General features: G+C 40.3%; 111 protein-coding genes, 2 tRNA genes, 1 rRNA gene and 1 riboswitch. Of the genes, 108 read left to right on the top strand and 6 right to left on the bottom strand.

Features of this window, described 5'->3' with window-relative positions; genetic code table 11:
- The first annotated feature begins 18 nt into the window (after nt 1–18).
- The 15 genes from BUA88_RS07235 to BUA88_RS07165 all read left to right on the top strand — a co-directional run bounded on the left by BUA88_RS07235 (nt 19) and on the right by BUA88_RS07165 (nt 24,073).
- Nucleotides 19–1,506 (top strand): GGDEF domain-containing protein, encoded by a 1,488-nt coding sequence (locus tag BUA88_RS07235; protein ID WP_072915076.1) that lies wholly within the window; start codon nt 19–21, stop codon nt 1,504–1,506.
- Between the two features lie 75 nt (nt 1,507–1,581).
- Nucleotides 1,582–1,759: riboswitch (Lysine riboswitch) on the top strand.
- A gap of 97 nt (nt 1,760–1,856) precedes the next feature.
- Nucleotides 1,857–2,741, top strand: coding sequence for a 4-hydroxy-tetrahydrodipicolinate synthase (gene dapA, locus BUA88_RS07230; RefSeq protein WP_072915071.1), 885 nt, complete (start codon nt 1,857–1,859; stop codon nt 2,739–2,741).
- Nucleotides 2,728–4,260 (top strand): Na+/H+ antiporter NhaC family protein, encoded by a 1,533-nt coding sequence (locus BUA88_RS07225; RefSeq protein ID WP_072915067.1) that lies wholly within the window; start codon nt 2,728–2,730, stop codon nt 4,258–4,260. Before dapA ends, BUA88_RS07225 begins: the two co-directional genes overlap by 14 nt.
- 74 nt (nt 4,261–4,334) lie before the next feature.
- A complete protein-coding gene (locus BUA88_RS07220) occupies nt 4,335–5,087 on the top strand; it encodes a TraX family protein (protein ID WP_072915063.1) in 753 nt (250 codons plus the stop codon).
- Between the two features lie 93 nt (nt 5,088–5,180).
- Nucleotides 5,181–6,536, top strand: a complete 1,356-nt coding sequence (locus BUA88_RS07215) for a uracil-xanthine permease family protein (RefSeq protein WP_072915058.1) — start codon at nt 5,181–5,183, stop codon at nt 6,534–6,536.
- 70 nt (nt 6,537–6,606) lie between these two features.
- Nucleotides 6,607–7,245: a uracil phosphoribosyltransferase gene (gene upp / locus BUA88_RS07210; RefSeq protein WP_028248348.1), complete on the top strand. Its 639-nt coding sequence runs from the start codon at nt 6,607–6,609 to the stop codon at nt 7,243–7,245.
- A gap of 71 nt (nt 7,246–7,316) precedes the next feature.
- Nucleotides 7,317–8,714 carry an MFS transporter gene (locus BUA88_RS07205; protein WP_072915054.1) on the top strand — a complete coding sequence of 466 codons (1,398 nt, stop codon included), beginning with the start codon at nt 7,317–7,319 and terminating at the stop codon, nt 8,712–8,714.
- A 26-nt stretch (nt 8,715–8,740) separates the two neighbouring features.
- Nucleotides 8,741–9,646: an alpha/beta hydrolase gene (locus BUA88_RS07200; RefSeq protein WP_072915050.1), complete on the top strand. Its 906-nt coding sequence runs from the start codon at nt 8,741–8,743 to the stop codon at nt 9,644–9,646.
- A gap of 213 nt (nt 9,647–9,859) precedes the next feature.
- A complete protein-coding gene (locus BUA88_RS07195; RefSeq protein WP_242939590.1) occupies nt 9,860–12,670 on the top strand; it encodes a glycosyl hydrolase 53 family protein in 2,811 nt (936 codons plus the stop codon).
- Between the two features lie 164 nt (nt 12,671–12,834).
- Complete coding sequence (locus tag BUA88_RS07190; protein WP_072915047.1) at nt 12,835–15,111, top strand: cyclic nucleotide-binding domain-containing protein; 2,277 nt, start codon at nt 12,835–12,837, stop codon at nt 15,109–15,111.
- Nucleotides 15,112–15,210: 99 nt separating this feature from the next.
- A complete protein-coding gene (locus tag BUA88_RS07185) occupies nt 15,211–18,921 on the top strand; it encodes a C1 family peptidase (RefSeq protein ID WP_072915043.1) in 3,711 nt (1,236 codons plus the stop codon).
- Nucleotides 18,922–19,017: 96 nt separating this feature from the next.
- Nucleotides 19,018–20,526 carry a flotillin family protein gene (locus tag BUA88_RS07180; protein ID WP_072915040.1) on the top strand — a complete coding sequence of 503 codons (1,509 nt, stop codon included), beginning with the start codon at nt 19,018–19,020 and terminating at the stop codon, nt 20,524–20,526.
- Nucleotides 20,527–20,688: 162 nt separating this feature from the next.
- Complete coding sequence (locus tag BUA88_RS07175) at nt 20,689–22,281, top strand: RsiV family protein (protein WP_072915035.1); 1,593 nt, start codon at nt 20,689–20,691, stop codon at nt 22,279–22,281.
- A 22-nt stretch (nt 22,282–22,303) separates the two neighbouring features.
- The gene (locus BUA88_RS07170; RefSeq protein WP_072915030.1) at nt 22,304–23,245 is read left to right on the top strand and encodes a P1 family peptidase; all 942 of its coding nucleotides are present in this window, start codon (nt 22,304–22,306) and stop codon (nt 23,243–23,245) included.
- Between the two features lie 48 nt (nt 23,246–23,293).
- Nucleotides 23,294–24,073, top strand: coding sequence for an SDR family oxidoreductase (locus BUA88_RS07165; protein WP_072915027.1), 780 nt, complete (start codon nt 23,294–23,296; stop codon nt 24,071–24,073).
- 35 nt (nt 24,074–24,108) lie between these two features.
- Here BUA88_RS07165 and epsC read toward each other — a convergent pair whose 3' ends face one another.
- The gene (gene epsC / locus BUA88_RS07160) at nt 24,109–24,990 is read right to left on the bottom strand and encodes a serine O-acetyltransferase EpsC (RefSeq protein WP_072915023.1); all 882 of its coding nucleotides are present in this window, start codon (nt 24,988–24,990) and stop codon (nt 24,109–24,111) included.
- 72 nt (nt 24,991–25,062) lie between these two features.
- Complete coding sequence (gene metF, locus BUA88_RS07155; protein ID WP_072915019.1) at nt 25,063–25,914, bottom strand: methylenetetrahydrofolate reductase [NAD(P)H]; 852 nt, start codon at nt 25,912–25,914, stop codon at nt 25,063–25,065.
- Nucleotides 25,915–26,064: 150 nt separating this feature from the next.
- Between metF and BUA88_RS07150 the strand changes: the two genes are divergently transcribed.
- From BUA88_RS07150 to BUA88_RS07125, 6 genes are all read left to right on the top strand, one after another.
- Nucleotides 26,065–28,812, top strand: coding sequence for a glycoside hydrolase family 3 protein (locus BUA88_RS07150; protein ID WP_083572430.1), 2,748 nt, complete (start codon nt 26,065–26,067; stop codon nt 28,810–28,812).
- Nucleotides 28,813–28,889: 77 nt separating this feature from the next.
- Complete coding sequence (locus BUA88_RS07145; RefSeq protein ID WP_072915012.1) at nt 28,890–30,239, top strand: ArsB/NhaD family transporter; 1,350 nt, start codon at nt 28,890–28,892, stop codon at nt 30,237–30,239.
- A 199-nt stretch (nt 30,240–30,438) separates the two neighbouring features.
- The gene (locus BUA88_RS07140; protein ID WP_072915007.1) at nt 30,439–31,038 is read left to right on the top strand and encodes a cytidylate kinase-like family protein; all 600 of its coding nucleotides are present in this window, start codon (nt 30,439–30,441) and stop codon (nt 31,036–31,038) included.
- A 41-nt stretch (nt 31,039–31,079) separates the two neighbouring features.
- Nucleotides 31,080–32,687: a response regulator transcription factor gene (locus BUA88_RS07135; RefSeq protein ID WP_072915004.1), complete on the top strand. Its 1,608-nt coding sequence runs from the start codon at nt 31,080–31,082 to the stop codon at nt 32,685–32,687.
- On the top strand, nt 32,684–34,135 hold the full coding sequence (locus tag BUA88_RS07130) for a sensor histidine kinase (protein WP_072915000.1): 1,452 nt from the start codon (nt 32,684–32,686) through the stop codon (nt 34,133–34,135). The genes BUA88_RS07135 and BUA88_RS07130 overlap by 4 nt, the downstream gene beginning before the upstream one ends.
- Nucleotides 34,123–35,133 carry an ABC transporter substrate-binding protein gene (locus BUA88_RS07125; RefSeq protein ID WP_072914996.1) on the top strand — a complete coding sequence of 337 codons (1,011 nt, stop codon included), beginning with the start codon at nt 34,123–34,125 and terminating at the stop codon, nt 35,131–35,133. Before BUA88_RS07130 ends, BUA88_RS07125 begins: the two co-directional genes overlap by 13 nt.
- Before the next feature lie 4 nt (nt 35,134–35,137).
- Here the strand turns inward: BUA88_RS07125 and BUA88_RS07120 are convergent, their stop codons facing one another.
- Nucleotides 35,138–36,100, bottom strand: coding sequence for a GntR family transcriptional regulator (locus tag BUA88_RS07120; protein WP_072914993.1), 963 nt, complete (start codon nt 36,098–36,100; stop codon nt 35,138–35,140).
- 347 nt (nt 36,101–36,447) lie between these two features.
- Here BUA88_RS07120 and BUA88_RS07115 point away from each other — a divergent pair, with 347 nt between their 5' ends.
- The 5 genes from BUA88_RS07115 to BUA88_RS07095 all read left to right on the top strand — a co-directional run bounded on the left by BUA88_RS07115 (nt 36,448) and on the right by BUA88_RS07095 (nt 42,675).
- Nucleotides 36,448–37,548 carry an ABC transporter substrate-binding protein gene (locus tag BUA88_RS07115; protein ID WP_072914989.1) on the top strand — a complete coding sequence of 367 codons (1,101 nt, stop codon included), beginning with the start codon at nt 36,448–36,450 and terminating at the stop codon, nt 37,546–37,548.
- Between the two features lie 70 nt (nt 37,549–37,618).
- Entirely contained in the window at nt 37,619–39,133 is a 1,515-nt protein-coding gene (locus BUA88_RS07110) for a sugar ABC transporter ATP-binding protein (RefSeq protein WP_072914983.1), read from the top strand.
- Complete coding sequence (locus BUA88_RS07105; RefSeq protein WP_330390220.1) at nt 39,130–40,197, top strand: ABC transporter permease; 1,068 nt, start codon at nt 39,130–39,132, stop codon at nt 40,195–40,197. Before BUA88_RS07110 ends, BUA88_RS07105 begins: the two co-directional genes overlap by 4 nt.
- Nucleotides 40,197–41,228, top strand: coding sequence for an ABC transporter permease subunit (locus BUA88_RS07100; protein ID WP_072914978.1), 1,032 nt, complete (start codon nt 40,197–40,199; stop codon nt 41,226–41,228). Before BUA88_RS07105 ends, BUA88_RS07100 begins: the two co-directional genes overlap by 1 nt.
- Before the next feature lie 157 nt (nt 41,229–41,385).
- On the top strand, nt 41,386–42,675 hold the full coding sequence (locus tag BUA88_RS07095; RefSeq protein ID WP_072914975.1) for a diguanylate cyclase domain-containing protein: 1,290 nt from the start codon (nt 41,386–41,388) through the stop codon (nt 42,673–42,675).
- Between the two features lie 222 nt (nt 42,676–42,897).
- Here BUA88_RS07095 and BUA88_RS07090 read toward each other — a convergent pair whose 3' ends face one another.
- Nucleotides 42,898–44,268, bottom strand: coding sequence for an MATE family efflux transporter (locus BUA88_RS07090; protein ID WP_072914972.1), 1,371 nt, complete (start codon nt 44,266–44,268; stop codon nt 42,898–42,900).
- A gap of 86 nt (nt 44,269–44,354) precedes the next feature.
- On the bottom strand, nt 44,355–45,242 hold the full coding sequence (locus BUA88_RS07085; RefSeq protein WP_072914969.1) for a class I SAM-dependent methyltransferase: 888 nt from the start codon (nt 45,240–45,242) through the stop codon (nt 44,355–44,357).
- Between the two features lie 472 nt (nt 45,243–45,714).
- Between BUA88_RS07085 and rpsJ the strand changes: the two genes are divergently transcribed.
- The 47 genes from rpsJ (at nt 45,715) to BUA88_RS06850 (ending at nt 80,316) form a co-directional block, all read left to right on the top strand.
- The gene (gene rpsJ / locus BUA88_RS07080; protein WP_015548360.1) at nt 45,715–46,026 is read left to right on the top strand and encodes a 30S ribosomal protein S10; all 312 of its coding nucleotides are present in this window, start codon (nt 45,715–45,717) and stop codon (nt 46,024–46,026) included.
- Nucleotides 46,027–46,190: 164 nt separating this feature from the next.
- The gene (gene rplC, locus BUA88_RS07075; RefSeq protein ID WP_015548359.1) at nt 46,191–46,874 is read left to right on the top strand and encodes a 50S ribosomal protein L3; all 684 of its coding nucleotides are present in this window, start codon (nt 46,191–46,193) and stop codon (nt 46,872–46,874) included.
- A gap of 29 nt (nt 46,875–46,903) precedes the next feature.
- A complete protein-coding gene (rplD, locus tag BUA88_RS07070; RefSeq protein ID WP_015548358.1) occupies nt 46,904–47,524 on the top strand; it encodes a 50S ribosomal protein L4 in 621 nt (206 codons plus the stop codon).
- Nucleotides 47,524–47,823, top strand: coding sequence for a 50S ribosomal protein L23 (gene rplW / locus BUA88_RS07065; RefSeq protein ID WP_028248325.1), 300 nt, complete (start codon nt 47,524–47,526; stop codon nt 47,821–47,823). The genes rplD and rplW overlap by 1 nt, the downstream gene beginning before the upstream one ends.
- Before the next feature lie 86 nt (nt 47,824–47,909).
- Nucleotides 47,910–48,752, top strand: a complete 843-nt coding sequence (gene rplB, locus BUA88_RS07060) for a 50S ribosomal protein L2 (protein WP_015548356.1) — start codon at nt 47,910–47,912, stop codon at nt 48,750–48,752.
- A gap of 11 nt (nt 48,753–48,763) precedes the next feature.
- Nucleotides 48,764–49,045 (top strand): 30S ribosomal protein S19, encoded by a 282-nt coding sequence (gene rpsS, locus BUA88_RS07055; protein ID WP_028242197.1) that lies wholly within the window; start codon nt 48,764–48,766, stop codon nt 49,043–49,045.
- A 22-nt stretch (nt 49,046–49,067) separates the two neighbouring features.
- Nucleotides 49,068–49,457, top strand: a complete 390-nt coding sequence (rplV, locus tag BUA88_RS07050) for a 50S ribosomal protein L22 (RefSeq protein ID WP_015548354.1) — start codon at nt 49,068–49,070, stop codon at nt 49,455–49,457.
- An 11-nt stretch (nt 49,458–49,468) separates the two neighbouring features.
- Nucleotides 49,469–50,128: a 30S ribosomal protein S3 gene (gene rpsC / locus BUA88_RS07045; RefSeq protein WP_072914965.1), complete on the top strand. Its 660-nt coding sequence runs from the start codon at nt 49,469–49,471 to the stop codon at nt 50,126–50,128.
- Nucleotide 50,129: 1 nt separating this feature from the next.
- Nucleotides 50,130–50,558: a 50S ribosomal protein L16 gene (gene rplP / locus BUA88_RS07040; RefSeq protein WP_072914961.1), complete on the top strand. Its 429-nt coding sequence runs from the start codon at nt 50,130–50,132 to the stop codon at nt 50,556–50,558.
- A complete protein-coding gene (rpmC, locus tag BUA88_RS07035) occupies nt 50,558–50,764 on the top strand; it encodes a 50S ribosomal protein L29 (RefSeq protein ID WP_015548351.1) in 207 nt (68 codons plus the stop codon). Before rplP ends, rpmC begins: the two co-directional genes overlap by 1 nt.
- A gap of 40 nt (nt 50,765–50,804) precedes the next feature.
- Entirely contained in the window at nt 50,805–51,059 is a 255-nt protein-coding gene (rpsQ, locus tag BUA88_RS07030; RefSeq protein ID WP_028234423.1) for a 30S ribosomal protein S17, read from the top strand.
- Between the two features lie 18 nt (nt 51,060–51,077).
- Nucleotides 51,078–51,446, top strand: coding sequence for a 50S ribosomal protein L14 (rplN, locus tag BUA88_RS07025; RefSeq protein WP_015548350.1), 369 nt, complete (start codon nt 51,078–51,080; stop codon nt 51,444–51,446).
- Nucleotides 51,447–51,458: 12 nt separating this feature from the next.
- Nucleotides 51,459–51,770, top strand: a complete 312-nt coding sequence (gene rplX, locus BUA88_RS07020) for a 50S ribosomal protein L24 (protein ID WP_015548349.1) — start codon at nt 51,459–51,461, stop codon at nt 51,768–51,770.
- A 22-nt stretch (nt 51,771–51,792) separates the two neighbouring features.
- Nucleotides 51,793–52,338, top strand: a complete 546-nt coding sequence (rplE, locus tag BUA88_RS07015) for a 50S ribosomal protein L5 (RefSeq protein WP_028234422.1) — start codon at nt 51,793–51,795, stop codon at nt 52,336–52,338.
- Between the two features lie 10 nt (nt 52,339–52,348).
- Nucleotides 52,349–52,534 carry a type Z 30S ribosomal protein S14 gene (locus BUA88_RS07010; RefSeq protein WP_015548348.1) on the top strand — a complete coding sequence of 62 codons (186 nt, stop codon included), beginning with the start codon at nt 52,349–52,351 and terminating at the stop codon, nt 52,532–52,534.
- Between the two features lie 40 nt (nt 52,535–52,574).
- Nucleotides 52,575–52,976, top strand: coding sequence for a 30S ribosomal protein S8 (rpsH, locus tag BUA88_RS07005; protein ID WP_015548347.1), 402 nt, complete (start codon nt 52,575–52,577; stop codon nt 52,974–52,976).
- Nucleotides 52,977–53,065: 89 nt separating this feature from the next.
- Nucleotides 53,066–53,605, top strand: coding sequence for a 50S ribosomal protein L6 (gene rplF, locus BUA88_RS07000; RefSeq protein WP_015548346.1), 540 nt, complete (start codon nt 53,066–53,068; stop codon nt 53,603–53,605).
- Between the two features lie 18 nt (nt 53,606–53,623).
- The gene (gene rplR, locus BUA88_RS06995; RefSeq protein WP_015548345.1) at nt 53,624–53,992 is read left to right on the top strand and encodes a 50S ribosomal protein L18; all 369 of its coding nucleotides are present in this window, start codon (nt 53,624–53,626) and stop codon (nt 53,990–53,992) included.
- 11 nt (nt 53,993–54,003) lie between these two features.
- Nucleotides 54,004–54,513: a 30S ribosomal protein S5 gene (gene rpsE, locus BUA88_RS06990; RefSeq protein WP_015548344.1), complete on the top strand. Its 510-nt coding sequence runs from the start codon at nt 54,004–54,006 to the stop codon at nt 54,511–54,513.
- 13 nt (nt 54,514–54,526) lie between these two features.
- A complete protein-coding gene (rpmD, locus tag BUA88_RS06985) occupies nt 54,527–54,712 on the top strand; it encodes a 50S ribosomal protein L30 (protein WP_015548343.1) in 186 nt (61 codons plus the stop codon).
- Between the two features lie 17 nt (nt 54,713–54,729).
- Entirely contained in the window at nt 54,730–55,173 is a 444-nt protein-coding gene (gene rplO / locus BUA88_RS06980) for a 50S ribosomal protein L15 (protein ID WP_072914949.1), read from the top strand.
- Nucleotide 55,174: 1 nt separating this feature from the next.
- Nucleotides 55,175–56,488, top strand: coding sequence for a preprotein translocase subunit SecY (gene secY, locus BUA88_RS06975; protein ID WP_072914944.1), 1,314 nt, complete (start codon nt 55,175–55,177; stop codon nt 56,486–56,488).
- 109 nt (nt 56,489–56,597) lie between these two features.
- Entirely contained in the window at nt 56,598–57,242 is a 645-nt protein-coding gene (locus tag BUA88_RS06970) for an adenylate kinase (RefSeq protein WP_072914941.1), read from the top strand.
- A gap of 1 nt (nt 57,243) precedes the next feature.
- Nucleotides 57,244–58,044, top strand: coding sequence for a type I methionyl aminopeptidase (map, locus tag BUA88_RS06965; RefSeq protein ID WP_072914936.1), 801 nt, complete (start codon nt 57,244–57,246; stop codon nt 58,042–58,044).
- A complete protein-coding gene (locus BUA88_RS06960; RefSeq protein WP_072914932.1) occupies nt 58,035–58,301 on the top strand; it encodes a KOW domain-containing RNA-binding protein in 267 nt (88 codons plus the stop codon). Before map ends, BUA88_RS06960 begins: the two co-directional genes overlap by 10 nt.
- Nucleotides 58,294–58,512 carry a translation initiation factor IF-1 gene (gene infA / locus BUA88_RS06955; protein WP_015548337.1) on the top strand — a complete coding sequence of 73 codons (219 nt, stop codon included), beginning with the start codon at nt 58,294–58,296 and terminating at the stop codon, nt 58,510–58,512. The genes BUA88_RS06960 and infA overlap by 8 nt, the downstream gene beginning before the upstream one ends.
- 131 nt (nt 58,513–58,643) lie before the next feature.
- Nucleotides 58,644–58,757 (top strand): 50S ribosomal protein L36, encoded by a 114-nt coding sequence (rpmJ, locus tag BUA88_RS06950; RefSeq protein WP_004604068.1) that lies wholly within the window; start codon nt 58,644–58,646, stop codon nt 58,755–58,757.
- A gap of 210 nt (nt 58,758–58,967) precedes the next feature.
- Nucleotides 58,968–59,336, top strand: a complete 369-nt coding sequence (gene rpsM, locus BUA88_RS06945) for a 30S ribosomal protein S13 (RefSeq protein WP_028234412.1) — start codon at nt 58,968–58,970, stop codon at nt 59,334–59,336.
- A 35-nt stretch (nt 59,337–59,371) separates the two neighbouring features.
- On the top strand, nt 59,372–59,764 hold the full coding sequence (gene rpsK / locus BUA88_RS06940; protein WP_015548335.1) for a 30S ribosomal protein S11: 393 nt from the start codon (nt 59,372–59,374) through the stop codon (nt 59,762–59,764).
- A 16-nt stretch (nt 59,765–59,780) separates the two neighbouring features.
- Nucleotides 59,781–60,374, top strand: a complete 594-nt coding sequence (gene rpsD, locus BUA88_RS06935; RefSeq protein ID WP_028248319.1) for a 30S ribosomal protein S4 — start codon at nt 59,781–59,783, stop codon at nt 60,372–60,374.
- Nucleotides 60,375–60,530: 156 nt separating this feature from the next.
- Nucleotides 60,531–61,490 carry a DNA-directed RNA polymerase subunit alpha gene (locus BUA88_RS06930; RefSeq protein ID WP_072914929.1) on the top strand — a complete coding sequence of 320 codons (960 nt, stop codon included), beginning with the start codon at nt 60,531–60,533 and terminating at the stop codon, nt 61,488–61,490.
- 142 nt (nt 61,491–61,632) lie between these two features.
- Nucleotides 61,633–62,157 carry a bL17 family ribosomal protein gene (locus BUA88_RS06925; protein WP_072914926.1) on the top strand — a complete coding sequence of 175 codons (525 nt, stop codon included), beginning with the start codon at nt 61,633–61,635 and terminating at the stop codon, nt 62,155–62,157.
- 158 nt (nt 62,158–62,315) lie between these two features.
- Nucleotides 62,316–63,680 (top strand): MATE family efflux transporter, encoded by a 1,365-nt coding sequence (locus tag BUA88_RS06920; RefSeq protein ID WP_072914922.1) that lies wholly within the window; start codon nt 62,316–62,318, stop codon nt 63,678–63,680.
- Between the two features lie 155 nt (nt 63,681–63,835).
- Complete coding sequence (locus BUA88_RS06915; RefSeq protein ID WP_072914919.1) at nt 63,836–64,864, top strand: ABC transporter substrate-binding protein; 1,029 nt, start codon at nt 63,836–63,838, stop codon at nt 64,862–64,864.
- 77 nt (nt 64,865–64,941) lie between these two features.
- The gene (locus BUA88_RS06910; protein WP_072914915.1) at nt 64,942–65,871 is read left to right on the top strand and encodes an ABC transporter permease; all 930 of its coding nucleotides are present in this window, start codon (nt 64,942–64,944) and stop codon (nt 65,869–65,871) included.
- Nucleotides 65,864–66,661, top strand: a complete 798-nt coding sequence (locus tag BUA88_RS06905) for an ABC transporter ATP-binding protein (protein ID WP_072914911.1) — start codon at nt 65,864–65,866, stop codon at nt 66,659–66,661. The genes BUA88_RS06910 and BUA88_RS06905 overlap by 8 nt, the downstream gene beginning before the upstream one ends.
- Nucleotides 66,662–66,870: 209 nt before the next feature.
- Entirely contained in the window at nt 66,871–68,886 is a 2,016-nt protein-coding gene (gene ftsH, locus BUA88_RS06900; RefSeq protein WP_083572429.1) for an ATP-dependent zinc metalloprotease FtsH, read from the top strand.
- A 3-nt stretch (nt 68,887–68,889) separates the two neighbouring features.
- Nucleotides 68,890–70,740: an excinuclease ABC subunit UvrC gene (gene uvrC, locus BUA88_RS06895; RefSeq protein ID WP_072914908.1), complete on the top strand. Its 1,851-nt coding sequence runs from the start codon at nt 68,890–68,892 to the stop codon at nt 70,738–70,740.
- A gap of 55 nt (nt 70,741–70,795) precedes the next feature.
- Nucleotides 70,796–71,731, top strand: coding sequence for an HPr(Ser) kinase/phosphatase (hprK, locus tag BUA88_RS06890; RefSeq protein WP_072914903.1), 936 nt, complete (start codon nt 70,796–70,798; stop codon nt 71,729–71,731).
- A gap of 78 nt (nt 71,732–71,809) precedes the next feature.
- A complete protein-coding gene (locus BUA88_RS06885) occupies nt 71,810–73,207 on the top strand; it encodes an aminopeptidase (RefSeq protein WP_072914900.1) in 1,398 nt (465 codons plus the stop codon).
- On the top strand, nt 73,200–74,135 hold the full coding sequence (murB, locus tag BUA88_RS06880; protein ID WP_083572428.1) for a UDP-N-acetylmuramate dehydrogenase: 936 nt from the start codon (nt 73,200–73,202) through the stop codon (nt 74,133–74,135). The genes BUA88_RS06885 and murB overlap by 8 nt, the downstream gene beginning before the upstream one ends.
- On the top strand, nt 74,132–75,004 hold the full coding sequence (gene rapZ / locus BUA88_RS06875; protein WP_072914896.1) for an RNase adapter RapZ: 873 nt from the start codon (nt 74,132–74,134) through the stop codon (nt 75,002–75,004). Before murB ends, rapZ begins: the two co-directional genes overlap by 4 nt.
- On the top strand, nt 75,005–75,847 hold the full coding sequence (gene whiA, locus BUA88_RS06870; protein ID WP_072914891.1) for a DNA-binding protein WhiA: 843 nt from the start codon (nt 75,005–75,007) through the stop codon (nt 75,845–75,847). It begins immediately after the preceding gene.
- A gap of 41 nt (nt 75,848–75,888) precedes the next feature.
- Entirely contained in the window at nt 75,889–76,137 is a 249-nt protein-coding gene (locus BUA88_RS06865) for an HPr family phosphocarrier protein (protein ID WP_072914887.1), read from the top strand.
- Nucleotides 76,138–76,155: 18 nt separating this feature from the next.
- Nucleotides 76,156–77,049 carry a diacylglycerol/lipid kinase family protein gene (locus BUA88_RS06860; RefSeq protein WP_072914883.1) on the top strand — a complete coding sequence of 298 codons (894 nt, stop codon included), beginning with the start codon at nt 76,156–76,158 and terminating at the stop codon, nt 77,047–77,049.
- A 74-nt stretch (nt 77,050–77,123) separates the two neighbouring features.
- Nucleotides 77,124–77,987: a class II fructose-1,6-bisphosphate aldolase gene (fba, locus tag BUA88_RS06855; protein ID WP_072914879.1), complete on the top strand. Its 864-nt coding sequence runs from the start codon at nt 77,124–77,126 to the stop codon at nt 77,985–77,987.
- A gap of 208 nt (nt 77,988–78,195) precedes the next feature.
- A complete protein-coding gene (locus BUA88_RS06850) occupies nt 78,196–80,316 on the top strand; it encodes a glutamine synthetase III family protein (protein WP_143151408.1) in 2,121 nt (706 codons plus the stop codon).
- Nucleotides 80,317–80,413: 97 nt separating this feature from the next.
- On the opposite strand, the gene BUA88_RS06845 is transcribed toward BUA88_RS06850, so the two are convergent.
- Nucleotides 80,414–83,002, bottom strand: coding sequence for a transglycosylase domain-containing protein (locus BUA88_RS06845; protein WP_072914871.1), 2,589 nt, complete (start codon nt 83,000–83,002; stop codon nt 80,414–80,416).
- A 79-nt stretch (nt 83,003–83,081) separates the two neighbouring features.
- On the opposite strand from BUA88_RS06845, the gene BUA88_RS06840 reads away from it, so the two are divergent.
- The 35 genes from BUA88_RS06840 to BUA88_RS06670 form a co-directional block, all read left to right on the top strand.
- A complete protein-coding gene (locus tag BUA88_RS06840) occupies nt 83,082–83,735 on the top strand; it encodes a YigZ family protein (protein ID WP_072914867.1) in 654 nt (217 codons plus the stop codon).
- Between the two features lie 100 nt (nt 83,736–83,835).
- Nucleotides 83,836–83,907: transfer RNA gene (locus tag BUA88_RS06835), tRNA-Gln, on the top strand.
- A 56-nt stretch (nt 83,908–83,963) separates the two neighbouring features.
- Nucleotides 83,964–84,662, top strand: coding sequence for an acyl-[acyl-carrier-protein] thioesterase (locus BUA88_RS06830; protein ID WP_072914864.1), 699 nt, complete (start codon nt 83,964–83,966; stop codon nt 84,660–84,662).
- Nucleotides 84,662–85,492, top strand: coding sequence for a CvfB family protein (locus BUA88_RS06825; RefSeq protein ID WP_072914860.1), 831 nt, complete (start codon nt 84,662–84,664; stop codon nt 85,490–85,492). Before BUA88_RS06830 ends, BUA88_RS06825 begins: the two co-directional genes overlap by 1 nt.
- Nucleotides 85,493–85,562: 70 nt before the next feature.
- A complete protein-coding gene (locus tag BUA88_RS06820; protein WP_072914857.1) occupies nt 85,563–85,940 on the top strand; it encodes a RidA family protein in 378 nt (125 codons plus the stop codon).
- 18 nt (nt 85,941–85,958) lie between these two features.
- Nucleotides 85,959–86,867: a thioredoxin-disulfide reductase gene (gene trxB / locus BUA88_RS06815; RefSeq protein WP_072914853.1), complete on the top strand. Its 909-nt coding sequence runs from the start codon at nt 85,959–85,961 to the stop codon at nt 86,865–86,867.
- Between the two features lie 138 nt (nt 86,868–87,005).
- Entirely contained in the window at nt 87,006–88,232 is a 1,227-nt protein-coding gene (locus BUA88_RS06810) for a C40 family peptidase (RefSeq protein ID WP_072914849.1), read from the top strand.
- A gap of 607 nt (nt 88,233–88,839) precedes the next feature.
- Complete coding sequence (locus tag BUA88_RS06805) at nt 88,840–89,928, top strand: PucR family transcriptional regulator (protein ID WP_072914845.1); 1,089 nt, start codon at nt 88,840–88,842, stop codon at nt 89,926–89,928.
- 31 nt (nt 89,929–89,959) lie between these two features.
- A complete protein-coding gene (gene ftsE, locus BUA88_RS06800; RefSeq protein ID WP_072914842.1) occupies nt 89,960–90,640 on the top strand; it encodes a cell division ATP-binding protein FtsE in 681 nt (226 codons plus the stop codon).
- Nucleotides 90,630–91,538, top strand: coding sequence for a permease-like cell division protein FtsX (gene ftsX, locus BUA88_RS06795; protein WP_072914838.1), 909 nt, complete (start codon nt 90,630–90,632; stop codon nt 91,536–91,538). Before ftsE ends, ftsX begins: the two co-directional genes overlap by 11 nt.
- A 69-nt stretch (nt 91,539–91,607) precedes the next feature.
- Nucleotides 91,608–92,906, top strand: a complete 1,299-nt coding sequence (locus BUA88_RS06790; RefSeq protein ID WP_072914835.1) for a S41 family peptidase — start codon at nt 91,608–91,610, stop codon at nt 92,904–92,906.
- Between the two features lie 170 nt (nt 92,907–93,076).
- Nucleotides 93,077–94,214, top strand: a protein-coding gene (gene prfB, locus BUA88_RS06785; protein WP_143151407.1) for a peptide chain release factor 2 whose coding sequence is annotated in 2 segments (ribosomal slippage) — nt 93,077–93,151 and nt 93,153–94,214 — 1,137 coding nt in all. Because the reading frame shifts where the segments join, the coding sequence is not laid out codon by codon here.
- Between the two features lie 216 nt (nt 94,215–94,430).
- Nucleotides 94,431–94,874, top strand: a complete 444-nt coding sequence (locus BUA88_RS06780) for an ACT domain-containing protein (protein WP_072914828.1) — start codon at nt 94,431–94,433, stop codon at nt 94,872–94,874.
- Nucleotides 94,875–94,881: 7 nt separating this feature from the next.
- Nucleotides 94,882–96,078, top strand: coding sequence for a homoserine dehydrogenase (locus BUA88_RS06775; protein WP_072914825.1), 1,197 nt, complete (start codon nt 94,882–94,884; stop codon nt 96,076–96,078).
- Nucleotides 96,079–96,089: 11 nt separating this feature from the next.
- Entirely contained in the window at nt 96,090–96,692 is a 603-nt protein-coding gene (gene thrH, locus BUA88_RS06770) for a bifunctional phosphoserine phosphatase/homoserine phosphotransferase ThrH (protein ID WP_072914821.1), read from the top strand.
- 370 nt (nt 96,693–97,062) lie between these two features.
- Entirely contained in the window at nt 97,063–97,641 is a 579-nt protein-coding gene (locus tag BUA88_RS06765; RefSeq protein ID WP_072914816.1) for a glycerol-3-phosphate responsive antiterminator, read from the top strand.
- Between the two features lie 66 nt (nt 97,642–97,707).
- On the top strand, nt 97,708–99,207 hold the full coding sequence (gene glpK, locus BUA88_RS06760) for a glycerol kinase GlpK (RefSeq protein WP_072914813.1): 1,500 nt from the start codon (nt 97,708–97,710) through the stop codon (nt 99,205–99,207).
- Nucleotides 99,208–99,398: 191 nt separating this feature from the next.
- A complete protein-coding gene (locus tag BUA88_RS06755; protein ID WP_072914810.1) occupies nt 99,399–100,121 on the top strand; it encodes an MIP/aquaporin family protein in 723 nt (240 codons plus the stop codon).
- Between the two features lie 117 nt (nt 100,122–100,238).
- Complete coding sequence (locus BUA88_RS06750; RefSeq protein WP_028248285.1) at nt 100,239–101,696, top strand: NAD(P)/FAD-dependent oxidoreductase; 1,458 nt, start codon at nt 100,239–100,241, stop codon at nt 101,694–101,696.
- Complete coding sequence (locus BUA88_RS06745) at nt 101,696–102,958, top strand: NAD(P)/FAD-dependent oxidoreductase (RefSeq protein ID WP_028248284.1); 1,263 nt, start codon at nt 101,696–101,698, stop codon at nt 102,956–102,958. Before BUA88_RS06750 ends, BUA88_RS06745 begins: the two co-directional genes overlap by 1 nt.
- Nucleotides 102,959–102,978: 20 nt before the next feature.
- The gene (locus BUA88_RS06740; protein WP_072914806.1) at nt 102,979–103,344 is read left to right on the top strand and encodes a DUF1667 domain-containing protein; all 366 of its coding nucleotides are present in this window, start codon (nt 102,979–102,981) and stop codon (nt 103,342–103,344) included.
- Nucleotides 103,345–103,548: 204 nt separating this feature from the next.
- Nucleotides 103,549–104,136: a 50S ribosomal protein L25 gene (locus BUA88_RS06735; protein WP_072914802.1), complete on the top strand. Its 588-nt coding sequence runs from the start codon at nt 103,549–103,551 to the stop codon at nt 104,134–104,136.
- A gap of 137 nt (nt 104,137–104,273) precedes the next feature.
- Nucleotides 104,274–105,320 carry an acyltransferase family protein gene (locus BUA88_RS06730; protein WP_072914798.1) on the top strand — a complete coding sequence of 349 codons (1,047 nt, stop codon included), beginning with the start codon at nt 104,274–104,276 and terminating at the stop codon, nt 105,318–105,320.
- A 9-nt stretch (nt 105,321–105,329) separates the two neighbouring features.
- Nucleotides 105,330–107,489 carry a Tex family protein gene (locus BUA88_RS06725; RefSeq protein ID WP_072914789.1) on the top strand — a complete coding sequence of 720 codons (2,160 nt, stop codon included), beginning with the start codon at nt 105,330–105,332 and terminating at the stop codon, nt 107,487–107,489.
- A 495-nt stretch (nt 107,490–107,984) separates the two neighbouring features.
- On the top strand, nt 107,985–108,482 hold the full coding sequence (locus BUA88_RS06720) for a YcxB family protein (protein WP_072914785.1): 498 nt from the start codon (nt 107,985–107,987) through the stop codon (nt 108,480–108,482).
- A complete protein-coding gene (gene tsaE / locus BUA88_RS06715) occupies nt 108,479–108,910 on the top strand; it encodes a tRNA (adenosine(37)-N6)-threonylcarbamoyltransferase complex ATPase subunit type 1 TsaE (RefSeq protein WP_072914782.1) in 432 nt (143 codons plus the stop codon). The genes BUA88_RS06720 and tsaE overlap by 4 nt, the downstream gene beginning before the upstream one ends.
- A gap of 3 nt (nt 108,911–108,913) precedes the next feature.
- Nucleotides 108,914–109,624: a tRNA (adenosine(37)-N6)-threonylcarbamoyltransferase complex dimerization subunit type 1 TsaB gene (tsaB, locus tag BUA88_RS06710; RefSeq protein ID WP_072914777.1), complete on the top strand. Its 711-nt coding sequence runs from the start codon at nt 108,914–108,916 to the stop codon at nt 109,622–109,624.
- Nucleotides 109,624–110,070 (top strand): ribosomal protein S18-alanine N-acetyltransferase, encoded by a 447-nt coding sequence (gene rimI / locus BUA88_RS06705; RefSeq protein ID WP_072914773.1) that lies wholly within the window; start codon nt 109,624–109,626, stop codon nt 110,068–110,070. The genes tsaB and rimI overlap by 1 nt, the downstream gene beginning before the upstream one ends.
- Nucleotides 110,070–110,981 (top strand): ribonuclease Z, encoded by a 912-nt coding sequence (locus BUA88_RS06700; RefSeq protein WP_072914768.1) that lies wholly within the window; start codon nt 110,070–110,072, stop codon nt 110,979–110,981. The genes rimI and BUA88_RS06700 overlap by 1 nt, the downstream gene beginning before the upstream one ends.
- Nucleotide 110,982: 1 nt before the next feature.
- The gene (locus BUA88_RS06695) at nt 110,983–111,567 is read left to right on the top strand and encodes a DUF6715 family protein (RefSeq protein WP_072914764.1); all 585 of its coding nucleotides are present in this window, start codon (nt 110,983–110,985) and stop codon (nt 111,565–111,567) included.
- The gene (gene tsaD, locus BUA88_RS06690) at nt 111,557–112,582 is read left to right on the top strand and encodes a tRNA (adenosine(37)-N6)-threonylcarbamoyltransferase complex transferase subunit TsaD (RefSeq protein ID WP_072914759.1); all 1,026 of its coding nucleotides are present in this window, start codon (nt 111,557–111,559) and stop codon (nt 112,580–112,582) included. Before BUA88_RS06695 ends, tsaD begins: the two co-directional genes overlap by 11 nt.
- Nucleotides 112,582–113,271 carry a 2-C-methyl-D-erythritol 4-phosphate cytidylyltransferase gene (gene ispD, locus BUA88_RS06685; protein WP_072914755.1) on the top strand — a complete coding sequence of 230 codons (690 nt, stop codon included), beginning with the start codon at nt 112,582–112,584 and terminating at the stop codon, nt 113,269–113,271. The genes tsaD and ispD overlap by 1 nt, the downstream gene beginning before the upstream one ends.
- 164 nt (nt 113,272–113,435) lie before the next feature.
- Nucleotides 113,436–113,521 (top strand) — tRNA-Ser (locus tag BUA88_RS06680).
- 175 nt (nt 113,522–113,696) lie between these two features.
- Nucleotides 113,697–114,719 (top strand): threonine aldolase family protein, encoded by a 1,023-nt coding sequence (locus BUA88_RS06675; RefSeq protein ID WP_072914750.1) that lies wholly within the window; start codon nt 113,697–113,699, stop codon nt 114,717–114,719.
- 452 nt (nt 114,720–115,171) lie between these two features.
- Nucleotides 115,172–115,343 (top strand): 16S ribosomal RNA (locus BUA88_RS06670); the annotation flags it as partial.

The following is a 115,343-nucleotide window of genomic DNA, read 5'->3' as shown; positions in this document are numbered from 1 at the left end:
ATTAGGAGTGTGTATGTCATGGGACTTTTTGGAAAATATTCAAAAATAAATAGAGAAGAGTTAGATTCCATAAAGCGTTATTTTGCTGAATGCTTACCTTCAATTGATGATAATAATCTACACATGCTAAGGAAAGCCTGTATGTATATTTCTATGGTTTATGTAGTTATGATTATTGTTGGAAAACTTTTGCTTGAGGATTTTACGCTTTCCATTGAGCATTTCGGCATGATTCCTTTGATGGCAATATATTTTAATATAAATCTTTATACTCTCAGGCATAAAGGTGAAATCAGTACAGCCAAGACAGCAGCAATATGCTGTACATTCTATTTCTTCTTGGGAGTAGTTTTGGGACTAATCGACGTATTCGATTCGCCAACAGGCCAGTCACTTTGGCTTCCGATAGCCTGTATGGGACTACCTATGATTTTTATTGATAGGATTTATAAATATGCATTTGAGGAAGCGGTGGTATTGTCTATTATGCTTACCATGTCTTTCTTCCAAAGAGATAAAGATGGCTTTCTAAAGGATATTTATATAGCAATCTCTGCGTATTTCGTATCCTTGCTTTTTGCCAGAATTATTCTGGAGGTTCGTGCAAAAGAAGCTCTTGCAATGCAGGAAGTAACAAAGCTTAGTTCACTTGACAAACTGACCCATATATTAAATAAAAATGCCTTGATTGAAAGAATTGATAACTATTTTGATAAAAAATCTCCAGAGGAATGCTGTGCAATGGCAATTATAGATTTGGATGATTTCAAACTGGTTAACGATAACCTGGGACATCATACAGGTGATTTGCTGTTGGAAAAAGTAGGACAGCTGTTGGTTGAAAACTTCAGAGCATACGATTTAGTGGGAAGATATGGTGGTGATGAGTTTGTAGTTCTCATGCCTCGAATGGCTGATGTAAATATTCTTGCCAACAGATGTAAGGCTCTTCAAATGTATATTAACGATTTAGATATTGGAAGTGACCATAGAGTAACTGCCAGTATCGGAGCTGTTATTTGCAAGGGTGCATATGGAAGAGAAGAAATTTTTTCTATGGCAGATGATGCGCTATACAAATCAAAGATTCAAGGCAAAAATTGCTGCACTACATGGGTATATACGAATGAGCCTGTAGAAAGAGATATTCTGATTGTGATGACATCAAAGGTGGATGAGGGCGTTAAGAGTCTGTTAGAAGGTGAGGGAGACAGATTTGGAGTTATTCATGCAGCTAACGATGATGATGTAATTCGAGACATATCCAGATACCATGATGACATAAAGATAATTATGCTGGAGGTGGATGTTGAAACTGGCACAGGCGTTTTCGTGCTTAAGTATTTGAAGAAGCGAGAAGGTTTCGCTAAGATTCCAGTGATTGCTGTTGTCAACACCCAAAAAGCTGCAGCCATGGCAGAAGAGTTAAGTGCAGATGCAGTTATATCAAGCGATGAGCCGGATTCAGTTTTTAAGGAAACAATAGATAAGTGTATAAAAATATAATAATCGTGGATTCGAATTATTTGTCAATTTGTTGTTGACAGAGAATAGACGCTGATGTAGTATAATTTCAACTTAATAAAAGATAGAGGTTGCGAGAAACATTAGTAATCTCATTGATGGGACAGGCCCAAGTGATATGAGATAAAAGGGGATTTCGCCGAAAGAGAACACGCTCCTGTGTGTGTTTGTCTTGGGCATACGAAGAATATTCGTATGACTGTCACTTAGTAATAAGTGGGGAGCTATCATACGATTACGCGATTGTAGGCTGACCATTTATTATGGTCAGCTTTTTTTATTATTTAGATGAGCCTGTTACCGTAACAGGTGGACTACAGGAGGATAAAGAAATGAGTATTTTTACTGGCGCAGCTGTAGCAATTGCTACACCTTTTAACAATGACGGTTCGGTTAATTATGAGAAGCTTGATAACTTAATTGAGTTTCAGATAAAAAACAACACAGATGCAATTGTAATCTGTGGAACAACAGGCGAAGCATCAACACTTTCTCATGAGGAGCACATAGATGTAATTAAGCGTTGTGTGCAGACTGTAAATAAGCGTGTCCCTGTAATTGCAGGAACTGGTTCGAACTCAACTGAGACTGCAGTTTATCTTTCTCAGGAAGCAGAAAAGGCAGGCGCCGATGCAGTTCTTCTTGTTACACCTTACTACAATAAGGCCACACAGGGTGGATTGTATGAGCATTTCAAGGATACAGCAGATGCCATTAAGATTCCTTGCATCCTTTACAATGTACCTTCTCGTACTGGTTGCAATATTATCCCAGAGACAGCTGTAAAACTTGCAAAGGATGTGGATAACATTGTAGCGATCAAGGAAGCAAGTGGAAACATCAGTCAGATTGCAAAGCTTGCTCAGTTAGCTGATGGATGCATTGATATTTATTCTGGCAACGATGACCAGATAGTACCAATCATGTCACTTGGTGGACTTGGAGTTATTTCAGTTCTTTCAAATGTGGCACCGCAGCAGACACATGATATATGTCAAGCATGCCTTGACGGAGATTTTAAGAAGGCAGCTGCAATGCAGCTTAAGGCACTTCCACTTATAGATGCCTTATTCTCAGAGGTAAATCCAATTCCAGTTAAGAAGGCTCTTAATATTATGGGATTTGAAGTAGGTCCTCTTAGAAAGCCACTTACAGAGATGGAAGAGGCTCATGCAATAGTTTTAGAAAGAGAGATGAAAGAATATGGAATTCACTAACACAATTTGGTCGCTTCTGCCACCACTTATCGCTATCGTATTAGCGCTAATTACCAAGGAGGTATACTCTTCATTATTTGTAGGTATATTTGCCGGTGGTCTTTTATATGCAGGCTTTAATCTTACAGCAGCAATGGAGCATATCTTTGTTGATGGAATGATAGGACAGCTTTCTGACAGTTGGAATGTTGGTATCCTTATCTTCCTTGTAGTTTTAGGAAGCATGGTTATGCTTATGAACAGAGCCGGTGGTTCTGCTGCTTTTGGTAAGTGGGCGGTTACCCATGTTAAGACTAAGGCTGGTGCACAGGTTGCTACAATCGTACTTGGAATGCTCATCTTCATCGATGATTATTTCAACTGCCTTACGGTTGGTTCTGTTATGAGACCAGTTACTGATAAGCATGGTATTTCGAGAGAAAAATTGGCGTATTTAATCGACGCAACTGCAGCTCCAATTTGTATCATTGCCCCTATTTCTTCATGGGCAGCAGCTGTAACAGGCTTCGTAGATGGTGCAAATGGACTGACACTTTTTATCAGAGCAATTCCATATAACTTCTATGCACTGCTTACACTTGTAATGATGTTCACCATTACTTATATGGATTTTGATTACGGCTCAATGAATCTGGCTGAGCTTAATCACAGAGCTCAGTTGAAGGAGCGCAAAAAGAAGGATGCTGCATCACTTACAGGTGCTGAGGACCAGCCACATCCACCTGTTTCGGAAAAAGGAAAAGTCGCACATCTTGTATTCCCAATCCTTTCCCTTATCGTATGTTGTGTAATCGGAATGATTTATACTGGTGGTTTTTTCGATGGCGCAAACTTCATCGATGCGTTCTCAAACTCAGATGCATCTGTTGGACTTGTTTATGGTTCGGTAGTGGCGCTTATTCTTACAATTATTAATTATCTTGCAACAAAGGTATTAAGCTTCAACGAATGCATGAATGCTATTCCAGAAGGATTCAAGAGTATGGTTCCTGCTATTTTGGTTCTTACTTTTGCATGGACACTTAAGTCAATGACTGATTCACTTGGGGCAGCAGAATATGTAGGCGGACTTGTTGCTAACATTGCAGATAACAGAGGTCTTATGAGCCTTATTCCAGCAATTGTATTCCTTGTTGGAATCTTCCTTGCATTTGCAACAGGAACATCATGGGGAACATTTGGTATTCTTATTCCTATCGTTGTAAATGTATTCAATGGTGATGTTAATAATGAGCTTATGATTATTTCCATCTCGGCTTGTATGGCAGGAGCTGTTTGCGGCGATCATTGCTCGCCTATTTCAGATACAACAATCATGGCTTCCGCTGGTGCGGATTGCGACCATATTAGTCATGTAAGTACTCAGCTTCCATATGCGTTTACAGTAGCAGGCGTTTCCCTTGTTTCTTATGTCGCATCGGGATTTATTAGAAATTGGGTTGCATGTTTGTTCCTGGGCATTATAATAATGATTGGAACGCTGTTCGGAATAAAAATGATAAATAATAGACATAAATAGGAATGTGTGGTAGAATCTCCTTCAGCGCAGGGTCGCTGGGGAGATTTTTTTATAAAGTTGAGGGTAATGTATTTATGGAAAGAAAAAATAATTTTAGTTTATCAGGAAACGCGCTAAAGCTTATTGCTATCATCTCAATGCTTATTGACCACGTCGCTTATGGTCTATATTACAACTATGGCAATGCCCATGATTGTCTTAATTGGGACCTATATCAATTTTTAAGAATAGTTGGTAGATTGGCATTTCCCCTTTATTGTTTTTTATTAGTTGAGGGATTTTTTCATACAAGAGATTTGAAAAAGTACTGTATTCGTTTGATTATTCTAGGTCTTATTTCTGAGGTGCTTTTTGATTGGGCTTTATTTAGTGGTCCACTTGTCTGGAATAAGACGAATGTTATTTTTACTTTATTAATAGGTCTTATTTTGATATGGATTATAGATACAGCAATAAAAGGACCATTATTTGGAATAGAAAATGAAGTTAAGAAGAAAGTGGTCGTATTATTGTGTTATGCAGCAGGATGCGCTATAGCATATTTCGGGCATACGGATTATAATATGGTAGGAGTTGCTGTTATCGTTGTTATGTATTACTTTCATGGGAATACAGTAAGGCGTCACATGCTTGCCTTCGGACTTGGAGTTTTAGTATTGGCATTTGGCTGCGGTGAGACAGAAAACGCAGCATTCCTTATGTTACTTCCAATAGCATTCTATAACGGAGAGCGTGGAAGTTCGTCAAAAGTAATACGTTATACATTTAATTATTTCTACCCAGCACATCTTTTGATAATTGGGATTGTCAGAGCAATCCTATTATGATAGAATACTGAAAGTTTAAGCAAGATTGAATTAGTTCTCATGGACTAGTTCAATCTTGGAACGTATCAATCATTATTTCATGGGAGGAAATGTATGAACACACATGCACCAATCAAGGATGCCTCTACGCTAGGTATTCCGAAAATGCTCATCTTAGGTCTTCAGCATTTATTTGCAATGTTTGGAGCCACTATTTTAGTTCCAATTCTCGTCAATAATTATTTCAATGGCGAAGGTCTTTCAATTCAGGTTACTTTATTTTTCGCCGGTGTCGGCACCTTATTTTTCCATTTATGTTCTAAGTTAAAAGTTCCAGCTTTCCTTGGTTCCTCATTCGCTTTTCTTGGAGGATTTCACACAGTTGCTAATTTAAATACAGGTATTTTCAAAAACATGACTATGGGCGAAAAGCTTCCATATGCATGCGGCGGTATCGTTGTTGCCGGTTCACTTTATTTAATCCTTGCTCTTATTATTAAGCTTGTTGGTATCAACAAGGTTATGAAATATCTTCCACCAGTTGTTACTGGTCCTATCATCATTTGCATAGGTCTTTCACTTGCACCATCAGCAATCACTAACGCTTCAACAAATTGGCTTCTTGCTTTTATAGCTCTTGCAGTAGTAATCATCTTTAACATCTGGGGAAAGGGAATGTTCAAAATCCTTCCAATTCTCATGGGTGTAGTTATTTCATATGTATGTGCCCTTATCTTTAATGCACTTGGAATGACAAATGCAGACGGTAGTGCAATTCTTGATTTCACAGCTGTTAACGAGGCAGCATGGGTTGGTCTTCCAGATTTCTTCATCTGCAAGTTCAATATCTCGGCAATCCTTGTTATGGCACCAATTGCTATCGCTACAATGATGGAGCACATTGGAGATATGTCAGCAATCTCAGCAACAGTTGGCGAGGATCTTGTTACTGATCCAGGTCTTCACCGCACACTTGTAGGTGATGGATTTGCCACAGCTCTTTCAGCATTCTTTGGTGGCCCAGCTAACACCACTTATGGTGAGAACACTGGTGTCCTTGAGCTTTCAAAGGTTCATGATCCAAAGGTTATCAGAATTGCAGCAGTTTACGCTATTGTACTTTCATTCATTCCAAAGATGGCAGACATCATTGGTACAATGCCTAGCGCAATCGTAGGTGGAATAAGCTTCATGCTTTATGGTATGATTAGTGCAATAGGAATTAGAAATGTGGTTGAGAATCATGTTGATTTCACACATTCAAGAAACCTTATTATCGCAGCAGTTATCTTAGTTTGCGGACTTGGATTCTCTGATGGACTTACATTTACAGTGGGTTCTACAGATATTACACTTACAAGCCTTGCAATCGCTGCAATCGCAGGTGTAGTTCTCAATGCGATTATCCCAGGCAGAGATTACGAGTATGGTAATCCTGAGAGATATCGTTTTGATAAAGATGGAATTTAAAACCAGTCATATGGTCAAACTTCCATTTTATAAAATTATATTAAAGAAATTTTAGGAGGAAATTATTCTAATGGAGAAATTAGATAACGTAGTAGAGTTAACACATCCTCTACTTCAGCACAAAATTACAATGCTTAGAGACAAGAACACAGGAACAGCAGAGTTCCGTGCACTTGTAGAAGAAATAGCTATGCTTGAGGCTTTCGAGGCTCTCAACGATTTACAGACAGTAGACATCGAGTGTGAAACACCAATCGAGAAGTGCATGGCACCAGTTATCGCTGGTCGTAAGATGGCAATCGTACCTATCCTTCGTGCAGGTCTTGGTATGGTTAATGGTATTCAGCGTCTCGTACCAACAGCAAAGATTGGTCACATAGGTATGTACCGTGATGAGGAGACACATGAGCCACACGAGTATTATTGCAAGCTTCCTAGCCCAATCGAGGAGCGTCTAATCGTAGTTACAGATCCTATGCTTGCTACAGGTGGTTCTGCTATCGATGCAATCAACCTCATCAAGCAGCACGGTGGAAAGCGCATCAAGTTCATGGCAATCATCGGTGCACCAGAAGGAGTTCGTGCTCTTCACGAGGCTCATCCAGATGTACAGATTTACATTGGACACATTGATCGCGAGCTTAACGCAGATGCTTACATTTGCCCAGGTCTTGGCGATGCCGGAGACCGAATCTTCGGAACAAAATAATCAAGTCTTGCATTTCCCTCTTATCGTGATACTCTTATGTCTAGGGTATAAATGATAAGGGGGAATTTTATATGGGAAATAATACTCTTGAGAAGGAGGCCAAGGAGTTAGTGCGCCTTAGAAAGGCTGCCAGTGCACCTAAGCCTGCTTACTATCTTGGTATGATAATGGTGGTTCTTACTATTATCTACATCGTTGATGAGGTTACATCTAACATCAATTCGGCTATGCAGCCATACATTATTTTTGATTTATTCAAAATATCATCCAGGGACGTTAATTCAACAGAATATAAGGAGTCGCTAAACTATGTGGCAAGTTGGAATTTGTTGTCAAACCTATTCCTGATAATAGCGCCTTTTTATAAGGCTCTGTCCGATCGCTATGGAAGAAGATTATTTCTTATGATTAACACCATAGGTATGGGCCTTGGCATGCTTGTTGTTATGACTTCAACAAGTGTTGTTCAATACATAATAGGTATGCTTTTCATGTTGTTTTTCACACCTAATGATATGCAGGTTCTTTATATTATGGAGACAGCACCAAAGGAGAAACGTGCAACCTACAGCTTTGTAGCTAAGGGCATAGCCCTTATTTCAGTGTCATCTATTGGTGTTCTTTCGAAAGTTTTTTTGAATGATGGAGTCTCATCAAGTTGGAAATATGTATATGCCATACCTGTTGTAGTGGCATTAGTGGTAGGAATTTTATCAGTGGTTTTTGTTAAAGAAACACCTGTGTTCTTAGAACAAAGAATATTTTATCTTTCTTTAACTGAAGAAGAGAAGGAAAGACGCCGCCAGACAGAAAAGGAAAACAATACCTCCAGCCAAGGTGGAGTTTTTAATGCAGTTAAGTTTATATTTACAAACAAGCAATTGAGATGGATTTTAATCGCAGGATTTTTATTCTTTGCAACAACCTTTTACACATCCTACTATGCAACAGTTTTAGAGGGAGCCATGACAACACAGATGGTGTCATTGGCACTTTTGATATATCCATTCTGCAATGGAATTGTTACTATACTGAGCGGTCTTTTCTCGGACAAATTAGGAAGAAAAAGAGTATGCCTCTTACTTGGAACAATAGCTTTAGGGGGACTTTTAATTTTTGTATTAGCATGTAGACTAGGCTGGGGGCCAATTACAGCAGGAGTAGCTTATGGTTGTTCTATAGGTGGCCTTTGGTCCATGTCAGATACACTGATTCTTACAATGCCTGCAGAATCATCTCCATCAAGCATGCGTTCATCTGTTATGGGTACCATATCAGTCCTTATTGGAGCCGGCATGTTTATAGGACAGATTGCATTTATTATAGGTCAAAAGTTTATTCCTATTGATGTGCTATTCTTAGTAATCTGTGTTCCGTTTATGGCATTATCACTTATAATATTAATGACCAAGGTTAAAGAGACCAAGTTCGTTAATCTGGATCAGGTTACAGTGGATACATTTAAATAGATTTAAATAAATAGAGGTGGGGTTTTGTGAAGATTTTATTGATTATTTTTATTGTGTTATTTGTGATTTTACTAGTTTTAGTGGTGTTTTCTGTTGGCCTACTAAGGTTCGTTACTTTGCCTAAAAATCGTGTGCCAGTTGATAAGGCACCTGAGATAGAAAAAAGCAAGGATTTGTGGGGACCATATGATTCATATGAAAAGGTCGAAATGAACTTCACAATGGATGATGGATATCTTATTCATGGCACATACATCCCATCAGGAGATGATAACAAGTTTGTAATTATCACCCATGGCTATACCTACAATCGATTGGGTGGAGTTAAGTATTTAAACATTTTCCATGAGCTTGGCTACAATGCTTATATATACGACATTAGACATCATGGTGACAATGCAGATTGCTATTGCTCAATGGGATATAAAGAGAGCAGGGATATTGTTAATATAGCCAGACTTCTCAGGGAAAAGTTTGGTCGTGAGATAAGCATAGGTTTACATGGGGAAAGTTTAGGTGCAGCCAGTTCACTGCTTGCCCTTGGTCTGGATAAAGGGTTTGAGTTTTGTGTTGCTGATTGCCCTTTTACAGACCTTTCCATGTTACTGGAAGATTTGGGGTGGAGCTGGTTTCATATTCCAAAGCCTTTATCGCATTTGGCATCTATAGCAAGTCAGATATTACATGGTTATCGTTTGGATCGAATCAGACCAATTGATTCATTTAAGAAAAACATTACCACACCGGTTTGTTTTATTCATGGAGCAGAGGATAAGTTTATTTTACCTAAACATAGTAAAGCAGGATACGAAGCTTGCCAGCAATACAAGGAATTTCACTTAATTCCAGGGGCGGGTCACGCTGAAAGCTACCTGTATGCAAGGCAGGAGTATCACAACATAGTAAGCAAGTTTTTGGAGGCTATATATTAGCAAAGGATTAATCGGCGTTTGTGAAAAAATAATGAAATAAATTATACAATATAACTTTTGGGCTTGCGCAACAACTGCGCAAAAATGTGGGGTTTTAACAAAGATATTTCCAGTAAATCGTTTGTAATGTCAATGGAATTTACGGGATTTAAAGTGCTATATTATCACTTGCAATCGGTTGCGACCAGAAGAAAACTTAAGGGAGGGTATAGAATGAAGAGAAGAAGTGTGTTTGTGCGTGCACTTAGCGTATTTTCTATGGTGTCTGTTGTTCTTGCTCAGATGCCAATAGTAGCAAATGCAGAAGAAGAAGAAGAAAAAGAAGAAAAGACTTGGAAGAAAACAGATTATATTGAAAATGGTGATTTTGAGAAGGGTGATTTATCTGGCTGGTCAGTGTCTATGCCAGATGATGATGGCGAAAATGTCGGCTCAAAAATAAAGGTAGATGAATGGGCCAACAATAATAAAACTAACATTTTTAATTACTGGAATAACAATGCTGATGGGGCAGAGCTTTCTTTGTCTCAGACAATTAAGAATCTACCTGCCGGTTCCTACAGGCTGTCCTTTGAGGCTGATGGTGCAACCAGCCAGTCTGGAATGACAGTCAGCATCGCAGGAGAAGACATCGATGTAGAAACTACAGGCTGGGATTCATGGAGTGTATTTACAACAGAGGAATTCACAGTTGAGGATAAAGAGGATATTACCGTTAGCTTCAGTGGAAAAGTTGAAAGTGGCTACTGGGGCGATGTGGACAATTTTGTATTGTACACACTAGAGGACTCTTCAGCAGAGGGACCTGGTCAGGAAGAAACAGAGGAAACTGACCCAGTTGACTCAGAGATAAATGTAGAAAAGGTAGCAGGCTGTGATGACAATTTCATTACAGGTGTGGATGTAAGCTCATATCTATCTGAGAAAAATAGTGGAGTAAAATACTATGATTTCGACGGCAATGAGCTTAGCAATCAGGGCTTCTTTGACTTTTTGCATGATTGTGGAGTCAACTATGTGAGAATCAGAGTTTGGAACGACCCAACTGATGGCAACGGCAATGGCTACGGTGGCGGAAACTGCGACATCGAAACTGCTGTTAAAATCGGTAAATGGGTTACAAACGCAGGCATGAAGGTACTTATCGATTTCCATTATTCTGATTTCTGGGCAGACCCTGGCAAGCAGACTGCACCAAAGGCTTGGAAATCTATGTCTATCGATGAAAAATCTGAGGCAGTAGAAAAGTACACAAAGGACAGCTTAGACAAGCTTATTGATGCTGGCGTAAATGTTGGCATGGTTCAAATCGGAAACGAAACAAACAACGGAGTGGCCGGAGAGAAGTCATGGGAGAACATGTCAAAAATCTTTTCAGCAGGCAGCAAGGCAGTAAGGGCTGTTTCTAAGAATCTTGATAATGACATCTTAGTAGCAGTTCATTTCACAAATCCTGAGACCAGCGGAAGATATGCAGGCTACGCCAAGAAGTTAGATGAATATGGCGTTGACTATGATGTGTTCGCATCATCATATTATCCATATTGGCATGGAACTTTAAGCAATCTTAAGAGCGTCCTTTCTGATATAGCGGACACCTATGACAAGAAGGTCATGGTAGCAGAAACATCTTACGTTCACACACTTAAGGATGGAGATGGTCATACAAATACTGAATACGAAGGCAAGTCTGGAGATGCCCTAAACTTCGACATCTCTGTTCAGGGCCAGGCAGATTCAGTTCGTTCAGTAATCGACACAGTTGCATCAATCGATGATGGTATCGGCGTGTTCTACTGGGAGCCAGCTTGGATTCCAGTAAAGGCTTATGATGCAGATGCAGAGGATGCAGCAGATGTGCTTGCTGGCAATAAGGAAGCCTGGGAAAAATACGGCAGTGGCTGGGCATCATCTTATGCCGGTGCTTATGATAAGGATGCTAAGGATTGGTACGGCGGTTCTGCAGTAGACAATGAAGCATGGTTTGATTTCGAAGGCCACGCCCTTGCATCTGCAAAGATTTATAGCTACGTTCGTTCAGGCGCCAAGGCTCCTCTTTCTGTTATCCGAATCGATGTGGAAGCAGTGACAGTGGAGCTTGGTGAGGATGTGGTACTTCCTGAAAGTGCATCAGTAGTATATAACGACGGCTCAAAGGTTGATGCCAAGGTTACCTGGGATGAGGCAAAGCTTGCAGAAGCTATGGAAGCTGGCGCTGGCGAATACGAAATCCCTGGAACTTTAGTAGTTAATGATGAAACAAAGAATGTAACTTGTAAGCTTACCATCAACCCTAAGAATCTTCTTGTGAATGGAAGCTTCGAGGATGGCAACAAGGCTTGGACTATCAGCGACATCAAAAATGCCGATGGCAACAACGGTGTCTCAATCCAGGCAGATTCTTCAAATGTAAGAACAGGCCAGATGAGCCTTAAGTTCTGGGACAACGAGGAAATCTACTACACAGTAGAGCAAAAGGTTACTGTAGATAAGGGCGTTTACAAGCTTGGTGCCTTCGTTGAAGGTGGCGATTGCGGCGATGCAGCAGAGTTCAAGCTTTACGCAGTTGTAGGTGAGAATAATCTTTCGACAGATACAGGCGTAACAGGCTGGCAGAACTGGGCTAACCCAGAGGTCACAGACATTATCGTAAATACGGATTCAACAGAAATCACTGTTGGCGTAAGTGTCAAAGCTGCAGCAGGCGGCTGGGGCGCATGGGATGACTTCTATCTCTACAAAACAGGCGAGGCTCCATCCGAGGAAATCGGAGGAGGCGACGACCCTACCCCTGTACCTGGCGACGACCCAGTAATCGATAATCCTGGCGAAGGCAACCAAGATGACCCAGCCCCTAGCGACACCCCATCCGACGACAACAAGGACAAAGAAAAAGAAGCTGTAGAGAAGACAGTCCAGGAAATAATAAAAGCTGTAGACACCTTCGTAAAGCAGGTTGTAGTTCCAGTAGTAAAAGAAATCATCAAGGTTGTGAAGAAAATCTTCGGATGGTTTAGATGGTAATCCCCCTCAGCCGTTAATTTTTTGTGAATTTATTTCAATGGAATTGCAATAATATTCAGACAATTCTATAATTATAGTAAGTTATAGTATCCTGCTGGAAAGTGTGCCGGTAGGCCGCTGCTAATGAATGACGTTGTGGTATATACAACTATTGAGGGGAATCTTTGGAACCTATTAATGTTGAAAAGGGGAAAAAGTTAATAAACGAGGGTGATCCTGTAGATAGCATGTATGTTGTTGTTACAGGTGCTATTGAACAGGTGTGGCGAGGCCAGCATTTGACACTGGGGCCTGGTACTATCGCGGGTCTTTCCGATGCATTAAACGTGGACTATGAGGCTGACTATACCGTGGCAGAGGATGCCATGGTTATAAAATGTCCTTATAAGAACATGAACGATTTCGATGCTATTTTTGAGGCTCAGCCTGTATACATTTTTGGTTTCTCTAAGGGTGCCTTTAGGCAGTGTCGAGATGTTTTTAAAATCTACGATGACAAGAAAAAGAAGGTAGATGATTTTTACAGCTACTGCCGAGGAATTAATAATGAATATAAAAAGCAATGCAGAACAATTGGTGCCGAAATCCAGGAAATACCAATGCTGGAAGAAATCGAGCCCCTTGACTTAAAGGATGAAATTCTAAAGTGGGAGCATGACTACATCGATAGCTTGAATTCCGTTGATAATAAAGAAATTGAAAATATATATGGAAGCCGCAATGAGATTGCTACAGGTGTTATTGGAATCAGCTGCGGCTATATGAAGCGTGCCATTGAGTGTATCGAGACAATGGGCTTCTATTTGGAAGAGTTCGCTTCAATTCTTCTTTCTCCTGACAAAGGAGATATGTTTGAGCTTATCTTTAATCTTCAGATATATGCAGCTCAGCATGGTGCAAAGCAGGATGATATAAAGAAGCTGATGAAAATGCTGTACAAGTTTATGTCGCAGTCGGGGCTTTATGACAAGGCTTTGCTCAAGGAACGCTGGACTGAGTATGACAGCCATGACTTTGCTGCTACAGCTGCTAACTTTGATGAGGCCAAGATGATGAAGCAGGCTGAGTTTACACAGACCTTCGAGCATATATGTGAGTTTGCAGAGGTTGATGAAGAGAAGACGGCTGAATATAAGAGTCAGCTTGATGAATACTTAGCTTTGGCTGATAGAGAAGGTAAGGAGGATAATGAACGTAAGGTTCGTAAGAAAGCGGTTGATTTGTTCTACGAGCTATACCAAAAGACCTTCTTTAGAGCGCTAGAGTTTGAAGCATACGGCGGTGAGCTTGATACTATCATAAAGATGTTCCTGAATATGGGTTACATTTATTATGATGCTATTGGAGATGAACTTACAAATGAGCTGGCAGACATAATGGATAGAATGGATACGTTATGTCAGGGCGAGCACGTATTTACTATCTACACCTGGCTTAGAGCGGTATACGCTGGCGAGCGAGAGCCTAGTCGTAACGAGCTGGATTTAGATTATCGTGGCTTTGTTTTAGAGGAAAGAAAAGCTGGAAATATTTCAGAGGCTGATATGCCAACATGGATGAACGATCAGGAGCAGAAGGTTAAGTTCGAAATGAACAATTTCTTCGTTTCTGCAAACAGAACAACCTCTGGAAAAATGACTTCATTCTGCCCAGTACTTACAAAAGAAGATTTCGGAGCGGAAGTAATGAAGATGCTGCTTACAAAAGCCAAGCTTGAAGAGGCAATGGGAAAGATTGAAGAGGTTGATTATGGTATCTTCCTTCGAGAAGGATTTTTTACCGATATGGAAGCTGGCGTAAAGAGTGAATCCTACTTGAAACGAGTTCAGCCTGATATAATCCTTCTTCCAAACTGCGGCATGCGTGCAATGATGTGGCAGGAGTGCGGCGGTATAAAGGTTGATTCACCAGGTCGATTCGTATTTCCGATGTTCACCTTTGATGATTTGGATAAGCTGATGATTTACTGCTGTGGTGCCTTCCGTTGGGAAATTTGCCGAAAGGAGCAGGGCTCACGCTGGAACGATATCGGTTCAGAATGTCTCACCTCAGATTTTTACGATTATTTCACTTTCTATAGAAAGAACAAGGATTTGTCAGCTGAGAATAAAGAGAAGGTAAAGACACTGCTTAAATCTTCCCGCAACAACATGCGTGAAGCATTCACGAAGCAGTATACGATATGGATTAATTTCGAGGCACAGGGAAGTATTCGTCTTAATAAGGCTGAGCGAAATATTCTAAATAAGCACTGTACCTTCGCAAAGGCGTATCGCTCTAAGGTGGCAAATCATCCAATGTACGAGCAGGTTATTTCACGACATGAGATTAAGTGCAGTCAGGCATACAATCATCTTAAAACCATGATAGATAAGGTGGAGAAGAACGAAGGCGTTGTACCTGATGAGGTAAAACAGGGATTGGAATATTTGAAAATGTAAAGCAATTATGGCAGGTCCGATGGACCTGCCTTTTGTTTGACCGCAGAATTATAGAATGATAAACTAATTTGGCAATATTTAAGTTATGGAGTTTAATGTATGAAAACAAAGATTAAAATGCGAGCAGTATCCTGCTTGCTTCTTGTTTCATTGCTTTGTAGCGATAGTATTATTTCCATTGCTACAGAAACTGCAGATATATCGCAGGAAGAAACAACAGAAGTTACGCAAGAAGCTCAACAAGACAATTCTAATGACAATTCAGAAGAAATTTCTAAAGAAAAATCAGACGATAATTCAAAGGATATTTCCCAGGAAGAATCTACAGAGGAAGTAGAAGATAATTCATCTGAAAATGAAAAGAACGAATTAGATGAATCCACAGAAAAAATCGATATTCCAGAATTTGAGGAGAAAGCTGAATCAAAGGAGAGTTTGGTAAAGGATGATTCCGAAGAAGAAAAACAAGACGAATCCAAGGAAGATTCAGAGGAAGAAGATCAAGAGAAATTAGATGAAGAGGAGCTAAAGGAAAAAGAGCTAGAAGAAGAAGCCTCAGAGCTTATTATAGGCTTTGACGAACTTGAGCCTATTGAAACAGAGTATAAGCTGGCTTTCTTCAGCCTTAAAAAGAAGTTTCCAAAGAGTCTTGTGGCCTACACAGAAGGCGATGAGATAGATATAGAAATCTCAAAGTGGGAGCCGGTAACTGATTATAATGAAATGCTTGGTTCCTATACATTTTCTCCTGTTATTGAGGGCGATTATGAAATAGATGAAGAGGTTTCTATTCCAGAAATAACAGTAAAAGTAATTAACGAAGATATTCCAACTGAAGGAATAGAAAATCCTGAAGTGGAAAAGGATACAGTAGAAGAAGAGGCGCCAGTAAAAAAGGCAAAGACTGGATTTTTTGCGTCTTTGTTTCATAAGGTAAGAAGTTTCGCAGGGGAAAAACTTGCTAGATTTTTTGACTGGGATGACGAGGAAGACGATTCAGAGGAATCAGAATATGAGGAGTTGGGGTGTCCAGACTGGCCAGAGTATGATGAGGATTTAGATTGCCCGGACTGCCCGGAGGAAGAAGACCCAGATTGCCCGGACTGCCCAGAGGAAGAGGACCCAGATTGCCCGGACTGCCCAGAGGAAGAAGACCCAGACTGTCCGGATTGTCCAGAGTACGAGGATCCAGACTGCCCGGACTGTCCAGAGGAAGAGGACCCAGATTGTCCGGATTGCCCATATGTTGAGCATAATGAAAAAGAAATTTACGAGGGCCCTGAGCACGAACCACCTGCAGCTTATAATGGTTACGAGCAGGGTAACTTGCCAGCGGTACGAGATCAGGGAGACTATGGTACATGTTGGGCACATGCAACTGTAGGTGCTATTGAGACCGACGTTATTAACCGAAACACATGTGTTGATAGTAGCTTTGATTTATCAGAATTGCAGCTGGCATACTTTTGTGCTCATTATTATGATGACCCTAAGAACTGTCATGATAACGACAGATATACTGTTGGCGAAGGAAGCGACTATCTTCAGGATGGCGGACATGATTCATATATTTATGACGCAATGTTTAATGGTGTAGGTGCTGTTCCAGAGTCAGTGGTTCCTTATAGCAGAGCTGAAGAGAGCCTCGATTCTGTATTCGCGATGAACTACAATTGCGTCAGACTCGAAAGTGTTAATCGTATAAAGATAAACGAAAGAGATAACGTTAAAGATGCTATTTTAAAGCATGGTTCGGTATATACACTTGTCTGCACCAATGGAGAATATTTTAGTTGGATGGAAGATTCCATGTATAACTATAGTGATGGGGAGGATTGTATGCCGGATCATGCGGTTACTATAGTTGGATGGGATGACAAATTCCCAGCTGAAAACTTTAAAACTACTGCGCCTGGTGACGGAGCCTGGTTAATTCGAAATAGTTGGGGCCTAAATGATTATGGAATGAATGGTTATTTCTGGGTATCCTATTACGATAAGGGTATTAACTGGACAGGTACTGTTACAGCGTTTACAACTAGTCTTCATCCTTATGACAATACATATTCATATTCATCATCTTTGATTTGGGATAACTATTATGTTGATTCAGAGTCGGCAACTGTGACAACAGATTATGATGTAAGTGCAGGTGAAACAATAGAAGCTGTTGCAGCATATATAGATAATGCCTATTCGGAAATGGATGTTGAAGTTAAGGCTGCAGGAAAGACTGCAAAGGGGCATTTAGCCAATAAATTTAAGGGTGTTTATACACTTCATTTGGATAATCCAATTGAGATAAAAAAAGACACTAATGTAGTGGTTTCCCTTACATACACTGACAAGAATAATGGTTGGGTTAGTGTTCCTGTTGAGTACAATTACACTCTCACAAGTGACTCCTATAAAATAGATTGCCCAGTTGATCATGGATGCACAATAAATGGCGATGAGTATGAATATGATCCAAGAATTTTCCTTTACACAAATAATAATGAGGAATCCTCTGGTGAGAAAAAAGCACTTACAGTCAAAGAAGAAAGCATTCGAGGACATAAGGATGATATCTACCAGATTGTAATGGGTGCAGATTCAGTTGTAGATGATGCTTCAAAGGTTACATGGGAGTCTAGAAATCCAGATGTGGCGGATGTTGATGAAAACGGACTTGTTACCTTTTATGGGAAAAAGGGAAATACAGCAATAATAGGAACCTACGACAGCTATAGAACCGTATTCTATGCAGCGACTGAGCCATACAAGCTAAAGTATGTGTTTGGTGATGATGTAGAAGTAACTAAGTTGCCAAAATATTATTATCCTGGTGATTCTGAAAATAGCCCTTATTACATAGGTGGAGGCTTTTACAAAAAGGGATATACGGTTTACGACTGGTATTTAGATGAGGAATTAACTGAGCCTGTGCCAAATTGTGATTTGGCAGAATTAAGTGGTGATTTGGTTTTATATCCAAAGTGGGGATATCAGTATGGAGATTTAGCATACTATGCCCCAAATGAGGATTTAAAGAGCTATTCAGATGAATTAATGTATATTGATTATGAGATTAGTATTGATGATATGCCTTATGAAATCCCTGATCTTGATAATGCTACGCAAAGTGTAATAAAACCGGAAAGCTATATTCCTGAGGGCTCAAATATGGAATTTGCATATTGGTCACTAGACCCTGAGGGAGAGCAGCCTGTTACTGAAATAACAGAAGATCAGATGTTTAAATGTCATTACAGTAGCTATCAAAAGTCATTTATAGTTGATACAGAGGTGATACTTTATCCTCAGTACAGGGAAAAAAAGAAACCTGAGGAAGAGAAACCTGAGGAGAAACAAGAAGATATTAATACTGATGAGAAGACTGATACTCAGGAGGAAAATATAGCTAAACCAGAGCAGACTCACTATAGCTCAGATGGTGGCTCATACCAGAGTAATAGCTCAGAGGCTGAGCAGGTAATTAGTCAGAGTTCAAGTCTTTTGGTCGAGGAAAACTCAACACAGATAGAAAATGACTCTTCAAAGAATGTTGAAACTGAAAAGATAGATAATAAAAAGAATTCAACTAAGAAACAGGTTAATAAAAACAAACAGACCAAGAATAACTCAAAGAAGAATTCAAAAAAGAAAAAAGACAAAAAGAAGTCTAAAGCGCAGAAAAAGAATAATAAAAAGAAACAGACAAAAAACACTAAGGCTATAGAGAAAAAGACAAAGAAGAAAAGTAAGAATAGTAAAAGAACTTCTATATGGTCAATTATTTCGCAAAAATTGAGAGATATACTATCTTAATTTTCTTAACCAGATATGTTTAAATGGTAAGTAAAGCTATAACATATAACTATCAAGAGATAGTTACAGCGACTTAGTCGCAGAAGGAGGAAATGTATGGAACTTATCCCTATTATTGCACTAATTATTGTGCTTGTATTAATTATTGTAGCAGGTTATGTAAAGGCACCACCTGATAGAGCATTTATCATTTCAGGTCTTAGAAAGAATCCTAGAATTTTAGTTGGTCGTGCTGGTATCAAGATTCCATTCTTTGAGCGAGTTGATAAGCTCTATCTTGGACAGATGACAGTAGATATTAAAACAGAACAGTCAGTACCTACAAACGATTTCATTAATGTAAATGTTGATGCGGTTGCAAAGGTAAGAATTGGTACTGACCCAGCAGCTATTCAGCTTGCAGCAAAGAACTTCCTTAATAAAAACCCAGAGCAGATTACACAGGATCTTCAGGATTCATTACAGGGTAACATGCGTGAGATTATCGGTACCCTTTCGCTTAAGGTAATCAACACTGATAGAGACAGCTTCTCAGATCAGGTTATGGAGAAGGCTTCACGCGACATGAGCAAGCTTGGTATCGAGATTCTTTCTTGCAATATTCAGAATGTAACTGATGAGAATGGTCTTATCAATGATCTTGGTATGGACAACACAGCTAAGATTAAGAAGGACGCAGCTATTGCAAAGGCACAGGCTGACAGAGATGTAGCTATTGCACAGGCTGAGGCTGATAAGGCAGCAAACGATGCAAGAGTTACAGCTCAGACAGAAATAGCTGAGAAGAACAATGCACTTGCTATTAAGCAGGCAGAGTTAAAGCAGCAGGCTGATACAGCAAACGCCGTTGCCGACGCAGCATACTCAATCCAGCAGCAGGAACAGCAGAAGACAATAGAAGCTGCTACTGTAAATGCACAGATTGCTAAGGCAGAGCGCGAGGCAGAGCTGAAGCAGAAGGAAGTAGTAGTAAAGCAGCAGGAACTTGCAGCTCAGATTGAAAAGCAGGCAGATGCTGAGAAGTATCAGGCAGAGAAGAAAGCTGAGGCAGAATTAATTCAGAGACAGAAGAAAGCTGAGGCTGCTAAATACGAGCAGGAGCGTGAGGCTGATGCAAAGAAGGCACAGGCAGAGGCTCAGAAGTATGCAGCAGAGCAGGAAGCAGCTGGTATTAAGGCTAAGTACGATGCTGAGGCAGCTGGTATCGCAGCAAAAGGTAAGGCAGAGGCTGAAGCTATAAAGGCAAAAGGTCTTGCAGAAGCAGAGGCAATGGAAAAGAAGGCCGAAGCATATCGTAAGTACAACGGCGCTGCTATGGCAGAGATGATGATTAAGGTAATGCCAGAAATCGCGGCTGAAATTGCTAAGCCACTTTCACAGATTGATAAGATTAACATCTACGAGACAGGTGATGGTGGCCAGGGTGGAGCTTCAAAGATTTCTGGTAACATGCCAATCGTTATGAAGCAGGTATTTGATACCATGAGCGAAGCAACAGGTGTAGACTTCTCAGAAATCATGAGAGCTAACACATACGATGCTAAGGTAAATAAGAATGTAAACATCACAGGTGCGGATGTAAGTGTGAAGACTGAAGAAAAGTAAATTTTAATTCATAGTCTACACCACGAGTTTTGGAGCTGACTTTTAGGAGTCAGCTCCTTTTTGACAGCCCCAAAAGGTATTCTAGCCATAATTTTTATTATTTGGTAATATCATAAAGGTGGGTTTATTAATTGAGAATTAGATTTGAAAGGAAATGATGTAATGAAAAAGAGATTGCTAGCTTGCTTTGTGGCAGTGGCGTGTTCCCTGTCGTTAGTTGGCTGTGATAATGTAAAAAATATTATAGGGGATGATACCAAGATTGGTGTCACAATCGTAAACCATCCACTTGAGGCAAAGGATGGAGAAACTGTATATGCCACAGGCTGCTATCCAGAAATAATTCTTTCAGAGGAATATGCTGATAGCTTCCCAAATCTTGCAAGCACCATAGCTGATTCAAATTCAAGCTGGGCAGAAAGTGCAAGATCATCTGTAGCAGATTTCGGACATATGAGTAAGGATTATGCTGAGGAAGAGGCTGCTACTTCAGGAGAGTATATAGATGAGAATACTCTTGAGGTAGTTCGTGCAGATAGCAAGCTTTTTTCTGTGCTTCTCTCAAGCTATTCAGACGCAGATAGCGCACACCCAAGCCATTATAATTATTCATTAAATATAGATACCACTACAGGGCACAGAATTGGATTAGATGAGGTGGTAACAGATAAAGAGGCACTTTGGAAGAAAATACGTGAAAAGACATTTGAAAAGTATCCTGAAAATAAAGAGGAAATAGAAAATTACCTGGTATGTGAGTGCGCAATGGAGGGTGATCCATTCGAAATCAAGATGAGCGAAGACAGCTATACTTGGACCATGTCATATGAGGGTATTCATATATATTTTTCGCCATATGAAATTGCAAGCTATGCAGCAGGAGATATGGATGTAGTTATTAGCGATGATGATATTCCAGGTATCATTCAGAAAAACTATAAGCTTTCAAAAAAGCAGGATTTGGAGTCAATTGTTACAAAGGAGACAGCTGAGACAGAGACAGTTGCTCCTCAAAAAATGGGTGATGGCGAAGACTATGAGTACGATGGTGGAGCCGCAGGCATAACTGTAGCTAACCCAACCTGGCATAAATATGTAAGTGATTCTGCAAAGCCAGCAGCAGCTAAGCACATAACACTTACAGAGACAAGCAAGGATAAGAGTGATTGGCTGGATACTTCAGTATGGCGAGAGAAGAATGGCTTTGAAGAACCGTTCTTAAGCTATGGTGATGGAAACTATTATTACGCACCAGGTGATGGTGGTGATTGGGGATATGAGTTCACAACATTATTCCTGTATGATTATGAAACTAATGAGCTTCTTCATACTTATGATATGTCTGTTCTTTGCAATGGACCTGATGAAGAAGAGGGAAAAGAATCCAGTCAGTATATTCATTGGGCAAAGGCTATGGATGGTGTGCTTTATGTATCACTGGCACATAATGGATATACTTCCGAAGCACCATGGTCGGGCTATATGGTGGCCATAGATATGAGTACTGACAAGGTAATATGGAGAAGTGAGCCACAGGTAAGCAATGCCTGCAATTTCCAGATTGTGGATGATACAATAATTTGTGGATACGGCTTCACAGCAGAGCCAGATTACTTATATCTTCTTGATAAAAATACTGGAGAAAAGGTAGAACAGATTAAGCTGGAATCAGCTGCAGATCAGTTTGAAATAAAAGATGATACACTTTATGTGGCTACTTACAATACCGCATATACGTATCAGATTAATAGATAAATTTTAATAAGGGGAGGGGAAAATGAAGCTTAAAGAAATCGATATCAACTCTATTGGTAATGTACGCATTGGTCAGACAGAAGATAAGAAAGCAGGCACTGGAGTTACAGTTATTGTGGCACCAGAGGGAGCACCTTGTGGACTAGATATAAGAGGCGGTGGCCCGGCAGGTCGCGAAACAGGACTTTTAGATCCCCTTGCAGCAGCAGAGGTAATTCACAGTGTTGTTTTAGGTGGAGGTTCTGCTTTTGGATTGGAAGCTGCCAGTGGCGTAATGCAGTATCTTTCCGAGAATAAAATCGGATTCCCAGTAGGGGATGTGGTAGTTCCTTTAGTTTGTCAGTCAGATATTTTTGATTTGCAGTATGGACGCAGTGATGTATACCCAGATAAGGCTATGGGATATAAGGCTACTAAGCTGGCGTTCAAAGGTAAAAAGGGAAACTACAAGGATGGAAGTGTGGGCGCAGGCTGTGGCGCTACAGTAGGAAAAATGCTTGGTCCAGATAGATGTTGGAAGTCAGGCCTGGGAAGCTATGCAGTGGAACTCGGTGATTTAAAGATTGGCGCTATCATCTGCACAAATGCAATTGGTGATGTTTACGATGCAAATAATGGCAAGAGAATTGCAGGTGTTAAAAATGAAAAAGGCACAGGCTTAAATAAAGTTTCCAGCGAAGAACTCTTGTATGAAATGTATGTAAATCCTCCTGTAGGAATGACTACAAATACAACTATTGGAATAATTCTTACAAATGCTAAGTTTAACAAGTCTCAGCTTTGCAAGCTTGCGGGAATGGGACATGACGGATATGCTCGTTCTATTAGACCAGTTCATACATCCATGGACGGAGACAGCATATACGCCATGTCTATTGGTGAGGTGCAGGCGACCCTTGATGTGGTTGGAACACTTGCTAACCATGTGATTTGCGAGGCGATTAAGAGAAGCGTATCCCAATAAAATGGGGATTGTTATTAAATTAAAGAGGGAAATTGGAGGAAGAAAAGAATGGGAAAGAATTATTTTGATTTAACGGGACATGTTGCACTAGTGACAGGATGTTCGTCAGGTCTTGGAGTGCAGATGGCAAAGGCGTTGGCTATACAGGGGTGCAACATCGTTGCTGTGGCCAGACGTCAGAATCTTATTGAAGAGGTTGCCGCTGAGATTTCAAAGGAATTTGGAGTAAAGGCTATAGGAGTTCCTTGTGACATCACAGATACAGACAGAGTAAATTCGGCAGTGGATGAGGTCCTTAAAGAGTTTGGACGAATCGATATCCTTATCAATAACGCAGGCACTGGTTCTGGAGCTACATCAGCTGAAGATATGGAAGATTCTCAGTTTGAAGGTGAGGTCGCTATCGATCTTACTGGAAGTTTTAAGATGGCCAGAGCAGTTGCTAAGAAGGCGATGATTCCTGCTGGCTATGGACGTGTGATAAATATTGCTTCAATGTATGGTCTTGTTGGAAATAACATTGCACCAGCTGCTGCTTATCATGCTGCAAAAGGTGGTGTTGTAAATCTTACAAGAGCCCTTGCATCTGAGTGGGGAACAAAGGGGATTACCGTAAATGCGATATGTCCAGGATATTTTGAAACTCCTCTTACAAAGGAGACTCTTGATAGCGAGTTTTTCCAGCAGTACGCTAAGACTATGATTCCACTTAGCAGATATGGTAAAGAGGGAGAGCTGGACACAGCTGCAATTTTCCTTGCGTCACCTGCAAGTACATATGTAAATGGAGTGATTCTTCCGGTAGATGGTGGATATACTTGTATGTAATAAAAAAGGTCTGCTCAGTAGAGCAGGCCTTAATTTTATTTAACATCATAATAAATTCTTGATTCTGGTGGAACTGATTCGGTGATGAAGGTAGAACCTCCAATGATTGAATCGTGTCCGATTACTGTGTCTCCGCCAAGAACGGAAGCGTTAGAGTAAATAGTAACGTTGTCTTCAATAGTAGGGTGACGGCGTACACCACGAAGATTCTGACCTCCTCTTGTTGAAAGAGCACCAAGGGTAACACCCTGATATATTTTTACATTTTTTCCAATGACGGTAGTCTCACCAACTACTATACCTGTGCCGTGGTCGATAAAGAAGTATTCTCCAATGGTAGCACCTGGATGAATATCTATTCCAGTAAGAGAATGAGCATGCTCAGTCATAATACGAGGAATAATAGGTACTCCTAGATCATAAAGTTCGTGGGCCAAACGATAAATCGTAATAGCCAAAATGCCAGGATAAGCAAAGATAATTTCATCGATGCTTGTAGCGGCAGGGTCACCATCATATGCGGCTTGAAGATCTGTATCAAGCAATGCTCGAACCTTTGGGATACGCTTTAAAAATGCAAGTGAAAGTTCCTCGGCCTTTGTAGCGCACTCATCGTCACAGCATCCGCAGTAATCTGCACTGTAGCAGAGGATAAGAGCAATCTGCTTATTGAGATTGTAAACAACATCCTCCATCAAGGTATTAAGGTTAGTTTCGACATTGTATACCTTGTAAACATGATCTCTATAGTAGCCAGGATAAACGATTCTAAGAAGCTTCTTAGTAATATCGATAATACTGTCCTTGTTTGGCTGATGGAAAGTATCCATCTTATCGATTGCACGGTCTGATTTATAATCCTTTATGAGCTCTTCGGTGATTTCTAGAATCTCCTGCTCAATCTTTTTACCATCCATTATATTTCTCCTCGAATATAGATATATAAAGAATTCTAACACATTAAGAAGCATGTAGCTATCAATCTATGTTTATATGGCATCACAAATTTCTTTTGTCATCTTAGGCTTGTTCATACAATAGATGTGAATATGTCCCATTCCACAACGCTTTAAGTCATTGATTTGGTCTATCGCATATGCGATACCAGCCTTGCGCATATCATCAGGAGAATCTCCGTAGCGAGCGCAAATATCAGCAAGCTTCTTTGGAACGGATGAACCTGCAAGAGTAACAGTTGAGCCAATTTGTTTTGCAGATGTGATAGGCATAATACCAGCCACAATAGGTACTGTAATTTCGGCACGACGGGTACGCTCGATGAACCTGTAAAAATCTGCATTATCAAAGAAGAGCTGTGAAATAAACATCTCGGCACCCATATCCTGCTTCATTTTCATAAAAGCTATATCAGAATCCATAGAAATTGCTTCTGGATGCTTTTCAGGGTAACAAGATGCTGATACAATTAAATTAGTATTTTGATTAATAAAATGTATTAGGTCGGTTGCATGAGGAAAGATTCGCTGCTCAAATTGTTCATCTGACATATCTCGTGGCTTATCTCCGCGAAGGGCAAGAACGTGATTAACACCAACGGCTTCAAGGTCCCTTGTGACAGCTAAGATATCTTCCTCAGAAGAACCCACACAGGTCATGTGTGCCATGGCATCTATCTTTAATTGATTCTGTATATACGAAGCGATATCTACAGTTTTCTTTGAACGGCTGCCGCCAGCACCATAGGTTACACTGATGAAATCAGGATTGATTTCAGCGAGTGAATCTAAAACATTGTAGCAGTTTTCGAATTCGTCATCTTTTTTAGGTGGGAATACTTCAAATGAAAGAGAGGAATCTCTTTCGAACATATCTTTAAACATGCAGGCCTCCTTAATCGTTTGAAAATGCGTAAAATTCACTTTTTTATCACATTTTTTAAATAAAAAAATATTATCATATTATTTGTCGAAATGAAAGATTTCTGGGGAGGGATTTTTCGGGGTTATGTAATTGCTAAGGAGTACTAGAAGATGAACCTGAGACAATTGAGGGGAATAATTACTAAAGGGGGAACAATGCTATTCCTTGAGCACAGGGACTTAGTCCGTCAGCTTGGTGCCGACAGTATGGTATTGCTGAAGAATAATGGAATTCTGCCTATTTCAAAAGGTAAGATTGCGTTATTTGGAGCAGGTGCTGTTGACACTCTTTTTTGCGGCATTTTTTATAATAGGGTTTATACAGATAAAAATGTAAATGTTAGAGAAGGTCTTGAAAATAACGGTTTTTCATTCAGCACAGAAAGCTGGCTTAACAAAATGGAAAAGGCCGTAAAACAGGCTGAGAAGGAGTATTCAGATTCTAAAAACAGAGTGAATGTTGTGTTTGGTGGAATGAAGATGCTCTCTCCTGAAGTGCCTATTTCAGAAGCTGATATGGCAGAAGCTATTCTTGGTACAGACACATGTATTTATGTGGCAAGAAGACCATTTATCGATGATTCTCAGTTTTTTGAGACAAACAAGACATATCAGCTTTCAAAAGAAGAGCTTGATAATATAAATCTTATAAATGATTCTTTTAAAAACGTAATCCTTGTATTGAATTCCAATGCGCTGGAAATTGCAGCAGTAGCTCGAATGAAAAATGTTAAAGGAATAATTTTGATGGGCGTACCGGGAATGGAGGCAGGAAATTCTCTTGCGGATGTTCTGACAGGAGCAGTCAATCCAAGTGGTCGCCTTACAGGAACATGGGCTAAAAAATTCAAAGATTACTCTACTTGTTATACCCACGCAGCAACTGAAAAAGCAGTTAAGAACAAGAATATAGATTATAAAGAAGGTATCTACGTCGGATACCGTTATTTTGATACGTTTGATATCACTCCATTGTACCCATTCGGATATGGACTCAGCTACACCAGCTTCGATATGAGTTTGGAATATTTCGAAGCCAGCTGGATTTCAATTATGATGCGAGTGAAGGTTACAAATACTGGTAGCTGCTCAGGACGCCAGGTAGTACAGGTATACTGCTCGTTGCCAGAAGGAAAAATAGATAAGCCTTATCAGGTGCTTTGTGGTTTTGGTAAGACTGGCAAGATAAAGCCAGGAGAGTCAGAAGAAATTACAGTTAAGATTCCAATGATGGCAATAACATCTTTCGACGAAGAAAAATCTGAATTCCTTATGGAACAGGGGGATTATATTTTCAGACTGGGAAGCAATTCAAGGGATACAAAGATTTGCGCAAAGATGGTATTGGATAAGACTACTATAATAAAAAAGGTAACCCAGTTTGTAGAGGAAAGAGATTTTGGAAAATTCCTGACACCACCACCTAGGAAGGAAGAAGAAACGGGGTATATTCTTGTGGCATCTCTATCAGGGGATGACTATAATTCACTTAATAAAGTTGTAAATCCTCAGGAGGAATTTACTACTTACATTACAGAGGGAAGCAAGTATCTATCTTATGTAAATAAAAATGCTTATGATATACCTTTCCGAGCTTACGAGAAGATTGAGAAGGTAAAACCTTGCGGAAGCGCCACGTTTATAGATGTGGTAAAGGGCAAGGTAACAATGGAGGAATTTATTGCATCGTTATCTCCAGAAATATTGGCACGTATCGTTATTGGTTCCGTTGAAGAATCTAGACTTGATAATGACAGTAGATTTCGCTTCAAGTTTAATAATGAGGATAAGAAGATAGATACAGCCGCAATGACAACAAATCAGTTTGAGACTACTCTTGGAATTCCACGAGTGAGATTTGCAGATGGTCCTTCTGGTTTAAGAATCGTAGGAATACCTTGTACCTGCTTCCCATCTCCGCTTAATATGGCTCAGACTTGGGATATGAGCGCTATGATCAGAATGGGCCGTGCATATGGTCGTGAGATGGAAGCCTATGACATTGACTATTGTTTGGCGCCATCATTAAACGTAAATCGAAATCCAATGTGGTGTAGAGGATTTGAGTTTTATTCTGAGGACCCAGCTTTGTCAGGTGTTCTCGGTGCAGGTTTCATCATGGGCGTAAAGAGATATGAGGGTAGAAATGTAATTATCAAGAATCTCGTTACATTTAACCAGGAGACCTTTGCATGGGATGCTGATATTAATCTTACAAGAAGGGCATTTGCTGAGATTTATCTGAGACCATTCTCTGCGTGCGTGAGCATTATTAAGCCAGCAGGATTTTTGACTTCAGGAAACAGAATAAATGGAAAGTATACATCTTCACAGAAGGGGCTTATTACAGATATTGCCAGAGTTGATTGGGGATTTAATGGTTTCATAATGTCTGACTGGGGATCAATATCTGACAAGGGTGAGGATATTCATGCAGGCTGTGATTTGATAATGCCAGGTTATGATCCTGATAAACTTCTGGAGTCTATGATGAATGTTTCGCCTACATTTGAGCCAGATGGATATGTATCAATTGTTGAACGAGCATATCTTTATGGGATGCCAATGATAAGGTATGAAAAATGGGGTTCCTTCAAATTGGATAAGAAGGGAGATTCCATTGTTTCTACAATCGTTGAACCAGGCAAAAAAATTAGTGATAAAGCTATAGAATTGCAAAAAGCTGGCGTGTGCAAAATCAAGGAAGAAGTTGATGGAACAACCAAAATCACTTACAAAGGATTCAATCGTGGTCCATATCTTGCTCTCGGCGATTTGCAGCAGGCAGTCATTCACTTATTAAATGAATATAAGAATACTGCATCTATGAAAAAATTAATAGAAAATGCAAACATTTAGTGCAAAATGTTTATTCAAAAAGCAACTCTCTTCGTATACAATATGTTGGAAATAAAAAGTATACGAAGGGAGTTTTTATGTTAGCAGAAATATTAGCTATAGTCATTTTCGTGGCTATGTTCGTGCTGATTGTATGGGATAGATTTCCAAAGCATTATGTCACACTGTGCTGTGCTGCTCTTACCAGTATTTTTGTATTTGGTATTGGTTTGAGAGATGCTCAGGCATTCGTAAATACGTTAGCATTTAAGAACATTTTTAAAACTAGTTTTTGGTATTCAGCAGGAGAGGCAGCAGAGCAGACCTCAGGTATTAACTGGGCTACTATCATTTTCCTTTGGGGTATGATGGTGATGGTAGAAGGAATGGCAGCGGCAGGATTCTTTGACTGGCTTTGTCTAAAGATAGCAAAGCTCGCACACTATGAGCCTAGAAAGATTTTTGTGGCTTTCATGGTACTTTCATCAGTACTTGCCATGTTCATTGATTCAATCACAGTAATACTGTTCCTTGCAGCAGTTACAATCCGTTTGGCACGTACACTAAAGTTTAATCCAGTGCCTGTTATCATGGCGGAGATTTTCTGTGCAAACCTTGGCGGTAGTGCCACAATGTGCGGTGATCCACCAAATATTATCATTGGTACATCGCTTGGTTATTCATTTGCAGATTTCGTAATGAATACTGGAGCGCTTGCTGGTGTTTCACTGATAATTATCATTATCTATTTTTACTTTACAATGCGTAATCGTTTACAGGCTCCAGGAGACAAGGTAGACCCTAGTACAATCGATGTAGATGTTAAAATTGATGATAAGAAGATGTTCTTCTGGAGCGTGGTAATTTTCGCCATCGCAGTTGGACTTCTTATTACACATGCTATGACAGGTCTTACTGTAGCATTCATTGGTGTGTTTGTGGCAATTATCACATTATGCGCAGGAAGAAAGAGATTCAAAGAGCTTATCACAAAAGTAGATTATGAGACACTTCTTTTCTTCATCGGGCTTTTCGTTGTAGTTGGTGGTCTGGAGGAGACAGGAGTACTTGTTACTATCGCAAATGTTATTGCAAAGATTTCAGGTGGTAATGCTCATGTTATGATTGCGATTATTCTTTGGGTAAGTGCAGTAGCATCAGCATTCATTGATAACATTCCATTCTCAGCTACAATGATTCCTGTTATCAATGCGTTGGCACAGGCTACAGGCGTCGATCTTTCTACAATGGCTTGGACACTTGCAGTTGGTACAGATATCGGCGGCAGCATGACTCCAATCGGAGCATCAGCTAACGTAGTTGGTATCTCTACAGCAGGTAAGGAAGGTTATCCTATCAGCTGGGCAACCTACTGTAAAGAATTGGTACCAGGCACAATCATTGTACTTGTCGTATCGATGCTTAATATTTATTTGCGTTATCTATAAGTCGATTAGCCTTCAGTAGCTATCAATCTCTGAGTGTTGAACCGGAAGCCAATCTCGCGACCGGTCAACACTCAGGATTGAGAGTGTAACTGAAGGCTTTTTTTAGGCTTGAGAGCGTAACTAAAGGCTTTTTTGGGCTTTTAATTATTTGAATAATCATATAAAATAAAATTAACAAAATACTGAAGGGGGTTAGTTTATGGGGCAGTTTATCATTTCAGTTGGTAGAGAGTACGGAAGCGGAGGTCATTACATCGCTTCAATTTTGGCAGAACGTTTCAATGTACCTATGTATGATCGCAACATGCTAGATCAGCTGGCAGAACGTAATGGAATCGATGCTGAAAATCTTTACAAGCACGAGGAAATGAAACGCCAGGGTCTTCATCGTACCGTCAGAGGGCATTCTTCTTCTGTTCAGGATTCCATTGCACAACTTCAATTTAATTTCATCAGAGAGAAAGCTGAATCGGGCGAAAGCTTTGTTGTAGTTGGTAGATGCGCAGAAAATGTTTTGCGTGATAATCCAGCTCTTATCTCTATCTTCGTCAGAGGTGAGGAAGATGCTAAGGTGGAAAGAATTAGTCGTCTTTACAAGCTTAATAGGATTGAAGCGAAGGCGAAGATGTTCCGCCATGATAAGAAGAGAAAGGCTTATCACAACTACTACTCAAAGATGAAATGGGGCGATAGCAGGGGCTATGATTTCTGTGTCAATAGTTCCTTGATGGGGGTAGAGGCTACAGCGGAGGCCTTATATAGTATGCTTTCTACTTATTTGAAATCAAAAGAGCAGTAATGTTTTAGTTATAGTTAGTTTTAGAAGGATTTTGGGGAATAATGTATAGTGTATTTTTGGTCGAGGATGAAATTGTTATCCGCGACGGGTTAAAGGCCAGTTTTCCATGGGAGCAGTATGGGTTCGCTTATGTGGGGGATGCAGCTGATGGGGAGATGGCATTGCCACTTATCAGACAGACTAAGCCAGACGTTTTAATTACAGATATTAGAATGCCTTTTATGGATGGCATAGCCTTATCTAAAATGATTAAGAAGGAGCTACCTAATACAAGAATAATAATTATTAGTGGCTTCGATGATTTTTCCTATGCCCAGGAGGCAATAAGCATTGGCGTAGATAATTACTTGTTAAAGCCTATCACTAAGGATAAGCTGAAAGAGGTTATGGCCGATGCTAAGGCCAAGCTGGATAAGGAAAATGAGAAAGATAATTATCTAGAGCAATTCAAAGCAGAAAGTCAGGAGTACGAACAGTTCGCTAGAGTAAGATTCTTTAATCAGCTTGTAAGCGGCGCCATGTCTGTCTCAGAGGTCTATGAGAAATCTGAGGAGCTGGGGCTTTCTCTTGATGCCACAAATTATAATCTGGTACTTCTTGATTTTTCACCTATGACAGAGGTGGCAACGGCACCTGTTTATTCTAAATATATGGCTCGTCTTTCAGAGCAGTTGATGCAGTTTTTAAAATGCTGTCCGGAATATATAGTGTTTCATTGGAATATGGATACTTATGCCATTATTGTTAAGGGAGACACTGAGACCATTGCCAGCCATACCACTACACTTGTTGAAAATATTCAGCGTCGCTGTATGGTTTATGAGGATGAGATAAATTGGTATCTTGCAGAAAGTGGCCCTATCTCACGATTCTCTGAATTTGCAAAGGCATGTCAGATTGCAAATAAGAGACTTAGCTGTCGGTATATGAATCCTACAGGTCACGTATTTACAGACGCGGACATTGAGACAATCAGAAATAATAATGAGGAAAGTGATACAGCAACCATTGACCAGCGACTGGTGATGCTGTTTCTTGAAAATGCAGAGGAATCCGAAATTCAGGGATTCTTGGGTAATCTTATAAATAAGCAGACAAAGAATGCCATGAAGTCTGTATTGTTTAGCAAGTATTTTGCTATGACTATGTACATGTGTGTTTGCGATTATCTGCGAAAGCTTTCATTGGACCCGGTTACAGCACTTGAGGCAAATACAAGGGCTTCTATCGAAAATGTCGAGCCAGAAACAGTTATGGAAATGGTTGAGAAAATGTTTGCTATTGCCATTTCAAAACGTAAAAACGTAGTGGGCACTCAGTCCAGATCACAGCTTTCTGCAGCTATAAAATACGTGGATGAGCATTACTCAGACAGCAATCTCAGTTTAAATGAGGTAGCAAAAGAGGTTAATATTTCGCCTAGTTATCTAAGCGCAATGTTTTCGCGAGAAAATAAAACTACCTTTGTCGAGTACATGACTGCCAAAAGAATGGAGCATGCTAAGAAGATGCTCCTTACCACGGGGGAAAAATCACAGGTTATTGCAGAGCAGGTGGGTTACAAGGATCCACATTACTTCAGTTATATATTCAAAAAGACCTATGGTCTTAGCCCTAAGGAATTCCGAGCAAAGGGGCAGGGAGCATGAGGATTAACGATGTAATTAGAAAAAAGTCCACCACCAGCAACATGCTTCGAAAACTTATAGCCGTCACTTTGGTACCTATGAGCATCGTTGTAGCTGTTCTTATAGGAATCCTTTGCTGGTATTCAATTCAATATAGAACCATCCTGCAGAATGTTACAGCAGCATCAGCCTTCAGTCAGAACTTCAAAAATGATGTTGATTTGAAGATGTTTTATTACGTGAGTGAAAGTGCTTACTCTGAAGGAAAACCTATGGACGAGGTTGAGCAGGCAAGGGAATTGGCTAACACGCTTTTGTCTCACACCACACAGAAAAAGAGTATAGAAGCAATAGAATCTGTAAGAGACTTGTGTGTGACTTTGGAACAACGTATGGATGAAATTGATGATGCCGGCTCATATGATGAGGGAATGACTCAGCTGGAGAATAATATTTATATTCTTACAGAACTGATTCAGAGCTACATGTATGACTACCTGTATTACGAGTCCGCACATCTCAGTCAGCTACAGACTGAAATTACAGAGCAGCTTCAATATGTGATTTTGGCAATTGTAGGTGGATTTTTGATTCTGGTATTTGGAATAGCTATCTATGCAGCGCATCTCACTGATAGGATTACATCACCGCTTACAAAGCTTACTGAAAGAGTGAAGGATATCCAAAGGGGAGATTTCGAACAGCATATCCCTGTAGAAGCTAAAGCAGTGGAGATTCAGACATTGTCAGATGGCTTTGAGGAAATGGTCGGACAGCTTAATTCTCTTATTCAGGAGAATAAAAAGGCTGAGCGAAGAAAGCGCCATGCGGAGTTGGAGCTTTTACAGGCCCAGATTAATCCGCATTTCCTATACAATACTTTGGATACAATTATTTGGCTCATAGAGGCTGATAAGAAAGAAGAAAGCATCGAGATGGTCAGTGCTCTTTCGGATTTCTTTAGATTCTGTTTGAGCAGAGGTAAGGATATTATCACTTTGGAAGAAGAGCAGAAGCATGTATTAAGCTATCTATCTATTCAAAAGATAAGATATCAGGACCGAATGGATTATGATGTAGACATTCCGAAAAGTCTATATGGTTATTCAATTCCAAAGCTGACACTTCAGCCTCTTGTTGAAAATAGTATTTATCATGGTATCAAACTTCAACGTGAGAAGGGTGTTATTAGAGTAAATGCTGTAGACATCGGAGATAAAATTGAGCTTACAGTTAGGGACAACGGCGCGGGAATGAGTGAGGAGCGTCTGGAAGAAATGAGAAATGCCATAGAAAATGGTGAAAAAGTAGGCTTTGGCCTTAGGACTGTACATCAAAGAATGCAGCTTTTGTTCGGCGATGAATATGGACTTAAGATATCAAGTTCCGAAGGAGTAGGAACCACCATTACAGCGGTGATTCCAAAGGTGGAAAGCAGTGAAAAAGGGGATAATAAATGTTTGGGGTAAAGAGTAAAATTTGTGCCTTGATGGCAGTGATGCTTGCAATCAGTATAACATCATGTGGAGAAAAGGCGTCACTTGGAGTATTTGAAGAGGACAACGGTAATTTGGTTGTTGTTGGCTTTTCACAACCTGGTGCGGAATCGGCATGGCGAGTTGCACTTACAGATTCTGTAAAAGAGAATTTTACTGAGGAGAGAGGCTATAAGCTTATATATAAGGATGGCCGTTCAAAGCAGGATAGTCAGATAAAGGATATTAGAACTTTTATCCAGCAGGGTGTTGATTATATTATTATAAGTCCTATCGTGGAGACAGGATGGGATACAGTATTGTCGGAAGCGAAGGATGCGGGTATACCTGTTATAATTTGCGATAGAAATGTGGTTGTGGAAAATGAATCACTTTATACAGCTTTTGTTGGTTCGGATTTTACAGCTGAGGGAGAATATGCAGTTTCTAATTTAGAAAAATATCTGCAGAACGATGAGGATGGAGAAATAAATATTGTTCACATTCAGGGAACTATTGGTTCTTCTGCCCAGTTAGGCAGAACCAAGGCATTAGAAGATGCAGTGAAAAAGCATACCAATTGGAATATTGTTGTTCAGGATTGTGGAGAGTTTACAAAGGCAAAAGGTAGAGAAATCATGGCTCAGGCTATTGAGGAGCTGGGAACAGAAACTATAGATGTTGTTTATTGTGAAAATGATGAGGAAGCCTATGGTGCAATTCAGGCTATGAATGAAGCCGGTGTTGAGTATGGAAATAAAGGTGGAATAAAGATAGTCTCTTTTGATGCAATGAATTCTGCATTGGTTTTATGTATGAATGGACATATCAGTGTGGAGGTGGAATGCAATCCCCTTCAAGGCCCATATATTTACAATTTAATTAGTCGCCTTGAAAAGGGAAATGCAGTACCTAAAATCACATATGTACATGAAGAATGTTTTACAGCAGATAATCTTGAGCCTGAAATAATAGAAAAGAGAAGATTCTAATAATCTAGTGATATGGAATGGTAATGCTTGATGCGTTGCCATTCTTTTTTGTTTCTATGAGTTTCTTTGCAACTTCTTTGCCAATTGGTTTGCTTAGCTCAAGCTGATTTGTTTTGACAGGGAAGAGCCATTCTGTTCCAATGGTGTCATCATCAAGATAAATAATCTCAGCCTCCTCACATGCATGTTTAAGAAATTTATTTATGAAAGTGACATTTCTGGTATTGATTCCATGTGGGTCCACTGAGTTGCACCAAAGGAAGCAGGAATCACATATGGTAAGGCCTGCATCTCTTATAGCATCTACATACCCTGAAAAGGTTGCGATTGATGTAGCACTGTCGTGGATAAAAATTCCACCAAGCCTTTTTCTTCCAGAGTTAATGAAACGTCTTGCCATCTGGTATCCGCGACCATAGTTGTCGGAAGCAACTACAGTTGTATTGTAAAGACCGGCAGGAGCAGACTCTAAAAAGATGACAGGAATCTGACGTTTTAAAAGTAGACGAAGCAGATCTGAGTTGGTGGATGGTCTGGCAGAGCAAACAGGTGCAATAATAAGACCACTGTATATATCTGACAGCATTGTTGATAAATGCTCTCGCTCAAGTGAGTACTGTTGAAGAGTCTCGTGGCTTTCTATTGTATAACCTTCTTTTACCAAGGTAGAGGTAAGATCTTCAAGGATAGTTTGCGAGTGAGGAGATTTCATTTCGGGCATGAGAATCATGACAGTTTTCTTTTTAGAGGAGTCACTTTTGGAGATGACGGTGTTTCCACTACCCCAGCGCTTGCTGATAATACCATCATTTACCAAAAGCTCCAAAGCCTGTCTTACTGTAGAGCGACTAACATTGTATTTCTCTGCAAGCTCTACTTCGGTAGGTAATTTTGAATCCAGTGGATAAATATCTGATAAAATATCTTCATTTATTTTTTCTTTAAGAACTATATATTTTGGAATCATAAAAAATTATTCCCCTTTATTCAAAGAGTTTCCACGCATCTATATTAGATTCTAACATATGAAGGATAAAATTGGTATGAAATTTGTTGGAAATGAAAACGTACCAATCATAAAATAATGATATTTTGGTTTAAAAATATTCAACACTTTAACGAAAGAATCCCATTAAATAAAAAATTGGTATGCAAATTATTTATAAAAACAAAATTGGTATTATCTTAAAAATAGAATCCATTCTTTTTAAATCCATTTCATTGTTGATAAAAAATCATAATGATAAATTAATATTAGAAAAACAAAGGGCCAGTAAAAGGTTAACTGGCAAGGAGAAGGAAGGAGATAACCTTATGAAAAAAAGAATAGTAGCAGGAATGCTCACAGCACTTATGGCTGCATCAATGGTAGCTTGTGGAAGCTCAGATACAGCGACAACAGATTCATCAGCAGATACAGCTGCTGAGACAACAGAAGAAGCTGGCGATACAGCAGCAGACAGCGGGGAGAAGATTACTGTTGGTTTCGCACAGGTAGGACATGAGTCTGATTGGAGAACAGCTTCTACAAATTCAGTTCAGGATGCTTTCTCAGAGGCAAATGGATATGATTTACAGTTCGTTGACTGCGATAATGATTCTGCTAAGCAGATTGAGGCAGTTAGACAGTTCATCCAGAATGACGTTGATTACATCGTAATCGATCCTATCGTTTCAACAGGTTGGGATACAGTTCTTACAGAGTGTGAGGATGCTGGTATTCCTGTAATCGTAATCGATAGAACAATCGAAGATTCAGATAAGTATGTTTCATGGGTAGGTTCAGAGTTCATGAACGAAGGTCTTGCATCAGGTGCTTGGTTAAAGGCTTATGCAGAGGCTAAGGGTATTACAGATCTTAACATCCTTGTTATCGAGGGTTCTAATGGTTCTTCAGCTCAGATCGGACGTACAGATGGTTTCAAGAAGTACGCAGATGCTGAGGGATGGACAATCCTTGATTCTCAGGATGGTGACTTCACACAGGATGGTGGACAGCAGGTTATGGAGTCTTACTGCAAGTCTTATGCAGGTAAGTTCAACGTAGTTGTTTGCCAGAACGATAACGAAGCTTTTGGTGCTATGGATGCTATGAAGGCAGCTGGTGTTTCTTATGGTGTTGATAAGGACGTTATCCTTATTTCTTTCGATGCTTGCAAGGCTGGTCTTGAGTATGTACAGTCTGGCGATATCAACGCAGACTTCATGTGCTACCCACTTCAGGGTTCTTACTGTGCTGACATCGTAAAGGCCCTTAAGAACGGTGAGACAGTTGCTAAGCAGACATTCATGACAGAGCCATGGTATGTTGCAGAAGATATTCTTAAGTCAATCACATACACAAATAATGCAGGAGATGAAGTTACAGAGGATCTTATCCAGGTAACAGATGCAGCATCACAGGCTTCATACTAAATCGTAAATACGAATTTGACTTTTGGGGGGAGGGCCCAGTGCCTTCCCCATTTATTTAGGAGGAGAGAATATGGATGAAAATATTTTGATTACTATGCGAGACATATCCAAATCCTTTCCGGGTGTAAAAGCATTAGACCATGCGCAATTCACTCTAAGAAAGGGAGAAATACATGCTCTAATGGGAGAGAATGGTGCTGGCAAATCTACTCTTATTAAAGTATTAACAGGTGTGTATTCATTAGATGCCGGAGAGATACATGTTGCAGGCATTGAAGGTCCTGTTGTTAACCATTCAACCCTGGAGGCACAGGAAAAGGGTATCGCTACAGTTTACCAGGAGGTAAACCTTTGCCCTAACTTAACAGTAGCAGAAAACTTATTTATTGGCCGTGAGCCAAAGACAAAAATTGGTACCATCGACTGGCGCACAATGAACAAGCGTGCAAAGGAAATAATGGATGGACTTGATTTACATATTGATGTAACTATTGCACTTGAAAATTATTCTCTTGCAATTCAGCAGATGATAGCAATTGCAAGAGCTGTAGATATGGATTGTAAGGTTCTTATTCTTGATGAGCCAACATCATCACTTGATGATAATGAAGTTGAAAAGCTCTTCAAGGTTATGAAGAATCTTAAAGCAAAGGGAGTTGGAATAATATTTGTTACTCATTTCTTAGAGCAGGTATATGCAGTATGCGATACCATTACAGTTCTTAGAAATGGTGAGTTTGCAGGCGAGTATTCAGTGGAAGAGATGCCACGTGTCAAACTTGTTGCGGCTATGCTTGGAAAAGACTTCGATGACCTGGCATCAATCAAGAAAGAGGGGGCAGGAAATGTTTCTGAAGATATTGTTGTTGATGCAAAAAATCTCAGTCATAAAGGAACTATTAAGCCTTTTGATTTTAAGATTAAAAAGGGCGAAGTTGTTGGTGTTACTGGCCTTCTTGGCTCTGGTCGTTCAGAGATGGTTCGCTGCATTTATGGTGCGGATAAAGCTCAGTCAGGCACTTTAAAAATAAATGGCAAAGAGATTAATATTAAGGAACCACTTGATGCAATAAAGGCTGGAATGGGTTACCTTCCAGATGATAGAAAAGCGGATGGTTGTATCGGTGATCTTTCAGTTAGGGAGAATATTATCCTTGCCCTTCAGGCTAGAAATGGAATGTTCAAAAAGATTCCTATGTCAAAGCAAATTGAAATAGCTGATAAATTTATCGACATGCTCCAGATAAAGACAGCTTCGAGAGAAACTCCTATCAGCCAGCTTTCTGGTGGTAATCAACAGAAGGTTATTTTGGCGAGATGGTTATGCACACATCCAGATTTCTTAATCTTAGATGAGCCAACAAGAGGTATCGATATCGGTACAAAGACAGAATTCCAAAAGCTTGCATTAAAGTTTGCTGAGGAAGAGGGAATGAGTATTGTATTTATCTCTTCAGAAATCGAGGAGATGCTTCGTACCTGTTCTAGAATGTATGTAATGCGTGATGGCGCTCAGGTCGGAGAAATTTCTGGCGAAATGACTCAGGAATCAGTCATGGCAGCTATCGCAGGAGGTGGAGAATGATGGAGAATTTTAAGAAGCTTACAAAAAAGCCACTGTTCTTGCCAATTTTCTGTATGATATTGGTACTGTTGATAAACTTGATTAAATCACCTGATTTCTTTGCAATCAGTATCAACAACGGTGTTTTATTTGGTAGATTAATTGATATTTTAAATCGTGGTTCTGAGATTGCTATTCTCGCAGTTGGTCAGACACTTGTAGTAGCTGTTTCAGCTGGTACAGATATTTCTGTTGGTTCTGTAATGTCACTTTCAGCATGTAGCTGTTGTATGTTACTTGCAGGCTATGGTAATAACTCAGTTTCAACACTTGCAGTTCCAATGATCGTAGGTATGCTTTTTGGTGTACTTATGGGTGGTGTCAGCGGTGCAATGAACGGCGCACTTGTTGCAAAGCTCAAGATTCAGCCAATGGTTGCTACTTTGATCTTATTCACAGCAGCACGCGCTATCGGTCTTCTTCTTTGCAATAACCAGATTACGTATATACGATATGAGCCATACAAATATCTTGGTAACTTTATACCGGGATGCCCAATTCCTACACCAGTATTTGTGGCTGCAATTGTTATTGCAATCGTAGCAGTTCTTCTTAAGAAGACAGCACTTGGACTTTATATCCAGTCAGTTGGTATCAACGGAAGAGCAGCTAGAATTTCTGGAATTAACTCAGATGTTATTTGCTTCATCTGCTATGTAGTATGTGGTGTTTGCGCTGGTATCGCAGGTATCGTTGCTTCATCAAGAATTTACTCAGCAGATTCAAACAACATTGGTCTTAACTACGAGCTTGATGCCATCCTTGCAGTTGCCCTTGGTGGTAACTCACTTGGTGGTGGTAAGTTTAATCTTGCAGGCTCAATCATCGGTGCTTATACAATTCAGGCTATCACAACAACACTTCTTGCTATGGGTGTTTCAACTGATAAGGCACCAGTATTTAAGGCAATCATTGTTATTATCATCGTAGTTGTGCAGGCTCCAGCCTTTAAGGCTTATATGGCTGCAAGAAAAGCTCAGAAAGAACAGAGAGCTCAGCAGGCAATGGTAAAGGAGGCAGCATAATGAAGACAAAAAAGAAATTAGATTCAAATACAGTACTTATTTTTATCACAATTGCATTATTCGTTTTCATGTATGCGGTTGGTTGTGTAATTTATGCTGATAAGGGTTTTGGAAATCTTCAGACCTTCCTTAATGTACTTATCAACAATGCTGGTCTTATCTGTGTAACCTGCGGTATGACCTGTGTAATGCTTACAGGTGGTATCGATATTTCGGTAGGTTCTGTAATTGCTATGGATTGTATGCTTCTTGTTTTTGGTATGACAGAGTGGCATATGGGTGCAGTTCCTATGGTAATTCTTGTTCTTGTAATTGGATTGGTATTCGGTGCAGTTCAGGGATTTTTAGTAGGATATCTTGAGATTCAGCCATTCATCGTAACAATGGCAGGTATGTTCTTTGCAAGAGGTATGACAGCAGTTATCTGCTCAGGTCAGATTTCAATCACAGAGGCAGACAACCCATTATTCTATGCTTGGGCTAACTCAAAGATTAATCTTCCTGAGTTCCTTGGAAAGGCTAATAAGCATGGTAAGATTGTTGCTCCATATATTAGACCAACAGTACTTATCGCTTTAATCGTACTTGTACTTATCTTCTTAATGCTTAAGTACACAAAGTTCGGTCGTAACCTTTACGCAGTAGGTGGCAACCAGACATCGGCTACAATGATGGGGCTTAATGTAAAGAAGACAAGAATGCTTTCACATATCCTTTCTTCTTTCCTTTGCTCAATCGGTGGAATTCTCTACTGTTTGAACACGATGTCAGGTTCAGTTAACCAGGCAAAGGGACTTGAGATGGATGCCATTGCATCAGCCGTTATCGGTGGTACACTTCTTACAGGTGGTGTAGGTAACGTAATCGGATCACTCTTTGGTGTTCTTATCAATGGTACAATTACTGTACTTGTTAACACAAACGGAAAGCTTCTTTCAAGCTGGGCAAATATTGCAACTGCCGCACTGCTTTGCGTATTCATTATTTTGCAGTCAATTTTTGCACTTGTTAAGGCTCAAAGAAATAAATAATCTAATCTTTTTCATATTCAAATTTTCATAATTCTAATCCACGGAAGGGCGGACCAATATCAAGTATTGGCCCGCTTTTCTGATGTTCACCGTAAAAACATAAAAATGTGGGAAAATAGCATAGAAATAGCCTTTCAGATACTTTTGGAGGGAATCTATGGCGAAGAAAAAATTTAGTAATAGCTTAAATAGTCAAATGCTGCGTGTGACCCTGATTCCGCTTACGTTGATGGCAATCATCATTGTTTCTGTAAGCGTCAGTGGCCTTTATCAGCTTGTGGCAAATAAAACCAAAGAGGAGCTTATTCGTGATGCTCAATTGGCTCAGTATGTTTTAAATTCGGTTTATGTAGGAGAATATTGGGCTGAGGATGCAGATGGCGATGGAGAACCTGAAATGTATAAGGGTGAACAGCGAATCAACGGAGACGATATGATGGTCGACGATTTAGCTAATATGCTTGAGATAGAAATATCCGTTTTTTACAATGATGTTCGCCTGATTACAACACTTAAGGATTCTAATGGAAACAGAGCTACTGGAACAAGTGCATCTGTTATTGTCAAAAAAGAAGTTTTGGAAGATGGTGCCAGCAAATTCTATAGCAATGTAATGGTTTATGATAAGAAAAGCTATGCATATTACATGCCGTTGGTAAGTGAAGCTGGTAAGACTGAAGGCATGATTGCCGTAAGCCGCTCACAGGAATCTGTTAAACAGGAGCTTTTACAATACATCTTTCCTATATGTGTAACCTGTGGGCTGACAGCCTTTTTGATGGGTTATATTATGGTTTATTTCAATAGGAAGCTTGCAGGTCGAATCAGAAAGATGGACAAGTATATGAATACATTGGCAGACGGAAACTTTGATGTTGATATGCCAAGAGAACTTATGCTTGAGGATGATGAGATTAAGCATCTTGCAAATGATGGTAAGCGAATGGCTAAGGCAATCCAGATGTTAGTTGATTTTGATGCCTTAACTGAACTGAATAATCGACGTTACGCAGATAAGAAGCTAGAGGAGATAAGAATCAAGTCTGTTGAGCGGGGTATGAAGTATTGCCTGTGCATTTCAGATATAGATTTCTTCAAGAAGGTTAATGATACCTTTGGTCATGAGATGGGTGATTACGTACTTAAGAAGGTGGCGGAGAAGCTCAAGGCTGGAATGATAGGTAAAGGTATGGCAGCCCGTTGGGGTGGTGAGGAATTTATGCTTATCTTCGAAAACAGAGAGCTTGATATAGCACGTCGCGAGCTAGAGATTATTATGGATGAGGTTCGCACTATCTGGGTTCCAGATTCGGATCGTCAGATTACAATGAGTTTTGGATTGACAGCATTGGAGCCTGGCGAAGATATCGATGACGCACTGAAACGAGCAGATGATAATTTGTATCAGGCCAAGGAGTCAGGCAGAAATCAAATAATATGTAAATAAATAAAAGCCAACAATCTCATTTTTCAAGCTCCAGCAAGCCATCTCCCATATCTTCGCATGGGAACCCTCCTTCGGATATGTAAGCTTCGCTTACTAGAGCAACAGTTTCCATCGCTATGCTCGGAAACTATTACTCATTTCCCGCCGGTGTAGGTCCTTCCCATGCTCAGTATGGGGCCCTCTTGCTCGCGCTTGCCTAGATACTGAGTGTTGGCTTTATTTCTATAAGTTCTTAAATTCTGGATGATTGAATTCCTTCTTTACGAGGATGTAGCAGATTGTGAACGACAATACATCTGCGATTGGTCCAGCGTAAAGAACTCCATTGAATCCAAATATCATAGGTAAGAAGATGATAAGTGGAGCAAGGAAAAGTACCTGTCTTGTAAGTGACATGAAGATTCCTTTGTATGGCTTTCCAATTGATGTAAAGAAGTTTGATGAAATAGGTTGTAAAAACGCACTGCAAATTCCAAAGAGGAAAATTCTAAAGTACTTTTCACAGAACTGGAAGTATAATTCGTCACCTGAGCCAAAGATTGAAACAATCTGACGTGGGAATAACTGGAAGCATGCCCAGCTTGTGAATGTGATGCAGGCAGCTATCTTTAAAGCAAGTAAAAGAGCATCTTTAACTCGCTTATATTGTTTAGCACCATAGTTAAAGCTGATAATTGGCTGTAATCCCTGTGAAATACCAATTACAAATGAGAAGCAGATTCCGTTAACCTTTGAAATGATTCCTGCACAAGTGATTGGAATATCTGAACCATAGATTGACTGTGCGCCATAGTGACCCATTACATGGTTCATTGTAATCTGAACAAGCATCATAGCAATCTGATTGATGAATGGAGCTGTACCAAGTGATGTAACAGCTGCAATCATTGCTGGGTTAGGAATGAAGTGTTCCTTGTGAAGCTTGACTGTCTTAAATTTTGTAAGGTAAACAAGAACCATGATTCCGGCAACGTACTGTCCGATGATAGTGGCCACAGCAGCACCAGCCATTCCCCATTTAAATACAGCTACAAAAAGAAAATCAAGAACAGTGTTGATGATGGCCCCTGCCATATTGATAGCCATTGTCATGTTTGGGCTACCGTCTGCTCTTACTATATGGGCACCACCGGCAGATAAAATGAATAGTGGATATCCAAGTGCACAGATTCTGGAATATTCCATGGCGTATGGAAGAATATTCTCTGTAGCACCGCAGCCTAAAAGAATTGGCTCAAGGAAAAGCTCTGTGATAATGGAAAGAGCAAGTCCACCAATAAGCATAAGTGAAACTGCGTTTCCTATATAATAGCCAGCCTTCTCTGTCTCGCCACGTCCCATTGCAAGATTGAAGGTTGAGGCTGCGCCGATACCACAGAGGAGCGCAATTGATACGTTAAGTATTGAAAGTGGGAACTGGATGTTTGTAGCACCGTTGCCAAGAGGCCCTACGAAGTTTCCAATGAAAAGCTGATCTACCATGTTGTAGAGCGAACCTACAAGCATAGCGATGATGCTAGGTATAGCAAATTTTCTAAGTAGTTTTCCAACTGGTTCTGTACCAAGTGGATTCATTGTTGTCGATTGATTCATAAAATTATATCCTTCTAAAAAATGATAGACATAATTATAGTATTTCTTCTATATAATATGTATTCATTTTTTGTCTCTATTTATTATTATTTTCTTACCCATCTTCCGCTGGCTCCGCATGGGAGTATAAGACCAGACTCTGTAACAGGAAGTCCAATCTCATCAGCAGTTACTTCACCAGGATGGTTCTTAAGAAGAGCAGTGCTAATCATATAATTAAGAACTGCAGGCTGAAGACCAGTGGTGTATGAGTTAACAAGGAAGAAGAGCGCATCATCAGCTAAGATCTCTTCGCAAAGCTGGATGAATGGGAAAATATCATCCTCAATTTTCCAAACCTCATTTTTAGAACCTCTTCCATATGAAGGAGGATCCATGATAATTCCATCATATTTATTCCCACGACGGATTTCTCTCTCTACGAACTTACGGCAGTCATCTACAAGCCATCTGATAGGTGCATCGGCAAGGCCAGATGAAGCAGCGTTTTCCTTTGCCCACTGAACCATACCCTTGGATGCATCTACGTGAGTAACCTGGGCACCAGCTGCAGCAGCTGCAAGTGTGGCACCGCCTGTGTATGCGAAAAGGTTAAGAACCTTAACCGGACGATTCTTCTCTTTTATTTCCTTATTTATAATAGAAGAAAACCAATCCCAGTTAACAGCCTGTTCTGGGAAAAGACCTGTGTGCTTAAAAGCGAAAGGCTTCAAATTAAATGTGAGCTTCTTATCACAGATAGGGTAGCTGATAGTCCACTGCTCTGGAAGGTCAAAGAACTCCCACTCGCCGCCACCCTTATTTGAACGATGGTAATGAGCGTTTAGCTTCTTATAATAAGGAGAGCTTTTCTTTGTGTTCCAAATGACCTGTGGATCTGGACGAAGAAGAACATAGTCTCCCCAACGCTCAAGCTTCTCACCAGAGCTACAATCTATTATTTCGTAATCTTTCCAATTTTTGGCTTCCTGCATTTTTATACCTGTTCTTTCTATATATAATATGTAGTCTTGACATAACTAGTTGCCTTGACTATTATACTTAAAGATTGTCAATGTTCAATGACTTCTAGTTCAAAAAATTCAATTAAACCACTAGATTTAGTAGTTCTGAAAATTGTACTTGAAAAAATACAATTATTTTCATCTTTTTCTTGCATATACCCCTGTCCGCGTGTATATTATAACTTGCTGTGACATGATAGCTATGAAGCGTGAGGTTGCAACCTAGTTACTCAGGTTGGTTTTCCGTGGAGCGAATGTCAAGTTAGGAAACTGACGACAAGTCACTGTACAACAGAAAACCGTCCGCATTCGCGGAGACGACGTGTGAGAACTTGGTTCGAACTTTGAGTTTTAAACCATGATACACACGGGTAAGTGTACAGTCGCCACTTGTTCGATTTTTCAGAAGTCAGAAAAAACGAAAAAGGAGGAGACTTTTTTTATGGCAAATCAAGTTATGAGAATCACACTCAAGGCTTATGATCATGAGTTAGTAGATTCATCTGCCAAGAAAATCATCGAGACTGTTAAGAAGAACGGAGCACAGGTTAGTGGTCCAGTACCTCTTCCAACAAAGAAGGAAGTTGTTACAATTCTTAGAGCTGTACATAAGTACAAGGACTCTCGTGAGCAGTTCGAGCAGAGAACTCATAAGAGATTGATTGATGTCATCGACCCAACACAGAAGACTGTTGAGGCACTTTCTAAGTTAGAGATGCCAGCAGGTGTTGAGATCAGCATCAAGAACAAGTAATTGAGTTCAACTAATTTTAGTTAACATCCAAGATGGTTTTATATAGAAGCAACTTAGATTTCTTATCTAGTTCCACTTATATGACACTGTTCTAGGATGAACGGTTCCGCTACCCCATAGTATGGGCAAGAAGCGTTCCGCTGTAGAAAATGGAGGTAAGAAAAATGAAGAAAGCTATTTTAGCTACAAAGGTCGGAATGACTCAGGTCTTCAATGAAGGCGGCGAGCTTATTCCTGTAACTGTACTTTCTGCTGGCCCATGTGTTGTTACACAGATTAAGACAGTAGAGAACGACGGTTACGATGCAGTTCAGGTTGGCTTTGTTGACAAGAAGGTTAAGCTTGTTAATAAGGATGCTAACGGACGCAAAGAAATCATTCATCGCAATGGCGTAAACAAGCCAGAGAAGGGTCACTTCGATAAGGCTGGTGTTGAGCCAAAGAGATTTGTTAGAGAGTTCAGATTTGATAATTGTGCAGATTACGCACTCGCTCAGGAAATCAAGGCTGATATCTTTGAGGCTGGCGACAAGGTTGACGCTACAGCAACATCAAAGGGCAAGGGATTCCAGGGTGCTATCAAGAGATTAGGTCAGCACAGAGGACCTATGGCTCATGGTTCTAAGTTCCACAGACACCAGGGTTCAAACGGTGCATGTTCATCACCTAGCCGTGTATTCAAGGGCAAGGGTATGCCTGGTCAGATGGGCGGAACAAGAGTTACAATCCAGAATCTTGAGATTGTACGTGTTGACGTTGAAAACAATCTGCTTTTAGTAAAGGGTGCTGTTCCAGGACCAAAGAAGTCTCTTGTAACAATCAAAGAGTCAGTTAAAGCAGGAAAGTAATCTTACGATAGGAAAGGAGGAACTTAGCAATGGCTAAAGTATCCGTATTTAATATGGAAGGCAAAGAAGTTGGCAGCATGGATCTTAACGATAGCATCTTCGCAGTTGAGATCAATGAGCACTTAGTGCACATGGCAGTTGTCCAGCAGCTTGCAAATAACCGTCAGGGAACACAGAAGGCTAAGACTCGTTCTGAGGTTTCTGGTGGTGGTAGAAAACCTTGGAGACAGAAGGGAACAGGTCATGCAAGACAGGGTTCTACAAGATCTCCACAGTGGACAGGTGGTGGCGTAGTATTCGCACCAACTCCAAGAGATTATTCATTCAAGCTTAACAAGAAGGAGAAGAGAGCAGCTCTTAAGTCTGCACTTACTTCAGTTGTTAACGAGAACAAGTTCATCGTTGTTGACGAGCTTAAGCTTGATTCTATTAAGACAAAGGATTTCGCAAAGGTTCTTACAAACCTTAACGTTGAGAAGGCTCTCGTAGTTCTTGATACAAACGATCAGAACGTAGTAATGTCTGCAAAGAACATTCCTACAGTTAAGACAGCTCTTACAAACACAATCAACGTATATGACATCCTTAAGTACAACACAGTAGTAGTAACAAAGGCTGCTGTTGATCAGATTCAGGAGGTGTATGCATAATGGCAAACGTACAGTACTATGACGTAATCCTTAAGCCTGTAATCACAGAGAAGTCTATGAACGCAATGGCTGAGAAGAAGTATACATTCCTTGTTCATCCAGAAGCTAACAAGACTATGATTAAGGAAGCTGTTGAGAAGATGTTCGACGGAGTAAAGGTTGCATCAGTTAACACAATGAACGCTGATGGCAAGACAAAGAGACGTGGAATGACTTACGGAAAGACAGCAAAGACAAAGAAGGCTATCGTACAGCTTACAGCTGATAGCAAAGATATTGAGATTTTCTCAGGTCTTTAAGATTTAGGTCTTTTATAGACAAGAGTTAATTAATTTTATGTGCAGTCGAGCACGACAATAAACGAGTTTTTGAAAGGAGAATCAAAATGGGAATTAAGACATATAACCCATATACACCTTCGAGAAGAAATATGACTGGTTCAGATTTCTCAGAGATTACAAAGAACTCTCCAGAGAAGTCACTTACTGTTTCACTTAAGAAGCACGCTGGTCGTAACAATCAGGGTAAGATTACCGTAAGACACCACGGTGGCGGTAATAGACAGAAATATAGACTTATCGATTTCAAGAGAAATAAGGATGGAATTCCTGCAAAGGTTATCGGTATCGAGTACGATCCAAACAGAACAGCTAACATCGCTCTTATCTGCTACGCAGACGGCGAGAAGGCTTACATCCTTGCTCCAGCTGGTCTTACAGACGGCATGACAGTTATGAACGGTGCTGACGCTGAAGTTAGAGTTGGTAACTGCTTACCACTTGAGAAGATTCCAGTTGGTACTCTTATTCACAATATTGAGCTTTATCCAGGTCGTGGCGGACAGCTCGTTCGTTCAGCTGGTAACTCAGCTCAGCTCATGGCTAAAGAAGGAAAGTATGCAACACTTCGTCTTCCTTCAGGCGAAATGAGAATGGTACCTCTTAACTGCCGCGCATCTATCGGTGTAATCGGTAACGGTGATCACAACCTTGTTAAGATCGGTAAAGCTGGTCGTAAGAGACACATGGGTATCAGACCTACAGTTCGTGGTTCTGTTATGAACCCTAATGACCATCCACACGGTGGTGGTGAGGGCCGCGCTCCTATCGGACGTCCAGGTCCATGCACACCTTGGGGCAAGCCAGCTCTTGGTCTCAAGACAAGAAAGAAGCACAAGCAGTCTAACAAGCTCATCGTAAGAAGACGCGATGGTAGAGCAATCAAATAAGGAGGATACACATGGCACGTTCATTAAAAAAAGGACCATTTGCTGATGCAAGCTTATTAAAGAAGGTTGACGCTATGAACGCAAACGGCGACAAGTCAGTTATCAAGACATGGTCACGTCGTTCTACAATCTTCCCACAGATGGTTGGACATACAATTGCAGTACATGACGGAAGAAAGCATGTTCCAGTATATGTTACAGAAGACATGGTTGGACACAAGCTTGGTGAGTTCGTTGCTACTAGAACCTACAGAGGTCACGGTAAGGACGAGAAGAAGTCAAAGGTACGCTAATTAGAGGAAAGGAGTTTTAATCATGGCTAAGGGACATAGATCTCAAATTAAACGTGAGAGAAACGATGTAAAGGATACAAGACCTTCAGCAAAGTTATCTTATGCTAGAATGTCAGTTCAGAAGGCTTGTTTCGTACTTGATGCCATTCGTGGTAAGGATGTTGATACAGCTCTTGCTATCGTAATGTACAATCCAAGATACGCTTCAAGTGTTATAGAGAAATTACTTAAGTCTGCTATTGCAAACGCTGAGAACAATAACGGCTTAGATCGTAAGGACCTTGTTGTAGCTGAGTGCTATGCTAATAAGGGACCTACAATGAAGAGAATTAGACCAAGAGCACAGGGTAGAGCTTACAGAATCGAGAAGAGAATGAGCCACCTTACAATCGTGCTTGATCAGAAAAATTAAGGAGGCAAAACATGGGACAGAAAGTTAATCCTCATGGCTTAAGAGTCGGTGTTATTAAGGACTGGGATTCTAAGTGGTATGCTGAGGGCGAGAACTTCTCAGACTACTTAGTTGAAGACTATAATATCAGAAAATTTCTTAAGAAGAAGCTTTACGCTGCAGGCGTTTCAAAGATTGAAATCGAGCGTGCTGCTGGTAGAGTAAAGGTTACTGTTTACACAGCAAAGCCAGGCGTTGTTATCGGTAAGGGCGGCGCTGAGATCGACAAGATTAAGAGTGAGCTCCAGAAGCAGACAAGCGATAAGCTTGTAGTTGATATTAAGGAGATCAAGAGACCAGATCGTGATGCACAGCTTGTAGCTGAGAACATCGCAGGTCAGCTTGAGAACCGTGTATCATTCCGTAGAGCTATGAAGTCTTGCATGGGTCGTGCTATGAAGACAGGTATCAAGGGTATCAAGACAAGCTGTTCAGGACGTCTTGGTGGTGCTGATATGGCTCGTTCAGAGTCTTACAATGAAGGTACTATTCCACTTCAGACACTTCGTGCTGATATTGATTATGGATTCGCTGAGGCTGACACTACTTATGGTAAGGTTGGTGTAAAGGTATGGATCTATAAGGGTGAAGTACTTCCAAAGAAGAAGAATGTGGAAGGAGGAGCCGAGTAATATGTTAATGCCAAAGAGAGCGAAGCATAGAAAGCAGTTCCGTGGAAACATGGCTGGAAAAGCTTCAAGAGGAAATAAGATTGCATACGGTGAGTTTGGTATCGTTGCAATGGAGCCAGCTTGGATCAAGTCTAATCAGATCGAGGCAGCTCGTATCGCTATGACACGTTACATTAAGCGTGGTGGTAAGGTTTGGATTAAGATTTTCCCAGACAAGCCAGTTACAGCTAAGCCTGCTGAAACTCGAATGGGTTCAGGAAAGGGTACACTTGAATATTGGGTAGCTGTTGTTAAGCCGGGCCGTGTATTATTCGAGATCTCAGGAGTATCTGAGGAAGTTGCTAGAGAAGCACTTCGTCTCGCTACACATAAACTTCCTTGCAAGTGCAAGATAGTTTCCCGTGAGGATTTAGAAGGCGGTGAAGCATAATGAAGAATACAAAGTACGTAGAAGATTTAAAGAACACTTCAGTAGCAGAGCTTAATGCTCAGCTCGTAGAAGCTAAGAAAGAACTTTTCAACTTAAGATTCCAGAATGCTACAAACCAGTTAGATAACACAGCAAGAATCCGTGAAGTTCGTCGTAACATTGCACGTATTCAGACTGTTATCACAGAAGCTGAGAAGAATGCTTAATTAACCTAGAATCTTAATTATTTGAAAGGAGATCAAAAACGTGGAAAGAAACTTAAGAAAAACACGTACAGGTGTTGTTGTAAGCGACAAGATGGATAAGACAATCGTTGTTGCAATCCGTGACAATGTAAAGCATCCACTTTACAACAAGATCGTTAAGAAGACATATAAGCTTAAGGCACACGATGAGAACGGCGATGCTCACATCGGTGATACAGTAAAGGTTATGGAGACAAGACCACTCTCTAAGGATAAGAGATGGAGACTCGTTGAAGTAATCGAGAGAGCAAAATAATTAAAGGAGGCTACTATAATGGTACAACAGGAAAGTAGATTAAAGGTAGCTGATAATACAGGTGCCAAGGAAATCCTTGTTATCCGTGTTATGGGTGGATCTACAAGAAGATATGCCAACATTGGCGACGTAATTACTGCTACCGTTAAAGATGCAACACCAGGTGGCGTTGTAAAGAAGGGTGACGTTGTTAAGGCAGTAGTTGTTCGTTCAGTAAAGGGTGCCCGTCGTAAAGATGGTTCTTATATCAAGTTTGATGAAAATGCTGCAGTCATCATCAAAGATGACAAGACTCCAAGAGGAACTCGTATTTTTGGACCTGTAGCTAGAGAGCTTCGTGAGAAGCAGTTCATGAAGATTGTTTCTCTCGCTCCAGAAGTATTGTAGGAGGAAGAACGAATGGCAACAATGAAAATTAAAAAAGGCGATACAGTTCGTGTCATCGCAGGTGGCGATGTTAACAACGAAGGTAAGGTTATCGCAGTAGATAAGAAGAATAACACCGTTACAGTTGAAGGTGTTAACATGGTTAAGCGTCATGTTAAGCCTAGCATGGCTAACCAGGCAGGCGGTATCATCGAGCAGGAAGCTCCTATCGATGCTTCAAATGTTATGTTACTTCATAACGGTCAGCCTACACGCGTTGGCTTCAAGATGGACGGAGATAAGAAGGTCCGTTTCGCTAAGAAGACTGGCGAAGTGATTGACTAATTGAAGAAAGGAGAACAGTTCGTTGAGTAGATTAAAAGATCAGTATCTTAATGAGATCGTACCAGCAATGGTAGAGAAGTTTGGATACAAGAATATTATGGAAGTTCCTAAGATCGAAAAGATCGTTGTCAACATGGGTGTTGGCGAGGCAAAGGACAACGCAAAGCTTCTTGAGTCTGCAGTTAATGATATGGAAAAGATTACAGGCCAGAAAGCTGTTACAACAAAGGCTAAGAATTCTGTTGCTAACTTCAAGATTCGTGAAGGTATGGCAATCGGATGTAAGACTACACTTCGTGGAGAGAAGATGTACGAGTTCGCAGATCGTCTCATCAATCTTGCACTCCCACGTGTACGTGACTTTAGAGGTGTAAATCCTAATTCCTTCGATGGTAGAGGTAACTATGCACTTGGTATCAAGGAGCAGATTATCTTCCCTGAGATCGAGTACGATAAGATCGACAAGACTCGTGGTATGGATATCATCTTCGTAACTACAGCTAAGACAGATGAAGAGGCAAGAGAATTACTTCGTTTATTCAACATGCCTTTCGCTAAGGAAGCATAGGAGGAAAGTTATGGCAAAGAAGTCAATGAAAGTAAAGCAGCAGCGCGCAGCTAAGTTCTCTACACAGGAATATAGCCGCTGCAAAATCTGCGGTCGTCCACATGCATACCTTAGAAAGTATGGTATTTGTAGAGTATGTTTCCGTGAGTTAGCTTACAAGGGTCAGATCCCAGGCGTTAAGAAAGCTTCATGGTAAGATAACGAGCACAGATTGAAAATTAGGAGGAAATTGCATCATGAATATGAGTGATCCAATAGCAGATATGCTTACAAGAATCCGTAATGCAAATACTGCAAAACATGATACAGTAGATATTCCTGCATCAAAGATGAAGCTTGCAATTGCAGACATTCTTGTAGATGAAGGATTTATCACAAAGTACGACATCGTTGATAATGGTAACTTCAAGGATATCCGTGTTACATTAAAGTACGGTGCAAACAAGAACGAGAAGATCATTTCTGGTATTAAGAGAATCTCTAAGCCAGGTCTTCGTATTTACGCTGGTAAGGACGATATCCCATACGTTTTAGGTGGTCTTGGTATCGCTATCCTTTCAACAAACAAGGGCATCATCACAGATAAGGAAGCTCGTAAGCTTCAGGTTGGTGGCGAAGTTCTTGCATACGTTTGGTAATCAATATCAAACAATAAGTAACTAATTACCAAAAAGTATAACCCGGTTATAGAAGCCGGACATACTATCTTATTTAAGGAGGTACGGGCATGTCACGTATAGGAAGAATGCCAATCGCAGTTCCAGCTGGTGTTACAGTTGAGATTGCAGAAAATAATCATGTGACTGTAAAAGGTCCTAAGGGTACTCTTGAGAGAACACTTCCATCAGAGATGGATATCAAGCTTGAGGGTGCAGAAGTTGTTGTTACTAGACCTAATGATTTAAAGAAGATGAAGTCTTTACATGGTCTTACAAGAACACTTATCAACAACATGGTTGTTGGTGTTACTGATGGCTATGAGAAGACTCTTGAGGTTAACGGTGTAGGTTACAGAGCATCAAAGGCTGGTAAGAAGCTTACTCTTAACCTTGGTTACTCACACCCAGTTGAGATGGAAGATCCAGAGGGTATCGAGTCAACTGTTGACGGAAATAAAATTATCATCAAGGGTATCGACAAGGAAAAGGTTGGTCAGTACGCTGCCAACATCAGAGATAAGAGAAGACCTGAGCCATACAAGGGTAAGGGTATTAAGTACTCTGATGAAGTTATTAGACGTAAAGTCGGTAAGACCGGTAAGAAATAGTAAAGGAGTGAATGTAAAATGGTAAGTAAGAAATCTAGATCAGTAGTTCGCCAGACAAAGCATAGAAGACTTCGTAACACTCTAGCCGGTACTGCAGAAAGACCACGTTTAGCAGTGTTCAGAAGCAACAATCACATGTATGTTCAGGTTATTGATGATACATGTGGAAATACACTCGTTTCAGCATCTACTCTTGACGCAGACGTTAAGGCAGATCTTGCAAAGACAAATAACGTAGAAGCTGCTTCAAAGCTTGGTACAGTTATTGCAAAGAAGGCACAGGAAAAGGGAATCAAGGAAGTCGTATTCGACAGAGGTGGTTACATTTATGCCGGCAAGGTTGCAGCTCTTGCAGACGCAGCTAGAGAAGCTGGATTAGAATTCTAGGAGGAGAACACATGAAACGTGAAATCATTGACGCTAGCCAGTTAGAGTTAACTGAGCAGGTTGTAGAAATTAAGCGTGTAACAAAGGTTGTTAAGGGTGGACGTAACATGCGTTTCACAGCTCTTGTTGTAGTAGGCGATAAGAACGGACACGTTGGCGCTGGACTTGGCAAGGCAGCTGAAATTCCTGAAGCTATCCGCAAGGGTAAGGAAGATGCAATGAAGAAGCTCATCACAGTTAAACTTGATGACAACCACAGTATTACACATGACATTCAGGGTAAGCACACAGGTGCTTCTGTCCTTCTTAAGAAGGCTCCAGAAGGTACTGGTATCATCGCTGGTGGTCCAGCACGTGCCGTATGTGAGCTTGCAGGTATTGGAAATATCCGTACAAAGTCACTTGGATCATCAAATAAGCAGAACGTTGTTCTTGCTACTATCGAGGGACTTAAGCTTCTTAAGTCACCTGAAGAAGTAGCTAAGGCTCGTGGCAAGAAGGTTGAAGACATTCTTGCTTAAGGAGGAAAGTAAAATGGCAGAGAAGAAGTTAAGAGTAACACTCGTAAAGTCTACAATCGGTGCTGTTCCTAAGAACAAGAAGACTGTAGAAGCACTTGGCCTTAGAAAGGTCAATAAGACTGTTGAGCTTCCTGACAACGACAGCGTTCGCGGAATGCTTAGAATGGTCAATCACTTAGTAAAAGTTGAAGAAATTTAATAGAAGGAGGTGCCATAATGGATTTATCTAACTTACAGCCAGCAGAAGGCTCAAAGCATAGCGATAATTTCAGAAGAGGCCGTGGACACGGTTCAGGAAATGGCAAGACTGCTGGTAAGGGTCATAAGGGACAGAAGGCTCGTTCTGGCGGAAGCATTAGACTTGGATTCGAAGGTGGACAGATGCCTTTATACAGACGTCTTCCTAAGCGTGGTTTCAAGAACAGAAATACAAAGGAAATCGTTGGTATCAATGTTTCTTATTTAGAGAGATTTGATAATGGTGCTACTGTAACTGTTGAGTCACTTATCGAGAGCGGTATCATTAAGAACCCTCGCGATGGCGTTAAGATCCTTGGTGGCGGAGAGCTTACAAAGAAGCTCAATGTTAAGGCTAATGCTTTTAGCGCAAGTGCAAAGGAAAAGATTGAAGCTTTAGGCGGAACTGTAGAGGTGATCTAATATGCTTCAAACACTACGCGATGCTTTTAAAATTAAAGATTTAAGAAGACGAATTGGTTTTACATTTTTAATGCTTATTGTTGTTAGGCTTGGAAGCTTGCTTCCAGTGCCTGGCATCAATGGTAGTGCCTTTAGCAGTCTCTTCGCGGATAGTGACAGTGCATTGAATTTCTTCGATTCAATCACTGGTGGTTCTTTTTCAGCAATGTCAGTATTTGCACTGAACATTACACCATACATTACCTCTTCAATTATTATGCAGTTGCTTACAATTGCATTTCCTAAATTAGAAGAGATGCAGCGAGATGGTGAAGCTGGTCGAAAGAAGATGACTCAGATTACACGTTATCTTACAGTCGGCTTAGCACTGGGGGAATCTATTGCTATGGCAATTGGTTTTGGAAGAAGCGGATACCTTGTAGCTTATAATCCTTTATATGTTATTTTAGTTGTAGCTTCTCTTACAGCAGGTTCTGCAGTTCTTATGTGGATCGGTGAGAGAATTACAGAACGAGGAATCGGAAATGGTATTTCAATAGTACTTACTATTAACATTATCAGCCGTATCCCATCTGATTTAACAAAGCTTTATGAGCAGTTCATGAAGGGTAAGACAGTACCAAAGGCAACACTTGCTGGAATTATTATTGCGGCAATCATCGTTGCACTTGTAGTATTTGTTGTTATCTTACAGAGCGCAGAAAGACGTATCCCAGTACAGTATTCCAATAAAATTCAGGGTAGAAGACAGGTTGGTGGTAACTCATCTGTAATTCCTATGAAGGTTAATACAGCAGGTGTTATCCCGGTTATCTTCGCACAGTCCCTGTTACAGACTCCAATAATGCTTGTTCAGCTTTTCGACAAGAATGGCGTTCAGGGATTCTGGGGTAAAGTATTAAATGCTATGAATCAGTCTAACTGGTTTAACCCAGGAAATTGGGTAAATACAATTGGTGCAGTTGTATATGTACTTCTCATCATTGGATTTGCTTATTTCTACACAGAGATTACATTTAATCCACTTGAGATTGCTGAGAATCTTAAGCGTTCAGGCGGATTTATCCCTGGTATTAGACCAGGAAAGCCAACTTCAGATTACTTAACAAGCATTCTGAAGCACATCATTTTCATTGGTGCAATTGGTCTTTCAATCGTAGCTATACTTCCACTCATCTTTAACGGTTTACTTGGCGCAAGCGTTTCATTTGGTGGAACATCAATCATCATTATTGTTGGTGTTATCGTTGAGACACTTAAGCAGGTTGAATCACAGATGATGGTTCGTAATTACAAAGGATTTTTAAATGACTAATCGTCATTAAGATACCAAGGGAGATACGTGGGATTTCTGCGTATCTCTTAAGGTGTTTTTAGAGAAAAATTTTATCGACAATCTACTTATGCAGGAGGTTTTTATAAAAATGAAGATTATTATGTTAGGTGCACCTGGTGCAGGCAAAGGAACACAGGCAAAGCAGATTGCCTCTAAGTATTCTATTCCTCACATTTCGACAGGTGATATATTCCGTGCTAACATTAAAAACGGTACAGAGCTTGGCAAGAAGGCAAAGGAATACATGGATCAGGGTTTGCTTGTTCCAGATGAACTTACATGTGATCTTGTTATGGACCGTATTGCACAGGATGACGCAAAAAATGGATTTGTATTAGATGGATTCCCAAGAACAATTCCTCAGGCAGAGGCTCTTGATGCTGCTCTTACAAAGATTGGTCAGTCTATGGACTATGCAATCGATGTAGACGTTCCAGATGAGAATATCATCAACAGAATGTCGGGGCGTAGAGCATGTCTTAACTGTGGAGCTACATATCACATCGTTTCTATTCCACCTAAGAAGGAAGGAATTTGTGATACATGTGGTAACGAGCTTGTACTTAGAGAAGATGACAAGCCAGAGACAGTAAAGAAGAGACTTGATGTATATCATGATCAGACACAGCCACTTATCGATTACTATAATGGTAAGGGTATTCTTAAGTCTGTTGATGGTACACAGCCAATGGAAAAAGTTTTTGAGGATATCACAGCTATTTTAGGAGCTTAAGATGTCGGAAGTTATAACTATTAAAACTGAAGAAGAAATTCAATTAATGAGAGAAGCTGGAAAGATTCTTGCTCAGGTTCATGAGACTCTTGCAAAAGAGATTCATGAAGGTATGTCTACTTTAGATGTAGATAGACTGGGTGAGGAAGTCATTAGAAGTTTTGGCTGTGAACCAAACTTCAAGGGCTTGTATGGCTATCCAGGAAGCGTTTGTGTTTCTGTTAATGATGAAGTGGTTCATGGCATACCAACAGCAGATCACATTTTAGTAAATGGTGATATTGTCAGTTTGGACACAGGAGTTTTGTATAAAGGTTATCACTCAGATGCGGCTCGTACAGTCGGTGTTGGAGAGATTAGCGAAGAGGCAAGACTTCTTATAGAAAGAACACGACAGTCTTTCTTTCAGGGAATGAAATTTGCAACAGCTGGAAATCATCTTTATGATATTTCAGGGGCAATCGGCGATTATGCCGAGAGTTTTGGTTATGGAGTTGTCAGAGATTTAGTTGGACATGGAATTGGCCGTTCTTTACATGAAGCTCCAGAAATTCCAAACTTCCGTCGTAAATTTAGAAAAGGACCTAAGCTTATTAAGGGCATGACTCTTGCAGTTGAGCCAATGATAAATGCAGGTGGTCCTGATGTAGCTTGGATGGATGATGAGTGGACAGTTGTTACAATGGATGAGTCTTTATCAGCTCATTATGAAAATACAATTGTTATAACAGATGGAGCTCCAGAGATTCTTACACTTACTCCAACAGAGCTTTCAAATCCGGAGGGAAATAAATGGATTTAATGCTTGCAACATCAAAGGCAGGTCATGATAGAAAACAGGTATATGTAATACTGGAAGAAAGAGATGATTTCTATATGATAGCAAATGGCACAACCAAGCCGGTTGCTAAGCCTAAGAAAAAGAAAAAGATTCATTTACAACTTATAAAAAATATTCCATCAGAAGTGTTGGATGAAATCCAGGATAAAGAAGCGCTGGATGATATAACTATTAAAAGAATTCTTAAGGTTTATAATAGGAGGAACCAGGATGTCTAAGGCAGATGTTATTGAAGTTGAGGGAGTTGTTGTTGAAAAACTTCCAAACGCAATGTTTAAAGTAGAGCTTGAGAATGGTCACCAGATTCTTGCTCACATCAGTGGTAAGTTAAGACAGAATTACATTCGTATCTTACCAGGTGATAAAGTTACAATCGAAATGAGTCCTTATGATCTTTCTAAGGGAAGAATTATTTGGAGAGATAAGTAATAAATAGTTATTGAAAAAAGATATTGACATACTGACAAACGGTCGCTATACTATTAAGCGGACGTTTTTGGAATGTTCAAATATAAGTTGACCACAACCTTTGAAAAAAGGGCATGGAAAGGAGGAAAATCGTGAAAGTAAGATCTTCTGTAAAGCCTATGTGCGAGAAGTGCAAGGTCATCAAAAGAAAGGGTAGCATTCGCATCATTTGTGAAAACCCAAAGCATAAGCAGCGTCAGGGTTAATTTCTGATTAGTTTATGTAATGCATTTATTATGTGCGGCTGCAGCCTAAAGAGTATCTAATTTAGGCTGTTCATAATAAAAAGGCCCATCATACCGGGGCCACTTTGGACAAGATATGGGATATGCACACATTTCAGGCCGATTTTTCGGAGCTGCATTATTTTATATCGCTTATTAATTGTAGAAATATTTATGGAGGTGTAAACACACATGGCTCGTATTGCAGGTGTAGATTTACCAAGAGACAAGAGAATTGAAATTGGTTTAACTTACATTTACGGAATTGGTAGAGTAAGCTCAAACAAAGTTCTTGAGGCAGCTGGCGTAGATCCTAACACACGTGTTAAGGATTTAACTGATGAAGAAGTTAAGAAGATCAGCACAGTTATCGATGAGACATTAACTGTAGAAGGTGATCTTAGAAGAGAAGTTGCCCTTGATATCAAGAGACTTCAGGAAATCGGATGCTATAGAGGAATCCGTCATAGAAAGGGTCTTCCTGTTCGTGGACAGAAGACTAAGACAAACGCTCGTACTCGCAAGGGTCCAAAGCGTACAGTAGCAAATAAGAAGAAGTAATTATTTTAATAGAAAGAAAGTAGGTTAGTTTAATTATGGCTAAAGTTGCAAAGAAGACAACAAAAAAGCGTGTAAAGAAAAACGTTGAACACGGACAGGTACATGTTCAGGCATCTTTCAATAACACTATCGTTACTATTACAGATGCTCAGGGTAATGCTCTTTCATGGGCAAGTGCTGGTGGTCTAGGATTTAGAGGTTCAAGAAAATCTACTCCATATGCTGCACAGATGGCAGCAGAGACAGCAGTTAAGGCTGCATTAGTTCACGGTTTAAAGAGTGTAGATGTATTCGTTAAGGGACCAGGTTCAGGACGTGAAGCTGCAATCAGAGCAATCGATGCAAACGGCGTTCAGGTTCTTACAATCAAGGATGTTACTCCAGTTCCACACAACGGATGTCGTCCACCAAAGCGTAGAAGAGTCTAATTAGGAGGAAAATCTAATGGCAGTTAATAAGACACCAGTTCTTAAAAGATGTAGATCTCTTGATTTAGATCCTACATTTTTAGGATATGATAAAAAGTCACGTAGACAGAAGAATAGAGGAAGAGGTAAGAAGTCTGAGTACGCTCTTCAGCTTCAGGAGAAGCAGAAGGCTAAGTTCATCTATGGCGTACTTGAGAAGCCTTTCCGTAATTATTATGAGAAGGCAGACCGTCAGAAGGGCATGACAGGTGAGAACCTTATGACAATGCTTGAGAGCCGTCTTGATAACGTAGTATTCCGTATGGGATTCGCACGTACAAGAAAGGAAGCTCGTCAGGTTGTTGATCACAAGATGTTCCTTGTAAACGGCAAGCCAGTTAACATTCCTTCATACCTTGTAAAGGCTGGAGATGTTATCGAAGTTCGCGAGAAGTCAAAGAGCATTCAGAGATTCAAGGATATCACTGAAGTAACAGCTGGTAGAACAGTTCCTGAGTGGGTTGACGTTGACGCTGAGAACCTTAAGGGTACAGTTAAGGAGCTTCCTAACAGAGAACAGATCGATGTTCCTGTAGACGAGATGCTTATCGTCGAGTTATATTCAAAATAATAAATTTTAGTAAATTATTACAAAAAGCACTTATACAAGCTTGCTTGTATAAGTGCGATTTGTTAAAATTTTTCTATACGGCATAAGCAGATTCAGAATATTTTTAAAATATTCTGTTTTTTAGAGTCTAGCAAACTATATTAAGGAGGCAATGTAGTGTTAAATTTTGAAAACCCAAATATTGAAATCGCTGAGATTTCTGAGGACAAAAAATACGGCAGATTCGTTGTAGAGCCTCTCGAGAGAGGTTATGGTATAACACTTGGCAATTCTCTTCGTAGAATTATGCTTTCATCTCTGCCTGGAGCTGCAGTTAGCCAGATTAAGATTGAGGGCGTTCTTCATGAGTTTAGTGCCATCCCAGGCGTTAAGGAAGACGTTACAGAAATCGTTATGAATATCAAGGAGCTTGCTATTAGAAATAATAGTAGTTCAGATGAGCCAAAGACAGCATATATCGAGTTCGAGGGAGAAGGAGTAGTAACAGCTGCTGATATCCAGGTTGACTCTGATATCGAGATTATTAATCCTGATCTTGTTATTGCTCACCTTAATGGTGGTAATGATTGCAAGCTTTACATGGAGCTTACAATTACAAAGAACAGAGGTTATATTTCAGCAGATAAGAACAAGACTCCAGATACTCCAATCGGCAAGATTGCAGTTGACTCAATTTACACACCAGTAGAGCGTGTAAATATGACAGTTGAAGACACTCGTGTAGGCCAGGTTACAGATTACGACAAGCTTACACTTGATGTATACACAAATGGTACTATGGGTCCTGATGAGGCCGTTTCTATGGCTGCAAAGGTACTCAGCGAGCACCTTAACTTATTCGTTAATCTTTCAGAGGCTGCTCAGGATCTCAGCGTTATCGCTGATAAGCCTGATGATACAACAGGTAAGACTCTTGAGATGAGCATTGATGAGCTTGAGCTTTCAGTTCGTTCATACAACTGCTTAAAGAGAGCTGGTATCAACACAGTAGCAGAGCTTTGCGACAAGTCACCTGATGATATGATGAAGGTACGTAACCTTGGTCGCAAGTCAATGGAAGAAGTAGAGCAGAAGCTTAGCGAGCTTGGTCTTTCACTTAGATTAATTGAGGACTAATTCGCTTAGTGATATTTAAGTAACAGGAAATAATACGTGAAATATAAGACCGATGAGCATTTTCGCGAATGCCTTTCCATTAATCACAGTTACGGGGTAAGACCGATGAGCACCTGTGACGCCAGTTTTAAGGAGAAAAGAAATGGCAAAGTACAGAAAGTTAAGCAGAACATCTTCACAGAGAAAAGCACTTTTAAGAAATCAGGTAACAGAGCTTCTTTATCACGGAAAGATCGTTACAACTGAGGCTAAGGCTAAGGAAGTAAAGAAGATTGCAGAGCACATCATTACACTTGGTATAAAGGAAAAGGATAACTTCGAAGAGGTTACAGTTCAGGCTAAGGTTGCTCGCAAGGATAAAGATGGTAAGAGAGTAAAGGAAGTTGTTGATGGCAAGAAGGTTACTGTATACGATACAGTAGATAAGAAGATTAAGAAGGACTCTCCTTCAAGACTTCACGCTCGTCGTCAGATGATGCGGGTTCTTTACACTCCAACTGCTAAGGGTGCAAAGAAGTCAGAGTCACACAAGGTTGATATGGCTAACTTCGTATTCGATGAGATCGCTCCAAAGTACGTTGATCGTAAGGGTGGTTACACACGTATCGTTAAGATTGGACCACGTAAGGGCGATGCAGCTATGGAAGTTGTTCTTGAGTTAGTATAATTTGAGACTTTCATTAATCCCAGAACAGAAATTGTTCTGGGATTTTTTTGCACATTTTTTGGAAAAAATTCATATCATATAAAAGTCATATATTGTATTATGAAGACAAGGACAATTTAATGGAGCAAAATTTATACTAAAATACAAAGGAGTATTTTATGGCTGCAGATTCTACAAAGAAGTTAACAGAAGGAAATCCACTTACTCTTATACTCGGTTTCTCAATTCCTATGTTGGCAGGTTTGTTATTTCAACAAATGTATAGTTTGGTGGATACTATCATCGTAGGACAAACTCTTGGGGATAGTGCTTTAGCAGCTGTTGGTTCCACTGGTTCGATAAATTTCCTCATTAACGGATTCTGTATAGGTGTATGCTCTGGATTTGCGATTCCAGTCGCACAGCGTTTTGGAGCAGAATCTTATGATTCGATGAGAAAATTCGTAGGTAATTCTATTATATTATCTGTTATTTTTTCTGTAGTGCTCACTACAGTTATATCTATTTATTGTTATGACATATTAGCGATAATGCAAACACCAGATGATATTATCGACTTAGCTTATGCGTACATATCAATTATTTTCTTTGGAATTCCAGTTACATTCCTTTATAACTTGACTGCAGGTATAATGCGTTCTCTTGGAGATAGTAAGACACCTTCATATTTCCTTATAATGGCTGCAGGAATTAATATCGTACTTGATATAGCATTCATTATAGGCCTTAAAATGAACGTGGAAGGTCCAGCGCTTGCTACAGTAATATCACAGCTTATCGCAGGCTTAAGCTGTCTTATTTACATGAGAAAGAAATTCCCTATCTTAAAAATGAAGAAAACAGATATGGTTCTAGGTAAACATCACACTCAGGTGTTGATTGCCATGGGTATCCCATTTGGGTTACAGTACTCTATTACAGCCATAGGTTCTGTTATTCTCCAGACTGCAGTTAATGGACTGGGTACAATCGCCGTAGCATCCATGACAGCGGGTGTAAAAGTATCTATGTTTGTAGTGTGCCCATTTGATGCTTTAGGAGGCACAATGGCCACATATGCAGGCCAGAATGTAGGAGCAAAGAATATCCCACGTGTTAAGAAGGGGGTATGGACTGCACAGCTTTTGGGAACAATATACGCAGTTATTATATTTGTAATCCTGTTTTTCTCAGGAAGATATATACTCAGACTGTTTACAGATACTGACATAGTTATTGAGCAGGCAATGATGTTCCTGCTTGCAAACGCAATTACATATACATTGCTTGCGGCCGTAAATATATTCAGATTTGCAATTCAGGGTATGGGATTTTCCACCTTCGCAATATATTCAGGTGTAATGGAAATGATAGCAAGGATCCTTGTGGCATTTACATTTGTGCCAATGATAGGTTATGCAGGTGCAATCTGGGCTAGTCCAATTGCATGGCTGTTTGCTGTGTTCTTCCTTATTCCGGGATTCTATTATTGCTGTAAAAAGCTCGATAAGAAATTTGGCGAAGATGGGTTTCACCATTTCTAATAAACCTATTAATGGAATTCTTAATAATTAAGATCAAACAGAAAAATCAATTAAATACAGAAATAATTTTCCTCCAAAGGCCTTAGTTTGACTAATTGACTTTAGTCGTTAAAAGTGCTAAAGTGTACACATTGAATATTAAGGAGGAGAAAAATATGAAGAAACTTGTTAGTCTGATCGCAATGATGACATTGACACTTTCTTTGGTTGCCTGTGGAACTGATTCTGCTGCTCAGAAAGAAGCTGAGAGCACAACATCAGAAGCTGCTACAGAAACTGCAGCTGCTTCAACAGACGATTCAAAAACTTATAATGTGGGAGTTATACAGCTTGTTCAGCATCCAGCTTTAGATGCAGCTACTGAGGGATTCCAAGATGCTATTGTTGAGAAGCTTGGAGACAAGGTCACAGTAACTATCGAGAACGCATCAGGTGACAATGCTACATGTGCAACAATTGCAAATACATTTGTATCTGATAACGTAGATTTGATTATGGCAAATGCTACACCTGCATTACAGGCTGCAGCTACAGCTACAAATTCTATTCCAATCGTTGCTACATCAATTACAGATTATGCATCTGCTCTCGATATCGAGGATTGGAGCGGTGCTACTGGCGTAAATGTAACAGGTACTTCTGATCTTGCACCACTTGATGGTCAGGCAGAAATGTTAAATACACTTTTTCCAGATGCTAAGGAAGTTGGACTTATCTATTGCTCAGGTGAGAAGAACTCATTGTATCAGGCAAAAGAAATTACAAAGTATTTAGAGAAGTATGGTTACAACGTAAATGATTACACATTTGCTGATTCTGCAGATGTTGCAACAGTAGTACAGTCAGCATGTGGCTCAAGCGACGTTTTATATGTTCCTACAGATAATGTAGCAGCTAACGCAGCTGAGACAATCAACAATGTAGCTTTAACAGCAGGAGTACCTATCGTTGCAGGTGAAGAGGGAATCTGCAAGGGATGTGGTATCGCTACTCTTTCTATTTCATACTATGACATCGGTTACAATGCTGGCCTCATGGCATACGAAATCTTAGTAAATGGAAAAGATCCAGCTACATACGATATTGAATATGCTACAGAGTTCACAAAGGAATATAACAAGTCTATCGCAGATACTCTTGGTATCAAGGTTCCAGAAGATTATGTAGAAATTGAAATGGAATAAAGAGAAGTATTAAAAAAAATAAAATTTATTAATACGGGCAAGGCCAGATTTTTGGGCCTTGCTCTTTGGAGTTTAAAATGGGAATTGAAACACTAATAGCAGGAATGCCGGGCACCGTAGCGCAAGGTATAATTTATGGAATTATGGCTCTCGGCATATTTATTACATTTAAATTATTGAATTTCGCAGATTTGTCTGTAGATGGTTCTTTCGCGACAGGTGGAGCTGTAGCGGCCATGGTTATTCTTTCAGGTCATTCATGGATACTTGCCCTTGTGTTGGCGTTTATTGCAGGAGCAGCAGCTGGTCTTATAACTGGTGTGCTTCATACAGTTCTTGGTATTCCAGATATTTTGGCAGGAATTTTAACACAGCTCGCATTGTACTCCATTAATCTTAGAATAGCTGACAATCAGCCTAACACTCCTATTTCGGTAGATAAATATAATTTGGCAGTATCTCTTAGATACAAGACAGACGCTCTTATTACAGTAATTGTAATGGCAGCTATTATCATTGCACTTATGTATTGGTTCTTCGGTACAGAGATGGGTTCTGCACTTAGAGCAACAGGTACTAATCCAGCTATGGCAAAGGCGCAGGGAATTAATGTAAATGTTATGAAGGCTTTGGGGCTTATTATTTCAAATGCATTAGTAGCATTTGCTGGAGCATTATTTGCTCAGTTTAACGGAAATGCTGATGTAAATATGGGACGTGGTGCTATCGTTATCGGATTAGCGTCTATTATCATAGGTGATGTTTTGTGTACAGCGCTGTTTAGAAAGAAATCAAATTTCGCATTAGCATTATCTTTTGTAATCATAGGTGGAATTTTATACTACCTGTTTATCGCGATTGTACTGTGGCTCAAGATGCCAGCAAACGACATGAAGCTTTTCACAGCTATCATCGTTGCAGTATTCCTTGCAGTACCATATTTAAAGAATAAGGCAAATAGCTCCTTTAGAAAGGCAGCCAGAAGAGGAGGTAAGGGAAATGCTTAATGCTTTTAATTTACAAAAGACCTTCAATGCTGGCACAATCAACGAGAAGGTAGCATTGGCTGGTGCCACACTTAATCTTGCAGAGGGAGAATTCTGTACAGTAATTGGTGGAAATGGTGCAGGAAAATCTACATTCCTTAATGCTGTAGCGGGTGTTTGGCCTGTAGACGGTGGAAGTATTACAATTGATGGAATTGATGTAACAGGACTTCCTGAGCATAAGCGTGCAAAATATTTGGGTCGAGTATTTCAGGACCCAATGACAGGAACTGCAGCAAATATGCAGATTGATGAAAATATGGCTCTTGCAGCCCGCCGTGGAAAAGGCAGAGGACTTGGCTGGGGAGTTACTCGATCAGAACGTGCACGTTATCATGAGATGCTTAAGGAGCTTGATCTTGGTTTGGAAGACAGATTAACAGCAAAGGTAGGCCTTCTTTCGGGTGGTCAGAGACAGGCTCTTACACTTCTGATGGCGACAATTCAGAAGCCAAAGGTACTTCTTCTGGATGAGCATACAGCTGCTCTTGATCCTAAAACAGCATCAAAGGTTCTTGAGATTACAGATATGCTAATTAAGGAGCACGGTCTTACAGCTATGATGGTTACACACAATATGCGTGATGCCATTAATTACGGTAATAGACTTATCATGATGAATGAGGGACGTGTAATCCTTAATATCAGCGGAGAAGAGAAGAAAAATCTTACTATCGAGGACCTTCTTCATAAGTTTGAAGAAGTGTCAGGAACCGAATTTACGAATGATACTGAAATTCTATCTAAATAGTTTATTTTATTAACCACTTGTAGCTATCAAGCTCTTGACATTACTAAAGCGAAACATTCTACGTTGAGCGGAGTAATGACAAGGCTTGAGAGCGTAACAAGTGGTTTTATTATTTTAAATGTATTAAAAAAGTATTAAAATCGATACTTTTGCAACAATATATGATAAATTAGTATCGTACAAAATTAAATTACGATTCGGAGGCAGATGTGAACGAAAATAATAACAACCAGAATGGTGGAGATAAAAAGAATAATCGTCAGCCTTTTTATACATTAGGAATTCTTGTACTTATAGCGCTTTTCTTTACAAGCATGATGTATAAGGGCTCAAGTTCTGGCGGAAATCAAGAAATCACATACACAGAGTTCTTGACGCTGGTTGAAGATGATAAGGTAGATAGCGTCACCTTCAAGGATGATGTTATTAACATCGAATTAAAAGAGGGCGAGACCTATGGTGTTTCAGATGAGGAGGCAGCTAAGCTTCAGCAGCTTTATGAGGCAACAGGTCAGAAAGCAAAGTCGACTCTTTATACCGCGTACCCAGGTGTACAGGATGATGAGTTGATGCCACTTCTTAAAAAGCATAAAGTCGAGATTAAGGGTACAATTCCTGATTCTACAGCGGCTATTATTTACAACATCCTATCCTTTATCCTTCCATTGGTATTGCTTTGGGTAATCCTAGGCTACCTTATGAAGAAGATGGGCGCAGGCCCAATGGGTGTTGGCAAATCAAATGCCAAGCTCTATAACATGGAGAAAGCAACAGGTATCACATTTAAGGATGTTGCAGGTCAGGATGAGGCTAAGGAATCAGTTCAGGAAATGGTTGATTTCCTTCACAATCCTAAGAAATATACGGAAATCGGTGCTAAGCTTCCAAAGGGTGCACTTTTAGTAGGCCCTCCTGGAACAGGTAAGACACTTCTTGCAAAGGCAGTTGCCGGGGAAGCTGGTGTTCCATTCTTCTCACTTGCAGGTTCAGATTTCGTAGAGATGTTCGTTGGTGTAGGTGCATCACGTGTACGTGACCTTTTCAAGGAGGCGCAGAAGGTAGCACCTTGTATCGTATTCATCGATGAGATTGATGCCATTGGTAAGAGCCGTGATGCTCACTATGGCGGTGGTAATGATGAGCGTGAGCAGACACTTAATCAGCTCCTTTCAGAAATGGACGGATTTGATTCTAACAAGGGTCTTCTTATTCTTGCAGCTACAAACCGTCCAGAGGTTCTTGATAAAGCACTTCTTCGTCCAGGACGTTTCGATAGACGAATTATCGTAGATCGACCAGACCAGAAGGGACGTCTTGAAATCCTTAAGGTTCATGCCAAGGATGTTAAGATGGATGAGTCGGTTGATTTAGATGCACTTGCTCTTGCATCTGTTGGACTTGTAGGTTCTGACCTTGCCAACATTATCAACGAGGCAGCTATCCTTGCAGTTAAGGATAAGCGAAAGTTTGTTAATCAGAAAGATTTATTTGAGGCCTTCGAGCTCGTTGCTGTAGGTGGCAAGGAGAAGAAGGATAGAGCAATGAGTGAGAAGGAGCGTAGAATCGTTTCTTATCACGAGGTTGGTCACGCACTTGTTTCAGCACTCCAGAAGGATGCTGAGCCAGTTCAGAAGATTACAATCGTACCACGTACAATGGGTGCTTTGGGCTACACACTTCAGACTCCAGAGGAGGAGAAGTTCCTTGAGACAAAGGATGAGCTCATTGCGAAGATTGTTACATACATGGGTGGTAGAGCTGCCGAGGATATCAAGTTTGGTTCGTTTACATCAGGTGCAGCAAACGATATTGAGCAGGCTACAAAGATTGCCAGAGCTATGGTTACTCGCTTTGGTATGTCAGAGAAGTTTGGCATGATGGGACTTGCTACAGTAGAGAGTCAGTATCTTGACGGAAGAGCTTCTCTTATCTGCGGTGAGAACACAGCAGCCCAGATTGATGACGAAGTTCTTAAGATGATTACTGAAGCCTATGCTAAGGCTAAGGAACTTCTTTCTGAGAACATGGAAAGCCTTGATAAGATTTCTGAGTATCTTTTCGAAAACGAGACTATTACTGGTAAAGAATTCATGAAGATTTTCAGAGAGATTAAGGGTATTCCAGACCCAGATGCAGACAAGGAGAAAGACCCTGCATCACAGTTTAAGAGCGTCTTTGAAGATGACCCTAATAACGTAGTTACAGATAGTATTTTTGATGAGTAATTTATGGTAACAGAACAAGACTTAAGTAAACTCCCGGACCAACCGGGAGTTTATCTAATGCACGGAAAAAATGATGAGATTATTTACGTGGGAAAAGCGTTGTCCTTACGCAACAGAGTCCGTCAATACTTTCAGCCTAGTCACGATGAGGGCCTAAAGAAAAAGCAGATGGTTCAGAATATCGATTATTTTGAATTCATCGTCACTGATTCCGAGATGGAAGCCCTCATTTTAGAGTGCAATCTAATAAAGGAATATCGTCCAAAGTACAACACAATGCTTCGTGATGATAAAACCTATCCTTACATCGAAGTTACCCTCACAGAGGCTTATCCGAGGGTTCTCTTTTCCCGTAGACTCAAAAAGAATGGAAGCAAATTCTTTGGCCCATTTACTTCGGCGGGAGCAGTTCATGACACAATTGATTTGGTTCAGAAATTATATAAGATTCGTACCTGCAATCAGAAGTTGCCGGAGAATTTTGGCAAGAACAGACCTTGCCTGAATTATCATATTGGCCAATGTCTGGGTCCATGTCAGGGAAACGTTGATAAGGATGAATATCGGAAAAATGTAGATAAGGTAATCGAGTTTTTAAATGGAGATTACTACGATACGCTAAAAGATTTAGAAACAAAAATGCTTGCCGCTTCAGAGGAATTAGATTTTGAGAAAGCTGCACTTTATCGCGATTTAATCGAGTCGGTAAAGGCATGCGCAGGCAGACAGAAAGCCACACAGCTGGATGGTGAGGATAGAGACATTATTGCCATGGCAAAAGCGACAGAAGATGCCGTTGTTCAGGTATTCTTTATCCGCGGTGGCAAAATGATTGGACGAGAGCATTTCTTTATCAATGTAAGAGTGGATGATACAGATGAGGATCTGCTCCAATATTTCTTGAAGGACTACTATACAGGAACGCCATTTGTTCCTAGGGAAATATATGTCCAGTATGATTTAGAGGAAGCAGAGCTAATAGAAAACTGGCTGACAAATAAAAAAGGTGCCAGAGTTTATCTTAGAACGCCTAAGCGAGGAGCCAAGGAAAAGCTTGTGGAGCTGGCGGCTAAAAATGCTCAGATGGTTTTGGATCAGGACAGAGAAAAGATTAAAAAGGAAGAGAGCCGCACTATCGGTGCTATGAAAGAAATATCGACTCTTCTTGGCCTTGAAGGCGCCAGCCGTATGGAAGCCTTCGATATTTCCAACATTTCAGGATTTCAGTCAGTTGGTTCCATGGTAGTATTCGAGAAAGGTAAGCCCAAACGCTCAGATTACCGCAAATTCAAGATTAAAACTGTTGAGGGCCCAAATGATTACGCATCTATGTATGAAGTTCTTAAACGCCGTTTTTCGCACGGATTAGAGGAGCTGGAAGAGAATGGCGGAGTGATTGAAGATAGCTTCACGAAATTTCCTGATGTAATCATGATGGATGGTGGTAAGGGTCAGATCCATATTGCGGAGCAGGTTCTGGCAGAATTAGGTCTTCACATACCTATTGCTGGTATGGTTAAGGACGATCACCATAGAACCAGAGGATTATATTTTAGAGATCAGGAGCTTCCTATCGATACTCATTCCGAGGGCTTCAAGCTTATCACAAGACTACAGGACGAGGCCCATAGATTTGCAATTGAATATCACAGAAGTCTCAGAAGCAAAGGACAGGTTCACAGCTTCTTAGATGATATTCCAGGAATTGGACCAAAGAGAAGAAAAGCTCTTATGAAAAGGTTTGTGTCGGCAGAAAAAATGGCAGAAGCTACAATTGAAGAACTGGCAGCCACAGATGGAATGAATCAGGAAGCAGCCGCCAATGTATTCAATTACTTTCACCCTATGAATTAATTAAAAAATGATATATCATATATAAAGCGATATCTTTTATAATGGAGGGAATTTTATGGCAGCAAACAAATATGTTACAGTAGCTACTGTCCAGGAAAGATTTAATCTTACTAATTTTACACCTGAATTAAACTTGGGGGAGGTAAAGGTTACTTGTTCTGATGTCAACAGACCAGCTCTTCAGCTTCATGGATTCTATGAGCATTTTGAGCCAAGCCGTATTCAGGTAATTGGTAATGTTGAAGCTGCATATATATCAAAGAAGTCAGATGAGGAAAAGGCAGAGAGCTTTGCCAAGCTTTTCTCATATGATATTCCTTGTATCATTTTCTGTAGAGGAGAAAAGCCAGAAGATGTTCTTTTAAAGGCAGCTGTTAAGGCAAATGTTCCAATCCTTGGAACAGACCGTGCTACATCAGAATTTATGTCAGCACTTATCTTCTCGTTAAATAAGGACTTTGCTCCATACACTACTATTCATGGTGTATTGGTTGATGTATATGGCGAAGGTCTTCTTATTACAGGTGAGTCTGGTATCGGTAAGTCAGAGGCAGCACTTGAGCTTATAAGACGTGGTCACAGACTTGTATCTGATGATGTTGTTGAGATTCGTCGCCCTAACAACGAGAGATTATATGGTCGCGCTCCATCTATCACTCAGTACTTAATCGAGCTTAGAGGCATCGGTATCATCGATGTTAAGTCTCTTTACGGTGTTGAGGCTGTTAAGGATGAGCAGAGAATCGACCTTGTTATCAAGCTTGAAGATTGGAGCAAGGAAAAGGAATATGACCGTCTTGGTATGACAGATGAGTACATGAACATTCTTGGTATTGATGTTACATGTCATTCACTTCCAATCAGGCCAGGTCGAAATCTTGCAATTATCTGTGAGGCAGCAGCTGTTAACCATCGTCAGAAAAAGATGGGTTACAACGCAGCAGAAGAGCTTTATCGCAGAGTTCAGAACAATATTGCAGGTGAGCAGTAAGAAAAAATAATTGCCCTTTAAAGGGTGATTGAGATATATTAAGAAATATTTATTTAGAAGTAGGAGTTATTTTAAGAAATGGAACGCACTAACGCATGGAGTAAGTATACTTCAGAAAAGGATTTGAAAAAGGTAATGGCATTTGGAGAGGATTATAGAAAGTTCCTTTCACAGTGCAAGACAGAAAGAGAATGCATCGATTTCTTTGTAGAGAAGGCAGAGAAAGCAGGATATATTAATCTTGAGGATGCAATTGAAAAGAATACAAAGCTTAAGGCTGGTGACAAGGTATATGCTGTAAACAAGGGCAAGATGATGGCTGTATTTAATATCGGTTCTGAGTCTCTTGAGAACGGTCTTAATATCCTGGGTGCACATATTGATAGCCCTCGTATGGATTTAAAGCAGAATCCATTATACGAGGATTCAGATATTGCCATGCTTGACACACACTACTATGGCGGTATCAAGAAATATCAGTGGGTTACTATTCCACTTGCTCTTCACGGTGTTCTTGTTAAGAAGACAGGAGAGGTTGTAAAGGTTAACGTAGGTGAGGATGCTTCAGATCCAGTATTTGGTATTTCAGATCTTCTTATCCACCTTGCAGCTGATCAGATGGATAAAAAGGGCGCTAAGGTAGTAGAAGGTGAAGACCTTAACATTATCGTTGGCAGCATCCCAGGTTTTGATAAAAAGGGTGAGAAGGAAAAGGAATCTGTTAAGAAGAATATCCTTAAGCTTCTCAAGGAAAAGTACGATATTGAAGAGGAAGATTTCATTTCAGCAGAAATCGAAGTTGTTCCAGCTGGTGAGGCAAGAGATTTCGGCTTCGATCGTTCAATGATTTTAGGGTATGGTCACGATGACAGAGTATGTGCTTACCCATCATTTATGGCACTTCTCAATACAACAAAGAAGCTTTCAAAGACAGCTTGTGCACTTCTTGTTGATAAGGAAGAGATTGGTTCTGTTGGTGCAACAGGTATGCAGTCTAAGTTCTTCGAAAACACACTTGCAGAGCTTTTCAACCTTATGGGTGATTATTCAGAGCTTAAGCTTAGAAGAGCTCTTACAAATTGCAAGGTGCTTTCTTCAGATGTATCTGCAGCTTTCGATCCGAACTATGCATCAGCATTTGAAAAGAACAATTCAGCTTACCTTGGACGTGGTCTTGTATTTAACAAGTACACAGGTGCAAGAGGAAAGAGTGGTTCAAATGATGCTTCAGCAGAGTATGTTGGAGAGGTTAGAGCAATCATGGATAAGGATAAGGTTTGCTGGCAGACAGCAGAGCTTGGTAAGGTAGACCAGGGTGGCGGCGGAACAATCGCTTACATCATGGGTAACTACAACATGCAGGTAATTGATTCAGGCGTTGCAGTTCTTTCAATGCACGCACCATGCGAAATCATTTCTAAGGTAGACTTATACGAAGCTTTATTAGGATACGAGGCATTTATTAAGTATGCATAACAGTTTTTCTAAAAAAGATTTTTATAATGAGTTGCAGGAGCGATTTCCTGAGGTAGATTTTCTTCTTGATGAACCAATGAAGAAACATACTACCTTCAGGATTGGTGGTCCTGCGGATATATATGTGGAGCCATCTGTTTCTCAGGTGGTTCCTCTTATTGCCTTCTTGAAGGATTCAGAGGTTCCATTCATGGTAATAGGAAATGGAAGTAATCTACTTGTTTCCGATGATGGAATCGAAGGTGTAGTTATTTCTATGGGCAAGAGTTCATCAGAGGTTATTATCGACGAAGCAAAGTGCGAGATTTTTGCGGAAGCTGGAGCCATGCTTTCATCAGTTGCCAATCGCGCAGCAGAAGTGGGGCTTACAGGACTAGAGTTCGCATCAGGAATCCCAGGCTCTATCGGTGGCGCTGTTTATATGAATGCAGGTGCCTACGGTGGGGAGATGAAGGATGTTCTCACATCGGTTAAGCTTTTAAATGCTGATGGCCAGGTGGAAGAAATTCCAGTTGATAAGCTTGATTTATCTTACAGACATTCAGTTCTTATGGAGAAACCTGGAATTGTACTTGGGGCTAAGCTTCAGCTGGCTGCAGGAGATGTTTCCGAGATTAAGGCGACAATAGAAGACATCCGTCAGAAACGCATAGAGAAACAACCACTTAATTTCCCTAGCGCTGGCTCAACATTTAAGAGACCTGAGGGATTTTTTGCTGGAAAACTTATTGATGATGCAGGACTTAGAGGCTATACTGTAGGAAATGCACAGGTTTCTGAAAAACACTGTGGATTTGTTATTAACAAATCAGATGCCACAGCTTCAGATGTATTAAAGCTTATGAAGGATGTGGATGAGAAAGTATATGAAAAGTTTGGAGTTCATCTTACTCCAGAGGTTAGAATTATCGGGAGGAACGTCAATTGAAGCTATTAATTCTTACCGGAATGTCCGGAGCGGGTAAAAATACAGCGTTTAAAATGTTCGAGGATATGGGATATTATTGCGTGGATAATTTGCCTGTACAATTGCTCAAGAGTGTAGTGGAATTGGCTGACAATGGTTCTTTTGATAAAAATATTGTAGTGGGAATTGATGTGCGTAGTGGCAATGCTATGAAGCTTTTGCCTGATATCTTGCAGGAAATGGACAATGATCAGAAGCCATTTAAGATACTATTTCTCGATGCTGAGGATGATGTTCTTATAAAAAGATATAAGGAGACCAGACGTAATCATCCACTTTCAGGTCGCGAAAGAATTGCAGCAGGTATTAAAGAAGAGAGAGAGTCAATTGGTTTCCTTAGAGAAGAAGCTGATTACGTTATCGACACGACACATCTTCTTACAAGAGAGCTTAAGGCTGAGCTTGAAAAGATTTTCGTTGATGATGCAGAGTATAAAAGTCTTTTCATTACAATCATTTCATTTGGTTTTAAATATGGAATTCCAGAGGATGCAGATTTGGTATTTGATGTGCGTTTTCTTCCTAATCCGTATTATGACACTGAACTACGTCCGTTTACAGGCAATGACCAGCCTATAAAGGATTTCGTATTGAAGTATGATGAAGCACAAATCTTCCTGGAGAAGACTACAGACCTTATCAAATTCCTGATTCCAAACTATATAAATGAAGGAAAGAATCAGCTTGTAATTGCAGTAGGCTGTACAGGTGGTAAGCACCGTTCAGTATGTCTTGCAGATGAAATATTTGAAGCATTAAATGGAGATGAGTCTTACGGACTTAAAATTGAGCATCGTGATATCGGAAAAGATGCTTTGAGAGGGAAATAATTGTCATTTTCAAAAAATGTAAAAGAAGAACTAATTTTGGTCGTTCCAAAGAGCCGACATTGTGTCGTTGCGGAGCTTGCGGGAATCCTTATGTTACAAGGACTCGACAGCTTCAGAGAAAAATCTGAGGACCATTTAAATAGAAAAGTCTTTACTTTATTAAATAATGCATGTAATATAGGAAAAGATGTCATCGTTATTTCTGACGATGTTTTTTTTGAGACGCAAAAAATGCTTAAGTTTTCTGAAGATGGGCAAATTGTTGATGATATTGTTATTCAGCAGACTTGTTGTAAGAGAGCTTTTATTAGAGGAGCATTTTTGGCGGCTGGTTCAATATCAGATCCGAACAAGGGTTATCATTTTGAAATAGTGTGCAACAATCCTCAGCAGGCTAAGCTTTTACAGAAAGCTATGAAGGCCTTCGATGTTGAGGCAAAGGTAGTTAGGCGCACTGGTAAACATGTTGTTTACATTAAAGATGGTGCCCAGATAGTCGAGGTACTCCGAGTTATGGAGGCTGCTCATTCTGTTATGGATTTGGAAAACATCAGAGTTGTCAAAGAAGTACGAGGCACGATTAACCGAAAGGTAAACTGTGAAACTGCTAATATTGGTAAAACAGTTAATGCTGCAGTTCGTCAGATTGAGGATATCAATCTGATTAGTGAGAGGATTGGTTTAGAGAATTTACCAGTGCAGCTGCAGGAGATTGCCAATATCAGACTGGCATATCCAGACACGCCATTGGCTGACTTAGGTCAGTTATTGGATCCACCAATTGGAAAGTCAGGGGTTAACCATCGGTTTAAAAAGCTGGCTGCAATAGCAAAGGAATTATAAATAGTCAGCGTTAGGTTTTATTAGAAATTCAGGAGGACGTCATGCAAAAAGAAGTTACTATTCAGATGTCAAATTCAATGGAAGCTACACCTATAGCCCATTTAGTACAGTTAGCAAATAGATTCTCTAGTTCAATTTACTTTGAGATGGACGAGAAAAAGGTTAACGCAAAGAGTATTATGGGTATGATGAGTTTGGTATTAGCTTCTGGCTCGCACGTTGTAATTGATGCAGCAGGAGACGATGAAGAAAAGGCAGTAGCAGAACTTTCTGATTTCCTTACAAAATAAATATAAATAGAGGGATATATGTCAAAAAGATTATTATTTATAGCAAATCCTCGCTCAGGCAAGGGACAAATAAAGGATCATCTGGCTGACATCCTAGATATTATGATTAAGGCTGGCTATCAGGTGAGTGTACATATTACTCAGTCTGGTGGTGACGCTACAGATCAGACAATTGCACAGGCAGAGAATTTCGACAGAATCGTGTGTTCAGGTGGCGATGGTACCCTTGATGAAGTGGTTACCGGCATGATGAAATTAGAGCCATCTCAGAGAAAGCCTATAGGATATATTCCTGCAGGCTCTACTAACGATTTCGGAAACTCTCTCGGTATAGATAAGAACATGTTAAATGCAGCTCGTATGAGTGTTTCTGATAACCTGTTTCCATGTGATATAGGTCGTTTTAATTCAGATTCATTTGTTTATGTGGCTGCATTTGGTTTATTTACAGAAGTTTCTTATGCTACACCACAGGACATGAAAAATATTCTAGGACATGCAGCATATATTATAGAAGGAGCTAAGCAGCTCAGAGATATACCATCTTTCAGAATGCAGGTTGAGTATGATGGTAACGTTATATATGATGAGTTTATCTTTGGAATGATTACCAATTCGAAATCAGTTGGTGGATTCCAGGGAATTATCCGAGGAGATATCGGATTGAATGATGGTGTTTTTGAGGTCACTCTTATAAAGATGCCTCGTAATCCAATTGAGCTTAATGAGATTCTTGGATTTATGACGGGTATCATTTCTGATTCAGATATGGTTTATGCATTCCAGACTGAGGAGATAAAATTCTTAAGTTCAGATGTTGTTCCTTGGACTCTTGATGGAGAGTTTGGAGGAAAACATGACGTGGTTGTCATAAAGGATGAGAGCCATGCAGTGGAAATTGCTATTGAATAGAAATTTAGCTTATGCTAAAATTTCGTTTAGATAGGGTAAAAAAGCCTAAAACGAAAATATGGAGGAATAATTTTATGTTAGTTTCTGCAAAAGAAATGCTTGATAAAGCAAAAGCAGGCCACTATGCAGTTGGTCAGTTCAACATTAACAACCTTGAGTGGACAAAGGCCATTCTTCTTACAGCACAGGAGCTCAACTCACCTGTAATTCTTGGTGTTTCTGAGGGTGCTGGTAAGTACATGACAGGTTTCAAGACTGTTGCAGCTATGGTTAAGGCTATGGATGAGGAGCTCGGAATCACAGTTCCTGTAGCACTTCACCTTGATCACGGTACATACGAAGGATGCTACAAGTGCATTAAGGCTGGCTTCACATCTATCATGTTTGATGGTTCACACTATCCATTCGAGGAGAACCTTGCTAAGTCTACAGAGCTCGTTCACGTAGCTCACGAGCTTGGTCTTTCTATCGAGTGCGAAGTTGGTTCAATCGGTGGTGAGGAAGACGGCGTTGTAGGTATGGGCGAGTGTGCTGATCCAGAAGAGTGCAAGACAATCGCTGACCTCGGCGTAGATATGCTTGCAGCTGGTATTGGTAACATCCACGGCAAGTACCCAGAGAACTGGGCTGGTCTTTCATTCGAGACACTTGATGCTATCCAGCAGAAGACAGGTGCTATGCCACTCGTTCTTCACGGTGGTACAGGTATCCCAGCTGATATGATCAAGAAGGCAATCGAGCTTGGCGTTTCTAAGATCAACGTTAACACAGAGTGCCAGCTTTCATTCGCTGATGCTACACGTAAGTATGTAGAGGCTGGTAAGGACCTTGAGGGTAAGGGATTTGACCCACGTAAGCTTCTTGCTCCTGGTACAGATGCTATCAAGGCTACAGTTAAAGAGAAGATGGAGCTTTTCGGTTCAGTAGGAAAGGCTTAGGATTGTAAATTTTATCAAAAATTTGCAATCCGTATATGGCAGGATTTTTCGAAGAAAAATCATGTCCAGCTTTGCTGGATTAGCAAACTCAATTCCTTTATGAGTTTGCTAACCTAAAATAGAGGAATGCAAAAAGACAATCGGCAATGTCAATCGCTGGTTGTCTTTTCTATTATTTTGTAATTTTGTGTGAAAGGATACAGATATAATGGAACGATATTTTAATGTGGCTGACATCTTTGGAGAGAATGTATTTAACGATACAGTTATGCAGGAACGCCTTCCAAAGAAGACATATCAGAAGCTTAAGCAGACTATCTCAGAGGGGAAAGAACTAGATTTAGAGACAGCAGATGTGATTGCTCATGAGATGAAAGAGTGGGCAATTGAGAAAGGTGCAACTCACTATACTCATTGGTTCCAACCACTTACTGGTATCACAGCAGAAAAACATGATTCCTTCATTTCAGCTCCATTACCATCAGGAAAGGTTCTTATGAGCTTTTCAGGTAAGGAATTAATTAAGGGTGAGCCAGATGCATCATCATTCCCTTCAGGTGGTTTACGTGCCACATTCGAAGCTAGAGGATATACAGCCTGGGATCCAACTTCTCCTGCTTTTGTTAGACAGGATGCAGCTGGTGCAACACTTTGCATTCCTACAGCTTTCTGCTCATACACTGGCGAAGCACTTGATCAGAAGACTCCACTTCTTCGTTCAATGGAGATTCTTTCTGAGCAGGCAGTTCGTCTTCTTAGATTATTTGGTAACACAACATCACAGCGTGTCACACCATCAGTTGGTGCTGAGCAGGAATATTTCCTTATAGATCGTGAAATGTATCTTGCACGCAAGGATTTAATGTACACAGGACGTACTTTATTTGGCGCTATGCCACCAAAAGGACAGGAGATGGACGACCATTACTTTGGTTCTATTCCTGAGCGTATTGAGGCATATATGCGCGATGTAAACATCGAGCTTTGGAAGCTTGGCGTTTCATCTAAGACACAGCATAATGAGGTCGCACCAGCTCAGCACGAGCTTGCACCTATCTATGCTCAGTGTAACGTTGCTGTAGATCACAACCAGATTATTATGGAGACTCTTAGAAAGGTGGCTAATCGCCATGGTCTTCAGTGTCTCCTTCATGAGAAACCATTTAGTGGTGTAAACGGTTCAGGTAAGCACAACAATTGGTCGCTTGTTACAGATGATGGCATCAATCTATTTGAGCCAGGCAAGTCACCACACGAGAACATTCAGTTCTTGCTTGTTCTTTGCCTTGTATTAAAGGCTGTAGACCGTCACGCAGATCTTCTTCGTGAGTCTGCATCAGATGTTGGCAATGATCAGCGTCTCGGCGGAAATGAGGCACCTCCAGTTATCATTTCTGTATATCTTGGAGAGCAGCTTGAGGACGTTCTTACTCAGCTTATCTCTACAGGTACAGCTACAAAATCAAAGAAGGGCGAAAAGCTTGCTACAGGTGTCAAGACTCTTCCAGATTTTAGAAAAGATGCTACTGATAGAAACCGTACATCCCCATTTGCATTTACTGGAAACAAATTTGAGTTCAGAATGCCGGGTTCACAGGATTCAGTTGGTGAGCCAAATGTTGTTTTAAATACAATTATGGCAGAGGCTCTTAGCGAGGCTTGTGATGAGCTTGAAAAGGCTAAGGATTTTGATTCAGCCGTTCACGATATGATTAAGAAGCTTGCTACAGAGCACCAGCGTATCGTATTCAATGGTAATGGATACGGTGAAGAATGGATTGCTGAGGCAGAGAAGAGAGGTCTGCCAAGCATTAACTCACTTGTTGAAGCTATTCCAGCTCTTACAACTGATGCTACAGTTTCAATGTTTGAGAAGTTTGGCGTATTCTCTAAGGTAGAGCTTGAATCTCGTGCAGAAATCGAATACGAGCAGTATATTAAGTCAATTAATATCGAAGCACGTACAATGATTGATATGGCTTCTAAGCAGATTATTCCAGCTGTAATCAGCTATGCTACAGAGCTTGGACTTTCTATTGGCACAATCGCTGACGCGTGTCCTGAGGCTGATGTAAGCACACAGAAGGAGCTTCTTGTTAAGGTATCTAATTACTTACGTGAAGCTAAGGATGCTCTTATCACCCTTAAGGAAACTAACGAGAAAGCATATACTATGAAGGCATCTAGCTGTGAGAAAGCAAACTTCTATCACTCAGATGTTGTAAAGGCTATGGAAGACCTTCGTCGTCCAGTAGATGCCCTTGAAATGATTGTAGACAAGGAAGCTTGGCCAATGCCTAGCTATGGAGATATGATCTTCGAGGTTTAGAACAAGGAAGGCAGCACCCGTTATAATTGCCTACGGCAAAGAGGGTGCGCCGTGTCAAAAAAAAGAGCTCAGTATTGAGCTCTTTTTTATATGCATGTTATTCTCCACCAATAACTTGGATCTTAATGCCATCATCTGTAGTTTCTGTGCTACCTCCAGCACTGCCTCCGAAGGAACCTGAGTTAGGTAACGGTTCGCCACCATGGAATGGGCAATACTGTCCAAATGTAGCAGGATCAACGCCATATGGCTCGTCTTGTGAACCTGCGCCTGCTCCAATTATGAATACACCTGTGTAATGAGGGCAACCTGAGGTTGCAAACATGTGCGATTCTGTACATACATTACCGAGATAATGCTTGTCGCAGTATTCTGTAGGCTCGGTGCCCTGTTCAAAGTATTCTGTGTATACCTGAGAACCTCTTGGATCACAGTCACAAACACCTGCAACTGCAAGCTTTCCAGATTTCTTACATACAGTAGCTTGTACGATTCCAGAAGGCTGAGTGAAGTTCTTGTATGGCAATCCCTGATGGATTCTGCTCATAACTGCCTTCCAAATAACCTTTGAATAAGTGGTGTAGCTCTGTGGTGTGTTGTCATCAAATCCGCCCCAAATAACACCTGTATAGTATGGTGTAAAACCCGCAAATACAGTATCTTTATTCTTTGTTGTTGTACCAGATTTACCAGCAACTGCCATTCCTTCGAAGTTTGCAACTTTACCGGTTCCGGCAGTCATAACATCCTGCATAGCACTTGTAAGAAGCCATGCTGTTGTTTCTTTTAATACTCTCTTAGGAGCGTTTTCTCTGTTATCAAGAATTATATTTCCCTGATGATCAACTACTGTTGTGTAGAAGATTGGCTTGTTGTATTCGCCACCATTGGCGATTGTGGCATATGCTGATGTCAAATCAACGTTTGTAACACCATCTGTGATACCACCTAAAGCAAGAGCCTGATTATTATCACCGTCTATAAGAGTTGTGATTCCTAAATCTTTAGCGTATTGGAAACCAAGGCTTGTGCCAATATCAGCCATTACTTCGATTGTAACAACATTGATAGAATGAGTAATCGCTGTACGAATATTAGTCCATCCAAGGTAAGCATTATTATAATTCTTAACTGGTTTACCATTTCTATAGGTGGTAGGCATATCGTTTTCGACAGATGCCAATGTCATTCCGCCGGCGTCGAGTGCTGCTGCATAGCAGGCAATTACCTTGAAAGTAGAACCTGGCTGTCTTTTAATACCTGTTGCTCGGTTTAAAGTTTTAGCAGCTGTTTTGTCACCACGTCCACCGACCATGGCAACAACCTCTCCAGTGGAGTGGTTAATGATAGTCATTGCCGCCTGAGGCTGAAGTGTGTAGGTGATTGATTCACCAGCTACTTCATCGCCCTCTTCCATAATTGCAGCCTTGTAGGCTTCAATAGCTTCTGCAGCAGCTTCCTCTGAATCGAATTCCAAATTATAATTACTGTTATTTTTTGCTGCCTGATAATAAGAAAGCATTGTAATATCAGAGTAATTCTTTGTGGAACCGTCTGCTTTATTTATTGTAAGTCTATAAGAGAATGAAATTTTTTCTAGCTTGTTGTAGTTATCGGTATTGTTAATTTCTTCTTCTACTATGCTCTGGATGTTAGAGTCCTGAGTAGAGTAAATTGAAAGACCACCTGAGTATAATAATGAGTAAGCCTCTGATTCAGAATAGCCAAGTTTTTCCTGTAAATCTGCAACAATTTCATCTGTAAGAGCATCTACAAAATAAGAAGTAGAAGATGTTGAAAGCTCTGTGTTAAGAACCTGGATTCTGTCGTAAACATCATCTGAAAGGGCTGCTTCATATTCATTCTCTGTGATGTACCCCTGATCCAGCATGTGGTTCAAACACTTTTTGCGGCGCTTGGCATTTTCTTCTGGATGAGTAATTGGATTATACTTTGATGGATTCTGTGTAATACTAGCTATAACAGCACTTTCTGAAAGGGTAAGCTCTGAAACTGGCTTGTTAAAATATCTTTCAGCGGCAGATTGTACACCTAATGTGTTCTGGCCTAAGTTGATACTGTTAAGGTAATTCTCAAGTATTACTGATTTTTTAACTATTTTTTCAAGCTGAACAGCTAAATACTGTTCCTGAATCTTTCGATTAATACTGTCCATCTTAGTGTGCTCGGAAGTCCAGGTTGTGAAATAGTTATTTTTTAATAGCTGCTGGGTAAGAGTACTGGCACCCTGGGAAAAATGAAAACCATTTAAAACACCATCAACGGCAGCTCTTATGATACCCTGAGGATCGATTCCGTTATGTTCATAGAAACGGGAGTCTTCTATTGCAACAAATGCATGTTGTAAATCTTCTGGAATTTGATCCAGTGTGACGTAAGTTCTGTTGGCACCTGTGGATGCTAAAGTTTCAATTTCGTTGCCATCTGAATCATATACCTTACTCATATATCCCGTTGGGGAAATATCAATAGTAGATACATCTGGTAACTGGTCAATAAGATTCTTTGCATAGAGGTAAGCAAAAACACCGCTTGCGACTATGACAGAGACTATACATATCAATGTGATACGAATTATAGCAAGACCGGCACTATGGCGCTTACGTTTGCTTCGTCCTGCAAGCTTTGCTGATTGCTTAGCTGCATTTTCTTTTCCGTAATTCATAATAACCTCCAAATTTAGACTTCATTATACCAAAATAATCCCTTATAATAAAGAGAATCAAAAAGAGGGCAAAGGTAATATGTCAGAGAAAGAATTTAGGATAATTTATAAGGGAGCAACTGGAGAAATCGAGGAAAAGAAATCCAGGTTTATAGCCCATATTGCTCCAGTTAATTCCGAGGAAGAGGCTGTGCAATTTATCAATGGAAAGAAAAAAGAGTTCTGGGACGCAAGACACAACTGTTCTGCATTTGTGATAGGACAGAATAATGAAATAACAAGATGTAATGATGACGGTGAACCAGCCCAGACAGCAGGTCGACCTATGTTAGATGTTCTCCTTAGAGAGAATATTCATAATTGCGTTGTGGTTGTCACAAGATATTTTGGTGGAGTTCTTTTAGGAACGGGTGGATTGGTACGTGCATATCAGGCTGCTGTTCAGGAAGGACTAAAAAATTGCCAGATTCTTTCTCCTAAAAATGGAAGAGAATGTTCTATTACAACTGACTATAATGGATATGGAAAAATAGAATATGTTCTTCGAGAAAAAAATCTACCAATTTTAAATACAGATTTTGGAGCAGATGTAATTATTTCTTCTGTTGCACCAACAGAAATGGTAGAAAATATAAATACAATCATTGCAGACAAAACTGCCGGAAACGCAGTAATTACCTGGGATGACGAGATTAAATATGACATATTAAACGGCCAACTTTTAAAATTTTAAAAAAAGTTGAAAAAAGTACTTGCACTTTTAAAATTTATGTCCTATAATAGCATTCGTTGACGCGGTAAAGAAACAAAAACACAGCGGAAACGAATAGTAATGGCCCATCGCCAAATGGTAAGGCAACGGACTCTGACTCCGTCATTTCAAGGTTCGAATCCTTGTGGGCCAGCTTCAAGACCTAAGCGAAAGTGCTTAGGTCTTTTTCTATATTCTGAAGGAGTAGTTATGTATCAGTACAACGGTAGAGTAAGTTATAGCGAGGTTGATTCCAATCTTAATCTTACATATTTTGATTTGGTTAATTATATGCAGGATTGCAGTTGCTTTCATTCTGATGATGTAGGTGTAGGAGTACATTACCTTGCACCGCAGAATATGGGCTGGTTTGTTACTGCTTACGAAATCCATGTAAATAGAATGCCTAAATATATGGAAAGAATTGTTGTTAAAACATATCCATATCAGGTAAAAGGCATGCTTGCCAGACGTATGTACACTATCTATTCTGAGGATGGCGAGCTATTGGTATATGCAGATTCTCTCTGGATACTTATGGATTTGCTGAATTCACGACCAGCACGTCTGACACCGAAGATTATCGAGGCATATCCAGATGATCCTGACAGACCTAAAATTGATTTTAGTCGCGAGAAGCTAAGATATAATGGAGAGGGAAAGCAGGTAGGTACATTTGTAGTAGGAGAATTTCATCTTGATACAAATAGTCATATGAACAATTCCTACTATATTGATGTGACAAGACGCTTTCTTCCGACAGAAGATTTCTCTACCATAATAGTAAATTATAAAAAAGCAGCATTGCTATTTGATGAGTTACAGGTTTATTTGGTAGAATTAGAACAAGGTTACCAGGTTGTTCTGAAAAAGGACGATGAAATTTATACAATTGTGGAGTACAAATAATGAAGCTAGGAGAAATACAGAAGCTTAAAATAGAAAAGAAAGTAGAGTTCGGAGTATATCTTTCCGACGGACAGGATAGAGTCCTTCTTCCAAAGAAGCAGGTTCCTGAAGGAGCTGGTATTGGAGATGAGATTTCAGCCTTTGTTTATAAGGATTCAAAGGACAGACTTATCGCTACTACTAATATGCCTAAATTGACATTAGGTCAGTACGGTGTGCTTTCAGTCAGCCAGGTTAATAAGGTGGGCGCTTTTTTGGATTGGGGTCTTGAAAAAGATTTATTCCTTCCATTTAAGGAAATGACACGCCAGCCTTCAGAAGGTGATGAGATTCTTGTCAGGGTGTATATTGATAAGAGTGAGAGACTTTGTGCCAGCATGAAGGGAATCTATGAGCTCCTTTCAAAGAAGCCACCTTATCAGGTAGGTGATGAGGTAGAGGCTCGTATTTATGAGTTTGGTCACGACTTTGGTACATTTGTAGCTCTTGAGGATAAATATTCATCAATGATTCCTCGCCACGAGGACGTATCTAAATATCGCATTGGTGATGTAATCATGGTACGCATCACTGGAATCAAGGAAGATGGAAAATGCGATGTTACTATTAGAGATAAAGCATACGTTCAGATGGAAGATGATGCTGAAGCTATCTTAGAGCTTATCGATAGCTACGCAGGTGTACTTCCATTTTCAGAGAAGGCTTCGCCAGAAGTTATCAAAAGAGAGACTGGTCTTTCAAAGGCTGCTTTTAAGCGTGCAATAGGTCGTCTTTATAAGGAAAGAAAAATAACTTTGAACGATGGCAAAATTCGTCGTGCCGTCGACTAAATTACGTGGTATAATGTAACCAGTAATATCAGCGGATGAAATAAGGGGAGAAGAAAAGGAGGATATTGGTATGAAAAAAGTCATTTCTACCGAAAAGGCTCCGGCAGCGATCGGACCATATTCACAGGCAATCGAAGTTAATGGTATGGTATACACATCCGGAATTATTCCTGTAGATCCAGCTACAGGTGTTATCCCAGAAGGTGCAGCTGCTCAGGCCGACAGAGTATTCAAAAGTATGTCTGCTCTTCTAGAGTCAGCAGGCACATCTATGGCTAATGTTGTTAAGACTACTGTGTTTATCAAGAACATGGAAGACTTCGCAGCAATTAATGAGGTATACGCAAAGTATTTCCCAGAGCCATTCCCAGCACGTTCGTGCATCGAAGTTGCCAGAATCCCAAAGGATGTTCTTTTAGAGGCAGAGGCTATTGCCACTAAAAACTAGGATTTTGGAGAATAGGTTATGATTTATGACATAGTTGTTATTGGCGCAGGCCCAGCAGGACTTGCGGCGGCTATCTATGGCAAGAGAGCGGGAAGAAACATTCTTGTCTTAGATACCAGTTCTATCAGCGGAGGACAGATACTTAGCACTTACGAGATTGATAATTATCCTGGTATGCCAGGTGTCTCAGGTGAAGGCTTGGCAGAGGCTATGAAGGCTCACTGCGAAAAGCTTAATGTGGAATTTGCCAGAGGACGAGTTACTTCTATTATAGATAAGGGCAACACAAAAGAGCTTATCACTAAGAAAGCTACATTTGAAACCAGAGCAGTTATCATCGCTACAGGCGCATCAAATAAAAAATTAGGATGTCCAGGTGAGGAAGAGCTTTCAGGAATGGGAGTGTCCTATTGTGCCACATGCGACGGAGCCTTTTTCAAGGATAAGGTAGTTGCTGTTGTAGGCGGTGGAGATGTTGCATTAGAGGATGCCATTTATCTTTCGAGATTCTGTCAGAAAGTCTACCTGATTCATCGTCGAGATGAATTCCGAGGTGCTGTAGTACTTCAGGAGCAGGTAAAGGCATCGGATAAGATTCAGATTATTTTCGACTCTACAGTTGAGGAGATATTAGGACAGGATAAAGTCGAAGGCATCAAAGTTAAAAACAAAAACACAGATGACATTCAACACTTTGATCTTGACGGTGTATTTATAGCGGTTGGCAATGTTCCGAATACAGGAGCGATTGAGGGATTGCCAGCACAGGATGAAAATGGGTACATCATTGCAGATGAGACTTGTTCTACATCCATAAAAGGTATTTATGCCGCTGGAGATGTTAGAACAAAACAGTTAAGGCAGGTTATTACAGCTACTGCAGATGGAGCTAATTCTATTGCATCCATAGAGCATTATTTAGGATAACTAAATATTACAAAGACTCACATGTGAAGAAACATTGGAATGGCAATAGAAAATCCAGACTTGACAGGATAGAGAACAGATTATATAATATACAAAGTTGTAATAAAGTTGTAACATATTGGAGGATTTCTTACGATAATGAGATTTAATTTGACAAGAGCCGTTAGCTACACCATCGCTGCTTGCGTCGTTGTTTCTAGTATATCACTTACCTCGGATGCAGCTAGTGCTACATCGGGTGTTAGCGCACTATCAAGTGCTACTGGCGTTTTAGAGACTACAAACTACACTGCTTTTGCAGGAGCACAGCTTACAGTTAATGATATGCTTGCTAATGCAACAGTTATAGCAGCGGATTCACAGTTAGCAGATAATGGAGCTGATGCAGTTGCTGCAGCAGAGAATCCATACGCTAATATAGCTATCGCACAGGTTGATAATTACGTATACATTCGCGAGACAGCTTCGGCTGAGAGCGAATACGTTGGAAAGCTTTATAATAATTCAGCAGCTACAGTTTCAGATACTGTAGAAACAGAAGATGGCACATGGTTACTTATCACTTCTGGTGATGTAACAGGCTATGTTAAGAGCGAGTACGTTGTACAGAACAATGAGGAGCTTGCTAAACAGGTTTCACAGCGTCTTGCTACAGTTACTACTACTACTCTTCATGTAAGAGAGTCGGCATCTACTGATTCAGCAGTTATCGATTTACTTCCTATTGGTGATGACCTTGTTGTTATCGATGAGTCAGATATTGATAGCGGTTGGGTAAAGGTTACCTGTAATGAAGGTGAAGGATATGTCAGCACAGATTATGTTGATATTTCTACAGACTTCACAGTTGCAGAATCAAAAGAAGCTGAGCAGGCTCGTTTAGCAAAGGAAGAAGCAGAGAGAAAGGCAGCAGAGGAAGCAGCTAGAAAGGCTACAGCAGCTGCAGCATCAAAGGCTTCATCTAAGTCGTCTGAGTCGTCATCATCTTCTTCATCTAGTAAGAGTTATGCTGCACCATCAGGTTCAGGCGGTGGTTCAGTTGTAAATTATGGATCACAGTTTGTTGGTAATCCATATGTGTATGGAGGTTCATCACTCACAGGCGGTACTGATTGTTCAGGTTTCGTTATGAGTTGCTATTCAGCATTTGGTGTTAGCCTTCCACATTCTTCTAGCTCGATGCGTAGCGTTGGATATGGTGTTTCTTATGATGAAATGCAGCCAGGAGATATTGTTTGTTACTCAGGCCATGTTGGTATTTATGCTGGTAATGGTACACTTCTCCATGCATCAAATAAAAGAACAGGTATTACATATTCAAACGTAAACTATAAGAAAATCTTAGCTATTAGAAGAATCTTCTAAGCAGAAAAGATAATTTAAATATTAAGGCATCACCAAGCGTGATGCCTTTTCTTACGCCCATATAGTCAAACTATTTTAATAATTGTCAGAAAATAATATTTGGCATTACAGAAAGTTTTTAGATAATTTTGCACAAAAGAATTGAATGTTAAAAATACATATAATTATCAGTTGTGTGTTTTGCAATATTTTATCAACAAAAAATTGGACAATTAAAGCGAAAAAACGGACTTGTACACGTCTTATCCACTTTATCCACAATAATTGTGAACTAATATGAAAAGTTATCCACAATGAACTGGAACAATTGTTTTGTCCTAAATCTACAAAACTTGTGAAAATGCTAAAAACTCTTGACTTTGGAAGAGAAGGAATTTTATCTGAAACATCTGAGTATTATCTGACAATATAACTGCCATTTGGTAATTATGTGAAACCATACAAAAAAATTTATAGAGTATAATTGTAAATATGCATAAAAAATCACAATATAAGTATTCCCATTTTTGGTTATTTATATTAGAATAGGCATAGGTTATGTGAATTTGTATGCAAAAAGGGAGTTTTACATTGTTTATATTGCATATATACTCAGGAGGTATTCGATATGATTTCGAATCAAATTATGCAAAATACACTAGAAGGGCTTCATCAGCTGACTAAAATAGACTTAGCAGTTATGGATTCTGATGGTGTCATGTGCGCAGCAACATTTGGGGACACTGCACAGTACTCAGATGCAGTGGCTGTTTTTGCGGCTTCTGAGGCTGAAAGTCAGGTCGCATTAGGTTGTCATTTTTTCAAAGTATTTGACGATCAGCAGTTAGAGTTTGTTGTTTTAGCTTTAGGCGATAATGAGGAGTCTTCTACTATTGGTAAGATTGCAGCTTTCCAGATTCAGGAGCTGATGATTGCTTATAAGGAACGCTTTGATAAGGATAATTTCATCAAGAATTTATTATTAGATAACTTACTTCTTGTTGATATCTACAATCGTTCTAAGAAGCTACATGTGGATATTAATGCACGTAGAGTAGTTATGATTGTCGAAGTAGGTCCTGAGAAGGATGGCGATGAGCTCGATAGAGTGCGTTCTGTATTTGGGGGAAAGAACAAAGATTTCGTTACAGCAGTTGATGAGAGAAATATCATTGTTGTCAAAGAACTTGGAGAGAACGATTCTAATGCAGAAATTGATAAGATAGCAGCAGTTATTATCGATGCTTTCCATGATAAGGACACTAAGAAGGTAAGAGTATCTTACGGTACTGTTGTAGGAGAAATCAAAGAAGTTTCACGTTCTTATAAAGAAGCTTCTATGGCTATGGATGTAGGCAAAATCTTCTTTAACGATCAGAATGTTATCGCATATTCTCAGCTTGGAATTGGTCGTCTTATTTATCAGCTTCCTATTCCACTTTGTAGAATGTTTATCTCTGAGATTTTTGAAAACAAATCTCCAGATGATTTTGATGAGGAAACACTTACAACTATTAGTAAGTTCTTTGAGAATAGCCTGAACGTTTCAGAGACATCACGCCAGCTCTACATTCATAGAAATACTCTTGTATACAGACTAGATAAGTTGGAGAAGAGCACAGGCCTTGATTTGCGTGTATTCGAGGATGCAATTACTTTCAAGATTGCTTTAATGGTAGTAAAATACATGAAGTATATGGAAAGTGAAAAGTTCTAGATATTAGTTAGTTTGGAAATGAGGTATAGAATTGATACGATTAGATCATGTTAGTAAGTCCTATGAGGCTGGCAAACCTGCTCTTGAGGACGTAACTATTCACATTGATCCAGGCGAATTCGTTTTTGTTGTTGGAGATAGTGGCTCTGGTAAGTCTACCCTTATCAGATTGTTATTGAAAGAATTGGAGCCTACCAAAGGCAAGATTTATATTAATGGTCAGGATTTAAAAAAGGTTACTCACAAAAAGGTTCCTATGTATCGTAGGAATGTTGGCGTAGTATTCCAAAACTTCCGTCTTCTGCCGGATAGAAATGTATATGAAAATGTTGCATTTGCTATGAAGGTAGTTGAACGTTCAAATCGTGAAATAAAGAAAAAGGTTCCTACAATGTTATCTCTTGTAGGACTTGCAGCAAAATATAAGTCAAAGCCTAGTCAGCTTTCCGGTGGAGAGCAGCAGCGTGTTGCTATAGCAAGAGCGCTTGTTAACGAGCCAAAGATTATTCTGGCTGATGAGCCTACTGGAAATCTTGATAGTGATAACACATGGGAAATCATGAGACTTCTTGACGAAATTAATCAGCGTGGTACAACAGTTGTTGTTGTAACACACAATATGGAAATCGTCAGAGCCATGAATAAGAGAGTTATTACAATCAAAAAAGGTGTTGTAGTAAGTGATGTGGGAGGTGACAACTATGAAGATTAGTACCCACATTTACAACCTGGGACAAGGTTTAAAGAACATTTGGAGAAACAAGATGTTCTCACTTGCTTCAATCGCTACAATGACAGCATGTATTTTCCTTTTCGGTATTTTCTATGCGTTGGGAACAAATTTCCAGGCTATGGTAAGATCCGCAGAGGAAGGTGTTGCAGTTACAGTTTTCTTTGATGAAGGAATATCTCAGCAGCGTATAGATGAGATTGGTAATGAAATAAAGAAGCGCGTAGAAGTAAAAAGTTATAATTACATTTCCGCTGAGCAGGCTTGGGCAGATTATCAGGAAGAATACTTTGGTGGAAATGAGGAGCTTGCAGCTGGATTTGCAGATGACAATCCACTTGCCAACTCAGCAAACTATGAGATATATCTTAATGATGTAGCTATGCAGCCAACACTGGTTTCCTTCCTTAATGGACTTGACGGTATTCGTCAGGTAAATCAGTCTGAGGTAGCTGCAAAAACACTTACAGATATCAACAGAGCCATTACAATTGTATCTATGGCGATTGTCATCATACTTCTTGCTGTATCGGTTTTCCTTATCAGCAATACTGTTATGGTTGGCATTTCAGTTAGAAGAGAAGAGATTGCTATCATGAAGCTCATTGGTGCGAAAGATGCTTTCGTTAGAGCTCCATTTGTAGTAGAGGGTGTTTTCATTGGCTTGATAGGTTCAATCATTCCTCTTGTTCTTCTGTTCTTTATTTATGAAAAGGTAATTGAATATGCTAGTTCTGAATTCAATTTCCTTAGCAATATGGTTACATTTATTCCAGTAGAAGAAATTTTTAGAACTTTGGTTCCTATTTCTCTCATACTTGGTATCGGAATTGGCTGGTTCGGTTCTCGTGTAACATTGCACAAACATTTAAGAGTTTAGTTAAAAATGTTTATTTAGGGAGTGCCTTGGCGGATGCTGAGGCACTTCTATATATAATGGAGGTACATAATGTTTGAAGATCAGAATGAACGAGTTGGGAAGGTAGTAGATCCAGAGACAGTAAATTATTACTTTGAAGAAAAGGTTCAGCCTAAGCCTAAGAAATGGCCTATATTTTTAGTTGGATTCTTAGGAATAGTAGTAGGCTGTGTTGCTACAGCTATTATTGGACTTGGATTAATAGGTTCAAGAATTTCCTTTAAGGACGAGTCCTCTAAAGAGGTATTAGAGTCTCTTCAGGGCGGAGAGTCTGGAGATTCAAAATTTAGTACTATTCTTTCTGTAATAGAGACATATTACTATCAGGATGTTGATAATGATAAGCTTGTAAATGGCGTTTATAAAGGAGTTGTAGAGAGTTTGGATGATCCATATTCTGAATACTACACAGCAGAGGAGTACGAGGATTTGATGGCTACCCTCACTGGAAATTACGCAGGAATAGGAGCGCTTCTTCAGAAGAATGCTGAGACAGGCGCAGTTACTATTACAAAGGTTTACAAAGAAACACCTGCAGAGAAGGCTGGACTAAAGGAAGGCGATTATATTGTTTCTGCAGATGGATACCTTGCAACTGATGAAGGACTTGATACTTTTGTTCAGCACATTCGAGGCGAGGAAGGCACTGATGTTGAACTTGTTATTTCAAGAGATGGCGAAGAGCAGACAATGGTATGTACCAGAGCATCCATTGCCACACCTACTGTTGAGTATCAGATGCTTGAGGGAAATGTTGGTTATATCGCTGTATCTCAGTTTACAGAGCATACATATAAAGACTTTGTAGCGGCTTACAAGGATCTTGAAAAGCAAGGAATGGTATCAGTTGTGTTTGATATGAGAAACAATGGTGGCGGATTACTTGATTCGGTGGTGGAGATGCTTGATTATCTCCTTCCAAAGGGCACTGTTGTTTACACAATGGACAAGGCAGGTCATCGTGAAGATTTCCTTTCTGATGAAGGTTCATCAAAGGATATTCCTATGGTAGTTCTTGTAAATGGAAATACAGCTTCAGCAGCAGAGATTTTTACAGGTGCCATCAGAGATTTTGACTATGGCACAATCATTGGTACAAATACTTTTGGTAAGGGTATTGTTCAGTCTACAATTCCACTTAGCGATGGTTCAGCATTAAAGCTTACAACACAGACATATTACACTCCAAGTGGCGAATGCATCCACGGAAAAGGAATCGCTCCAGATATCGAACTCGAGTACGAATTTCAGGGTGGCGAAGACGACGCTTATAGTGTAGACTTAGATAATCAAATCCAGAAGGCACTCGACGTATTATCAGAGAAATAATCGTATAATATGTAAAAATAGCTTATAGTTATCAGGCATTGGGTTTAAAGCGTAATAATAGATGAGCTGGTAGGAATCAAGCTCTTATGTTTCTTGAGCGAATCGTGTTAGATGAGCGGAGAAATATAAGGCTTGTTGCCGTAACCAGCGGACTGGAAAGAGGTGATTTCGTGATAGAACTTGATCAGTTCAAGCAGCGACTTACGTCGCAAAAAAACTCTATGACGGAAGTGAGGGATTCACTTTGACGTCGCAGCCAAGAAAGCTCGCATAGAAGAGCTTGAGCGCGAGATGGAGGCTCCAGATTTTTGGACAGATGCTACCACATCTACAGCCAAGATGAAAGAGCTCAAATCCATGAAGGATGACGTTGCAGTCATAGATAAGCTTGAAGACTTATATAAAGAAATAGAAGATTACATTGAGCTTGGAAATGAGGAAGAGGACCAGGAGATAGTTGATACTGTTGCTCTTCTTATAGAAGAGTTTGAAACAGATTTAGAGACTCTCAGAATGAAGACACTTCTTTCTGGCGAGTATGATGGTGATAGTGCCATTGTTACATTACACTCAGGAGCAGGCGGTGTTGAGGCTTGTGATTGGGTACAGATGCTTTACAGAATGTACAGCCGCTGGGCTTCTGATATGGGCTTTGCTTTGGATGAGCTTGATTACCAGGAAGGTGATGAAGCGGGAATAAAATCAGTTACATTCCAGGTAAATGGTGAAAATGCCTATGGATATCTAAAATCAGAAAAGGGTATCCACAGATTGGTTAGAATTTCCCCATTTAATGCACAGGGAAAGCGACAGACATCCTTTGCCAGCTGTGATGTAATGCCTGATATCGAAGAGGATGTTGATGTAGAGATTAAGGATGAGGATATCCGTATCGATACTTATCGTTCATCAGGTGCCGGTGGTCAGCATATCAATAAGACAAGCTCGGCTATCCGCATTACCCATTTCCCAACAGGAATAGTTGTTACCTGCCAGAACGAGCGAAGCCAGTTCCAAAATAAGGACAAGGCTATGCAGATGTTGAAGACAAAGCTTCTTCTTTTAAAGCAGGAGGAGAACGCAGCCAAGGCCAGTGGTATTCGTGGTGAGGTATCAGAAATCGGATGGGGCAACCAAATCCGCTCCTATGTCCTTCAGCCTTACACCATGGTCAAAGATCTTCGCACAGGAGAGGAATCAGGAAATGCCGATGCAGTTCTTGATGGAAAACTCACACCGTTCATGAATGCGTACCTGAAATGGTTATCATTAGGTTGCCCAGACCGTGGCGCTAACGTAGACGATTAAACTAGCAAGTAACTATCAAGCTCTGAGTGTTACTCAAGCGAAGCTTTCTTCAGCTGAGCGGAGTAATATCTCAGGCTTGAGAGTGTAACTTGCGTAAGGTTTAGAATACTTTCACAATTTAATATGATAAAGTACTTGAATTTAGGTAGTGTTTAATGTTATTATCTTTGAAGCGTGTACAAATGTATTTGTACAAAAGACACTTGTGGAGGAGATATGGCAGAGAAGACTACCTATTTTGTTTTAAAAGAAAAAGCTGTACCAGAAGTATTGCTAAAGGTTGTTGCCGCTAAAAAGCTTATTGATACTGGTAAATGCGATTCAGTTCAGGAGGCTACCGAAAAGGTTGGCATAAGCCGTAGCTCATTTTATAAGTATAAGGATGACATTTTCCCATTCCATGAGGATATAAAGGGAAAGACTATTAATATGGTTATCCAGCTGGAGGATGAGCCGGGAATTCTATCCGGGGTTTTGGAAGAGATGGCCCATTTCCATGTGAATATTTTGACTATACATCAAAGTATTCCGGTCAATGGTTTTGCCACCCTTACTATTTCGGTGGATGTGCTGGAAGATTCGGGGGATTTCTCAGATCTTGTCAGTGCGATAGAGGCCGTTGATGGTGTTCATTATGTAAAAATTTTAGCAAGGGAGTGACAACAGGATGAAAGCAGCAATTATGGGATATGGAACTATCGGTTCCGGAGTAGCAAAGGTTCTTGAGACAAACAAAGACATCTTGGCAGAGAGAATTGGTGAGCCACTTGAGCTTAAATATATTCTTGACCTTAGAGATTTTCCTGGTGACCCTAACGAAAAATGTTTTGTTAAGGATTACAAGGAAATCGTAAAAGATAAAGATGTCAAAATCGTTGTCGAGACAATGGGTGGTGTTGAGCCTGCATTTACCTTTGTGAAGGCAATGTTGGAAGCTGGTAAATCAGTTACTACATCTAATAAGGCACTTGTTGCCGATAAGGGTGCGGAGCTGATGCAGATTGCAGAAAAGCACAATGTTAACTTTGTGTTTGAAGCAGCCGTAGGTGGCGGTATTCCTATTATTAGAACCCTGACTGCCTGCTTAACTGGTGATGTTATAGAAGAGATTGATGCTATCTGCAACGGTACTACTAACTACATGCTTACAAATATGGAGCAGTTTGGCAGTGACTATGCAGAGATTTTAGCGGAGGCACAGTCTCTTGGCTATGCTGAGAAGGACCCAACAGCAGATGTTGAAGGTTTTGACAGCTGTCGTAAAATTGCCATCCTTACATCTCTTATTACAGGAAAAAATGTTGATTTCAATGATATTCCTACAGAGGGAATCAGCAAGATTTCTGCTACTGATTTCAAATATGCTAAGGCTATGGGAAGAAGCATTAAGCTTATTGCCCGCAGCGTTAAGGTTGGAGATAAATATGCATGTCGTGTGGCACCATATTTAGTTAAGCCAGAGAACATGCTATATCACGTTTCAGGTGTTATGAACGCAGTCTCTGTAAAGGGAAATATGCTCGGTGAGTCTATGTATTATGGCGCTGGTGCAGGAGCACTTCCTACAGCATCAGCTGTTGTGGGGGATATGGTTTTCCTTGCGAAAAATGTGGACAAATATGTAAAGATTGGCTGGACATCAGAAAAGTATCAGCTTTCAGATCCAACCCAGGAGCAGTTCAGATATTTTGTTAGAGCCACAGCTTCACAGTCTAATATTGAAAATGAATTCGAGAATGTTGAATATGCTAACCTCGACTTGGATGATGAAGTTGGTTTCATTACTTCAGAGATGACAGAGCGTGAATTCAACGAACGTATTGCGGCACTTGGTGGAATAATATCAGTTATTAGATTGGCATAAGGAGAATAGACATGTACGTTACTTGCTTAGATTTAGAAGGTGTTTTGGTTCCAGAGATTTGGATTGCTTTTGCCGAGGCAACAGGCATTCCTGAGCTTAAAAAGACTACAAGAGATGAGCCTGATTACGACAAGCTCATGAATTATAGAATTGGTATTTTAAAAGAGCATGGACTTGGATTAAAAGAAATCCAGAATACTATTGCTACTATCGATCCACTTCCAGGTGCTAAGGAGTTTTTAGATAAGCTTAGAGCTTTTGGTCAGGTTATCATTATTAGTGATACATTTTCACAGTTTGCAGGCCCTCTTATGGAAAAGCTTGGAATGCCTACAATCTTCTGCAACGAGTTAATCGTTGGAGATAATGGTGAAATCACAGGCTACAAGATGCGCTGCGACAAGAGTAAGCTTACAACAGTAAGAGCTTTGCAGTCCTGTGGTTTTGAAACTATTGCCAGTGGCGACAGCTTCAATGATCTTGCAATGATTGAAGCATCAAAGGCAGGCTTCTTATTCAGAACAACAGATGCTATCAAGAAGGATTATCCACAGTATCCGGCCTTTGAAGAATACGACGACTTATACAACGCAATAATTGAAGTTCAAAAATAACAAAAGAGCAAGTTTTGGTATCTATTATCAAAACTTGCTTTAATTTTGCCAAAAATCTTTCTGTGTCGCACACTTGTCTATTTTATCTAAACATAAAATCCCTTAAACTCACGAAATTATACATAATTTACAGTTTGTTAATATCATAACAATGACAATTTTGAGCAATTATGTACAAGTAATGGTAATTATGTGAAAATTTTATGTTGAATTTTACCCAGGTGTCGTGTATCATTTACATATAAAAGTTAATAAATGCCCGTGAGAGATGAGAATGTGGCTGTGTCGAGAGTTGGAGCTCTTGTATCTTTAGGCATGTTCTTTTTTTGTGCCTAAAACAATAAGGGTAATAGAGGGAGTATAAATAGATATGCATAGAGACTTCATCGAAAAACTGGAAGCAAACCCAGTTATCGCAGCCATAAAAGATGATAAAGGGCTTGAGAAAGCGATTAAAACTGATTGTGAGATAATCTTCATACTATATGGAGATGTTTGCACGATTCCAGGTATCGTGGAACGAATCAAATCTTCAGGAAAAATCGCAATGGTTCATCTAGACCTGATTGCAGGCCTCAATAATACCAAAGAAATCTCGGTAGACTTTATCAAAAACAACACCAAGGCTGATGGGATCATCACCACCAAAGGTAATCTGATCGGAAGGGCAAAGGAGTTAGGCTTATATACAGTGCTTAGATATTTTGTGATTGACAGCATGGCTCTTGTTAATATAGAAAAGCAAGACCGGCACGGAGTATCTCAGCCAGATGTCATCGAAATTCTTCCAGGAATAGTCTTACCAAAGATTATCAAGAGAGTGAATAAAGCCAGTAGAGTTCCTGTTTTAGCAGGAGGTCTTATTGGCGACAGAGATGATGTAATGAATGCACTTAATAATGGGGTGCTTGCCGTATCTACTACGAACGAAGAGGTATGGGAGCTTTAAGTGATTCATATTTAGCCACTCCTTAGTATTAGCCAAAGCCACAAGGCAAAAGAAGGAGGAGTAATAATGGCAAAATATGTAATGGCGCTCGATGCCGGAACAACAAGTAACAGATGTATCCTTTTCAATGAGAAAGGTGAGATGTGCTCTGTTGCACAGAAGGAATTCACACAGTATTTCCCACAGCCAGGCTGGGTAGAGCATGATGCTAATGAAATCTGGCAGACACAGCTTTCTGTAGCACGTGAGGCTATGAGAAAAATTGGTGCTAAGTCAGAGGATATCGCAGCAATCGGTATCACTAATCAGCGTGAGACAGTTATCGTTTGGGATAGAGCAACAGGACAGCCTATCACACACGCTATCGTATGGCAGTGCCGTCGTACAGCTGACTGGGCTGAGCAGATGAAGGGAAAGATTCCAGGCATCGTTGAGAAGTTCCAGCAGAAGACAGGTCTTAAGTTTGACCCATATTTCTCAGGAACAAAGATCCGTTGGATCCTTGATAATGTAGAGGGCGCTCGTGAAAGAGCAGAGAAAGGAGAGCTTTGCTTTGGTACTGTAGATTCATGGTTAATCTTCAAGCTTACAAAGGGCAAAGTACACGTTACAGATTACTCTAACGCTAGCCGTACATTATTATTCAACATCAACACTCTTGAGTGGGATGATGAGCTTTGCCAGATTCTTGATATTCCAAAGAGCATGCTTCCAGAGGTTAAGCCTTCAAGCTGCATCTATGGTGAGTCAGATCCAGAATTCTTTGGCGGTCCTATCCGTATCGCTGGTGCTGCTGGTGATCAGCAGGCAGCTCTTTTCGGACAGACATGCTACAAGGAAGGCGAGGCAAAGAATACATACGGAACAGGCTGTTTCATGCTTATGAACACAGGTGAGAAGCCAATCTTCTCTAAGAATGACCTTCTTACAACCATCGCATGGGGATTAGATGGAAAGGTTACATACGCACTTGAAGGTTCTGTATACGTTGCTGGTGCTGCTATCCAGTGGCTCCGTGACGAGTTAAAGATTGTAGATTCTTCACCAGATTCAGAGTACTTCGCTACTCGTGTTAAGGATACAAATGGATGCTATGTTGTACCTGCTTTCACAGGTCTCGGTGCTCCTTACTGGGATCCATACGCACGTGGAGCTATCACAGGTCTTACACGTGGTGTAAATAAATATCACCTTATCAGAGCAACACTTGAGTCTCTTGCTTATCAGACATACGATGTTCTTCATGCTATGGAGCTCGACTCTGGAAAGCATCTTACAGCTCTCAAGGTTGACGGTGGCGCATCAAACAACAACTTCTTGATGCAGTTCCAGTCTGATATCATCAACACTGACGTTCTTCGTCCAAGCTGTGTTGAGACAACAGCTATGGGTGCTGCTTACCTTGCAGGTCTTGCAGTTGGATATTGGAAGAGCAAAGAAGACGTTATCCAGAACTGGTCGGTTGATCGAGAGTTCAAGCCAGAGATGACAAATGCTGATAGAACAGCTGCTCTTAAGGGCTGGGCAAAGGCTGTAGCAGCTACACGCGGCTGGGCTAAAGAATAAGTCGTTAAAAAATTGAACAATAAGCACCCTTCGGAAAGTTGGCAAGCGCGAGCAGGAAGGCTCCATGCCGGGGAAGGAGGGTGCCCCTTTAGGGGAGTTCCCTTGCCCGAGTATGGAAGTTGGCCTGCGGGAGCATGTTATATTTATTGGGTGCTTATAAATATTATATTTTAAGTAAGGGGGAAATTTTTATGTCAGTTTATGTAGGCGAGTTTATAGGTACTATTTTACTGGTATTACTCGGAGATGGTGTTTGCTGTAATGTTTCATTGAACAAGTCAGGATTCAAGGGCGGCGGAGCTGTTCACATCCTTATCGGTTGGGGAATGGCAGTTATGGTTCCTGCATTTGCAATGAGCAACTTCACAGGATGTCCTTCAGCATTCAACCCTGCAGTTACAATTGGTATTGCAATTAGATCAGGTGACTGGAGCACAGTTCCTGGACAGATTGTTGCACAGATGCTTGGTGGTTTTGTTGGCGCAGCTATCCTTATTCTTCTTTACAGCGATCATATCAAGGCAACAGCTGAAGATGATGTTGTTAGAGGATGCTTCTGTACAGCACCTTCAATTCCAAATCAGGCTTTGAATTTCCTTTCAGAGTTTGTAGCTACATTTGTACTTGTATTTACACTTGCTCTTATTCCAGCAGGTTCTGACCGTACAGTTTGGGTACTTGTTTACGGCGTAATCGTTGCTTGTGGTGCTTCATTTGGTGGTCTTACAGGATACGCAATGAACGCAGCAAGAGATACAGCTCCTCGTATTGCTTACCTTTGTCTTGCACCAAACTTTGGCAAGAAGAACGGTAACTGGAGCTATGGTTGGATTCCAGCAGTAGCACCTATCTGCGGCGGTATTGTTGCATCGCTTCTTTATAATGCACTTGCAGCTGCTCAGATGTTTGGCTAAAATATAAATATAATTAAATAGTGGTTCATTGAGGCGAGAGAATAATGAGACTACGGGGGACGTAGTTTATTTCTCTCGCCTTATTTTATAAGTTTTATTAGAAGGAGAAAAAATATGTTGTATGATGTCATAATCATAGGCGCAGGCGTTTCAGGAAGCGCAATTGCAAGGGAACTCTCACGTTTCGAAGCTAACGTCTGTGTTCTTGAAAAGTGTGAGGATGTATGTGAGGGTACATCAAAAGCAAATTCTGCAATTGTTCATGCAGGTTTTGATGCTGCAGCAGGTTCGTTAATGGCTAAATTAAATGTACGTGGAAATGAGATGATGGACGACCTTTGCCGTGATTTGGACATTCCGTTCAAACGAAATGGATCTATGGTTGTTTGCATCCATAAGGAGGCACTCCCAGGACTTCAGGACCTTTATGACAGAGGCGTTAAAAATGGTGTAAAAGGATTAAAGATTCTTACACGTGAGGAGGCTCTTAAGATGGAGCCAAACCTTTCAGATAATGTTGAGGGGGCTTTATATGCACCAACTGGCGGTATCATCTGCCCATTCAAGCTTTGCATTGCAATGGCAGAAAACGCAAATGTAAACGGAGTCGACTTTAGATTCAATACTAAGGTTGAGAATATTGTAAAAGATAAAGATGGATTATGGCACATTCGCACCAACAATGGTGAGTATGTTTCTAGATATGTAGTAAATGCAGCAGGTGTTTATTCTGGTGTTATCCATAACATGGTTAGCAAGGATGATGATAAGATTGAAATCATTCCTCGTCGCGGAGACTATTGCCTCCTTGATAAGGAAGTGGGTGGTCATGTTAGTCACACAATCTTCCCACAGCCTACTAACCTTGGTAAGGGTGTTCTTGTATCACCTACTGTTCACGGCAATCTTATCGTTGGTCCTACAGCTATCGATATCGAAGATAAAGAAGGTACAAACACAACAGCTGACGGAATCAATGACCTTATTGCAAAGGCAAATGACCACGTAAAGAACCTTCCAATGAGAAAGGTTATCACATCATTTGCAGGCCTTCGCGCGCACGAGGCTCGTCACGAGTTTATTATCGGCGAAGTTGATGGCGCCCCACACTTTATTGATTGTGCAGCCATCGAGTCACCAGGTCTTACATCAAGCCCAGCTATTGGTGAGATGGTAGGAAATATGTTAAAGGATATGATGGGACTTACTCCAAAGGCTAACTGGATTAGCACACGTAAGGATGTTATGAACCCAGCAGACCTTTCAGTAGAAGAAAGAAATGAGTTGATTAAGAAAAATCCAGCATATGGTAACATCATTTGCCGCTGTGAATCCATTTCAGAGGGAGAAATTCTTGATGCGATTCATAGACCTTTAGGTGCTCGTTCTCTTGATGGTGTTAAGAGAAGAACACGTGCTGGAATGGGAAGATGCCAGGCAGGCTTCTGTTCTCCTAAGACAATGGAAATTCTTCATAGAGAGCTCGGCCTTAAGTATGAAGAGATTACAAAGAGCGGTGGACGTTCAAACATTGTTATTGAGCGCACCAAGAATCAGAAGGGAGGCGAGCAGTAATGTTGAATTATGATATTGTTATTGTTGGCGGTGGCCCAGCAGGTCTTGCAGCTGCAGTTGCAGCAAGAAACGCTGGTGTAGATAAAATTCTTATTTTAGAGAGAGATAAAGAGCTTGGTGGTATCCTTAATCAGTGCATCCACAATGGTTTTGGTCTACACACATTTAAAGAGGAGCTTACAGGCCCAGAGTATGCTTACCGTTTCATCGAGAAGGTCCTCGACGCTAAGATTGAGTACAAGCTCAACACAATGGTAATGGATATTTCAGGTGATAGAGTTGTTACGGCTATGAGCCGTGAGGATGGTATGTACCAGATTAAGGCTGGCGCAGTTATCCTTGCAATGGGATGCCGCGAGCGTCCAAGAGGAGCTTTAAACATTCCAGGCTACAGACCAGCTGGTATCTTCTCAGCAGGTACAGCTCAGCGTCTTGTTAATATCGAAGGTTACATGCCTGGTCGTGAGGTAGTTATTCTTGGCTCTGGTGATATCGGACTTATCATGGCACGTCGTATGACACTTGAAGGGGCAAAGGTAAAGGTTGTAGCAGAGCTTATGCCATACTCAGGAGGCTTAAAGAGAAATATAGTTCAGTGTCTTGATGACTTTGGTATTCCACTTAAGTTGAGTCACACAGTTGTTGATATCGAGGGCAAGGAGCACCTTACAGCAGTTACAATTGCAGCAGTTGATAACAAGGGCAAGCCAATCCCAGGTACAGAGGAAAGATATACTTGCGATACTCTTCTTCTTTCTTGTGGACTTATTCCAGAGAATGAGCTTTCGAGAACAGCAGGTGTTGAGATGAGCCCTATCACAAGCGGCCCAGTTGTAAATGAGTCTCTTGAGACAAATATCCCTGGCGTATTTGCCTGTGGTAACGTTCTTCACGTACATGATCTTGTTGATTATGTTTCTGAGGAAGCAGACAGAGCAGGTCAGAACGCCGCTAAGTTTGTTAAGGGAGAGCTTTCTGATGGAGCAGCTGACATTGAAATTGTTGCAACAGAAGGCGCTCGCTATACAGTTCCATCTACAATTAATGTAGACAGAATGGATGATAAGCTTACAGTTCGTTTCCGTGTTGGCGCAGTTTATAAAGATTCATATGTAAGTGTTTACTTCGATGACGAGAGAGTAATGCACAATAAGAAGCGTATCATGGCACCAGGCGAAATGGAGCAGGTTATCCTTCTCAAGGACAAGCTTGCTGAAAAGCCAGGTTTAAAGAAAATCACAGTAAAGATTGAAGCAGAGTAAAAGGAGGCGGCAGATAGATTATGGAAAAAAGAGAATTAACATGTATCGGCTGTCCAATGGGTTGCCAGATTACAGTAGAATTAGAAAATGGCGAGGTTTTATCTGTAACAGGTAACACTTGCAAAATCGGCGAGAATTACGCTAAAAACGAAGTAACACATCCTGAGAGAACAGTTACATCTACAGCTGTTATCTTAGGAGGGGATAAGCCACGTGTTTCAGTTAAGACAAAGTCCAACATTCCAAAGGACAAGATTGCTGACGTTATGAAGGAGATTGATGCAGCAGTCATGAAAGCTCCAGTTCATATCGGAGATGTAGTTGTTAAAGACGTTTGCGGAACCGGCGTAGATGTTGTAGCAACAAGAAATGTAGAGGCACTATAAAATGAAAATGACTGGCACTTAGTGTCAGTCATTTTTGTATTATTCAGAAGAATTATCAAAAGACTTCCTATTTCAGGGCTTGACTATTTGAAAAAAGAGTACTATAACATAGTCGAACACGAGAAACAAACGAAACGCCAATTGAATATCGACATTCCGCAAATTTCCCTGCTCAAATATTTGTATTTTAGGAGGAAGAGACAAATGGATACTTACAAGGTACAAAGACGTGACATGGAAAAGAAAGCAAAGAGGTTGAGAAGAGAAGGCTACGTTACAGGTAACCTGTTCGGTAGAGATATCGAGCAATCAATCCCACTCCAGTTCGAGGTTAAAGAGGCTGAGGCTCTTAGGAAGAGTAAGCACACTCAGATGACCCTTGACTTGGAAGGAAAGAAGTACAATGTGTTATTAAAGGAATTGCATTTCGATGCAGCAAAGCATCAGATTTTAGAGATGGATTTCCAGGAGCTCGTAAAAGGCGAGGTTATCCATGCAACAGCAGAGGTTGTTCTTGAAAACAAGGAAGCTGTTACAGAAGGTGTTTTAGAGCAGCTGCTTTCAGAAGTTGCTTACAAGGCAAAGGCTGAGGATGTAGTTGAGAAGATTGAAATTGATTGTAGTTCACTTAGACTAGGTGATACAGTTACAGTTGCTGATTTGGCAATAACAAAGAACAAGAAGGTTGAAGTAACCACAAGAGCTGATCAGGTAGTTGTTGAGGTTATTGCAGCAAAGAATAAAGTTGCAGATGCAGAGGAAGAAGAGGATTCTACTCAGGCAGCATCATAGAGAGTTATCAATATGGAGTCTCCGCTCGGAGGCTCCTTTTTATATGGATTTTGACAAGTGGGAGTTAGTATGATGAAGTTGCTATCCCAATCCATTTTTAATATACTTATCTAGAAAATAATTCTAGGAGAGTATATATGAAAAAACGAATCATAGGTCTTGATATCCTGCGTGATATCGGAGTAATTTTTATATTCTTTTATCATTTCTTTGTTGAGTACATAGTTACAGCTGGTGGCACAGATGGTGCAATGTTTGGCTACAATTATTTCTTCAATATTTTGGCTCGTCCAGCCAGCTTGTTTTTGTTTGTAATTTCAGGCTACGCCCTAATGTACAATCATGAGGACGAGCTTCCCCTTGGAAAATATTATTTAAGAAGGTTTAAGGGACTGTTCATTCCATTTTATGTAGCATACACATTGATGTTTGTGGTTTGCTTTTTAGTAAATAATCAGGTGGTAGGACACGATCTTCCTATTAGCAGATTCCTCTTCACCCTTGCGGGAATAGATGGAGTTGCACAGCTTGTCACAGCAGATTTTTATCTCATAGGAGAGTGGTTCATGTCCTGCATAGTAATTTGCTATGCTCTGTTTCCAGTTCTTGCAAAATTACTTAAGAAATTTAAATTCATCACACTTGCAGTTTTATTGGTATGGTATGTCATTGCTCTTCTTGTGTACAATCCATTCCCATTTACACAGTTGATGAATCCTCTTTTCATAATTGTGTATTTCTACATTGGGATGCTTCTTCAGCAGCTCGGAGATGAAAAGATTAACACAAAGCTAAGATTAGTATGTGCAGTCCTTTCAGCACTGATATTTATATATTTCTGCCTCATAGGCTTTGTTCCATCCTTAGAATGGATGAAGCTTACTCAGGAACAAAACGAGCTTATTTATTTTGCAATCAGTATGACAATGCTTGTTGCACTTCGTGATGTGGAAATCCCATCCGACAAATTCGTATATACGTTAATAACTTACATCTCTGGCATTAGCTGGTATGTGATTTTATTACATCATAGAATAATGATTTTATTCTATTCACATTTATCGGTAGAAGCTTACAATCATCGAGAAATCTTTGCGTTGCTCTTAGCGTGCATATTCATCACCTGGTCAGCGTCAATTCTCGTTCGTAATCTTTCATCACGTGTGAAGAAAATTTTTAAATAGGAGTACATCATGGATATTACTAAAAAAATAGCAACTGAATTACAGGTTCGCCCACAGCAGGTTGATGCTGCAATAAAATTATTAGATGAGGGCAACACAGTTCCTTTCATCTCACGATACAGAAAGGAAGTTACAGGCGGTCTTAATGACGAGCAGCTTCGTGCTCTCTCAGAGCGTCTCACATATTTAAGAAACCTTGAAGATAAAAAAGCTACATGCCTTGCTTCTATCGAAGAGCAGGGACTTCTCACAGAAGAGCTTAAAAAGGCAATTCTTGAAGCAGAGACACAGGTAGCTGTTGATGACTTATATCGTCCTTACCGCCCAAAGCGTCGCACTCGTGCAACTATCGCTAAGGAAAAGGGCTTGGAACCACTTGCAAACATCATCATCCTTCAGATGACAGATAAGTCCCTCACAGACGAGGCAAAAGCTTTCATCAATCCAGAAAAAGAGGTTAATACACCTGAGGAAGCTATTGCAGGTGCCTGCGATATTATCGCTGAAAGCATTTCTGACGATGCAGATTATCGTACCTGGATTCGTGAAAAGACTTTCAAGAATGGCCGTATTGTTTCAAAGGCAAAGGATGCTGAGGCAGAATCAGTTTACGAGAATTACTATGATTATGATGAAGCTATCGCAAAGCTTCCAGGACACAGAATCCTTGCTCTCAATCGTGGTGAAAAGGAGAAAATCCTCAAGGTGAGCATTGAAGCTCCTGTCGAGGATATTCTTAACTACCTTCAGAAGAAAATCATCAGTCGCGATAACGTAAATACGAATCAGGCTCTCATCGATACAATCGAGGATGCATACACAAGACTTATTGCACCTTCTATTGAAAATGAAATTAGAAATAACCTTACAGAGATGGCAGAGGACGGAGCTATCAAGGTATTCGGAAAGAATCTTACACAGCTTCTCATGCAGCCTCCAATTGCTGGCCGCAATGTCCTTGGTTGGGACCCAGCTTTCCGTACAGGTTGTAAGATTGCGGTAGTTGATGCAACAGGAAAGGTTCTCGATACTACTGTTGTTTATCCAACAGCACCTCAGAACAAAGTTGAGGAGACAAAGAAGGTTATCAAAGGCCTTATTAAGAAATACAACGTATCTCTCATTTCTCTTGGTAATGGTACAGCCAGCCGTGAGTCTGAGCAGATTATTGTAGATATGCTTAAAGAGATTCCCGAAAAGGTTGAATACATTATTGTAAATGAGGCAGGTGCTTCGGTTTATTCTGCCAGCAAGTTAGCTACAGAGGAGTTCCCTAATTTCGACGTAGGACAGCGTAGTGCTACATCCATGGCGCGTCGTCTTCAGGATCCACTTGCTGAGCTTGTAAAGATTGATCCAAAATCTGTAGGTGTTGGTCAGTATCAGCATGACATGAATCAGAAGAAGCTTGATGAGACTCTCGCAGGCGTAGTAGAGACTTGCGTTAACGCCGTAGGTGTAGATCTTAATACAGCCTCAGCTTCACTTTTAGAGTATGTTTCAGGTATCAACAAAACTCTTGCAAAGAACATTGTTGAATACCGTGAGGCTAATGGTCGTTTCAATTCACGTGCTGAGCTTAAAAAGGTACCAAAGCTTGGGCCAAAAGCCTTCGAGCAGTGCGCAGGCTTCATGCGTATTACAGGTGGAAAGAATCCACTTGATGCCACAGCTGTTCATCCAGAAAGCTATGATGCAGCTAAAGCACTTCTTGAGAAACTAGGCTTTGATACAAAGGATATTGCAGCAGGCACACTTAAGGATATCCACAAGAGCATTTCTGACATAAAGGCTTTATCCACAGAACTTGGCGTTGGTGAGATGACTTTAGAGGATATTGTTAAGGAGCTTGAAAAGCCAGGCCGTGATCCTCGTGAAGATATGCCAAAGCCAATCCTTAAGAGCGATGTTCTTGAGATGAAAGATCTTAAGCCAGGCATGCAGCTTAAGGGTACAGTTCGTAATGTAATCGACTTTGGTGCTTTCATTGATATCGGTGTTCATCAGGATGGATTAGTACATATTTCTCAGATGACAGACCGTTATATCAAGCATCCGCTTGAGGTGGTTTCAGTTGGAGATATCGTTGATGTTGAGGTTTTATCTGTTGATGAAAAGAAGGGCAGAATTGCACTCACGATGAAGCTCAATAAAGCTAAGAAAGGTTAAAGGTTTAAGTGTTGTAATCCTATACAGATATTAACAACTGAAATTGTCATATTTTTACAAAATAATACTCTTAAAGGGGCAAACTGTTGACATTAATTACTAGTAATTCTATACTTTCCTTAGTCGAGAAAAGTAACAGTGAGTTTGCTTTTTAGGAGATAAGGTTTGAGTGAGTCGTTAGGGGTTTCGACTCGCTCTTTTTTGTTTCTATTCAGAGCAAAGTAAAAATATGGACGCCAGGGAATGCTTGCATTCACTGGCGTCCATATTTTTACTTTGCGAGAACCTTACATGAGCAAAAGAAAAGCAGCGCAGCTGCGATTTTGCGAATGTAAGCTGAATAGAAACAAAAGCTAAAAGGTTTATGCAGAGAGCAAAAGCAGCGCAGCTGCGATTTTGCGAATGTAAGCTGAATAGAAACTATCTAGAATAGAAACTTGTTGAAATAATTATATATATGATAAAATAAAGAAAAATAGGGAGAATACGTGCATTATGGAAAACATTAGCTTTGAAACCCAAATAAAAGAAGAAGATTTATTCAGATTCAATTGGCACCATGCCTTAGGACAGCGTATCATGTCCCTTACACTTGGAATACTATTACTACTTGTATTAATGCTAAAATTTGATACATTACCAGTGTTTTGGCGAATGGCATATGTTTTATTTGCTGCAATTATTATTTTTTACATGCCATTTACCCTGAAGACCAGAGCTAAGCTTCAGATGCAGCAGGAGGTGTTCAAGCACCCGATTAAGTATCAGCTTAAGGATACAGGCATTGTTGTATCATCGCCTACTTCAGAGGAGCCAGCAGAGCTTCCATGGGAGTATGTATTCAAAGTAGCCACTTGGAAGGAGTATCTTCTTATTTACAGCAACAGGGTAAATGCTTATATCATTCCAAAAGAAGACATTGGAGATGTGTATGAACCAGCTGTTGATTACATTAAAAATCACGTAGAGGATTACAAATTACAAATAAAATGATAGAAATATTCGAAACTAATTCACCAAAAGAAACAGATGCCCTTGGCAGAAAGCTTGGCGAAGCAGCCACACCAGGGCAGGTATTTACACTTATTGGAGATTTGGGTGTTGGCAAGACAGTGTTCACTCAGGGGTTTGCCACAGGTCTTCACATTGATGAGGCCATCTGTAGCCCTACCTTCACTATTGTGCAGGTATACGACACAGGCAGATTGCCTTTCTACCATTTCGATGTATATCGTATAGGCGATGTAGAGGAAATGGATGAGATTGGTTACGAGGATTATGTATATGGAGATGGAGTCTCACTTATCGAGTGGGCAAATCTTATCGAAGACATTCTTCCAGAACACTACACTCAGATTACTATCGAAAAAGATTTAGAAAAGGGATTTGACTACCGCAGGATTACGGTAGAACAGATATAGAATATGAAGATTTTAGGAATAGATGGCTCAGGTCTCGTTGCCTCAGTTGCCATCGTAGAAGACGATAATTTAATTGGTGAGTACACTACAGGCTATAAAAAGACTCATTCGCAGACTTTACTTCCAATGCTTGATGAACTCAAAAAGATGGTAGAACTGGATCTTAATTCAGTAGATGCTATTGCAGTAGCTGCAGGCCCTGGTTCGTTTACAGGACTTCGAATCGCCAGTGCCACAGCAAAGGGCTTGGGACTTTCACTTGGTTGCCCAATCGTTTCTGTACCTACAGTAGATGCTCTTGCTTACAACATGTGGGGAAACGACGGAATTATTTGCCCTATCTTAGATGCAAGACGTGGTCAGGTATACACAGGTCTTTATAAGTTTGAACAGTCCGGTGAGTTCACAGTTGTACACGCTCAGTGTGCAGTTGATTTTACCGAAATAGCAGAAAAGATAAATGAAGCTGGTCAGCCAGTTACCTTCCTTGGTGATGGGGTGCCAGTTTTCAAAGATAAGATTAAAGAAATCATTAAGGTTCCATACAGATTTGCGCCAGCGCACCTTAACCGTCAGCATGCTTCATCAGTAGCGTGCCTCGGTTCAATCTACTATGCAAATGGTGATTGCGAGATTGCAGCAGATCACAGACCAGAATACCTTCGTCTTTCTCAGGCAGAAAGAGAGCGTATGGAAAAGGAAGGAAAAGCTTAATGGCTTTCACATACAGATTTGCAAATGAAAAGGACCTTCCATCGATAGTAGAAATCGAAAATGAAGCCATGAGCTGCCCTTGGTCTTTGAAGTCTTACGAAGAAGCAATTTCCTCAGATCATTCATTTATAATGGTTGCAGAGGATGATGGTCAGATAGCAGCATTCAGCGTTTTCTATCTAACCCCTCCAGAGGCAGAGCTTCCAGATATTGTTGTAGATGAAAAATATCGTGGCCAGGGACTGGGTCGTCAGCTTCTCACCAAATCATTAGAAGAGCTTGAAACGCGTGGAATCGACACCATCTTCTTAGAGGTGCGTGTCAGCAATACCCCAGCTCGTCGTTTGTATGAAAGCTTCGGTTTCGAAGAAATTGGCGTTCGTAAATATTTCTACTCCAATCCAGTGGAAGACGCCATTTGCATGAAATTTGAAAGGACTATTTAATGTTAGACGTTTGTTTACTAGGCACAGCAGGCATGATGCCGCTGCCTAATAGATGGCTCACTTCATGTTTATTTAGATTCAATGGAGAGGGCTTGTTAGTGGATTGTGGAGAGGGTACACAGGTTGCTCTTCGAGAAGCGGGCTTCTCACCGAACCCAATCTCTATTATATGTATTACACATTACCATGCTGATCATATCAGCGGACTGCCAGGATTGCTACTTTCCATGGGTAATTCAGACAGAGTTGAACCAATTACTATCGTAGGTCCTAAGGGGCTTGAAAAGGTGGTTAATTCTCTCAGGGTAATTGCTCCGGAGCTTCCCTTTGAGATTAAGTTTCACGAGATTACAGAAGCAGATGAACGCTTCGAATTATTAGGCTACCATATCCATGCATTCAGAGTTAACCACAATGTACTCTGCTACGGATATACGATAGACATTCCAAGAAAAGGTCGATTTGATGTAGAAGCAGCCAAATCTCTTGGACTTCCTGTAACACTATGGAATCCGCTTCAAAAGGGCAAGACAGTAGAACACGAAGGAAAGACCTATACTCCTGAAATGGTTATGGGAGATGCCCGCAAGGGTATAAAAGTTACCTATTGTACAGACACTCGTCCTACCAAATCCCTTGTGGAGGCGGCGGCGAACTCAGATCTTCTTATCTGCGAGGGCATGTATGCAGAGGAAGATAAATTAGCAAAAGCAAAACAGAATAAGCATATGACCTTCTATGAGGCGGCTCAGGTTGCCAAGGATGCAAATGTAAATGAGCTTTGGCTTACACATTTCTCACCATCCATGACAGGTCATAAAAGATATATGAAAGCTGTCTGTGATATTTTTCCACAGGCTAAGCTCGGGGAAGATGGCAAGTTCTTAGAATTGGATTTTGCGGAGGAGTAATATGAAAAAGGTACTGCGAATAGGAATAGCGGTTATCTGTATGGCATGCCTTATTGTAGGCTACTATACCTATCTGTCACGTCGTAATGCCACGGCTAAAGCAGATGAAAATGTAGAGTTATCCGAAGTGCAGACTATCATTTCGAAGAATTTTAAGAATGATTATCCTGCCACACCTAGAGCGGTAGTAAAATGGTACAATCGAATTATTTCAGCCTACTATTCAGAGGATTATGATCAGGGTCAGCTTGAAAAGATGGCGGATCAGGCCAGATTTCTCATGGATGATGAGCTATTGGCATACAATCCAAGGGATACATATCTAGCTTCTCTTAATTTAGAAATACAGGATTTTAAGAACCGTTCGCGAACCATAGTTTCAGCGACGGTCAGTGATTCTAAAGAGGTTCAGTACAAAACTGTTAATGGTTATGAGTGTGCATTCGTCTCCACGAACTATTTCATCAGGGAAGGGAGTACCTATGAACGTACCTACGAGGACTTCTGTTTGAGAAAGGATAAAAATGGTAACTGGAAAATCCTTACATGGAGGCTGTCTTCAGAGGATAAAGTAAATGGATACTAAAGAGATAAAAATATTAGCAATTGAAAGTTCCTGCGATGAGACTGCGGCTGCGGTAGTTATCAACGGAAGAGATGTTAGAAGTAATGTGATATCCACACAGATACCACTTCATACACTTTATGGTGGCGTTGTTCCAGAAATCGCATCACGTAAACATATAGAACGTATTAATCAGGTTATAGAGCAGGCTCTTGAAGAGGCTGACATGGGCTTGGAGGATATGGATGCTATTGCGGTTACCTATGGTCCTGGTCTTGTTGGAGCACTTCTTGTAGGTGTTGCAGAAGCAAAGGCTATCGCATTTGCGGAGCAGCTACCTCTTATTGGAGTCCATCATATTGAAGGTCACATTAGCGCTAATTACATTGAGAACAAAGAACTGAAGCCGCCATTTCTTTGCTTGGTAGTTTCAGGTGGTCACACACATCTTGTTCGTGTGGCTGATTATGGTAAATATGAAATCCTTGGCCGCACCAGAGATGATGCAGCTGGAGAAGCTTTTGATAAAGTTGCACGTGCCATCGGATTAGGCTATCCAGGTGGTCCTAAGATTGAAAAAGCAGCTCACGAGGGTGATCCTTTTGCGATTCAGTTTACACGACCTAAGGTTTCTGACGGAGTATATGATTTCTCCTTCAGCGGTTTGAAATCTCAGGTTTTAAATTATATTAATGGTGCGCAGATGAAGGGTGAGACTGTGAATGAGGCTGATGTAGCGGCGTCATTCCAACAGACTGTAATTGACACTTTGTGTGAACATGCAGCCCTTGCCATTGATGAATTTGGCATGGATAAATTTGCAATCGCCGGAGGCGTTGCATCCAACCAGACTCTTAGAAGTGCCATGGAAAAGATGTGTCAGGAGAAGGGGGTAGAATTCTATCATCCATCGCCTATACTTTGTACAGATAATGCAGCCATGATTGGTGCAGCAGCATATTACGAGTATCTTGCTGGTCGACGTGATGGTTGGGATCTTAATGCTATACCAAATTTAAAATTAGGTGAGAGATAATGAATAAATTTACGGCAATAGTTCTTGCAGCTGGCAGCGGAAAGCGAATGGAACAGGAGATTCCAAAACAATATATGAGATTAGGAGATGCACCATTGATGGTGCATTGCTTACGGACCTTTCAGGAAAGTAAAGTCACACAGATTGTTTTGGTAGTTGCACCTGGTGACGTGGAAAAATGTCGCAAGGAGATTATTGAAAGATATCACATTACTAAGTGTGTAGCCATCGTAGAAGGTGGTGAGGAACGTTATAATTCTGTGTATGCTGGACTCCAGGCAATCAATGATGGATATGTACTCATTCATGATTGCGCCAGAGCCTTTGTTTCTATTGATGTTATTCACAGATGTATGTCGGCAGTTACTCTTTACGAGTCATGTGTTGTTGGTATGCCTACAAAGGATACAGTTAAGCTCACAGATGATCATAGAAAGGTTCTTGATACCCCAGACAGAAGTAATGTATGGATAGTGCAGACTCCTCAGTGTTTTGAGTACAATCTTATCCGCGGTGCATATGATAAGGTGATAGCATCAGCTGATACTTCTATTACAGATGATGCCATGATTGTAGAAAAGGCAACGGACCATGATGTGCATATGATTCCTGGTTCTTATATGAACATCAAAGTAACTACTCCTGAGGACATTGCATTTGGCGAAGCAATCCTTAGAAATAAGCACTAAATCTTGTGATATATAGACCAAAATATATATGCTAGAAAAGTTAGGAAAAATGTGCTATTGTCGCAATATTCCGAATTCAAAAATTTATAAAAAAACTTACAATATTTTGTTGACATATGGGTAGACGGATGGTATTATACTATTCGTGTCCGAGAGATACAGATGCAGAGGTATCGAAGTGGTCATAACGAGGCGGTCTTGAAAACCGTTTGTCCGCAAGGGCGCGTGGGTTCGAATCCCACCCTCTGCGTTAAGGCAATCGCGAAAGCGGTTGCCTTTTTTGTTTATAAATGTTACTTAGAATAAGTGACTCCTTGCCGCTATGAATAATTTTAGGTGCAAAGCACCGAGAAAGAACTCTGTAAGAGTTCAATTATGAATGCGGTAGGGGGGCGCGAATAGGATTATTGTCAGGGAGGTAGGATATGTTATATTTTTCATGTGATTATGCTGAAGGGTGTCACCCTAAAGTTCTTGAAGCGTTAACAGAATCAAATCTTGTTTCAACACCAGGATATGGTGAAGATAAATATTGTGCGGAAGCGAAGAAGAAGATTCGTGATTATATTAAATGTCCAAATGCAGATATTTATTTTCTGGTAGGAGGCACACAAACTAATCAGGTCGTAATAGATTCTATGCTTTCTAATTATGATGGAGTAGTTGCCGCAGCAACTGGCCACGTGGCTTGTCATGAGGCGGGTGCTATAGAGTACAGCGGCCATAAGGTTATAACATTACCTGCCCACGAGGGAAAGATTGATGCTGCCGAGTTAAAAGATATGTTAGAGACTCATTATGCAGATGACAGCTATGAACATATGGTTAATCCCGGAATGGTATATATATCTTATCCAACTGAGTATGGAACACTATATTCTCGTAGCGAGCTTGAAGCTGTTTCTTCTATATGTAAGGAGTATGACATTCCATTGTTTATAGATGGAGCTCGCTTGGCATATGGCTTGGCAGCCCAGGATGAGTTAACAATGGCGGATATTGCTTCTTTTGCGGATGTATTTTATATAGGAGGAACAAAAGTAGGAGCTCTTTTTGGTGAGGCAGTTGTATTCACTAAAGGAAATACCCCTAAGCATATGATTACTCAAATCAAACAGCATGGAGCACTTTTGGCAAAAGGCAGACTCCTTGGTGTGCAGTTTGGTGCATTATTTACAGATGACCTATATATGGAAATGGGACGTCACGCTATTTCACAGGCTACTATAATAAGAGAGGATCTTCGTCAAAAGGGATATCAGCTTTTTATGGAGAATCCTACAAACCAGATCTTTGTTGTCATGGAGAATGAGGCGCTTAAAACATTTGGAGAAAAGGTGGCCTATGGCTTCTGGGAGAAGTATGATAATAGTCATACAGTAATACGAATTGCAACCAGTTGGGCGACTTCAGATGAGGCGGTAAATGCCCTAAAAATGATTCTGTGAAAAAAGTGAAAAAATATCGAAAAAGATGTTGACACATAAAGGGCTGGGTGCTATTATAAACAAGCTGTCGCGTGAGCGAAAACACTTGAAAAAGTGATAGTTATAACTCACAAAAACAGCTGAAAAAATTAGTAAAAAGTGCTTGACAAAAAGCCATCCACTTGATACTATATACAAGCTGACGCGAACGAGCTCAGCCCTTGGTTTTTCTAAGAAAATCAAGAAAATAAATTAAAAAAGTTGTTGACAAACAGCCAGCATCGTGATAATATAAACGAGTTGCTGCTGAGAGCAACACAAAGTGAAGATTGATAACTGAACAGTGAAACAAACCTTGAATTAATACAAGTTTTTAAAACATGTATCCTTGAAATTCATTTAGTTTCTAAGACGAAACAAAAACCTTTATTAGTAAAGAAGTCAGTTTTATACTGATTCGGAATTAAACTTTTTAACATGAGAGTTTGATCCTGGCTCAGGATGAACGCTGGCGGCGTGCTTAACACATGCAAGTCGAACGAAGCAATTTCTTACGATCCCTTCGGGGTGACGAGTTATTGACTGAGTGGCGGACGGGTGAGTAACGCGTGGGTAACCTGCCTTGTACAGGGGGACAACAGTTGG

This window comes from Pseudobutyrivibrio xylanivorans DSM 14809 (genome assembly GCF_900141825.1).
In the GTDB taxonomy this organism is placed as follows: Bacteria; Bacillota; Clostridia; order Lachnospirales; family Lachnospiraceae; genus Pseudobutyrivibrio; species Pseudobutyrivibrio xylanivorans.
The sequence above is the reverse complement of the archived record's forward strand: the minus strand, read 5'-3'. Positions and strand labels throughout refer to the sequence as shown.

What these genes read in the sequence shown, in the direction of transcription:
- BUA88_RS07235 (WP_072915076.1), top strand. Translation starts at nt 19, where the DNA reads ATGGGACTTTTTGGAAAATATTCAAAAATAAATAGAGAAGAGTTAGAT.
- dapA (WP_072915071.1), top strand. Translation starts at nt 1,857, where the DNA reads ATGAGTATTTTTACTGGCGCAGCTGTAGCAATTGCTACACCTTTTAAC.
- BUA88_RS07225 (WP_072915067.1), top strand. Translation starts at nt 2,728, where the DNA reads ATGGAATTCACTAACACAATTTGGTCGCTTCTGCCACCACTTATCGCT.
- BUA88_RS07220 (WP_072915063.1), top strand. Translation starts at nt 4,335, where the DNA reads ATGGAAAGAAAAAATAATTTTAGTTTATCAGGAAACGCGCTAAAGCTT.
- BUA88_RS07215 (WP_072915058.1), top strand. Translation starts at nt 5,181, where the DNA reads ATGAACACACATGCACCAATCAAGGATGCCTCTACGCTAGGTATTCCG.
- upp (WP_028248348.1), top strand. Translation starts at nt 6,607, where the DNA reads ATGGAGAAATTAGATAACGTAGTAGAGTTAACACATCCTCTACTTCAG.
- BUA88_RS07205 (WP_072915054.1), top strand. Translation starts at nt 7,317, where the DNA reads ATGGGAAATAATACTCTTGAGAAGGAGGCCAAGGAGTTAGTGCGCCTT.
- BUA88_RS07195 (WP_242939590.1), top strand. Translation starts at nt 9,860, where the DNA reads ATGAAGAGAAGAAGTGTGTTTGTGCGTGCACTTAGCGTATTTTCTATG.
- BUA88_RS07185 (WP_072915043.1), top strand. Translation starts at nt 15,211, where the DNA reads ATGAAAACAAAGATTAAAATGCGAGCAGTATCCTGCTTGCTTCTTGTT.
- BUA88_RS07180 (WP_072915040.1), top strand. Translation starts at nt 19,018, where the DNA reads ATGGAACTTATCCCTATTATTGCACTAATTATTGTGCTTGTATTAATT.
- BUA88_RS07175 (WP_072915035.1), top strand. Translation starts at nt 20,689, where the DNA reads ATGAAAAAGAGATTGCTAGCTTGCTTTGTGGCAGTGGCGTGTTCCCTG.
- BUA88_RS07170 (WP_072915030.1), top strand. Translation starts at nt 22,304, where the DNA reads ATGAAGCTTAAAGAAATCGATATCAACTCTATTGGTAATGTACGCATT.
- BUA88_RS07165 (WP_072915027.1), top strand. Translation starts at nt 23,294, where the DNA reads ATGGGAAAGAATTATTTTGATTTAACGGGACATGTTGCACTAGTGACA.
- epsC (WP_072915023.1), bottom strand. Translation starts at nt 24,990, where the DNA reads ATGGATGGTAAAAAGATTGAGCAGGAGATTCTAGAAATCACCGAAGAG.
- metF (WP_072915019.1), bottom strand. Translation starts at nt 25,914, where the DNA reads ATGTTTAAAGATATGTTCGAAAGAGATTCCTCTCTTTCATTTGAAGTA.
- BUA88_RS07150 (WP_083572430.1), top strand. Translation starts at nt 26,065, where the DNA reads ATGAACCTGAGACAATTGAGGGGAATAATTACTAAAGGGGGAACAATG.
- BUA88_RS07145 (WP_072915012.1), top strand. Translation starts at nt 28,890, where the DNA reads ATGTTAGCAGAAATATTAGCTATAGTCATTTTCGTGGCTATGTTCGTG.
- BUA88_RS07140 (WP_072915007.1), top strand. Translation starts at nt 30,439, where the DNA reads ATGGGGCAGTTTATCATTTCAGTTGGTAGAGAGTACGGAAGCGGAGGT.
- BUA88_RS07135 (WP_072915004.1), top strand. Translation starts at nt 31,080, where the DNA reads ATGTATAGTGTATTTTTGGTCGAGGATGAAATTGTTATCCGCGACGGG.
- BUA88_RS07130 (WP_072915000.1), top strand. Translation starts at nt 32,684, where the DNA reads ATGAGGATTAACGATGTAATTAGAAAAAAGTCCACCACCAGCAACATG.
- BUA88_RS07125 (WP_072914996.1), top strand. Translation starts at nt 34,123, where the DNA reads ATGTTTGGGGTAAAGAGTAAAATTTGTGCCTTGATGGCAGTGATGCTT.
- BUA88_RS07120 (WP_072914993.1), bottom strand. Translation starts at nt 36,100, where the DNA reads ATGATTCCAAAATATATAGTTCTTAAAGAAAAAATAAATGAAGATATT.
- BUA88_RS07115 (WP_072914989.1), top strand. Translation starts at nt 36,448, where the DNA reads ATGAAAAAAAGAATAGTAGCAGGAATGCTCACAGCACTTATGGCTGCA.
- BUA88_RS07110 (WP_072914983.1), top strand. Translation starts at nt 37,619, where the DNA reads ATGGATGAAAATATTTTGATTACTATGCGAGACATATCCAAATCCTTT.
- BUA88_RS07105 (WP_330390220.1), top strand. Translation starts at nt 39,130, where the DNA reads ATGATGGAGAATTTTAAGAAGCTTACAAAAAAGCCACTGTTCTTGCCA.
- BUA88_RS07100 (WP_072914978.1), top strand. Translation starts at nt 40,197, where the DNA reads ATGAAGACAAAAAAGAAATTAGATTCAAATACAGTACTTATTTTTATC.
- BUA88_RS07095 (WP_072914975.1), top strand. Translation starts at nt 41,386, where the DNA reads ATGGCGAAGAAAAAATTTAGTAATAGCTTAAATAGTCAAATGCTGCGT.
- BUA88_RS07090 (WP_072914972.1), bottom strand. Translation starts at nt 44,268, where the DNA reads ATGAATCAATCGACAACAATGAATCCACTTGGTACAGAACCAGTTGGA.
- BUA88_RS07085 (WP_072914969.1), bottom strand. Translation starts at nt 45,242, where the DNA reads ATGCAGGAAGCCAAAAATTGGAAAGATTACGAAATAATAGATTGTAGC.
- rpsJ (WP_015548360.1), top strand. Translation starts at nt 45,715, where the DNA reads ATGGCAAATCAAGTTATGAGAATCACACTCAAGGCTTATGATCATGAG.
- rplC (WP_015548359.1), top strand. Translation starts at nt 46,191, where the DNA reads ATGAAGAAAGCTATTTTAGCTACAAAGGTCGGAATGACTCAGGTCTTC.
- rplD (WP_015548358.1), top strand. Translation starts at nt 46,904, where the DNA reads ATGGCTAAAGTATCCGTATTTAATATGGAAGGCAAAGAAGTTGGCAGC.
- rplW (WP_028248325.1), top strand. Translation starts at nt 47,524, where the DNA reads ATGGCAAACGTACAGTACTATGACGTAATCCTTAAGCCTGTAATCACA.
- rplB (WP_015548356.1), top strand. Translation starts at nt 47,910, where the DNA reads ATGGGAATTAAGACATATAACCCATATACACCTTCGAGAAGAAATATG.
- rpsS (WP_028242197.1), top strand. Translation starts at nt 48,764, where the DNA reads ATGGCACGTTCATTAAAAAAAGGACCATTTGCTGATGCAAGCTTATTA.
- rplV (WP_015548354.1), top strand. Translation starts at nt 49,068, where the DNA reads ATGGCTAAGGGACATAGATCTCAAATTAAACGTGAGAGAAACGATGTA.
- rpsC (WP_072914965.1), top strand. Translation starts at nt 49,469, where the DNA reads ATGGGACAGAAAGTTAATCCTCATGGCTTAAGAGTCGGTGTTATTAAG.
- rplP (WP_072914961.1), top strand. Translation starts at nt 50,130, where the DNA reads ATGTTAATGCCAAAGAGAGCGAAGCATAGAAAGCAGTTCCGTGGAAAC.
- rpmC (WP_015548351.1), top strand. Translation starts at nt 50,558, where the DNA reads ATGAAGAATACAAAGTACGTAGAAGATTTAAAGAACACTTCAGTAGCA.
- rplN (WP_015548350.1), top strand. Translation starts at nt 51,078, where the DNA reads ATGGTACAACAGGAAAGTAGATTAAAGGTAGCTGATAATACAGGTGCC.
- rplX (WP_015548349.1), top strand. Translation starts at nt 51,459, where the DNA reads ATGGCAACAATGAAAATTAAAAAAGGCGATACAGTTCGTGTCATCGCA.
- BUA88_RS07010 (WP_015548348.1), top strand. Translation starts at nt 52,349, where the DNA reads ATGGCAAAGAAGTCAATGAAAGTAAAGCAGCAGCGCGCAGCTAAGTTC.
- rpsH (WP_015548347.1), top strand. Translation starts at nt 52,575, where the DNA reads ATGAATATGAGTGATCCAATAGCAGATATGCTTACAAGAATCCGTAAT.
- rplF (WP_015548346.1), top strand. Translation starts at nt 53,066, where the DNA reads ATGTCACGTATAGGAAGAATGCCAATCGCAGTTCCAGCTGGTGTTACA.
- rplR (WP_015548345.1), top strand. Translation starts at nt 53,624, where the DNA reads ATGGTAAGTAAGAAATCTAGATCAGTAGTTCGCCAGACAAAGCATAGA.
- rpsE (WP_015548344.1), top strand. Translation starts at nt 54,004, where the DNA reads ATGAAACGTGAAATCATTGACGCTAGCCAGTTAGAGTTAACTGAGCAG.
- rpmD (WP_015548343.1), top strand. Translation starts at nt 54,527, where the DNA reads ATGGCAGAGAAGAAGTTAAGAGTAACACTCGTAAAGTCTACAATCGGT.
- rplO (WP_072914949.1), top strand. Translation starts at nt 54,730, where the DNA reads ATGGATTTATCTAACTTACAGCCAGCAGAAGGCTCAAAGCATAGCGAT.
- secY (WP_072914944.1), top strand. Translation starts at nt 55,175, where the DNA reads ATGCTTCAAACACTACGCGATGCTTTTAAAATTAAAGATTTAAGAAGA.
- BUA88_RS06970 (WP_072914941.1), top strand. Translation starts at nt 56,598, where the DNA reads ATGAAGATTATTATGTTAGGTGCACCTGGTGCAGGCAAAGGAACACAG.
- map (WP_072914936.1), top strand. Translation starts at nt 57,244, where the DNA reads ATGTCGGAAGTTATAACTATTAAAACTGAAGAAGAAATTCAATTAATG.
- BUA88_RS06960 (WP_072914932.1), top strand. Translation starts at nt 58,035, where the DNA reads ATGGATTTAATGCTTGCAACATCAAAGGCAGGTCATGATAGAAAACAG.
- infA (WP_015548337.1), top strand. Translation starts at nt 58,294, where the DNA reads ATGTCTAAGGCAGATGTTATTGAAGTTGAGGGAGTTGTTGTTGAAAAA.
- rpsM (WP_028234412.1), top strand. Translation starts at nt 58,968, where the DNA reads ATGGCTCGTATTGCAGGTGTAGATTTACCAAGAGACAAGAGAATTGAA.
- rpsK (WP_015548335.1), top strand. Translation starts at nt 59,372, where the DNA reads ATGGCTAAAGTTGCAAAGAAGACAACAAAAAAGCGTGTAAAGAAAAAC.
- rpsD (WP_028248319.1), top strand. Translation starts at nt 59,781, where the DNA reads ATGGCAGTTAATAAGACACCAGTTCTTAAAAGATGTAGATCTCTTGAT.
- BUA88_RS06925 (WP_072914926.1), top strand. Translation starts at nt 61,633, where the DNA reads ATGGCAAAGTACAGAAAGTTAAGCAGAACATCTTCACAGAGAAAAGCA.
- BUA88_RS06920 (WP_072914922.1), top strand. Translation starts at nt 62,316, where the DNA reads ATGGCTGCAGATTCTACAAAGAAGTTAACAGAAGGAAATCCACTTACT.
- BUA88_RS06915 (WP_072914919.1), top strand. Translation starts at nt 63,836, where the DNA reads ATGAAGAAACTTGTTAGTCTGATCGCAATGATGACATTGACACTTTCT.
- BUA88_RS06910 (WP_072914915.1), top strand. Translation starts at nt 64,942, where the DNA reads ATGGGAATTGAAACACTAATAGCAGGAATGCCGGGCACCGTAGCGCAA.
- BUA88_RS06905 (WP_072914911.1), top strand. Translation starts at nt 65,864, where the DNA reads ATGCTTAATGCTTTTAATTTACAAAAGACCTTCAATGCTGGCACAATC.
- uvrC (WP_072914908.1), top strand. Translation starts at nt 68,890, where the DNA reads ATGGTAACAGAACAAGACTTAAGTAAACTCCCGGACCAACCGGGAGTT.
- hprK (WP_072914903.1), top strand. Translation starts at nt 70,796, where the DNA reads ATGGCAGCAAACAAATATGTTACAGTAGCTACTGTCCAGGAAAGATTT.
- BUA88_RS06885 (WP_072914900.1), top strand. Translation starts at nt 71,810, where the DNA reads ATGGAACGCACTAACGCATGGAGTAAGTATACTTCAGAAAAGGATTTG.
- murB (WP_083572428.1), top strand. Translation starts at nt 73,200, where the DNA reads ATGCATAACAGTTTTTCTAAAAAAGATTTTTATAATGAGTTGCAGGAG.
- BUA88_RS06865 (WP_072914887.1), top strand. Translation starts at nt 75,889, where the DNA reads ATGCAAAAAGAAGTTACTATTCAGATGTCAAATTCAATGGAAGCTACA.
- BUA88_RS06860 (WP_072914883.1), top strand. Translation starts at nt 76,156, where the DNA reads ATGTCAAAAAGATTATTATTTATAGCAAATCCTCGCTCAGGCAAGGGA.
- fba (WP_072914879.1), top strand. Translation starts at nt 77,124, where the DNA reads ATGTTAGTTTCTGCAAAAGAAATGCTTGATAAAGCAAAAGCAGGCCAC.
- BUA88_RS06850 (WP_143151408.1), top strand. Translation starts at nt 78,196, where the DNA reads ATGGAACGATATTTTAATGTGGCTGACATCTTTGGAGAGAATGTATTT.
- BUA88_RS06845 (WP_072914871.1), bottom strand. Translation starts at nt 83,002, where the DNA reads ATGAATTACGGAAAAGAAAATGCAGCTAAGCAATCAGCAAAGCTTGCA.
- BUA88_RS06840 (WP_072914867.1), top strand. Translation starts at nt 83,082, where the DNA reads ATGTCAGAGAAAGAATTTAGGATAATTTATAAGGGAGCAACTGGAGAA.
- BUA88_RS06830 (WP_072914864.1), top strand. Translation starts at nt 83,964, where the DNA reads ATGTATCAGTACAACGGTAGAGTAAGTTATAGCGAGGTTGATTCCAAT.
- BUA88_RS06825 (WP_072914860.1), top strand. Translation starts at nt 84,662, where the DNA reads ATGAAGCTAGGAGAAATACAGAAGCTTAAAATAGAAAAGAAAGTAGAG.
- BUA88_RS06820 (WP_072914857.1), top strand. Translation starts at nt 85,563, where the DNA reads ATGAAAAAAGTCATTTCTACCGAAAAGGCTCCGGCAGCGATCGGACCA.
- trxB (WP_072914853.1), top strand. Translation starts at nt 85,959, where the DNA reads ATGATTTATGACATAGTTGTTATTGGCGCAGGCCCAGCAGGACTTGCG.
- BUA88_RS06810 (WP_072914849.1), top strand. Translation starts at nt 87,006, where the DNA reads ATGAGATTTAATTTGACAAGAGCCGTTAGCTACACCATCGCTGCTTGC.
- BUA88_RS06805 (WP_072914845.1), top strand. Translation starts at nt 88,840, where the DNA reads ATGATTTCGAATCAAATTATGCAAAATACACTAGAAGGGCTTCATCAG.
- ftsX (WP_072914838.1), top strand. Translation starts at nt 90,630, where the DNA reads ATGAAGATTAGTACCCACATTTACAACCTGGGACAAGGTTTAAAGAAC.
- BUA88_RS06790 (WP_072914835.1), top strand. Translation starts at nt 91,608, where the DNA reads ATGTTTGAAGATCAGAATGAACGAGTTGGGAAGGTAGTAGATCCAGAG.
- BUA88_RS06780 (WP_072914828.1), top strand. Translation starts at nt 94,431, where the DNA reads ATGGCAGAGAAGACTACCTATTTTGTTTTAAAAGAAAAAGCTGTACCA.
- BUA88_RS06775 (WP_072914825.1), top strand. Translation starts at nt 94,882, where the DNA reads ATGAAAGCAGCAATTATGGGATATGGAACTATCGGTTCCGGAGTAGCA.
- thrH (WP_072914821.1), top strand. Translation starts at nt 96,090, where the DNA reads ATGTACGTTACTTGCTTAGATTTAGAAGGTGTTTTGGTTCCAGAGATT.
- BUA88_RS06765 (WP_072914816.1), top strand. Translation starts at nt 97,063, where the DNA reads ATGCATAGAGACTTCATCGAAAAACTGGAAGCAAACCCAGTTATCGCA.
- glpK (WP_072914813.1), top strand. Translation starts at nt 97,708, where the DNA reads ATGGCAAAATATGTAATGGCGCTCGATGCCGGAACAACAAGTAACAGA.
- BUA88_RS06755 (WP_072914810.1), top strand. Translation starts at nt 99,399, where the DNA reads ATGTCAGTTTATGTAGGCGAGTTTATAGGTACTATTTTACTGGTATTA.
- BUA88_RS06745 (WP_028248284.1), top strand. Translation starts at nt 101,696, where the DNA reads ATGTTGAATTATGATATTGTTATTGTTGGCGGTGGCCCAGCAGGTCTT.
- BUA88_RS06740 (WP_072914806.1), top strand. Translation starts at nt 102,979, where the DNA reads ATGGAAAAAAGAGAATTAACATGTATCGGCTGTCCAATGGGTTGCCAG.
- BUA88_RS06735 (WP_072914802.1), top strand. Translation starts at nt 103,549, where the DNA reads ATGGATACTTACAAGGTACAAAGACGTGACATGGAAAAGAAAGCAAAG.
- BUA88_RS06730 (WP_072914798.1), top strand. Translation starts at nt 104,274, where the DNA reads ATGAAAAAACGAATCATAGGTCTTGATATCCTGCGTGATATCGGAGTA.
- BUA88_RS06725 (WP_072914789.1), top strand. Translation starts at nt 105,330, where the DNA reads ATGGATATTACTAAAAAAATAGCAACTGAATTACAGGTTCGCCCACAG.
- BUA88_RS06720 (WP_072914785.1), top strand. Translation starts at nt 107,985, where the DNA reads ATGGAAAACATTAGCTTTGAAACCCAAATAAAAGAAGAAGATTTATTC.
- tsaE (WP_072914782.1), top strand. Translation starts at nt 108,479, where the DNA reads ATGATAGAAATATTCGAAACTAATTCACCAAAAGAAACAGATGCCCTT.
- tsaB (WP_072914777.1), top strand. Translation starts at nt 108,914, where the DNA reads ATGAAGATTTTAGGAATAGATGGCTCAGGTCTCGTTGCCTCAGTTGCC.
- rimI (WP_072914773.1), top strand. Translation starts at nt 109,624, where the DNA reads ATGGCTTTCACATACAGATTTGCAAATGAAAAGGACCTTCCATCGATA.
- BUA88_RS06700 (WP_072914768.1), top strand. Translation starts at nt 110,070, where the DNA reads ATGTTAGACGTTTGTTTACTAGGCACAGCAGGCATGATGCCGCTGCCT.
- BUA88_RS06695 (WP_072914764.1), top strand. Translation starts at nt 110,983, where the DNA reads ATGAAAAAGGTACTGCGAATAGGAATAGCGGTTATCTGTATGGCATGC.
- tsaD (WP_072914759.1), top strand. Translation starts at nt 111,557, where the DNA reads ATGGATACTAAAGAGATAAAAATATTAGCAATTGAAAGTTCCTGCGAT.
- ispD (WP_072914755.1), top strand. Translation starts at nt 112,582, where the DNA reads ATGAATAAATTTACGGCAATAGTTCTTGCAGCTGGCAGCGGAAAGCGA.
- BUA88_RS06675 (WP_072914750.1), top strand. Translation starts at nt 113,697, where the DNA reads ATGTTATATTTTTCATGTGATTATGCTGAAGGGTGTCACCCTAAAGTT.